The 115343-nt window shown below is 46.3% G+C and carries 94 protein-coding genes and 2 tRNA genes (1 of these 96 running past the window's edge); 46 read left to right on the top strand and 50 right to left on the bottom strand.

Going from position 1 to position 115343, the window contains the following annotated elements; all coding sequences use genetic code 11:
• The 4 genes from EV202_RS02920 to EV202_RS02905 all read left to right on the top strand — a co-directional run.
• A protein-coding gene (locus EV202_RS02920; protein WP_131925321.1) for a hypothetical protein crosses the window boundary here: on the top strand, positions 1–6 show its end. It extends 330 nt beyond the left edge of the window; the window shows 6 of its 336 coding nt (coding positions 331–336); the start codon falls outside the window, past its left edge; its stop codon occupies positions 4–6.
• Between the two features lie 190 nt (positions 7–196).
• On the top strand, positions 197–2620 hold the full coding sequence (locus EV202_RS02915) for a TonB-dependent receptor (protein WP_131925319.1): 2424 nt from the start codon (positions 197–199) through the stop codon (positions 2618–2620).
• An 82-nt stretch (positions 2621–2702) separates the two neighbouring features.
• On the top strand, positions 2703–4205 hold the full coding sequence (locus tag EV202_RS02910; protein WP_131925317.1) for a methyltransferase RsmF C-terminal domain-like protein: 1503 nt from the start codon (positions 2703–2705) through the stop codon (positions 4203–4205).
• Between the two features lie 126 nt (positions 4206–4331).
• Entirely contained in the window at positions 4332–5567 is a 1236-nt protein-coding gene (locus EV202_RS02905) for a serpin family protein (RefSeq protein ID WP_106068977.1), read from the top strand.
• A 427-nt stretch (positions 5568–5994) separates the two neighbouring features.
• On the opposite strand, the gene EV202_RS02900 is transcribed toward EV202_RS02905, so the two are convergent.
• The 5 genes from EV202_RS02900 to EV202_RS02880 all read right to left on the bottom strand — a co-directional run bounded on the left by EV202_RS02900 (position 5995) and on the right by EV202_RS02880 (position 13884).
• Positions 5995–7218, bottom strand: coding sequence for a TolC family protein (locus tag EV202_RS02900; RefSeq protein ID WP_131925315.1), 1224 nt, complete (start codon positions 7216–7218; stop codon positions 5995–5997).
• 66 nt (positions 7219–7284) lie between these two features.
• Positions 7285–10401, bottom strand: a complete 3117-nt coding sequence (locus EV202_RS02895) for an efflux RND transporter permease subunit (protein ID WP_131925313.1) — start codon at positions 10399–10401, stop codon at positions 7285–7287.
• A gap of 52 nt (positions 10402–10453) precedes the next feature.
• Positions 10454–11653 (bottom strand): efflux RND transporter periplasmic adaptor subunit, encoded by a 1200-nt coding sequence (locus EV202_RS02890; RefSeq protein ID WP_131925311.1) that lies wholly within the window; start codon positions 11651–11653, stop codon positions 10454–10456.
• Positions 11654–11766: 113 nt separating this feature from the next.
• On the bottom strand, positions 11767–12171 hold the full coding sequence (locus tag EV202_RS02885; protein ID WP_106068973.1) for a DUF6769 family protein: 405 nt from the start codon (positions 12169–12171) through the stop codon (positions 11767–11769).
• A 75-nt stretch (positions 12172–12246) separates the two neighbouring features.
• Positions 12247–13884, bottom strand: coding sequence for an ABC-F family ATP-binding cassette domain-containing protein (locus EV202_RS02880; RefSeq protein WP_131925309.1), 1638 nt, complete (start codon positions 13882–13884; stop codon positions 12247–12249).
• A gap of 359 nt (positions 13885–14243) precedes the next feature.
• Here EV202_RS02880 and EV202_RS02875 point away from each other — a divergent pair, with 359 nt between their 5' ends.
• A complete protein-coding gene (locus EV202_RS02875; RefSeq protein ID WP_106068971.1) occupies positions 14244–14645 on the top strand; it encodes a response regulator in 402 nt (133 codons plus the stop codon).
• A 104-nt stretch (positions 14646–14749) separates the two neighbouring features.
• Here EV202_RS02875 and EV202_RS02870 read toward each other — a convergent pair whose 3' ends face one another.
• On the bottom strand, positions 14750–15580 hold the full coding sequence (locus EV202_RS02870; RefSeq protein WP_131925307.1) for an outer membrane protein assembly factor BamD: 831 nt from the start codon (positions 15578–15580) through the stop codon (positions 14750–14752).
• A 93-nt stretch (positions 15581–15673) separates the two neighbouring features.
• Here EV202_RS02870 and EV202_RS02865 point away from each other — a divergent pair, with 93 nt between their 5' ends.
• Positions 15674–17104: a CCA tRNA nucleotidyltransferase gene (locus EV202_RS02865; RefSeq protein ID WP_131925305.1), complete on the top strand. Its 1431-nt coding sequence runs from the start codon at positions 15674–15676 to the stop codon at positions 17102–17104.
• Between the two features lie 426 nt (positions 17105–17530).
• Here the strand turns inward: EV202_RS02865 and EV202_RS02860 are convergent, their stop codons facing one another.
• The gene (locus EV202_RS02860) at positions 17531–19600 is read right to left on the bottom strand and encodes an RNA degradosome polyphosphate kinase (protein ID WP_131925303.1); all 2070 of its coding nucleotides are present in this window, start codon (positions 19598–19600) and stop codon (positions 17531–17533) included.
• Positions 19601–19709: 109 nt separating this feature from the next.
• Between EV202_RS02860 and EV202_RS02855 the strand changes: the two genes are divergently transcribed.
• The 3 genes from EV202_RS02855 to rfbB all read left to right on the top strand — a co-directional run bounded on the left by EV202_RS02855 (position 19710) and on the right by rfbB (position 22452).
• Positions 19710–20201, top strand: coding sequence for a metallophosphoesterase family protein (locus EV202_RS02855; RefSeq protein ID WP_131925301.1), 492 nt, complete (start codon positions 19710–19712; stop codon positions 20199–20201).
• Positions 20202–20375: 174 nt separating this feature from the next.
• Positions 20376–21248 carry a glucose-1-phosphate thymidylyltransferase RfbA gene (gene rfbA / locus EV202_RS02850; protein ID WP_106068966.1) on the top strand — a complete coding sequence of 291 codons (873 nt, stop codon included), beginning with the start codon at positions 20376–20378 and terminating at the stop codon, positions 21246–21248.
• A gap of 64 nt (positions 21249–21312) precedes the next feature.
• Positions 21313–22452, top strand: a complete 1140-nt coding sequence (gene rfbB, locus EV202_RS02845) for a dTDP-glucose 4,6-dehydratase (protein ID WP_131925299.1) — start codon at positions 21313–21315, stop codon at positions 22450–22452.
• Positions 22453–22796: 344 nt separating this feature from the next.
• On the opposite strand, the gene menA is transcribed toward rfbB, so the two are convergent.
• Together menA and EV202_RS02835 are read right to left on the bottom strand one after the other, a co-directional pair.
• Positions 22797–23744, bottom strand: coding sequence for a 1,4-dihydroxy-2-naphthoate octaprenyltransferase (menA, locus tag EV202_RS02840; protein ID WP_394364502.1), 948 nt, complete (start codon positions 23742–23744; stop codon positions 22797–22799).
• On the bottom strand, positions 23741–26737 hold the full coding sequence (locus EV202_RS02835) for a PEP/pyruvate-binding domain-containing protein (RefSeq protein WP_131925297.1): 2997 nt from the start codon (positions 26735–26737) through the stop codon (positions 23741–23743). The genes menA and EV202_RS02835 overlap by 4 nt, the downstream gene beginning before the upstream one ends.
• Positions 26738–27137: 400 nt before the next feature.
• Here EV202_RS02835 and EV202_RS02830 point away from each other — a divergent pair, with 400 nt between their 5' ends.
• The 7 genes from EV202_RS02830 (at position 27138) to EV202_RS02800 (ending at position 41151) form a co-directional block, all read left to right on the top strand.
• On the top strand, positions 27138–28352 hold the full coding sequence (locus EV202_RS02830) for a uracil-xanthine permease family protein (protein ID WP_106068963.1): 1215 nt from the start codon (positions 27138–27140) through the stop codon (positions 28350–28352).
• 270 nt (positions 28353–28622) lie between these two features.
• Positions 28623–29960 carry an NADP-specific glutamate dehydrogenase gene (gene gdhA / locus EV202_RS02825; RefSeq protein ID WP_106068962.1) on the top strand — a complete coding sequence of 446 codons (1338 nt, stop codon included), beginning with the start codon at positions 28623–28625 and terminating at the stop codon, positions 29958–29960.
• A gap of 300 nt (positions 29961–30260) precedes the next feature.
• On the top strand, positions 30261–33437 hold the full coding sequence (locus tag EV202_RS02820; protein WP_106068961.1) for a SusC/RagA family TonB-linked outer membrane protein: 3177 nt from the start codon (positions 30261–30263) through the stop codon (positions 33435–33437).
• An 11-nt stretch (positions 33438–33448) separates the two neighbouring features.
• A complete protein-coding gene (locus EV202_RS02815; RefSeq protein ID WP_131925295.1) occupies positions 33449–35245 on the top strand; it encodes a RagB/SusD family nutrient uptake outer membrane protein in 1797 nt (598 codons plus the stop codon).
• A gap of 29 nt (positions 35246–35274) precedes the next feature.
• The gene (locus EV202_RS02810; protein ID WP_131925293.1) at positions 35275–38088 is read left to right on the top strand and encodes a SusC/RagA family TonB-linked outer membrane protein; all 2814 of its coding nucleotides are present in this window, start codon (positions 35275–35277) and stop codon (positions 38086–38088) included.
• Positions 38089–38100: 12 nt separating this feature from the next.
• Positions 38101–39747: a RagB/SusD family nutrient uptake outer membrane protein gene (locus tag EV202_RS02805; RefSeq protein WP_131925291.1), complete on the top strand. Its 1647-nt coding sequence runs from the start codon at positions 38101–38103 to the stop codon at positions 39745–39747.
• Positions 39748–39987: 240 nt separating this feature from the next.
• A complete protein-coding gene (locus EV202_RS02800; protein WP_131925289.1) occupies positions 39988–41151 on the top strand; it encodes a M24 family metallopeptidase in 1164 nt (387 codons plus the stop codon).
• Between the two features lie 91 nt (positions 41152–41242).
• Here the strand turns inward: EV202_RS02800 and ruvA are convergent, their stop codons facing one another.
• The gene (gene ruvA / locus EV202_RS02795; protein ID WP_131925287.1) at positions 41243–41848 is read right to left on the bottom strand and encodes a Holliday junction branch migration protein RuvA; all 606 of its coding nucleotides are present in this window, start codon (positions 41846–41848) and stop codon (positions 41243–41245) included.
• A gap of 182 nt (positions 41849–42030) precedes the next feature.
• On the opposite strand from ruvA, the gene EV202_RS02790 reads away from it, so the two are divergent.
• The gene (locus tag EV202_RS02790; protein WP_131925285.1) at positions 42031–42930 is read left to right on the top strand and encodes a diaminopimelate dehydrogenase; all 900 of its coding nucleotides are present in this window, start codon (positions 42031–42033) and stop codon (positions 42928–42930) included.
• A gap of 846 nt (positions 42931–43776) precedes the next feature.
• Here the strand turns inward: EV202_RS02790 and rseP are convergent.
• The 7 genes from rseP to tsaB all read right to left on the bottom strand — a co-directional run bounded on the left by rseP (position 43777) and on the right by tsaB (position 50479).
• The gene (rseP, locus tag EV202_RS02785; protein WP_131925283.1) at positions 43777–45111 is read right to left on the bottom strand and encodes an RIP metalloprotease RseP; all 1335 of its coding nucleotides are present in this window, start codon (positions 45109–45111) and stop codon (positions 43777–43779) included.
• A 66-nt stretch (positions 45112–45177) separates the two neighbouring features.
• A complete protein-coding gene (locus EV202_RS02780) occupies positions 45178–46335 on the bottom strand; it encodes a 1-deoxy-D-xylulose-5-phosphate reductoisomerase (protein ID WP_131925281.1) in 1158 nt (385 codons plus the stop codon).
• A 2-nt stretch (positions 46336–46337) separates the two neighbouring features.
• Positions 46338–47207 carry a M23 family metallopeptidase gene (locus EV202_RS02775; RefSeq protein ID WP_131752300.1) on the bottom strand — a complete coding sequence of 290 codons (870 nt, stop codon included), beginning with the start codon at positions 47205–47207 and terminating at the stop codon, positions 46338–46340.
• Positions 47208–47223: 16 nt separating this feature from the next.
• Positions 47224–47763 (bottom strand): ribosome maturation factor RimM, encoded by a 540-nt coding sequence (rimM, locus tag EV202_RS02770; protein ID WP_131925279.1) that lies wholly within the window; start codon positions 47761–47763, stop codon positions 47224–47226.
• Entirely contained in the window at positions 47760–49064 is a 1305-nt protein-coding gene (murA, locus tag EV202_RS02765; RefSeq protein ID WP_131925277.1) for a UDP-N-acetylglucosamine 1-carboxyvinyltransferase, read from the bottom strand. The genes rimM and murA overlap by 4 nt, the downstream gene beginning before the upstream one ends.
• Before the next feature lie 45 nt (positions 49065–49109).
• Positions 49110–49730, bottom strand: coding sequence for a DUF4290 domain-containing protein (locus EV202_RS02760; protein WP_106068946.1), 621 nt, complete (start codon positions 49728–49730; stop codon positions 49110–49112).
• A gap of 56 nt (positions 49731–49786) precedes the next feature.
• The gene (gene tsaB / locus EV202_RS02755) at positions 49787–50479 is read right to left on the bottom strand and encodes a tRNA (adenosine(37)-N6)-threonylcarbamoyltransferase complex dimerization subunit type 1 TsaB (protein ID WP_131925275.1); all 693 of its coding nucleotides are present in this window, start codon (positions 50477–50479) and stop codon (positions 49787–49789) included.
• Positions 50480–50570: 91 nt separating this feature from the next.
• Here tsaB and EV202_RS02750 point away from each other — a divergent pair, with 91 nt between their 5' ends.
• From EV202_RS02750 to EV202_RS02735, 4 genes are all read left to right on the top strand, one after another.
• A complete protein-coding gene (locus EV202_RS02750) occupies positions 50571–51449 on the top strand; it encodes a YicC/YloC family endoribonuclease (protein ID WP_131752302.1) in 879 nt (292 codons plus the stop codon).
• 120 nt (positions 51450–51569) lie between these two features.
• Positions 51570–52133, top strand: coding sequence for a guanylate kinase (gene gmk / locus EV202_RS02745; RefSeq protein WP_106068943.1), 564 nt, complete (start codon positions 51570–51572; stop codon positions 52131–52133).
• Positions 52134–52138: 5 nt separating this feature from the next.
• Complete coding sequence (gene nadD / locus EV202_RS02740; RefSeq protein ID WP_106070478.1) at positions 52139–52711, top strand: nicotinate (nicotinamide) nucleotide adenylyltransferase; 573 nt, start codon at positions 52139–52141, stop codon at positions 52709–52711.
• Between the two features lie 10 nt (positions 52712–52721).
• Positions 52722–54929: a beta-N-acetylglucosaminidase gene (locus EV202_RS02735; protein ID WP_131925273.1), complete on the top strand. Its 2208-nt coding sequence runs from the start codon at positions 52722–52724 to the stop codon at positions 54927–54929.
• Between the two features lie 7 nt (positions 54930–54936).
• Here the strand turns inward: EV202_RS02735 and EV202_RS02730 are convergent, their stop codons facing one another.
• The 3 genes from EV202_RS02730 to EV202_RS15445 all read right to left on the bottom strand — a co-directional run bounded on the left by EV202_RS02730 (position 54937) and on the right by EV202_RS15445 (position 57366).
• Positions 54937–56175 (bottom strand): CobW family GTP-binding protein, encoded by a 1239-nt coding sequence (locus EV202_RS02730; RefSeq protein WP_131925271.1) that lies wholly within the window; start codon positions 56173–56175, stop codon positions 54937–54939.
• 705 nt (positions 56176–56880) lie between these two features.
• Positions 56881–57135 (bottom strand): hypothetical protein, encoded by a 255-nt coding sequence (locus EV202_RS02725; RefSeq protein ID WP_131925269.1) that lies wholly within the window; start codon positions 57133–57135, stop codon positions 56881–56883.
• Between the two features lie 12 nt (positions 57136–57147).
• Complete coding sequence (locus tag EV202_RS15445; protein ID WP_394336166.1) at positions 57148–57366, bottom strand: hypothetical protein; 219 nt, start codon at positions 57364–57366, stop codon at positions 57148–57150.
• Between EV202_RS15445 and EV202_RS15215 the strand changes: the two genes are divergently transcribed.
• Positions 57274–57468, top strand: coding sequence for a hypothetical protein (locus EV202_RS15215; RefSeq protein WP_234878228.1), 195 nt, complete (start codon positions 57274–57276; stop codon positions 57466–57468). The two genes, EV202_RS15445 and EV202_RS15215, sit on opposite strands and share 93 nt — an antisense overlap.
• 123 nt (positions 57469–57591) lie before the next feature.
• Here EV202_RS15215 and EV202_RS02715 read toward each other — a convergent pair whose 3' ends face one another.
• From EV202_RS02715 to EV202_RS02695, 4 genes are all read right to left on the bottom strand, one after another.
• The gene (locus EV202_RS02715; protein WP_106068939.1) at positions 57592–58965 is read right to left on the bottom strand and encodes a lipoprotein 17-related variable surface protein; all 1374 of its coding nucleotides are present in this window, start codon (positions 58963–58965) and stop codon (positions 57592–57594) included.
• 505 nt (positions 58966–59470) lie between these two features.
• Complete coding sequence (locus EV202_RS02710; protein WP_131925267.1) at positions 59471–60808, bottom strand: NADP-specific glutamate dehydrogenase; 1338 nt, start codon at positions 60806–60808, stop codon at positions 59471–59473.
• Positions 60809–61173: 365 nt separating this feature from the next.
• A complete protein-coding gene (locus EV202_RS02700; protein WP_131925265.1) occupies positions 61174–63462 on the bottom strand; it encodes an NADP-dependent malic enzyme in 2289 nt (762 codons plus the stop codon).
• A gap of 222 nt (positions 63463–63684) precedes the next feature.
• Positions 63685–64962 (bottom strand): O-acetylhomoserine aminocarboxypropyltransferase/cysteine synthase family protein, encoded by a 1278-nt coding sequence (locus EV202_RS02695; RefSeq protein WP_131925263.1) that lies wholly within the window; start codon positions 64960–64962, stop codon positions 63685–63687.
• 104 nt (positions 64963–65066) lie between these two features.
• Between EV202_RS02695 and EV202_RS02690 the strand changes: the two genes are divergently transcribed.
• On the top strand, positions 65067–66269 hold the full coding sequence (locus tag EV202_RS02690; RefSeq protein WP_131925261.1) for an N-acetylmuramoyl-L-alanine amidase family protein: 1203 nt from the start codon (positions 65067–65069) through the stop codon (positions 66267–66269).
• Between the two features lie 22 nt (positions 66270–66291).
• On the opposite strand, the gene EV202_RS02685 is transcribed toward EV202_RS02690, so the two are convergent.
• The 6 genes from EV202_RS02685 to EV202_RS02660 all read right to left on the bottom strand — a co-directional run bounded on the left by EV202_RS02685 (position 66292) and on the right by EV202_RS02660 (position 71640).
• The gene (locus EV202_RS02685) at positions 66292–66804 is read right to left on the bottom strand and encodes a methylated-DNA--[protein]-cysteine S-methyltransferase (protein ID WP_131925259.1); all 513 of its coding nucleotides are present in this window, start codon (positions 66802–66804) and stop codon (positions 66292–66294) included.
• 224 nt (positions 66805–67028) lie between these two features.
• Positions 67029–67853: an orotidine-5'-phosphate decarboxylase gene (gene pyrF, locus EV202_RS02680; RefSeq protein ID WP_131925257.1), complete on the bottom strand. Its 825-nt coding sequence runs from the start codon at positions 67851–67853 to the stop codon at positions 67029–67031.
• Between the two features lie 50 nt (positions 67854–67903).
• Entirely contained in the window at positions 67904–69016 is a 1113-nt protein-coding gene (gene prfA, locus EV202_RS02675) for a peptide chain release factor 1 (protein ID WP_131925255.1), read from the bottom strand.
• 293 nt (positions 69017–69309) lie between these two features.
• Positions 69310–69570, bottom strand: a complete 261-nt coding sequence (locus EV202_RS02670) for a hypothetical protein (RefSeq protein ID WP_106070282.1) — start codon at positions 69568–69570, stop codon at positions 69310–69312.
• A gap of 20 nt (positions 69571–69590) precedes the next feature.
• The gene (locus EV202_RS02665) at positions 69591–70760 is read right to left on the bottom strand and encodes an AIR synthase-related protein (protein ID WP_131925253.1); all 1170 of its coding nucleotides are present in this window, start codon (positions 70758–70760) and stop codon (positions 69591–69593) included.
• Between the two features lie 505 nt (positions 70761–71265).
• Positions 71266–71640, bottom strand: coding sequence for a winged helix-turn-helix transcriptional regulator (locus EV202_RS02660; protein WP_131925251.1), 375 nt, complete (start codon positions 71638–71640; stop codon positions 71266–71268).
• A gap of 246 nt (positions 71641–71886) precedes the next feature.
• Between EV202_RS02660 and EV202_RS02655 the strand changes: the two genes are divergently transcribed.
• A complete protein-coding gene (locus EV202_RS02655; protein WP_131925249.1) occupies positions 71887–72336 on the top strand; it encodes a cupin domain-containing protein in 450 nt (149 codons plus the stop codon).
• A gap of 195 nt (positions 72337–72531) precedes the next feature.
• On the opposite strand, the gene EV202_RS02650 is transcribed toward EV202_RS02655, so the two are convergent.
• The 13 genes from EV202_RS02650 to hpt all read right to left on the bottom strand — a co-directional run bounded on the left by EV202_RS02650 (position 72532) and on the right by hpt (position 83275).
• Positions 72532–73113: a LemA family protein gene (locus EV202_RS02650; RefSeq protein ID WP_131752309.1), complete on the bottom strand. Its 582-nt coding sequence runs from the start codon at positions 73111–73113 to the stop codon at positions 72532–72534.
• A gap of 39 nt (positions 73114–73152) precedes the next feature.
• Positions 73153–74061, bottom strand: a complete 909-nt coding sequence (locus tag EV202_RS02645) for a TPM domain-containing protein (protein WP_131925247.1) — start codon at positions 74059–74061, stop codon at positions 73153–73155.
• A 41-nt stretch (positions 74062–74102) separates the two neighbouring features.
• Complete coding sequence (locus tag EV202_RS02640; RefSeq protein ID WP_131925245.1) at positions 74103–75131, bottom strand: alpha/beta hydrolase; 1029 nt, start codon at positions 75129–75131, stop codon at positions 74103–74105.
• A gap of 16 nt (positions 75132–75147) precedes the next feature.
• Positions 75148–75894 (bottom strand): shikimate dehydrogenase family protein, encoded by a 747-nt coding sequence (locus tag EV202_RS02635; RefSeq protein ID WP_106070276.1) that lies wholly within the window; start codon positions 75892–75894, stop codon positions 75148–75150.
• 73 nt (positions 75895–75967) lie between these two features.
• The gene (gene ubiE, locus EV202_RS02630) at positions 75968–76705 is read right to left on the bottom strand and encodes a bifunctional demethylmenaquinone methyltransferase/2-methoxy-6-polyprenyl-1,4-benzoquinol methylase UbiE (protein WP_131925243.1); all 738 of its coding nucleotides are present in this window, start codon (positions 76703–76705) and stop codon (positions 75968–75970) included.
• Positions 76705–77646 (bottom strand): phosphoribosylaminoimidazolesuccinocarboxamide synthase, encoded by a 942-nt coding sequence (locus EV202_RS02625; protein WP_131925241.1) that lies wholly within the window; start codon positions 77644–77646, stop codon positions 76705–76707. Before EV202_RS02625 ends, ubiE begins: the two co-directional genes overlap by 1 nt.
• Positions 77647–77680: 34 nt before the next feature.
• Complete coding sequence (locus EV202_RS02620; RefSeq protein WP_106070273.1) at positions 77681–78676, bottom strand: PhoH family protein; 996 nt, start codon at positions 78674–78676, stop codon at positions 77681–77683.
• Between the two features lie 87 nt (positions 78677–78763).
• Positions 78764–79381 (bottom strand): M23 family metallopeptidase, encoded by a 618-nt coding sequence (locus tag EV202_RS02615; RefSeq protein WP_106070272.1) that lies wholly within the window; start codon positions 79379–79381, stop codon positions 78764–78766.
• 17 nt (positions 79382–79398) lie between these two features.
• The gene (locus tag EV202_RS02610; protein WP_131925239.1) at positions 79399–80064 is read right to left on the bottom strand and encodes a B3/B4 domain-containing protein; all 666 of its coding nucleotides are present in this window, start codon (positions 80062–80064) and stop codon (positions 79399–79401) included.
• Between the two features lie 3 nt (positions 80065–80067).
• Positions 80068–80880 carry a peptidoglycan editing factor PgeF gene (gene pgeF, locus EV202_RS02605; RefSeq protein ID WP_131925427.1) on the bottom strand — a complete coding sequence of 271 codons (813 nt, stop codon included), beginning with the start codon at positions 80878–80880 and terminating at the stop codon, positions 80068–80070.
• Positions 80877–82052: a GTPase ObgE gene (gene obgE / locus EV202_RS02600; protein ID WP_106070269.1), complete on the bottom strand. Its 1176-nt coding sequence runs from the start codon at positions 82050–82052 to the stop codon at positions 80877–80879. Before obgE ends, pgeF begins: the two co-directional genes overlap by 4 nt.
• A gap of 63 nt (positions 82053–82115) precedes the next feature.
• Complete coding sequence (locus EV202_RS02595) at positions 82116–82694, bottom strand: adenylate kinase (RefSeq protein WP_131925237.1); 579 nt, start codon at positions 82692–82694, stop codon at positions 82116–82118.
• Between the two features lie 44 nt (positions 82695–82738).
• Positions 82739–83275 (bottom strand): hypoxanthine phosphoribosyltransferase, encoded by a 537-nt coding sequence (gene hpt / locus EV202_RS02590; RefSeq protein WP_131925235.1) that lies wholly within the window; start codon positions 83273–83275, stop codon positions 82739–82741.
• A gap of 704 nt (positions 83276–83979) precedes the next feature.
• Between hpt and EV202_RS02585 the strand changes: the two genes are divergently transcribed.
• From EV202_RS02585 to EV202_RS02520, 14 genes are all read left to right on the top strand, one after another.
• Entirely contained in the window at positions 83980–85575 is a 1596-nt protein-coding gene (locus EV202_RS02585; protein ID WP_131925233.1) for a hypothetical protein, read from the top strand.
• Positions 85576–85577: 2 nt separating this feature from the next.
• Complete coding sequence (locus tag EV202_RS02580; protein ID WP_131925231.1) at positions 85578–86114, top strand: DUF5043 domain-containing protein; 537 nt, start codon at positions 85578–85580, stop codon at positions 86112–86114.
• Positions 86115–86152: 38 nt separating this feature from the next.
• Positions 86153–86692 (top strand): DUF5043 domain-containing protein, encoded by a 540-nt coding sequence (locus tag EV202_RS02575; protein ID WP_131925229.1) that lies wholly within the window; start codon positions 86153–86155, stop codon positions 86690–86692.
• Between the two features lie 38 nt (positions 86693–86730).
• Positions 86731–87267, top strand: a complete 537-nt coding sequence (locus EV202_RS02570; RefSeq protein WP_131925227.1) for a DUF5043 domain-containing protein — start codon at positions 86731–86733, stop codon at positions 87265–87267.
• Positions 87268–87305: 38 nt separating this feature from the next.
• Positions 87306–87842, top strand: a complete 537-nt coding sequence (locus EV202_RS02565) for a DUF5043 domain-containing protein (protein WP_131925225.1) — start codon at positions 87306–87308, stop codon at positions 87840–87842.
• Positions 87843–87882: 40 nt separating this feature from the next.
• Positions 87883–88422, top strand: coding sequence for a DUF5043 domain-containing protein (locus EV202_RS02560; protein ID WP_131925223.1), 540 nt, complete (start codon positions 87883–87885; stop codon positions 88420–88422).
• A gap of 38 nt (positions 88423–88460) precedes the next feature.
• On the top strand, positions 88461–88673 hold the full coding sequence (locus tag EV202_RS02555) for a DUF5043 domain-containing protein (RefSeq protein WP_165899388.1): 213 nt from the start codon (positions 88461–88463) through the stop codon (positions 88671–88673).
• 243 nt (positions 88674–88916) lie between these two features.
• Positions 88917–90311, top strand: coding sequence for an O-antigen ligase family protein (locus tag EV202_RS02550; RefSeq protein WP_164996256.1), 1395 nt, complete (start codon positions 88917–88919; stop codon positions 90309–90311).
• Between the two features lie 132 nt (positions 90312–90443).
• On the top strand, positions 90444–91949 hold the full coding sequence (locus tag EV202_RS02545) for an NAD(P)H-hydrate dehydratase (RefSeq protein ID WP_131925219.1): 1506 nt from the start codon (positions 90444–90446) through the stop codon (positions 91947–91949).
• 371 nt (positions 91950–92320) lie between these two features.
• On the top strand, positions 92321–95257 hold the full coding sequence (locus EV202_RS02540) for a TonB-dependent receptor (protein WP_131925217.1): 2937 nt from the start codon (positions 92321–92323) through the stop codon (positions 95255–95257).
• 27 nt (positions 95258–95284) lie between these two features.
• The gene (locus EV202_RS02535) at positions 95285–96547 is read left to right on the top strand and encodes a DUF4957 domain-containing protein (RefSeq protein WP_131925215.1); all 1263 of its coding nucleotides are present in this window, start codon (positions 95285–95287) and stop codon (positions 96545–96547) included.
• A 12-nt stretch (positions 96548–96559) separates the two neighbouring features.
• Positions 96560–98434 carry a heparinase II/III domain-containing protein gene (locus tag EV202_RS02530; protein WP_131925213.1) on the top strand — a complete coding sequence of 625 codons (1875 nt, stop codon included), beginning with the start codon at positions 96560–96562 and terminating at the stop codon, positions 98432–98434.
• 12 nt (positions 98435–98446) lie between these two features.
• The gene (locus EV202_RS02525; protein ID WP_106070258.1) at positions 98447–99640 is read left to right on the top strand and encodes a glycoside hydrolase family 88 protein; all 1194 of its coding nucleotides are present in this window, start codon (positions 98447–98449) and stop codon (positions 99638–99640) included.
• An 81-nt stretch (positions 99641–99721) separates the two neighbouring features.
• Positions 99722–101509, top strand: coding sequence for a glycoside hydrolase family 2 protein (locus EV202_RS02520; protein ID WP_106070257.1), 1788 nt, complete (start codon positions 99722–99724; stop codon positions 101507–101509).
• 90 nt (positions 101510–101599) lie between these two features.
• Here EV202_RS02520 and EV202_RS02515 read toward each other — a convergent pair whose 3' ends face one another.
• A complete protein-coding gene (locus EV202_RS02515) occupies positions 101600–105541 on the bottom strand; it encodes a helix-turn-helix domain-containing protein (protein WP_131925211.1) in 3942 nt (1313 codons plus the stop codon).
• Positions 105542–105979: 438 nt separating this feature from the next.
• On the opposite strand from EV202_RS02515, the gene EV202_RS02510 reads away from it, so the two are divergent.
• Positions 105980–106165, top strand: a complete 186-nt coding sequence (locus EV202_RS02510) for a hypothetical protein (RefSeq protein WP_131925209.1) — start codon at positions 105980–105982, stop codon at positions 106163–106165.
• A gap of 289 nt (positions 106166–106454) precedes the next feature.
• On the opposite strand, the gene EV202_RS02505 is transcribed toward EV202_RS02510, so the two are convergent.
• Positions 106455–107141, bottom strand: a complete 687-nt coding sequence (locus tag EV202_RS02505; protein ID WP_394364501.1) for a DUF5715 family protein — start codon at positions 107139–107141, stop codon at positions 106455–106457.
• A gap of 147 nt (positions 107142–107288) precedes the next feature.
• Here EV202_RS02505 and truA point away from each other — a divergent pair, with 147 nt between their 5' ends.
• The 4 genes from truA to EV202_RS02485 all read left to right on the top strand — a co-directional run bounded on the left by truA (position 107289) and on the right by EV202_RS02485 (position 110207).
• Positions 107289–108044 carry a tRNA pseudouridine(38-40) synthase TruA gene (truA, locus tag EV202_RS02500; RefSeq protein ID WP_131925207.1) on the top strand — a complete coding sequence of 252 codons (756 nt, stop codon included), beginning with the start codon at positions 107289–107291 and terminating at the stop codon, positions 108042–108044.
• Between the two features lie 54 nt (positions 108045–108098).
• On the top strand, positions 108099–108998 hold the full coding sequence (locus EV202_RS02495) for a DMT family transporter (protein ID WP_125240017.1): 900 nt from the start codon (positions 108099–108101) through the stop codon (positions 108996–108998).
• A 10-nt stretch (positions 108999–109008) separates the two neighbouring features.
• Positions 109009–109476: a GAF domain-containing protein gene (locus EV202_RS02490; RefSeq protein ID WP_131925205.1), complete on the top strand. Its 468-nt coding sequence runs from the start codon at positions 109009–109011 to the stop codon at positions 109474–109476.
• Positions 109477–109559: 83 nt separating this feature from the next.
• Complete coding sequence (locus tag EV202_RS02485) at positions 109560–110207, top strand: DUF3256 family protein (protein WP_131925423.1); 648 nt, start codon at positions 109560–109562, stop codon at positions 110205–110207.
• Here EV202_RS02485 and EV202_RS02480 read toward each other — a convergent pair.
• The 5 genes from EV202_RS02480 to EV202_RS02460 form a co-directional block, all read right to left on the bottom strand.
• On the bottom strand, positions 110194–111084 hold the full coding sequence (locus tag EV202_RS02480) for a YitT family protein (protein ID WP_131925203.1): 891 nt from the start codon (positions 111082–111084) through the stop codon (positions 110194–110196). The two genes, EV202_RS02485 and EV202_RS02480, sit on opposite strands and share 14 nt — an antisense overlap.
• A gap of 301 nt (positions 111085–111385) precedes the next feature.
• A tRNA-Gly gene (locus EV202_RS02475) sits at positions 111386–111458 on the bottom strand.
• Positions 111459–111471: 13 nt separating this feature from the next.
• Positions 111472–111554 (bottom strand) — tRNA-Tyr (locus EV202_RS02470).
• A 73-nt stretch (positions 111555–111627) separates the two neighbouring features.
• On the bottom strand, positions 111628–112122 hold the full coding sequence (gene ribH, locus EV202_RS02465; protein WP_106070251.1) for a 6,7-dimethyl-8-ribityllumazine synthase: 495 nt from the start codon (positions 112120–112122) through the stop codon (positions 111628–111630).
• 156 nt (positions 112123–112278) lie between these two features.
• Complete coding sequence (locus EV202_RS02460) at positions 112279–112962, bottom strand: tetratricopeptide repeat protein (protein ID WP_106070250.1); 684 nt, start codon at positions 112960–112962, stop codon at positions 112279–112281.
• 548 nt (positions 112963–113510) lie between these two features.
• Between EV202_RS02460 and recF the strand changes: the two genes are divergently transcribed.
• The 3 genes from recF to EV202_RS02445 all read left to right on the top strand — a co-directional run.
• Positions 113511–114626: a DNA replication/repair protein RecF gene (recF, locus tag EV202_RS02455; protein ID WP_131925201.1), complete on the top strand. Its 1116-nt coding sequence runs from the start codon at positions 113511–113513 to the stop codon at positions 114624–114626.
• Positions 114623–114913, top strand: coding sequence for a DUF721 domain-containing protein (locus EV202_RS02450; RefSeq protein ID WP_106070248.1), 291 nt, complete (start codon positions 114623–114625; stop codon positions 114911–114913). Before recF ends, EV202_RS02450 begins: the two co-directional genes overlap by 4 nt.
• A gap of 83 nt (positions 114914–114996) precedes the next feature.
• Positions 114997–115343: transposase (locus EV202_RS02445; RefSeq protein ID WP_131925199.1), on the top strand; the 347-nt coding region annotated here is incomplete at its 3' end.

Below are 115343 nucleotides of genomic sequence, written 5' to 3'. Positions count from 1 at the left end.
CTTTGAAACCGAAAGCCCTGAATGTGATGTGGCGGAAGTAAAAAACTGCTTGTCCTGCTGTGAACTGTACCCCGGAAGTTTTATGTCCGACTTTTGAGGAGCACTTCATTGTACCGGAATTCGTGGGGTCTTTTCATTCGTATTTAAGAAGTAGAAAACAAAAACTTTTTTATAGATTTATTTAATTCAGAAAATAATGAAAAAATATATATGTTTTGTGATGGGAGTGATGTGTCTGTTACTCTCACCCACCGTTTATGCCGAAGATTTGAAAAGCACCGATGCCAATATCGTCGGTCACGTGATTGAAAAAAACACTGGCGAGCATTTGCCTTACATGTCTGTTTCGTTGAAAGGAACCACCATCGGAACCATGACCGATGCCACCGGGCATTATTTCTTGAAGAATCTGCCCGAAGGAGAATTTACCTTGCAGGTCAGTGCGGTGGGCTATAAATCGCAAGAACGTAAGGTCATCCTGAAACGTGGCAAAACCCTGGAAGAGAATTTTGAATTGGAGGAGGATATGGTGACACTGGACGGGGTGGTTGTTTCCGCTAACCGCAATGAGACCGCCCGCCGCCTGGCGCCTACGTTGGTCAAGGTCGTTACGCCGAAGTTGTTTGAAATGACAAACTCGCATACGCTGTCGCAAGGACTGGTGTTTCAGCCCGGCGTACGTGTGGAGACCGACTGTCAGAATTGCGGCTATTCGCAAGTGCGCATCAACGGCTTGAATGGTAAATACACACAGATATTGATAGACTCCCGTCCTATCTTCTCTGCTTTGGCAGGCGTTTACGGGCTGGAACAGATTCCCGCCAATATGATAGAGCGTGTGGAGGTGGTGCGCGGGGGAGGTTCCGCCTTGTTCGGCTCTTCAGCCATTGCGGGAACGGTGAACATCCTCACGAAAGAGCCTGTACGCAATTCCGGCACGTTCTCTCACACCATTTCCAATTTCAACGGCTCCGGTTCGTTCGACAACAATACGGCGTTGAACCTCTCTCTTGTCTCCTCGGACAATAAAATGGGAGCTTATGTATATGGACAGAACAGGCACCGTTCGGCATGGGATTCCAACGGCGACGGATTCTCCGAACTGCCCAAACTGAAAAATCAGACCATCGGCCTGAATGCTTATTATAGAACAAGCGCCTACTCCAAATTAAGTCTGGAATATCACCACATGGAAGAATTCCGTCGCGGAGGAAGCGGTTTCGACCTGCCTCCCCATATCGCCGAAGATGCCGACTTGAACGGTACGGGTGAAGAAGGACTCGTAGAGCAGTTGAGGCACTCTATCAACACCGGTGGACTGAAGTTTACCGCCTTCTCCAAAGATCAAAGGCATACGTTCAGCGCATATGCTTCTGCCCAGCACATTGCACGCGACAGTTATTACAGCGCGTATGGAAGGACGACCGATTTTACCGGCGTATTGGGTGCGCAATACATCTATCGCTTCGACAAGTGTCTGTTTATGCCTTCCGACCTGACCGGCGGTATAGAGTTCAACCACGACAACCTGCACGACAAGGCAACGGACAGGCAGAAATACCGCGATGCCGCTTTGAAGGAAGACCCCAATGCGACGGGCGACCGCCTGAAGCAACTCATTGCCAAATATACGCCCGCCCCGTTGAACCAGATTGTGAACATCGCAAGCGCCTATGTGCAGAACGAATGGAAAAACGAGCAGTGGAGCTTTTTGATTGGCGGCCGCATGGATAAGAACAGCATCATGGACAAAGCTGTATTCAGTCCTCGCGCCAACATCCGCTACAACCCCAATCAGGATGTGAACATCCGCTTAAGCTATGCCGAAGGCTTCCGTGCGCCACAAGCATTCGACGAAGATTTGCATATCAGCAACGTGGGCGGTGAGCTGGTGTCCATCGTACGTGCCAAAGGACTGAAGGAAGAGCGCTCGCGCAGCGTCAATGCCTCGGTGGATTGGTATCATTATTTCGGAAATTTTCAGGTAAACCTCTTGGTGGAGGGATTCTATACGAAGCTCATCGACCCGTTTGTACTGACTCCCCCCATGAAAGACCCCAAAGGCAGCAACTACCTGATACAGACGCGTGTTAACGGACCGGGTGCCAAAGTATATGGCGGTACGATGGAGGGCAAGATTGCCTATCGCGACAAGGTGCAGTTGCAGGCAGGCCTGACCTTGCAGCGCAGCACCTACGATTCGCCCGTGAAGTGGAGCGAGGATGAAGACCATTTGTCGGAGGCAGAGCGTCACAGCGACAAGATACTCCGCACTCCCGATGTGTATGGGTACTTTACCGCCGCATACACCCCTGTGAAGGCTTTCTCTGTTGCTCTGAACGGCAACTATACCGGACGGATGTATGTACCCCACTTGCTGTCGGAGGTTAACAAAACGGCGGATGTACTGGTGAAGAGCCCGGATTTCTTCGAGTTGGGAACTAAACTGACATACGATATCGACTTCTCCGGCATCTGCTTGCAGCTTAACGCGGGTGTACAGAACATTTTCAACTCCTATCAGAAGGATTTTGATAAAGGTGCCGGTCGTGATTCGGGTTACATTTATGGCCCCGGCACTCCGCGCACTTACTTTGCGGGATTGAAGCTGAGCTTCTGACACCAACTCTTGGAAAAAGCGTCGGGCAGATTGCCGTGAAACATTTTTGCATTATCTTTGCTGTCCTAAAACAGTTCTGATCATGGAGTTACCTTCGGCTTTCACCAACTATATGCGTACCCTTTTGGGAAGTGAGGAATATGATAAACTGGCTGCTACTCTGGAAGAGGAGCAGCCGGTCAGCATACGGCTGAATGAAGATAAGTTGCCCGAATCTTCGTTCAGCCTTTTCCGTACCTCCTTGCGGCCGGTGGCTTGGTCGGCCACCGGATGTTATCTGGACAATCGCCTGACTTTTACTTTCGACCCGTTGTTTCATGCCGGTTGCTACTATGTGCAGGAGGCTTCGTCCATGTTTGTGGAGCAGGCCTTGAAACAGTATGTTGCAGAAGAGCCGGTGATGATGCTCGACCTTTGTGCTGCTCCCGGAGGTAAATCGACGCTTATCCGTAGTTTGTTGCCGAAAGGCAGTCTGCTGGTCGCCAATGAGGTAATCCGCAGCCGTTCGCAGATTCTGGCGGAGAACCTTACGAAATGGGGACATCCCGACGTAGTGGTGACCAATAATGACCCGGCGGATTTCTCGCCGTTGGAAGATTTCTTCGATGTGATATTGGCCGATGTCCCTTGTTCCGGCGAGGGGATGTTCCGTAAAGACACGGTTGCCGTGAGCGAATGGAACCCGGAGAATGTGGAGATATGCCGGCAGCGTCAGCGCCGCATCCTTGCGGATATATGGCCATGCCTGAAACCCGGCGGCATCCTTATATATAGTACCTGTACTTATAATACGAAAGAGAATGAAGAGAATGTCCGTTTGATGCAGAACGATTTCGGGGCTGAAGTGCTGCCATTGGAGACTTCTGCCGGCTGGCATGTTACGGGAAGTCTGCTGGATGGAGCAGATTTTCCGGTTTACCGTTTCCTGCCTCATAAGACGGAAGGAGAGGGCTTTTTTCTGGCCGTTCTCCGCAAACCCGGGCAATACATCGGAAACGCGTGGGCAGAGCAGGCAAAAGCCCAGGGCAGAGCATTCGTAATCCCCGGGCAGAGAGACGACAAACTGCGGGAAAAGGGACGGAATTCTGTGGGGAAAGGAACGAAAAACTGTGGGGTTTCCAAAGAGCAGCTTGCCGCACTGCACGAATGGCTCATCGCTCCGGATGAATATGAGTTCCTGACGGCCGGCGGTAGCGTCAGTGTTTTCTCTAAAAAACTTCTCGCGGAGTTATCGGCTTTGCGTTCATCGCTTCGCATCGTACAAGCGGGGATAAGCGTTGCCGAACTGAAAGGTAAGGACTGGTTGCCTGTCCATGCGCTCGCCATGAGTTCCGTGTTGAATCAGACGGCTTTTGTCTGCGAAGAAATCGGCTATGAGCAAGCCATTGCCTATTTGCGTAAGGAGGCGGTGATGCTTCCCGAAACCGCTCCCCGTGGCATCGTGTTGCTTACATATAAGCAGATTCCTCTTGGATTTGTCAAGAACATCGGCAATCGCGCCAACAACCTCTATCCTCAGGAATGGCGCATCCGCAGCGGCTACATGCCTGAGGAGATCTCGGAGTTGATGGAATTGTTGTCGTAGGTTGCCCGTTATAATATAGAGAGGTGGAGAATATTTTCTTATTCCGCTCACCATTGCATGCAGTATTTTGTCGGTTTGTGTATTTCTCTATATAGATAATCTTTTAAAAACTAATACCATCTGCTTATGCTTAAGAAAACATTCGCTGCATTAAGTTTGCTTTGCATCTTTGCAGCTTGCCAAAATGAAGAGAATTCTACTCCGCAACCTCAACCCCGTAAAGACATCACCCTTACTCGAGCCGAGCAAGAGATGCTGGATAAAGGGAATGATTTCGCCTTTCGCTTTTTCAATCAAGTATGTAAGACCGAGAATGAGAAGCCCAACCTGTTCATCTCTCCTTTGAGTGCAAGTCTCTGCCTCTCCATGGTTGCCAACGGGGCGAGCGATAACACGTTGAAGGAGATGCTGGCCACACTTGGATTTTCCGACTATCTGCCGGCCGAGATGAATGCCTATAACCAAAAGCTGACATCGGCTCTGCTCAATCTGGACAATACCACTCAGCTGGGCATTGCCAATTCCATCTGGATAAAACAGGGGTTCGGAGTGTATGACGACTTCGTAGACGTGAACAAGAAGATGTATGACGCACAGGTGAAGGAGCTGGATTTCGCCTCTCCCAAAGCGGTAGACGTGATAAACGGCTGGTGTGCCGAGAAAACGAAAAACTGCATCAAGGAGGTGCTGAAGGAAATTCCCGGCGACGCACGCCTCTATTTATTGAATGCACTTTATTTTAAGGGAAACTGGACGACTCGGTTCAATAACTCGAATACCGCACAAGAGCAGTTCACCAACCAAGATGGAAGCAAGTCTACGGTGCAGATGATGAATCTGGATAATAAAAGCTTCAACTATACCGAGAACGAGTGGTTCGGCATGGCGGAATTTCCTTATGGGAACGAGGCTTTCAGCATGGTGGTGGCTCTGCCTGCAGAAGGTAAGTCGCTGGAAGAGTGCCTGCCTCAACTGACGAAAGAGCATTGGCAGGAGTGGAACAGCCGTTTGTCGGGTACATCACTGAATGTCAAGCTTCCCCGGTTTGAGTTGAAATACGACAAAGACCTGAAAGAGGATATGAAGGCATTGGGAATGATAGATGCCTTCGATGGGAATGTTGCCAATTTCTCCAAGATGTCTGCCACTGACTTATTTATCGGCCTGCTGCAGCAGTTCACCTATGTGAAGGTGAACGAGGAGGGCACCGAGGCAGCAGCAGTGACTATTGCAGGCATGGCCAATTCTGCCGGACCGAGTATCCAAGCCAGACCGTTCCACGTCAATCGTCCTTTTGTCTTCCTGATAAAAGAAAAGAGCACGGGAGTCATCCTTTTCATGGGGAAGGTCACTAAGCTGTAAATCCTTCTTCTCTCTTCCATTAAAGAGACCATGAGAGTTGATTGCAGAATAATAAATATGTAATAATGGTTTACTCCTTGAAAGTGTTTTTCGGCAACGAATCCGGATGCTGATATACCCTTGCGAGAAGTACTTCTGAGAGGGGGTAGGATCAGTATACGACTGATGTGCCTTCAGTATACGACTGATCCTACATCAGTATAGGACTGATGTACCCTCGATACGGAAGTGGTTATGCCTTGCCTTTCTACTCGGTTCTTTAAGAGAAGGAAATGATGAGATTTTTCAAAATAGAAAGGCGTCTGCCGAAAACCGGCAGGACAATCTGCTTTTAAGATTCTATCCCATGCTTAAATCCGGAATTGCACTTTTTGTTAGTTGAATGATAGATTTGATAGTACCTGAATGGAGAAATGTGAGCAGGCTTTTACAGCCTGCTCTTGTAGATTTGTGCCATCGCTTTCTGATAGCGGTTCTCCAATTGCAGCAGGTTCGTCTTGCTTTGGTAGACTACGGATACCTCCACGAAATACTCAATCATGCTGATTTGTCCTCCCACAAGTGCTTGCTTCAGCAGGGCGAGGTCTTGCTGTTGGCCGAAGGTGCGTTCGTATTCCTCCATCGAGGCGTGCAGATTGCGTGCCTCTTCGTAAAGCTGCCATAGCGCGGAACCGGCCTGAAAAGTCGCATTCTCCCTCTGGGCATCAATGTTGAGGACTTGTGCCTTGGCCATTTTCACCTTGCAGCGATTTTCGAATATCGGGAAAGAGAAGCCTACTACCACGCCGTTCAGTGGGCGTCCCGATTCAGTGTTCCGACGATAGCCTAATTCCAGTTTCGGCAACCACCCTTGCCTGCTTGCCAAGGCACGTTGCCGGGCAGCAGAACTTTCGCCTTGCAAAGCTTGCAGCGTGGGGTCGGAAGCCAGCAATTCGGCAACAACCGGACGGAAATCTGCGGGCAGGGGAACGGCCGGGTATTCCGTCAGATGGAGGGTTCGGGCAGTGGGATAGCTGTCGGGCATGGTACGTCCGGGCACGAACGACCGATTCCCGTTGAGTGCGACCAACTCTTTTATCTTATTGTCTAAGGCGGTCTTGTTCAAACGGACTTCCGTTCGCACATTCAGTAGCTCCAGGTTTATCTTGTTGGTTTCCAGGATATTGGCATCGCCTGTTTTAAGCCGTCGGGCATACAAGGCAGATAGTTCTTCTGCATTCTTCAACCGTTCGTCGAACAGGCCTTGCAGGCGTTGCAGCATGATGATGTCCAGACATACCTCTTTCGCTTGGAGCAATACTTGTTGGCGGAAAACGACGGCTTGCGCATCGAGCGCATTCGTCTTGAGGCGGTTCATTTTTCCCCTCGTCACATAAAGGGTGGGGAAGTCGAAACTTTGGGAGACGACCAGTTCACTGGCCGTTTCATTGCTACTGCCCGAATCCCATAGGTGGGCATAAGACAGTGTAGGGTCGGGCAGGTTGTTGTCGGTCTTGTTCTCCAGCTTCTGCGAAGCGATGAGGTACGCATTGGCTTGCAACTCTTTATTGTTGGCTTCTATCTGCCGAAGAACGTCATCCATGCCGGATGTTTGTGCGCGCATCCCTGCAAATGAGAGGATGGCTGCACTGAGTAGGAAAATCTGTTTCATAACGGAAGCCTCTCTCCTGTCCTCTCCTGTAGAGGGGGCAGGATGAGAGTTTTTTTTAATTTGTATTTACTTAGTCGGATATCTCTTTCCTCTCTCTATGGAGGAGAGGCTGTAAACTATCGGTACAATAAACCCGTTCAGGAACGTAGAGGTCAGCAGTCCGCCCAAAATCACTTTGGCCATCGGGCTTTGTATCTCGTTGCCCGGCAGGTCGCCGCCGAGTGCCAGCGGGATGAGTGCCAAAGCGGACGACAAGGCTGTCATCAGAATCGGGTTCAGACGATCCAGCGAACCGCGTACAATACTGTCGTGCAGACTGTAACCTTCTCCTTGAAGATGCTTGTAGTGGCTGATGAGCAACATCCCGTTCCGGGTGGCGATGCCAAACAAGGATATGAACCCGATGATGGCAGGAATGCTGACCTCGCCCGTTGTGACAAGCAGGGCAAATACACCGCCAATCAAGGCCAATGGCAGATTGATGAGGATGATGGCACTCTCTTTCACGCTGCGGAACTCATGATAAAGCAGCAGGAAGATGACCACGATGGATATGAACGAGGTCAGTGCCAGTGTGCGGCTTGCAGCTTGTTCGCTTTCAAACTGGCCTCCATATTCAAGGTGGTAGCCTTCCGGCAGGTTTATCTGGTTGTCCACCCGTTGCTGTATGTCATTCACCACACTTCGCAGGTCGCGGTCCGACACATTGGCGGAGATGACGATTTTACGTTTCACGTTCTCTCGGCTGATAGTGTTCGGCCCCATGGCAGAACGGATTTCCGCCACATAGTTCAACGGGATTTTCTGTCCGTCGCCCGTATCGATCATCAGGTTGCCTATTCGCTCCATCCCGTTGCGAAAGTCCTCTTTGATGCGGACGGTAATATCGAAACTCTGTGTCTTTTCATAAACCTGAGAGACGGTTTCGCCTGCCAGACAAATGTTGACCGCTTCTGCGAATTTCGGTAGCGTAATGCCATATTTGGCAAGCATCTCCCGCTTGGGCGAAAGGATCAGTTGCGGCCGTTCGATCTGTTGCTCCACATTTAAGTCGGCAATTCCGGGAATGTCTTGAATGGCGTTCTTGATTTCGTTGCCTAAAGCGAACATGCGGTTCAGGTCGTCACCAAAGAGCTTGATGGCGATATTGGCCTTCGTTCCGGATAGCATGGCGTCGATGCGGTGACTGATGGGTTGTCCTATTTCGATGTTGGCTCCCACGATGCTACCTAACTTCTCGCGTACTTCGGCCACGAGCTCGCTACGCGGACGATTCTTCAGCTCAAAGGGAGCTTCAATCTCTGAAACGTTTACGCCCAAGGCGTGCTCGTCCAGTTCGGCACGCCCCGTTTTACGAGCCACGGTCTGTATTTCGGGAATGGAAAGCAGCAATTCTTCGGCACGGCGTCCCATCTTATCGCTCTCCTCCAGCGAGATTCCGGGGAGCGATGATAAGTTGATGGTAAACGAACCTTCGTTGAAGGGAGGAAGAAAAGAGCGTCCCAAAGTGAAGAAACAGGCAAGTGCCGTTATGAACAGCACGATGCTGCCTCCCAGTACGCTTCTATTGTGTGCTAACACCCGGGTCAGCGCTTGCTCGTACCATTCTTTCATTTTGCGTGCCACGACGGATTCATCATTTACACTTTCTTTTTTCCCGATATTTTCTTTTCCCAGCAGAAAGGAGCAGAGTACCGGTGTGACGGTCAGTGCTACAACGGTGGAGGCAGTCAGTGCCACGATGAATGCAATGCCCAAAGGTACGAGCATCCGGCCTTCCATTCCGCTCAGGAAGAACAGGGGCACGAAGCTCACGATAATTATTAATGTAGAGTTGAGGATGGGCATGCGTACTTCTTTGGAGGCGTTGAACACCACTTCTGTGATAGGCAGTTGTTCCTCGACGGGCTTCTGCCGGTTTTCGCGCAGCCGCTTGTACACGTTTTCCACATCTACAATGGCATCGTCTACCAGCGAGCCGATGGCGATGGCCATGCCACCGAGGCTCATGGTGTTGATGGTAAGTCCCATGCAGTGCAGGGCAAGAACGGAGGCTATCAACGACAGGGGCAGCGATACCAGTGAGATGACCGTGGTACGTACATTGGCAAGGAACAGGAAAAGGACGATGACAACGAAGATGCCACCCTCCAATAGCGACTTTTGTACGTTTCCGATGGAGCTTTCGATGAAACGGCTTTGACGGAAAATGTCTGTAGATACTTTCACGTCGGGAGGCAGGTTCTTTTGCAACTCTTTCAGTGAAGTTTCCAGTTTGTCGGTCAACTCCAGAGTACTTGTGGCGGGTTGCTTGGTGACGGTCATCAGCACGGCTGCTTTACCGCGTTCCGAGGCAGTACCCAGCCGCGGCTGTTTGGCTCCTGTGCCGATGTCGGCAATGTCTTCCAGCAAGACGGGGGCGTGAGAAGCGTCCTTGCTGCGCACAACGGCCTTGCCCATACGTTCCGTGCGGTCGGTGGACAATAGACCGCGTACAATGTATTCGTTGCCATACTCGTAAAGCACTCCGCCGTTGGCGTTCAGATTCATTTGGCGTGTTGCATCCATCACTTCATCCAGACTGATGTCGTAATGGCGCATCCGTTCCGGATCTAATCGAATCTGATATTCCTTGATGTCCCCACCCAATACGGCGACCTGAGCCACACCTCCGGTGGAGAGCAGGCGCGGACGTATGATGCGGTCGGCGATGGTGCGCAAATCCAGCATGGAAGTAGAGTCTGCTGTCAGGCCCACAATCAGCATCTCGCCTAAGATGGACGATTGTGGCCCTAATGTCGGTTTACCCACATTGGGCGGTAATGATTCGCCGACTATGGAGAGCTTCTCGCTGACAATCTGACGGGCTAAGTAAATATCCGTATCCCAGTCAAATTCCACCCACACAACAGAAAACCCGTTTGTGGAAGAGGAACGTACACGGCGTACACCGGTTGCACCGTTCACGGCCGTTTCAACAGGGAAGGTGACAAGCTGTTCCACCTCTTCCGCCGCCATACCGTTGGCTTCGGTCATGATGACCACCGTAGGTGCGTTAAGGTCGGGAAACACGTCCACTTCCGTATGCATGGCGGTATATGTACCACCAATCAGCAACAGCATGGATGCTGCCAACACCAGCATGCGGTTGCTAAGCGAATAACTGATTATCTTGTTTAACACGTTTGCTATATTTATTATTTATCAATTCTGCGTTTGTTCAATCGGAAGAGGCTTAATGTTCGTGGCTATGGGCCGGGATGGCATTGGCTGCCGAAGCCAGTTTAACCTGATAGGCTCCTTGAGTCACCACACGATCCCCGGATTTCACTCCGGAGAGTATCTGTACACATTCTCCATTGTCTGCGCCAAGAGTCACCAACTGTTTCCGATACCCCTCTTCGTCCAGTTGCAAGTAGACGAAGAAACTGCCTTGTTCCTCTGTCAGCGCACTGTGGGGCAGGGTGATGACGTTCTCCATCGGTGAAGAAAGCAGGAATACTTCTACATACGACCCGGGGATGATATCTCCTTTGTTGTCGAATTCGAAAGTTACGGGGACGTAGTAGCCGTTTTCGCCTGAGGCTTTCCCGTAAGAGAGTATGCGGCCGCCCAAATCTTTCAGTGCATATACCTTATTATTATAAGGAGTGCAGAAGTTAGCCGAACCGATGGTGCGCAGGTAAGGATAATACTTCTCAGACACATCGGCACGCAGGAACAATCTTCTGTTTTGAGTGATGCTCGCCAGAGGCTGGCCTATGGCTACGTAGTCGCCTTCTTTCACCAGCAAATCTTTCACATATCCGCCGATAGGGGCAACTACCGTTTGTCCACCGGCAGAGTGATTCTTGGCTACCGACTCGTAGCTGATACGGGCGTTCTGATAGGTTTGTTCGGCTTGGGTGAATTCCTTTTCCGACACTATTTTGTTGTCTACAAGCGCTTTCATACGCTCGTATTCTTTTTTGGAGGCTTCATAGGCCACACGGACTTTTTGTACCGGGTCACCGTCGCTCATGCCCTTTGATGACAATATGGCCAGTGCAGTACCTTTGCTTACGTCCATGCCTTCAATCACCTTGCCTTTGAATGACACGATGCCTGCCACGGGGGCTACCACCATACTTTCATCTCCCCGGGCGGCCAGCACTTGCCCTCCGGCTCTGATAACTTGATGGAAAACTCCCGGTTCTACGGTGCTCACAACTATGCCGGCAGCTTGTGCTTTGGCAGGGGGGAAGATAATCTCATCGCTTCCGTCATCATTGTTTTTTTGCTCCTCATGCTCGTGGTTACAATCTTTGTGGGCATGGTTGTGTTGTTCATGATTGTGGGGCTCATGATTGTGTCCTTCGTGGCATTTTTCGGACTTACTGTTGCAGGAGCCTAACAGGAATAATCCTATGACTCCCGTGAAAAAGATTTTTCTCATGATGTTTGTTCTTGCTTTTTTGTTTGGGTGCAAAATGGGGGAATGGAGCGTGCAATCCGGTTGCATGCTCTCAAATAGGTGTAAAAACGGCTTTCGATAATTATCGATAGCGTTTAAGCAAGAACAGAAGGAGGGGCGCGAAGTCCCGCGGCACGTGTGATAAACGTGCCGTGAAGAGATTCTATATAGATGCAATCCTGCCTTCGTGAGTCAAGTTCGGGTAGAATTAACAAATTGGAAAGCGGCTCTATGAATAAAGTGACCGCCCATAAGGTTTCGGAAAGCGAAGAAACATCGGCTCCGGGCGTTTGTTGCACGAAATGAGTCGTGAGACATCCGGTGTCGCAACAACAATGTCCGGCGTCGGAAGTATGGTGGTGTTCGCAGCAGTCGGCGGTGATATCGTTCTTCATGCATATCAGTCCGTCTGCATGATGATGGTGGGGAATGACAGGAACCATCAGCATGATCAGGCTGATGAAGAGAAGAAGTACGGATATGCGCTGTCTCTTTTTCATTCCTTTATCTTTGTATGGGCGCAAAGATAAAGGTTCATGATTTAATAAACAAGTGTAGAAAGGTAAAAAAGCGGTTTATTTCCTCTCCAGTTCGCGCAACGAATCCATTTTCTTCTTTTCGAGGAACTCGTAGATACCGCTCAAATGCTCTTTCACCTGCTTGTTGCCGAATTCGTAAACCTTGCTCACCAGCCCGTCCAGAAAGTCGCGGTCGTGGCTTACGAGGATGAGGGTACCGTCAAAATCCAGAAGGGCTTGTTTCAAGATGTCTTTGGTCTTTATATCCAGATGGTTGGTAGGTTCGTCCAATATCAACAGGTTGACCGGTTCGAGCAACAGCTTGATCATGGCAAGGCGTGTGCGCTCTCCGCCCGAAAGCACCTTTACCTTCTTCATGGACTCTTCGGGGCCGCCGAACATGAAAGCACCCAGCAAGTCGCGTATCTTGTTGCGAATTTCTCCTTTTGCCACATCGTCGATGGTCTGGAACACAGTCAGGTTCTCATCCAGCAAAGATGCCTGGTTTTGTGCAAAGTAGCCTATCTGTACATTGTGGCCTATTGTGAGTGTGCCTTCATGTTCTATTTCATTCATGATGCACTTCACTAAAGTAGATTTTCCTTCGCCGTTCTTTCCTACAAAGGCCACCTTGTCGCCCCGTTCTATGGTGAGGTTGGCATTTTTGAACACCACATGCTCTCCGTAACTCTTGCCCACGCTTTCCATGATGACAGGATAATTGCCCGAACGGGGCGAAGGAGGGAATTTGAGTCGCAGTGCCGAGGTATCTTCCTCGTCTACTTCAAGAAGTTCCAGCTTTTCCAGTATTTTTACCCGGCTTTGCACTTGCAGGGTTTTGGAATATGTACCTTTGAAGCGTTCGATGAATTCTTTGGTCTCGGCAATGAACTTCTGCTGTTCGTCGTATGCTTTCTGCTGTTGTTCGCGGCGTTCTTTACGCAGTTCCAGGTATTTGGAATAGTTTACTTTGTAATCATAAATCCGCCCCATGGTTACTTCGATGGTACGGGTAGTGATGTTATCCACGAACTTGCGGTCGTGGCTGATGACGATGACCGCTTTCCCGTTGTTGATAAGGAAATCTTCCAGCCATTGTATGGATTCTATGTCTAAGTGGTTCGTCGGTTCGTCCAGTAAGAGTACATCAGGCTTTTGCAATAGCAGTTTGGCCAGTTCGATGCGCATGCGCCATCCGCCACTGAAGTTGCTGGTGGGGCGGTCGAAGTCTTCGCGCACGAATCCCAGTCCGAGCAACGCTTTTTCTACATCTTCTTCATAGTTTGTAGCGTCTATGGCATAGAATTTCTCGCTCAGGGTAGATACGTGCTCGATAAGTTCCATGTAGCTGTCGCTTTCGTAGTCGGTACGCATCTCAAGTTCTTTATTGAGCCGTTCTATTTCAGCCTCCATTTCGTGCAGATGGGCAAAAGCTTGCGCTGCCTCCTGAAAGACAGTACGCCCGTCTTCTGTCATGAGGTGCTGAGGCAGATAGGCTATGATGCAATCTTTGGGAGCAGATATCTTGCCTCGGGTAGGTTGTCTCACACCTGCCAAAATCTTCAATAAGGTACTTTTACCGGCTCCGTTTTTCCCCATCAGGGCAATGCGGTCTTTTTCGTTGATAACGAATGATATGTCACTGAATAAAGTGGTGCCGCCAAATTCTACGGCCAGTCCGTCTATGGAAATCATTGCTTCTTCTTTTGAAATAGGGTGCAAAGATAGTGTAAACCGAATAGAGAATAAAAATAAGTTGTTCGTTTTTTTTGTATGGAGGGGTTGTCGGCCTTCGCTTCATGTGAAATCAAAGCATGCAGATGAAAGCGAACTCTCATCCTGAAATTATGAATGAGAGACTGTTCTTAGGAGGAGGCAGTGAGCTATGCAGCGAGTTAAAAAGGGGGAAAACGGTCGAAAAGAAGCCGGATAAAAAACTTTTCAAGGAAAATTAGATCGTTTCTTATGTTAAGAAACAGCTTATCTCCTCTAAAAATAAGAACTTTACATTATTTTTTATTATCTTTGCAACTATAAAACGAAATACAAAGGTCATGGAAACTGAAAAAATGTCGGAAGAGTACCGACCGCTTATTCTGGTCGCAGAAGATGATGAAAGTAATTTTAAGCTGATAAAAGCCATCATCGGTAAGAAATGCGAGATACTATGGGCAAGAAACGGCGAGGAGATTGTGAATTTATTTAAGGAGAATCGTAGCAAGGTTGAAGCAGTTTTGATGGATATCAAGATGCCTGTTATGAACGGTCTGGATGCTACGATGCTTATACGTGAGGAGGATAAGGAATTGCCTGTAATTATGCAGACAGCTTATGCTTTTATGTCCGATCGTGAGAAGGCTTTGGACTGTGGTGCATCGGAAGTATTAGTGAAGCCGATTACTTTGAATGCTTTACGCATGTGCCTAAGCAAGTACCTGCCAAAATTAGTTTGGTAAGAACGTATCGGTAAAGATTATTAAAACAGCGCTGGGTGGTAAGAATCGTAGTTAGTTACGGTTTTATCACCCAGTTGTTTTAATCCTTGTTGGCAATTTACTTTTTATTCTATATTCTTTTTCTCTCTTTCCTCCATCTTCCGCTTTACAAATCCTATCTTCAGGTTGGCTTCCTCCATGTTCTTTTTAATCTCGGAGATAGACGAGAGCAGTTGTGCCAGTTCATGGACATCGGCAAGGGCTTCGCGGTCTGTGGGAGACATGGCGGTGGAATAGGGACGTTCTCCTTGATATTGTACTTTTATGTTGTTGTCCTTATTTAAGTAAAGAAATCCCATGACGTTGCCGTCCTCTCCCATTTTATAATCTGCTTTTTCAATCTTTTCGCCGAGGTCGGTGGTTTCGTAGCTGTCTTTGGAGGCAGGTGTTTCGGCGAAGCTTCCGTCGGGAGCAATTACCTTGACTGCAATGTGGTGGATGTTGCGGAAGCCGCAATAGATGGAGGTCATACTCATTATGCCGTTTTCGTCTACCTGAAAGCGGAGGAAAGAGCGGTGCAGGTTTTTCTCTATGACTTGTGACGGATGCAGGTAGTGTCCGATGTTCTGATATTCGGCTTCTTTCTCAAAGATGTATTTGCTTTTGATGGCATCGAATACCTGTTGTTTGGCTTGAAGCATGCTGTCAAGGTAGAGCAGACTCCTTTCTTGTTCTTTCAGTTCGATTTCCTGCATCAGCCCGATGCCGGCACGGCGTACATCGAAAGCTTTGGGATAAAGCGTCTTGATGCTGTCAATGAGAATTTTCGCTTCATTGTAGTTGCCTTGCTCGAAAGCATTGCGGGCAGCTTGCAGTTTTTCTTCGGCTTTTTTCTCGGTGTCGTTGCAAGAGAAGAGTGTGCAGCATAGGCACATCATTAGCAATCTTTTCTTCATAATTGTAGTTCTTGGAGTTAGCGGGGGCAAAGATAGTGTAAAATTTAGAAATAATATCCGTATCTTTGTGTCCTCAAACTGATTAATTGACAAATGATAGAGTTGACGGCAGAAGAGCTGAAAGCGCGTTTCAGTGACGATATATTCAAGCAGATTTCCGAAACTGCTGATGAATTGGGAGTAGAATGCTATGTAGTGGGCGGATATGTGCGCGACATATTCTTGCAACGTCCCTCCAAGGATATCGATGTAGTGGTGGTGGGTAGCGGCATTGCAATGGCCGAAGCGTTGGGAAAGCGCTTGGGACACGGCGCGCATGTTTCTGTCTTCAAGAACTTCGGTACGGCGCAGGTGAAATATCGTGGCGTGGAGGTGGAATTCGTGGGAGCACGAAAAGAGTCTTATACGCACGATTCACGTAAGCCGATTGTGGAAGACGGTACTTTGGAAGATGACCAAAACCGCCGCGACTTTACCATCAATGCGTTGGCCGTATGCCTGAACCGTGCACGCTACGGAGAGCTGGTAGACCCTTTCGGCGGTATGGAAGACATGCGGGAGAGAACCATACGCACGCCGCTCGACCCCGACATAACTTTCAGCGACGACCCTTTGCGCATGATGCGCTGCATCCGCTTTGCTACCCAGCTGAACTTTTATATAGACGACGATACGTTCGATTCGTTATGTCGCAACCGTGATCGCATCTCCATCATCTCTAAAGAGCGTATTGCCGATGAATTGAACAAAATCATCCTTTCTCCCATACCCTCCAAAGGATTTATCGACTTGGACCGTTGCGGTCTGCTTCCGCTCATCTTCCCCGAATTCGTGGCTTTGCAAGGTGTGGAAACCCGTAACGGACGGGCACACAAGGATAATTTCTACCATACGCTCGAAGTGCTCGACAATATCAGCAAGCAAACCGACGACCTTTGGTTGCGCTGGGCGGCAATCCTGCATGATATAGCCAAACCCGTTACCAAGCGTTGGGAACCCCGCGCCGGCTGGACTTTCCATAATCATAACTTCATCGGCGAGAAGATGATACCCGGAATCTTCCGCAAGATGAAGTTACCTATGAACGAGAAAATGAAATTTGTTCAGAAGATGGTGAATCTGCACATGCGTCCCATCGTGATTGCCGACGATGTAGTGACCGATTCGGCCGTGCGTCGTCTTCTGTTTGAGGCCGGAGATGATATAGACAGCCTGATGACTTTGTGCGAGGCCGACATCACGTCCAAAAACATGGAGCGCAAGAAACGTTTTCTGAATAATTTCCGGCTGGTGCGCCAAAAGCTGAAAGACTTGGAGGAACGCGACCGTGTCCGCAATTTCCAGCCTCCGGTGAGCGGGGAAGAAATCATGAAAACTTTCGGACTTTCTCCTTGCCGTCAGGTAGGAGCGTTGAAGAGCGCCATCAAAGATGCCATTCTGGACGGTGTTATCCCCAATGAATACGAAGCTGCCCGTGCATTCATGTTGCAACGGGCGGAAAAAATGGGGCTGAAAGAGGTTTAGAACTTGTCTTATTCGTCTTCAGCCCGGAATCTGCGGCTTACTTTCATCCGGTTGATGGTGTAGGCCACTAGGTTCCGGGCTTCTTGCAGCACGTTGCCTGTATGTTGCAAAAAAGTTACAAAAAAGCTCCTGTGATGAAAGACGGGAAACGGGCCGGTTTCTTCGACCTGAGCCGTACTGTAAGTTCGACCGAAGCCGCACTGTAAGTTCGGCCGATGCCGTACTGTAAGTTCGACTGATGCCGTACTGTAAGTTCGACTGATGCCGTACTGTAAGTTCGACTGATGTCGCACTGTAACTTCGGCTGTTGCCGTACTGTAAGTTCGATTGTTGCCGTACTGTAAGTTCCTCGGTGTCGGAGAAAAAGCCCGTTTTCAAGGGGGATAAGGAGGCATCCGGCATTGAATGCCGGATGGATGAAGAATCTCAACGATTGTTGCGCTGTTTCAGGTATTCGTAGAAAGTGTATTGCGAGCGCACCCGCTCCTTTTGCGGATGGGTAGATTTCCAGCAGTTGCGCAAATGGTCGTCTACGAAGCAGGCTTTCCGCTTGTCGGACAGCTGGATGGAGAGCATGTCCGTCAGTTCCCTTTTCAAGTCCGGGTCCAGAATGGGAGTGACGGCCTCGATGCGGCGATAAAGGTTGCGGCGCATCCAGTCCGGCGAGCCGAGGAAGAGCTTCGGATTGCCGCCGTTGCCGAAATACCACACGCGCGCATGCTCCAAGAAAGTGTCTACGATACGTGTGATGCGGATATTACGGCTATATGCTTGTCCGGGGATGAGGCAACAAATGCCGCGCACGATGAGGTCTATCTCCACACCGGCTTCAGAAGCCTCGTAGAGCCGGTCTATCATGGTGGGATCTTGCAGCGCATTCATCTTGAGGATGATTCTGCCTCGTTTTCCGTTTTTTGCCAACTCTATTTCGCGATCAATGAGACGGTTCAGTTCCGGTATCAGGTTGAAGCGTGCCACAAGCAACCGGTGAAACACCGTCTTCTCTTTGCCTTGCAGGGTGCGGAAAAGATTGTGAAGGTCGTTCACAATCACCCGATTGCATGTGAACAGACCACTGTCGGCATAGAGGGTGGCGGTTTTCTCATTGAAGTTGCCCGTGCTGATGTAGGCGTAGCCGGGCAGCTTGTGTCCCTGCCTGTCGCGGCGCAGCACCAATGCCACTTTGGCGTGTACTTTCAGTTTGGGAATGCTGTATATGATGTTGATGCCGGCACTTTTCATCATTTCGGCCGTGGCAAGGTTGTTCTCTTCGTCGAAGCGCGCTTTCAGTTCAACGAACACCGTGACCTTCTTGCCGTTCTGGGCGGCGGCTATCAAGGTGTTGATGACGGTGGAGTTTTCTGCCACGCGATATTGGGTTGCCATGATTTCGCGCACGCTTGGGTCGTGTACGGCTTCGTATAAGAAATGTATGAAATGGTCGAAGGAATGGTAGGGGTAGTGTAGCAGCAAATCCTTCTTTTCCACATATCGGAAGATGGACTCGTGCTCGTCCAGGCAAGTCAGCTTCATGGGTTGCGGCTTCTTGACGGGGCGTACCGATTGGTTGGGATTAGGCAGGTGGCGCAAGTCTTCCATATTGAGATGCTTGTCGCCGGGCACCAACTCGCGGCGGTCTATGCGGTAGGCATCTACCAGAAAGTTGAGGAAGTCCGCGGGCATGGCACGGTCGTAGACAAAGCGGCAGATGGCGCCTATTTTGCGCTTCTTTACCTTCGTCTTCACCTGCTCTATGATTTCCGAAGTGGTATTGACCGTTTCGTCTATCAGTATATCCGCATCCCGCGAAATCTTGATGCAATAGCTGCTCTCCACTTCATAGCCGGGGAAGATGGTGTCGATATTGGCCTTTATGATGTCTTCGATGAACATCAGGTAGTAATTTCTCCCCACTTTGGGCAGTTGGATGAAACGCGGCACTTTGCTGTACGGCAGTTTCATGACGAAATATTGCGTATGGTCGGGCGAACCTGCCGGCAGGTTTTTGGAGTAAAGGCGCACAGCCAGATAGAGGCGGTTGTCGCGCAGGAAAGAGACGATTTTGTCTTTGCTTACCGGCACGGGCGACAGATAGGGGAATATCTCCTCATAGAAGAAGTTGCGTATGAACTCTTGGTGAAACGGTTTCACATTCCGGCTCTGATAGAAGATGATGTGGTGTTTCTTCAGGGCGGGCAGAATCTGCCGTTCGTAGATGCGGATGCGGTCTTCCAGTTGGCGGTTCACCTCATCATTGATCTCTGCAACCAATGCGATGGCCGACTGCACCGATTCTTCGTCGTTCTGCGTCACTCCGCCGGCTATGGCTTTGTGGTCGGCCACCCGTATTTTATAGAATTCTTCCAGATTGGAGGAGTATATGGAAATAAAGTTGATGCGTTCATACAAAGGCAGTGTATCGTCTTCGGCCTCCAGCAGCACGCGATAGTTGAAAGACAGCCAACTGATGTCACGCTTGAAGTATCTGTTCTCCATAAGATTTCGGTTTAAGCAGGCAAGATTCAAAACGGGCACTGAAATAAATCGGGCTCTTGCTCTTATTTTGTCCAAATATAATTACCTTTGTTTAATAAACAAAAGAAAGATGACAAAAATTGGTTTATTATCGGATACGCATGCCTATTGGGACGAGAAGTATCTGCACTTTTTCGAGCCGTGCGACGAGATATGGCATGCCGGAGACATCGGTTCGCTCGAAGTGGCGCAGAGGCTGGCCGCTTTCCGCCCGTTCCGTGCCGTGTATGGCAATATCGACGGGCAGGAAATCCGTCGGTTTTATCCGCAGACGTTGCGCTTCACGATAGACGGGGCGGAGGTGTTGATGAAGCACATCGGCGGTTATCCCGGCAACTACGACCCTTCCGTTAAAGGTTCTCTTTTGGTGCATCCGCCCAAACTTTTCATCAGCGGACATTCACATATCCTGAAGGTGAAGTACGACAAAACATTGGACATGCTGCACATCAATCCCGGAGCGGCAGGCATCTCGGGCTTCCATAAAGTGCGCACGTTGGTGCGCTTCGTTGTGGACAAGGGCACATTCAAAGACCTTGAGGTCATAGAGTTGGCAGGCTGAACGGCTGTCCGGAATCATTCGTCGCTGTTTCTGCCGAAAAAATCGGCCTGCATATTTTTTTATACATCCGGTTTGCATTATATTTGCAACCTGAATAGCAAGTAGAGCCGTGGGGCATCGTCCTCCTTCTTATTTTATTCTCCGTTTGATGTATCACGAAAAAAGAACTGAAATATGAAAGGAATCATTCTTGCAGGTGGCAGCGCCACTCGTCTCTATCCCTTGTCAAAGGCTATCTCCAAGCAGATAATGCCCGTCTACGACAAACCCATGATATACTATCCGCTCTCTACCTTGATGCTGGCAGGCATACGCGAAGTGCTGATTATTTCTACTCCGCGCGATTTACCCATGTTCCGCGAGTTGCTCGGAACCGGCGAAGAGTTGGGTATGTCTTTCTCTTATAAGATACAGGAAAAACCTAACGGGCTGGCACAGGCTTTCGTGCTGGGCGCAGAGTTTCTGAATGGCGGGCCGGGCTGCCTCATTCTGGGCGACAACATGTTCTACGGTCAGGGCTTCTCGGCCATGCTGAAGCGTGCCGCCTCCATCGATAAGGGAGCTTGCATTTTCGGCTATTATGTGAAAGACCCGCGTGCCTATGGCGTGGTGGAGTTCGATGACGAGGGGAAAGCCATTTCTTTGGAAGAAAAGCCGGCACATCCCAAAAGCAACTATGCCGTTCCGGGCCTTTATTTCTATGATTCTACCGTGACGGCCAAAGCGGCTTCCTTGAAACCTTCCGCCCGTGGCGAGTATGAGATAACCGACCTCAACCGTCTGTATTTAGACGAGGGCACGCTGAAGGTGGAGCTCTTCGGTCGTGGTTTTGCTTGGCTCGATACGGGCAACTGCGACAGCCTGCTCGAGGCGAGCAACTTTGTAGCTACCATACAGAACCGTCAAGGCTTCCGTGTCAGCTGCATCGAGGAAATAGCATGGCGCAAAGGCTGGATAGACGTAGACCAACTGTATCGCCTCGGCCAACAGCTTGGAAAAACAGAATATGGCAACTATCTGATGGAACTTGCCGACTCGCGGAGATAAGAAACGGGAGGATAGACCGAACTCTAAAGCTCATAATTCATAATCCAAAAAAACTCATAATGACATGAAGACGTATCTTGTGACCGGTGCGGCCGGTTTTATCGGAGCTAATTATATCAAATACATACTGGCAAAGCATGATGACATCAAGGTGGTGGTGCTGGATGCCTTGACCTATGCCGGAAATCTGGGAACCATCGTCAATGACATTGATGATGTGCGTTGCTTCTTCATGAAGGGCGATATTTGCGACCGCGCATTGGTGGATGACTTGTTTGCCAAGTATAAATTCGACTATGTGGTGAACTTTGCCGCCGAGAGCCATGTGGACCGCAGCATCGAGAATCCGCAGCTTTTCCTGATGACGAACATTCTGGGCACGCAGAACCTGCTGGATGCTGCCCGCCGTGCTTGGGTGACGGGCAAGGACGAGACCGGCTATCCTACTTGGCGCAAAGGTGTGCGCTACCATCAGGTATCGACGGACGAGGTGTACGGCTCGTTGGGTGCCGAAGGATATTTCACGGAGCAGACACCGCTATGTCCCCACAGTCCGTACAGCGCATCCAAGACGAGTGCCGATATGGTGGTGATGGCCTATCACGACACGTACAAGATGCCGGTGACCATTACTCGCTGTTCAAACAACTATGGCCCTTACCACTTCCCCGAGAAGCTGATCCCGTTGATCATTAAGAACATCTTGGAAGGGAAGAAGCTTCCCGTCTATGGCGACGGCAGCAACGTGCGCGACTGGCTGTATGTGGAAGACCATTGCAAGGCCATCGACCTTGTGGTGCGCAAAGGCGCGGAGGGCGAAGTCTACAATGTGGGAGGCCATAACGAAAAGACCAACTTGGAGATCGTGAAACTGACCATCTCTACCATTCACCGCCTGCTGGAGGAAGAGCCCAAGTATCGCGAAGTGTTGAAGAAAAAAGAGAAGGATGCTGCCGGTCAGATTGATATCAGCTGGATAAACGAAGAGCTGATAACCTTTGTCAAGGACCGTTTAGGGCACGACCAACGTTATGCCATCGATCCCGAGAAGATAACCCGCGCGCTTGGCTGGTATCCCGAAACGAAGTTCGAGGACGGCATTGTGAAGACCATTAAATGGTATCTGAACCATCAGGACTGGGTGGAGGAAGTGACCAGCGGCGACTATCAGAAGTATTACGAACGGATGTACGGAAAGAGGTAGTATTCTTTCTTGGTCGGATTGAAAAAAGAAGTGTGCCGATGTCTCTACGGAGATGCCGGCACTTTCTTTATAGAGACGTTGCCTGCCTCACTATAGAGACGTTGCCTGCCTCACTATAGTGGCGTTGCCTGCCTCGCTATAGTGACGTTGCTTGCCTCACTGCGGTGGCGTCGCTTGCCTCACTGCGGTGACGTTGCCTGCCTCACTGCGGTGACGTCGCCTGCCTCACTGCGGTGACGTCGCATGCCTCACCGCGGTGACGTCGCCTGCCTCACTGCGGTGACGTCGCATGCCTCACCGCGGTGACGCTTCCGCCCCCGTCGTAAGCCCTGTTTTGCCGGGCCCTACATCAGAATGGCTGCACTGAGCAGCAGCCCCATAAGCAGCATGTTGCGCGAGGTTTCGCCTAATATGCCGTTTAGTTCTTTGCCGCTTTGTATTTGGCACATCCGTTGCCACGTGCGTATGTGGAAAAAGAGATAGAGCAGTGGCATGAGCAGTGCCACAGGGTTGACGGGCAGGGCAGGGCTGCCTGTGACGGAGTTTATGAGGTCGTTGTCTATGCCGAACCGGAAAGAGAGCAGAGTGGCGGCAATGCCTAACCCCAAGTAGGCATAGCGTCCGAAAGGTTCGCCCAGACGTACTATCAGCGTACGTTTGCCGCTAAGGGCGTCTTGCTCGCGGTCGCGATAATTGTTTACTACCAACAAAGTGTCTATCACCAATCCGCAAACGAGCGAGGCCACAACCGCATCCGTGGTTATTTCGTAAGCCTGTACATAGTAAGTTCCTCCCACGGGAATAAAACCGAAGAAGACCAAAACCAGCAAGTCGCCCCATCCGTGATAGGAAAGTATCGTGGTGTAAAGAAAGGCAAACAGGATGCAAAGCGCTCCCAATCCTATCAGCTCCCATCCATCGTAAGGCAGTTGCCCCCGGCAGGTGTACAGCAATCCGCCGCCGGCAAGGCACGAGAGGAGGACGGCAATCCCGATGCCTTTCTTCATGGCTTCGGGTGTAATCCAGCCTTGTGCACAGGCACGTTCCGGGCCGAGACGGTCTTCACGGTCGGTACCTTTCAGATAGTCGTAGAGGTCGTTGATGAAATTGGCGGCCACCTGCATGCCACAAGCAAAGAGCAGGCACAGCAGGGCGGGCAGGGGAGTGAATACTTCGTCGGCAAGAGCCAGCGAAGTACCTGTCAGTACGGGGATGAAGGCACCCGTCAACGTTTTGGGGCGGGCGGCGAGCATCCAAGCGTGGATTGAGTTGGTTCTTACGGTTTCTATCATTGTTTTTCTATTATGGGGAAAAGCGGTTGTTCCGGCATCAGCACTACTCCTTGTTTTTTCTTTCCGTCCATCTTTACGATGAGCGGATGCTCAAAACGCACGTGGCGCAGATACTTGGTTTCATATGCGGCAGGCTGTGCGTTGAGGAAGTCCTGATTGTACACTCCGTCGTTCATGAAGGCATTGATGGTGAAGTAGCCTACGCCGAAGGAAGTCAGGTTCTGGAAGAAGTGAGTTCCTTGGCTCGGGTCTATGCGGTAATTGGTCAATCCTGCCTCCACTATGATGCGGGCTGCGCTGATGTGCGGCCACTTCACAGGAATGCCCAGCCACGTGTCGCTGCTTCCCCATCGTCCGGGCCCCACAAGGACATAATTCTTGCCTTCGTCCAGAAACTTCTGGTTCAGCTTTTCTATCTCCCATGCAATCTCCTGATTATGCGAGGCGCTGTAATCATCCGTCTTTACGTAGATCACGTCTTGCATCTCGTTCATGATGCCATGCCCCAGCGAATTGTTGGAGCGGAGCAATATCCGGTCGTCGGAGATGAGCGAGAGGTCTTCGTCCAGCATCTCCTTGCTGTCTACAATGGGGCGGATTTGCAGCAGGTAGAAAGTTCCGGATTTATCTTTCTCGCGGTTCAATGTAGCGGCGAACTCTATTTCTACGGGGCGTCGCATTTCCTGCTGCCCGTATTTCAGAACCAATTGCAGGATGCGTGCCAAGGGGAATACATCGTGCTGGAGGATATTGGCAAAGGTGATGACCTTGCGTCCGCCGGGGTAGAGCCCGTCGCGGATTATCTGGTCGTATGGGTCGTAGGTAGAAGCGATATAATTCAGCGAACCGTCCTTTTCCGCTTCCTTTACGTGGAGTTTCAGCAGGTTGAAGCCGTCGTCTATGGAGAAGTCGTGGCCGGCATTGCGCAGGTCGAGGGCGTAGAAGCGGGTCTGCGTCTCTTTCAGGGCGATTTCCATCTCGCTGGTTTGCAGCACTCGGGTGGGGTGGTAGGGCGAGAAACGCAGTGTCATGCCTCCGTCCACGATATACTTGCCCAAGCCGAGAGCCAGGTTCACAGTGCCCTCTTCCGCCTTCTCGTCACCGATGGGATAGTAATTGAGCGAGCGTGCCACGCCGGACATCGACGGATAGTAACGGTCACCGTAATAGTTGCCCGCCACTTCTTGCAGGATGACTGCCATTTTCTCTTGGTCGATGACGTTGCTCGTTGCTTGCATATATGCTTTTGAGTCGTGGAAATAGACAGAAGCATACACTCCTTTGATGGCGTCGCCCAGCATGCGCAACATTTCATACTTATCGTCCAGATAGGGAATCATGTAGGTATTGTAGATACCGGCAAACGGTTGGTAGTGGGAGTCCTCGAGCAGCGACGACGAGCGGATGGCTATGGGAGACTTCACCACGTCGAAGAAGGTGAAGAAGTCTTCAACCAACCGGTCGGGCAGTTTGGCTTTCAGGAAGTAGCGCAAGATGGTGTCATCGTCCGCATCCGACAGAGCCACCTGATATAAGTTGTTGGTATCCATGAACTCGTCGAACACATCCGTGCAGAGCACAACGGTCTTAGGGATGGCCACATTGGCATTCTCCAACTCTTCGAACTCGGGATGGTGCTTCACCATGTTGTCGATGAACGCCAGACCGCGCCCTTTTCCTCCCAGCGACCCGTCGCCTATGCGGGCAAAATTGGAGTAGCGGTCGAAGCGGTCGCGCTTGAAGACGGCCACCACTCCCTGGTTCTTCATCTTGCGATATTTCACGATGGCCTCGAAGATGATTCTGCGGTGTGCATCCACATCCTGCAAACTGTTCCATGTGATGGGTTTCAGAAACTCGGCCACCGGAAACATGGCACGCGAATAGAGCCATCGGCTGACATGGTTGCGGCTGATATGATAAAGGAACGATTCTGCCGGTACGGCAAACAGGATGTTCTGCAATTCCTTGAGGTTCTTTACGCGGGCAATCTCTTCCATCGTCTCCGGATTGCGGAAGATGAAGTCGCCGAAGCCGAAGTTGTCCGATACGATGCGACGCAAGTCCACATCCATTTTCTTGGAATTCTTGTCGATGAAAGTCGCTTCATATTTGGTGGCATACGTGGCATTGTCCGACTCGGAAGACTGTATGATGAGCGGAACGAACGGGTCTTCTTTCCGTATGGCGGCACAGAGCCTGATGCCTGCCAGTCCGTCTTTCTCACCGCGTTCAGTGTGAGGGAAGCGTACGTCGGTGATGACACCTAATATATTGTTCTTGTATTTGTTATAGAATCCGATGGCCTCTTCGTATGTGCGTGCAAGGACTATCTTGGGGCGTCCCCTCATGCGCAAGGTGCGTTGATGAGCGTTCAAGGCCTCGGTGGAGAATTCCTGACTTTGCTTCAGGATGAATTTGTACAGATTGGGAAGAACGGAGGAGTAGAACCGGATGCCGTCTTCCACCAGCAAGATGAGCTGCACGCCCACTTCATTGACGTCGTGCTCCAGATTCATCTTATCCTCTATCAGCTTGATGATGGATACCAGCAGATCCGTATTGCCCAGCCAGCAGAACACATATTCGAATGGAGTCAGGTCTTCGTTGGCTATGCGCTTGGTGATGCCGTGGCTGAAAGGCGTCAATATCACCATGGGGATGTGCTCGTAGCTACCCTTGATTTTCCGTGCCACGTCGAACCCTTCGTTGTCTCCCGTTCCCGGCATGCAGATGATAAGGTCGAAAGAGATGGAAGCGAGTTGCGCCAATGCTTCGTCGCAGGTAGATACTTGCGTGAAACGAGGTGGGTAGCGCAGAGAGAGTGAGGTATATTCATTGAATATCTTTTCGTCTATTCGCCCGTCGTCTTCCAGCATGAAGGCATCGTATGGGTTGGCTATCAAAAGGACGTTGAAAATGCGCCGTGTCATGAGGTTGGCGAACTGCGTGTCTTTGAAATAAAGCCGGTTCAAATTATACTTACTGAGCATGGTCTCTCGCAGTTGATGGTTTCATGTCACAAAAGTAATAGAATCAGGCCTAATCGGATGGTTTTTCCGTAACTTTTTTGTTTTTCCTGCATATACCGGGGGATGTATGGCATAGTTTCCATATCCTCACGAAGGGGAATGATGAGAGGCGGCGCACTTTTACATTATTGCCTGAGTTCGGGACAGGCGGTTCCTTTTGCTGAAGATGAGGGGGGGCTGCATCCTGTCGGCCGGATATTTCCCGGACTCAGGTATTATTCATTCATAAAGGAACGGTTTCCTTTATTCGTTCGTTAAAATCATCTCCGGAGAATGTTGGCATATCGAGTTTTCTTTTTACATTTGCACGTTCAACCATCGTTTCGGGTCAGAAACGGTCATACCTTATCATATAGAATTAATGAGAATAGAAACACTTTCAACCACAAAAAAAGCCGTTGTCGGCGTGCAATTTCTTTTCGTAGCCTTTGGCGCAACAGTACTCGTACCGCTTCTTGTAGGCATTAATCCTTCGACGGCGCTTTTCACCGCCGGATTAGGCACGTTCATCTTTCATTTCGTGACGAAAGGCAAAGTACCCATCTTTCTGGGCAGTTCGTTTGCCTTTATCGCACCCATCATCGCTGCTACCGAGCAGTGGGGATTGCCGGGGACATTGGCCGGGCTGACCAGTGTGTCGCTTGTTTATTTCCTGATGAGTGCGCTTGTGAAATGGCAGGGGAAGAACTTCCTCAATCGTGTGTTTCCACCCGTAGTCATCGGCCCCGTCATTATCCTCATCGGACTGTCTCTTTCGGGTAGCGCCGTGAATATGGCAAAAACAAACTGGTTGCTGGCATTCATCTCGTTGACTACGGCGATACTCGTGCTGACTTACGCACGCGGGCTGATTAAACTTGTGCCGGTGATTTGCGGCATCATCACGGGATATATTGCGGCCATGCTCATGGGAGTGGTAGACTTGGCACCGGTGGCGGCTGCTCCGTGGTTCACCAATCCGGTTTCGTTATCAACCATTACCCATTTTCAGTGGGCACCTTTTCTCTATATGATTCCCGTTGCCATTGCTCCGGTAATTGAACATATCGGTGATGTATATGTGGTGAGTGCCGTGGCCGAAAAAGATTTTGTGAAAGAGCCGGGACTGCATCGCACCATGTTGGGAGATGGATTGGCCTGTCTGGCTTCCGCTTTTCTTGGAGGGCCTCCCGAAACCACTTATTCGGAGGTGACGGGCGCCATGTCAATCACCAAGGTGACAAGCCCTGCCGTGATACGTGTCTCTGCTGCTACTGCTCTCGTCTTTTCGGTTATCGGTAAGCTGAGTGCGGTGTTGCAATCCATTCCCGAAGCAGTGTTGGGCGGCATCATGCTGTTGTTGTTTGGAACTATCGCAAGCGTGGGGGTGCAGAATCTCATTCAGCACAAGGTGGATATGAACGAGACGCGAAACGTGATAATCGTTTCCGTAACACTGACTATGGGCATCGGTGGTGCCGTATTGTCGGCCGATAACTTCGCTTTGTCGGGTATAGGGCTTTCTGCTATTGTCGGAGTATTACTCAATTTATTACTGCCGAAAACAAAGCAGCAAAAAACAGCTCAACAGAAATAAAAAGATAGACCGATTCTTGAAAAGAGAACGTATCGACTAAAAGTCTCTATATAATATAAGGTATAAGAGGCAGAGTTCACGGGCATGTGTCATAGAGGCAATGTCGATCCGTGAACTCTGCCTCTTGACATTTTATTATTAATTTATCAAAAATATGAGATAGTTCTTAGGTTGTTTGAAAAGTTTTCCTATATTTGCACTGTTCTTAGTTGACATTTTGTTTTAGAAACATAGAAGTTAACAAGGTAATAACCTATAAAACGTAATATTATGAATATCGAACGTATCATGGCCTCTTTGGAGGCAAAGCATCCCGGCGAGTCTGAGTATCTTCAAGCCGTAAAGGAAGTTCTTCATTCCATCGAAGATATCTACAATCAACATCCTGAGTTCGAGAAAGTAAAAATTATAGAGCGTCTGGTTGAGCCTGACCGTATTTTTACCTTCCGTGTAACTTGGGTGGACGATAAGGGGGAAGTTCAGACCAATCTGGGCTATCGCGTACAGTTCAATAATGCTATTGGCCCTTACAAAGGCGGTATCCGTTTCCATGCTTCCGTAAATCTGTCTATTCTTAAATTCTTGGGCTTTGAACAGACGTTCAAGAACGCGTTGACCACATTGCCTATGGGTGGCGGTAAGGGCGGTTCCGACTTCTCTCCGCGCGGTAAGAGCGATGCCGAAATCATGCGCTTCTGCCAGGCGTTTATGCTGGAGCTGTGGCGTCATCTGGGTCCGGATATGGACGTTCCTGCCGGCGACATCGGTGTAGGCGGTCGTGAAGTAGGCTATATGTTCGGTATGTATAAGAAGTTGACTCGCGAATTTACGGGTACTTTCACCGGTAAGGGGTTGGAATTCGGAGGATCGTTGATTCGTCCTGAAGCAACCGGTTTCGGTGGATTGTATTTTGTTCACCAGATGCTTGAGACTAAGGGAATTGATATAAAGGGAAAGACCGTGGCTATTTCCGGTTTCGGAAACGTGGCTTGGGGAGCTGCAACCAAGGCTACTCAGCTTGGGGCAAAGGTTGTCACCATTTCAGGACCCGACGGTTACATCTATGATCCGAATGGCATTAGTGGCGAAAAGATTGACTATATGCTGGAACTTCGTGCATCGGGCAATGACATTGTGGCTCCGTATGCCGACAAATTCTCCGGTTCTACTTTCGTTCCCGGCAAGCGTCCATGGGAAGTGAAAGCAGATATCGCTCTGCCTTGTGCCACTCAGAATGAGTTGAACGGTGAAGATGCACGGCATCTTATCGATAATAAAGTGATGTGTGTAGGTGAAATTTCCAATATGGGATGTACCCCCGAGGCCATCGACCTCTTCATTGAACACAAAATGATGTATGCGCCGGGCAAGGCAGTGAATGCAGGTGGTGTGGCTACCAGTGGATTGGAAATGTCACAGAACGCCATGCACCTCAGCTGGAGTGCCGCCGAAGTGGACGAGAAACTCCATGCCATTATGCACGGCATACATGCTCAATGCGTAAAATATGGAACAGAGCCTGACGGCTACATCAACTACGTGAAAGGTGCAAACATTGCCGGTTTCATGAAGGTTGCACACGCCATGATGGGACAAGGAATTATCTAAGAGAGAAACTTTGTTTAGTTGTATTTGTATTTGTGGTTTACTGCTGCCCTATGCCTGTGAAGGTATGGGGCAGCTTTTTTAGTAATATCGGAAGGGGGAGTGCCACTTCATTGTGAGGCTCTTTTTTATAATTCGCTGTCTTCCGTCTCAAAATGCTTGTAGGAAAGCATTTGAAGCATTGTTGTGTACGTTTTTGTACATATTCTGTATGATTATAGGGCTTGCCCTGCATCGTATATTTCTACTTTTGCGCATAAATTTTGTTTTAATTGATTTTGTTAACAGTAAAAGTCAAATTGTATGAAAAGACAGACGAAATTGAGTGGCGCAAAAAGGTGTATCGGCTTATTGGTCTTGATATGCTGCTCTTTTGTGGTGCAGGCTCAAACATCGGTCACGGGAACGGTAGTCGATGAGGCCGGATTAGAGGTCATCGGCGCCAATGTAAAGGAGAAAGGTACGTCTAACGGTACTATCACCGGTGTAGATGGGAAATTCAGGCTGCAAGTAAAAGATCTGCAAAAGTCCGTGTTGCAGGTTTCTTTTATCGGTTATGAATCTAAAGAAGTAAAGCTCAACGGACAGCGGAAAGTGAATGTGATTCTGAAAGAGGTTGCCAACGAACTTCAGGAAGTGACTGTAGTGGCCTACGGTACACAGAAGAAAGAAACGCTTACGGGAGCCATTTCGGCGTTGAATAACGAAGCGTTGGTGCGTTCTCCGAATGCCAGTGTGGCAAATACGCTGGCCGGACAAATCACGGGGCTTTCTTCCGTGCAGACAAGCGGACAGCCCGGTTTGGAAGACCCCAAGGTATATATCCGCGGAGTGGGGTCTTTGTCGGAAGCCGCTTCGTCTCCTCTTATATTGGTGGACGGTGTGGAACGCTCTTTTTTTCAGATGAATCCGAATGAGATAGAGAGTGTGACGGTGCTGAAAGATGCTTCTGCTACGGCTGTTTTCGGGGTGAGAGGTGCCAACGGCGTTATTTTGGTCACTACCCGCAGAGGAAAAGAGGGAAAAACCAAGATTGCCGTCAACTCTTCGGTGGGCATACAGATGCCTACGCGTGTACTGAAGATGGCCGACAGTTATACGTATGCCACGTTGCGCAATGAAATCATTACGAATGACAAACCGAATGCCACCCCGGAAGATATGGTGTTCGACAGCTATTCCATCGAGCGCTTTAAGAAAAACGACGAACCGATTCTTTATCCCAATGTGGATTGGAGAAACTATCTGCTGAATAAGGCATCGGTTCAGACGCAGCATGATGTCAACATTTCGGGTGGTACATCCGATGTGCGTTACTTCATCTCTCTGGGTTTTCTCTATCAGAATGGTCTGCTCAAGCAGTTCAAGGGGATGGACTACGACAATAATTATAAGTATAAAAGATATAATTATCGCGCCAATTTCGATTTTAATGCCACCAAAACCACAACACTTAAAGTAGGCATAGGCGGGCGGGTAGGCAATCGGAACGAGCCGATGATTAGCGATAATGTGAATTCCATATGGACGTTAATCAATCAGTCGACCCCTTTCAGCAGTCCGGGCATTATCGATGGACAGCTGATTACTACACCCGAAGAGCGTTTCCAAAATAAAATCAATTTGGGAAACAGTGTTCTCCCCAAGGTGTACGGTACAGGCTATTTCACCGCCATCCAGAATACGATGAACCTTGACTTGCTGGTCAATCAGAAGCTGGATTTCATTACTAAAGGCCTCTCCATCGAGGTGAAGGGTGCGTATAACACCGGCTATGGCTTCACCAAGCAACGGAAAGGGGAAGTGGAGCAGCATCTGCCGTTCTACCGCTCGTCGCTGGAGCATCCGAATATGGCTTATGATGCCCCCGATTTCAATAAAGAAGTGGTTTATAAAATAAAAGGAGAGAATAAAAGTCTGCAGTATGACGAACGGACTTCACGCAGCAGAAACTGGTACATGGAAGGAAGTCTGCGCTACAATCACAAGTTTGGCTTACACAACGTGGGTGGATTGTTATTGTATAACCAGAGTAAGAAGTATTATCCTCAGCAGTGGGCCAGTATACCGTCGGCATACATTGGCTTGGTGGGGCGTCTGACCTATGACTATAAGTCGCGCTACATGGCTGAGTTCAACTTCGGCTATAACGGTTCCGAGAATTTTGCTCCCGGCAAGCGGTTCGGCGCTTTCCCCGCAGGGTCGGTGGGATATATCCTTTCGGAAGAGGCATTTATGAAGAAACAGAAAGTGGTGGATTATTTGAAACTTCGCGCGTCTGTCGGGCTGGTGGGTAACGACCACTTAGGCAACAACCGCTTCTTGTATCTGCCCGATTCGTATAATGTGAATCTTTCAGGCGTGGATGGCTGGAACAACAATAAATATGGGTTCAATTTCGGCTCCGATGGTAAAGGATACATAAAGGGAGCACTGGAAAACCGTTTGGGAAACCCCATGGTTACCTGGGAAAAGGCACTTAAACAGAACTATGGTATGGATGTTCATTTCTTGAAGAGCCGTTTGAAGTTATCGTTCGACTATTTCCGGGAAGACCGCAAAGATATCTTGATTAATCGCAGAACGGTTCCTTTGCTTACCGGACTCACGTCGAGTGTGCTGCCGGCAGTCAATATGGGTAAGGTGAAAAACCAAGGCTATGAAATAGAGGTGAAATGGAACGATAAGGTGCGCGACTGGAGATATCGAATCAACGCCAACATGTCTTATTCCAAGAACAAAATCGTTTTCCAAGACGAAGTGGAACCCAACTATCCTTATATGTGGCGTACGGGTAACCCGGTCGGCACGTTGTTTGGCTATCAGGCATCCGGATTTTATCTCCCTGAAGATTTCGACGCCAACGGAAAACTGTTAGAAGGAATGCCCGATCCGGGAGTTGCGGTGAAACCTGGCGACATCAAGTACAAGGATTTGAACGGCGACAAGAAAATCACGTCGGATGACCAAAGTGTCATCGGACATCCTACGCGCCCGGCCTATACGTTTGGTTTGAACTGTCAGGTGGATTATAAAGGTTTCTTCCTTACGATGAACTGGACCGGAACGGCGCAACGCTCGCTATTGCTCAACGATGCGTTCAGGGAGCCTTTCGGAAACGGTAAGATACGAGGACTGATGCAGTTTCATGCCGATACACGCTGGACGCCCGAGACGGCAGGAACCGCCACTACACCGCGATTCACCGAAACGAATGCTGTGTACAATATGCGCAATTCGTCGCTTTGGGTGCGAGACGCTTCGTATCTGAAATTGAAAAACATGACGATAGGCTATAACTTCACGGATAAGAAACTGCTGAAAAAACTGGGTATCCAACAATTGGGCATTCAGTTTACCGGATATAACCTGCTGACATTCGATAAGTTCGATATAATGGATCCGGAAGCCAGCCCCGATAATGCAGACTCCTATCCCATTATCAAAATATATAATGTAGGAATCAACTTAACTTTCTAATTATGAATACGATGAGAAACTATCGAGAATACATGGCTACTCTCTCTTTGTTTTTGGGAGGCATCTTTGCCGGATGCGAAGATATTAAATTCGGTGAAGCTTTTCTGGAAAAGCCTTTGAGCAATGAATATACCATCGATTCGGTTTTCAACAAGAAAATCTTTGCCGAGCAGGCTTTGGCGGAGGCCTATCACTCCTTACCCGATTTTCTGCCTTCACAAGGACGGATGGGATATGGTGTATTGGAAATATTGACCGATATAGGAGACTGGACCAAAAAAGGTGCTCCGAAGTTCTATACCGGTACGGTGGATGCCACCAATGATTTTCTGGAACATCTTCCTTATAGGCCGGACACGGATAAAAATACGAGAGGGGTAGGGCCCATATACGGACTTCGGCGGGCGTATATCTATCTGGAGAACGTGGATCGAGTGCCGGACATGTCAGATGAAGAAAAAGCCTTCGGTAAGGGTGAGGCCAAGATGATCATCGCTTACCATTATGTGCAGATGCTTCGCTACTACGGGGGTATGCCTTGGATTGATCATGCTTATACGGCAGGAGATGAGATGATGATGCCCCGTATGACCGTGCAGGAGACGGTGGAAAAGATTGTAGGATTGCTGGATGAAGCCGCCGTTCTTTTGCCATGGGAATGGAAAAACCATGCGGACGACGACGGACGTATGACGGCCGCTGCCGCTCTGGCTTTAAAGTCGAGGGTACTGCAATTTGCGGCCAGTCCGCTGTTCAATGCCGAAAAACCATATAAAGAGGGAGAAGCCGCATCGGCACATCTCGTATGGTATGGCAACTATTCGTCCGAGAGGTGGCAGAAAGCGCTGGATGCCGGATTGTCTTTTCTGCGTGAAAACAATAAACACGGTGGCATTTATCGGCTGGTGAATACCGGAAATCCCCGTGAAGACTTTGTGGCCGGATATTTCAAGCGCAACAACCATGAGACGTTGATTTCTTCGAGACGTTTCACCACCTATATGATAGGTAAGACGCCTTTTGCACAAATACGCTACGGAGTGGCCTCGCCCACATTGAATTACGTAGATATGTTTCAGATGAATGACGGTACGGAGTTTGACTGGAACAATCCCGACCATAAGAAGAATCCTTTCTTTGATGCTTCGGGCCATCCGCGACGGGACATTCGCCTGTATGAAACGGTTGCCGTGACGGGAGATAAATTCAGAGGGCAACAGAAGGTGGAGATTTATGAAGGAACCCAACAGTATCCTTATAAGAGCGGGCGCATGAGCTATAATGGCTTCGCGATGCGTAAGTTCATCCGCAATTTCAATGAAGAGGTAAACGGTGAACCTTATATCTGTCCGTTGCTGCGCTTGCCGGAAGTCTACCTGAATATGGCGGAGGCCATGAACGAGTTGGGTAAGGCCAACGTTGCCGATGAGTTCGGGCATACGGCTTATGATTATGTGAACTTGGTGAGGTCGCGGGCCGGAATGCCGCCTCTGACGGCTGCCACAACCCGGCAGGGAGAGCCGTTGCGCGAGGCCATATTGCGCGAAAGGGCTTTGGAATTCGGTTATGAGGAGGTTCGGTATTTCGACCTTGTGCGCTGGAAACGTTCGGATTTGTTCACCAAACCCCTGTCTCGTCTGATTATAAAGAAAGCGGGGAAGAATTATACTTATAAGGTATCCACTGCGATGGCCGAACAGCGGAAACACGTCAGACCGGACAGGTGGGACGAAAAGTATTTCTTGCTGCCTTTGCCCATTTCCGAGATTAATAAGAAATATGGATTGACGCAAAATCCCGGCTGGTGATAAGCCTGACTTTTAAATAGAAACCAAGTATGAAGAAAGTAATATATACAATCGCTTTTTCCTTTGTGTTCGTGGCCTCCGGAGCGGCGCAGACGAACATAAAGGAGGATAAGAAGGAGAGCGGAACTCTCTTATTGCAAAATAATACCGAGAATAAAAACGTGGATCTGGGGATGTATGCCTCCGGAGAGAAGCGGAAGACACAATCTGTTTCTACCGTCTATGCGGACGAGTTGGAGAAGAACGCCGTAGTGAGCCCCTACAATGCCCTTTACGGATTACTGCCGGGTTTGAGCGTGATGCAGAATACAGCCTGGAATACGGAAAAATCGCGTTTGAACATACGCGGGCGCGGGTCTTTGAACGGCGATGCCCCTTTGATTGTGGTAGATGGCTTTGTACGTCCGATGGAGTTTGTCAATCTATCGGAAATAGAATCGATATCTGTATTGAAAGACGGGGCAGCCACTGCCTTGTGGGGAGGTAGAGGAGCCAACGGAGTGATTGTGGTGACTACGAAACGAGGAGAGTACAACAAGAAAGATATTCGCGTGGACTATAAGTACGGGTGGGGGCTGCCTGTCAACCAACCGGAGTTTGCCGATGCCCATACGTATGCATTGGCTCGTAACGAGGCGCTCAGGAACGATGGGCTTCAGCCTGATATGGATGCCGACGGCTTTCGCAATGCGGATGGAAGCAACGACTTGTATCCCAATGTAGACTGGCAGAAAGAAGCCTTGCGCAATCATACCGTCAATCATCAACTGGATATCTTTTTTCGCGGAGGCGGTAAGCGCCTGCGCTACTTCACAACACTGAATTATAAGAACGACATGGGGTTGCTGAATACGAAATATACCGATTATACCGAACGCTATAATTCGCAAATGAAGAAATATTTCCTGAATCTTCGGATGAATCTGGATGTGGATGTATCGAATGTGACCCGTCTGAAGTTAAGTATGCTGGGTATGCTGCGCGAGACCAACCGCCCGTATGCCAACGAAACGGCATTGTTCGGTTTGCTTTACAATACTCCTTCTGCCGCTTTCCCCCTGAAAACCCGGGAAGGCGAGTGGGGAGGAAATAATATCTTGAAAACAAATCCCATCGCACGCCTTGCGGACGAAGGCTATTATAAGCTGAATCAGCGCATGTTGCAGGCAGACCTGCGCATGTTGCAGGACCTTTCCATGCTGACCCCCGGCTTAAGTGCGGAATTGGCAGTGGCTTACGACAACAATGCCACTTACCAGGAAACGGGACATAAAGGTTTCCGCTATCAGACGGTGGAGAAAGATGCGCAAGGAAATCCTGTGTATACGCATTATGGCAATGCTAACAACGAGTTGCAAATTAGCAATTCCGGTTTTGCCAATCAATACATCCACACCAACTTTGAAGGCAAGCTGAGTTATCATCGTTTCCGGCACAAGCACGAGCTGACAGCCGCCGCCATGTTCCGCCATGAGTCGATGACACTGAGCGGCCGGAACAACAGCCGTTATCGCCAATATATACTCGGAACGGCCGGCTATAACTACGACAACCGTTACTTTCTGGATGTGGTGGCCAACTGTTTCGGCAGCAGTGTGCTTGCCAAGAACGACAAATATAGGTTTTTCCCGGCTGTTTCTGCCGCATGGCTGCTCTCGAACGAGGCTTTCATGAAAGCGGTTCCGACAATGGATTATTTGAAACTGCGGGCTTCGTACGGACGTTCGGGCTATGACCTGTATGACTATGCGCTTGACAGACAATATTGGATAGGCACAGGCTCTTATCATTTCAAGGATGCCAACACCTCCGCGGGAACCAGCCTGACGGAAGGGAAACTGGCCATGGAGAGGCTTGATCTGGAGGTGGCCGACAAATACAATGTGGGCATAGATGTGTCGTTGTGGAAGAGTTTGTCTCTTTCGGCGGATATTTTTTACGACCGGCGTTCAAAGATTCTCATCGACGGGAAAGGCCTGATCTCTTCAGCCATCGGGGTGGAAGTGCCCGGTATGAATGCGGGCAGAGTAGATACGAAAGGAGCCGAACTTTCGGCCATGTGGAAACGCGGAGGCAAGAACTTCAAGTATTATGCGGGGGTTAACGCGGCGTATGTCCGTACCAAGGTCGTTGAAAACGGAGAGGGCCATCTGCCTTATGATTACCTCTCTGCCAAAGGTCATCGGCTGGGGCAGATTTTCGGTTTGGAGGCCATCGGCTATTTCCGTGATGCGGATGATATAAAGAACAGTCCCGTGCAACGCTTTTCGGAAGTTCGTCCGGGCGATGTGAAATACAGAGACCTGAACAATGACAACGTCATAGACAAGAACGACGTGAAGGCCATCGGGAAGTCGGGAATGATTCCCGACCTGTATTATGGCATCAATATCGGCTTTGAATACAAAGGCTTCGGTGTGGATGCGCTTTTTCAAGGCATCGGAGGATACAGCGTGATGCTTAACACAGAGAGTGTCTATTGGCCGTTGCGCAATAATACAAATATTTCCACTTGGTATCTGAAAGACAGAATCCGCTGGACGGAAGAGACGAAAGATGTGGCCAACGTTCCACGACTGACGACCGAAGATAATGCCAATAACTTCAGAAACAGTACGCAATGGTTGGAAAATGGTGATTATTTGAAGTTGCGCAATCTGAATGTCTATTATAATCTGCCTTCGGCATGGATGCAAAAACTGAAGATAAGAAAGGCGCAGGTTTATGCCCGTGCCAACAATCTTTTCTCGCTGGATCACGTGAAGTACCTGAACAGCGAAAACTTGAGAGTGAATTATCCGGATATGATTTCCGTTTACTTCGGACTGAGTGTTAACTTTTAAAGACAAAGAACGATGAAAAAGTATATTGTGATGGCAGGTTTGATGCTCTCTGTCTCCGGTTGCGGTCTGCTCGAGCTGGACGAGACTACCGGATTGACGCGCGAGGAGGCATTTGCTTATTTTGATAATGTCAGGGGATTGGCTACTTATGTATATAGCAGACTTCCCGACGAATTGGGAGGCATCGGAGGCGCCTTGCGCGAGTCGGCAACCGATAATTCCGTCTATATTTGGAGCGACAATAGTGTGCATACATTCTATAACAACGCCTGGAATCCCGTCAATACGGTAGACGATGTATGGGGAAGATGCTATGGAGCGATTCGTTCTTGCAACTCTTTCTTAGAGAATTACTCGCCCCAGCGTCTGGAGCGTTTCCGGTGGAACGACACCTACGATGAAGACATTGCCAAAGCGAATATGTACGGGCAGGAACTGCGGGTATTGCGTGCCTTTTTCTTTTTTGAGTTGGCCAAGCGATACGGAGACATTCCTTTGCTGACCCGTACCTATACGACGGACGAGATTAACAATGTGGAAAAAACAGCGTTTCATGAAGTGATAAACTTCATTTGCCGCGAATGCGATGAGGCTGCTCAACATTTGCCTGTGCGCCAGAAAGATTTCTGGGCCGAAAGCGGTCGTGTCACGAAAGGGACGGCTCAGGCTCTGAAAGCCCGTGCGCTGCTTTATGCCGCCAGTCCCTTGCACAATACGGCGCAAGAAGCATCACGTTGGGAAGCCGCGGCAAAGGCAGCCTACGCCCTTATCGAAGCGGGAAATTATTCGTTGCCGCCGATAGACAAGGACCCATTGTATCATAAAGATGGTGGCAATGAGGTACTGAAGTCTTCACAGCTCATCTTCGAACGTCGTTCGGGAGATACTTTCGATTATGAGGTAACCAATCTTCCCATCAGTTATGAAAAAGGGAAGACCGGTAATGTGCCTACACAAAATCTGGTCGACGCTTTTCAGATGGCAGACGGCACTGACTTTGACTGGACAGCCCTGGCCCCCGGAGCCAATCCGTATGCAAACAGAGACCCCCGTTTTTATCATACCGTTCTTTGCAACGGAGACACATGGATGCATACCGTCATCGAGGCTCACGAAGGAGGCAAGGACGGTGCGGGAACGGCGGGGACCACGAAGACGGGGTATTACCTGAAGAAGTATATGAATGAAACCGTGTCGCTGGTTCCTTCCAAAGAACGGAAGAAACCGCATCACTATGCGCTGTTCCGCTATGCCGAGGTATTGCTGAATTATGCCGAAGCAATGAATGAGTGGCGGGGAGCCGATTATACGGATGCCACTTTTCATCTCTCGGCGCGGGCTGCCCTGAATCAAGTGAGAGCTGCGGCCAAGATGCCTCCGGTGACGGCCGTTGGAGACGCTTTCAAGGAAAGTATCCGTCGCGAGCGCCGGGTGGAACTGGCTTTTGAGGATCATCGCTTTTGGGATATCCGGCGTTGGAAAATAGGTGAAAGCACGAAGAACATTTATTGTGTGCGAATCACCTTGCAAGACGGAAAGCCGGTGTATAGGAAAGAACTGCTCGAGACCCGTTCGTGGGACGAGAAGATGAATCTCTATCCTATTCCCCAAGCGGAATATCTGAAAAATAACAAGTTGGGTCAAAACAAAGGTTGGTAACGGCCTCCCTGCGATGAGAGGGTAAAACCGTTCCGAATGCCCCTTCGGCGCTGCCCGGGTATCGGAATATCTGTTTGCATATTACGAAAAGAAAGTGGTGCACAAACAGATATTCCGGTACTCGGGCAGCGCATTTTTTGCAAGGCGGCATGAACGATGTGTGCACTAACCGCTGTTCACTAATCTCTATTTACACTTTTTTCTATATATTTGCACCTCAAAGCCATAAATGACCAATAGATGTTACTACCGGAATTAAAATTGAGACGCGACAGGATTCGCTCTCTGATGGCTCAACAAGACATTGACGCCGCCCTCATCACTTGCAATGTCAATCTGCTGTATACGTATGGACGCGTCGTAAGCGGCTACCTGTATTTGCCATTGCATGCTCCTGCCCGTTTATTCATCAAGCGTCCCAATAATATGACAGGAGAGCACGTGCATCCCATCCGTAAGCCCGAGCAGCTTCCTGAACTGTTGGACGAATGCGGATTGTCCATACCTTCCAGGTTGATGCTGGAGGGAGATGAACTCGCGTTTACGGAGTATAACCGTTTGGCGGCATGCTTCCCGAAGACGGAGGTTGTTCCTTGCGGCACTTCGCTTATACGGAAAGCTCGGAGCATAAAGACCGATATGGAGATTGAGATGTTCCGCCGTTCCGGCATTGCACATGCCAAGGCATACGAACAGATACCCTCGGTCTATCAGCCGGGAATGACCGACCGGCAACTTTCCGTTGAAATAGAGCGCTTGATGCGCTTGGAAGGCGGTTTGGGCATTTTCCGGACATTCGGACAGAGCATGGAGATTTTTATGGGTAGTCTTTTGGCCGGAGACAATGCCCTGAGTCCTTCTCCTTATGATTTTGCCTTGGGAGGCAGAGGTCTTGACCCTTCGCTTCCCATTGGCGTGGATGGTTCTTTATTGCAGCCGGGGCAGAGCTTTATGGTGGATATGGGAGGAAACTTTTATGGCTATATGGGTGATATGAGTCGGGTATTCTCCATCGGTAGGCTACCGGAGAAAGCATACGCTGCGCATCAGACTTGTTTGGAGATACAAGAAGCCGTGGCCGAGAAAGCCAAACCCGGAGTTGTTTGTGAGGACCTTTATAATATAGCCATCGATATGGTGACCAAAGCCGGGTTTGCCGACAATTTTATGGGGACAACCCAAAAAGCCAAATTCATCGGTCACGGCATCGGTCTGGAGATAAACGAGATGCCTGTGCTGGCTCCACGCATGAAGCAGGAACTCGAACCGGGTATGGTCTTTGCATTGGAACCGAAGATTGTTCTTCCCGGCATAGGCCCCGTGGGTATCGAAAATTCTTGGGCAGTTACGGAAGAAGGAGTGGAGAAACTCACGCTATGCAAAGAAGAGATTGTTGAAGTTTAAGTTAGCGGTTAGTGATTAGTGAACTGCGTTATTAAGAATAAGGCTTGAAGCCGGTCACTAACCACTAACCGTTAATCAACTAACCGCTAATTCACATTCTTTTCAGTGCCAGTTTGATGACCTGCTCCACCGGAGCTTTGGGCTCTTCTTGCAGAATGGCGAGTACCACTTTCTGCGAGGGAGCCGTTGCAAAACCAAGCATGGTGAGGGCGGCTATCGCTTCTTCCTGCACTTGTACATTGATGCTTGATGCCAATATCCCCATTGCTCCTGTGGCGTCGGCGGTTGCCACACTGTCGGTTTTTATTTTGTCTTTCAAGTCAACAATCACCCGTTGGGCTGTTTTCAGACCGATGCCTTTGACGGTTTTCAGCAGGGTTGCATTCTCCGTACTGATGACATTTATCAGCTCTGACGGCGAAAGTGCCGAAAGAATCATGCGCGCGGTATTCCCTCCGATGCCCGATACGGAGATAAGCAACAGAAACAGTTCCCGCTCTTGCTTGTTGGCAAAGCCGTAGAGCGTGTAGGCATCTTCGCGTATGGCTTCATGTATATAGAGCTTGCATTCTTTTTTGCCCTGTATGGCGGCGTATGTGTTTAAGGAGATATTGATGCCATATCCCAATCCGTTGCAGTCTATCACTGCGGTAGCCGGTCTCAGTTCGGCTATTTCGCCTTTGATGTATTCTATCATAATCCTATCCTTTTGTATTCTATATCTTATCACCTGCGAATGTAAGCATTATTATCGGAATTCCGGTCACAAAAAAGAGAAAGCGATGTAAAACTTTGAGGCTTCTTGTAGATGAATGTGAACTAAAAAGCTTACTTTTGCGCCTATAAAGTAGAAAACTGATAAATAAAAACAATAAAAAGATGAAAAAGGTAAGAGCAGCTGTTGTGGGGTATGGCAATATCGGTCGTTACGTACTTGAGGCCCTGCAGGCAGCCTCCGATTTTGAGATTGCCGGTGTGGTACGTCGTTCCGGCGCCGATGATTGCCCTGCGGAACTGAGGGAATATCCCGTCGTAAAGATCGTCAAAGAGTTGCGGAATGTAGATGTGGCTATCCTTTGTACGCCTACCCGCAAGGTCGAGGAATATGCGAAAGAGTTTCTGGCTTTAGGCGTCCGTACGGTAGACAGTTTTGATGTCCATGCGGGTATTCCGGCTTTGCGCCGCACGCTCGATGCGGTGGCCAAGGCACACGATACGGTGGCTGTCATATCGGCCGGTTGGGATCCGGGAAGCGACTCCATTGTCCGTGCATTGCTCGAGGCCATCGCCCCCAAAGGCATTACTTATACGAATTTCGGCCCGGGCATGAGCATGGGGCATACGGTAGCCGTAAAGGCCGTCGAGGGGGTGAAGGCGGCTCTTTCCATGACCATTCCTACCGGGACCGGCATCCATCGCCGCATGGTGTACATCGAACTGAAAGAAGGTTATGATTTCGGCAAGGTGGCCGCCGCCATCAAGGCCGACCCCTATTTTGTGAATGACGAGACGCACGTCAAGCTTGTTCCGAGCGTGGATGCCTTGCTCGATATGGGGCATGGTGTAAACCTGACCCGCAAAGGGGTGTCGGGCAAAACGCAGAACCAGCTTTTCGAGTTCAACATGCGCATCAACAACCCTGCCCTTACCGCCCAAATATTGGTATGCGCGGCTCGTGCCGCCATGCGCCGGCAACCGGGTTGCTATACGATGATAGAAATTCCTGTTATCGATTTGTTGCCCGGTGAGCGGGAAGAATGGATCGGTCACTTGGTATAGGTATGCCGCAAAGTTTTATTTCTTGCTCTGTTTGTGGGAGAGAGCGGTAAATGAATTTCTTAATAGAACAATCCCTTTCTTTACGAACATGTAAAGAAAGGGTTTGTTGTTTCTTTGCGAGTTTCTCGAAAGCAGCTGTGGCTTATATTTTCCTTCATACGCTAAAACTCTTTGAAATAGACGGCATCCGCTTTCTCGAACCTCCATGCTGACAGATAAGCATCTGCGCTTCTTTTGCTGAAAGTCCAATAATGACGATGTCCCAATCATGGCTGATTGTTGCATCGGCATTGTCAATACTCATCAGCCCCCTAAAAACATGTTCTTTATAGGGAAAGAGCGACTGTATCTGCCGAAGTAGGTAAAACTCGATTTGAAGGCATCACAAAGATAGCGCCATGATAAATATGGCGATGTTTTATGTGTATTAGTAAATCTTTTTTACCTTCTGGACAAAGAACTCTCTTCTTTCTTTTACCCCTCCCAGAAGTACTTCTGAAGAGGGGGGAATCAGTCGCCGACTGAAACCATTTCAGTCGGCGAGAGAAACCATTTCAGTCCCTGACTGAATGTGGTTCACTCAGTGAGTGAATGGATATGCGCTAAAAAACGAGTGAGATTTTTGATAGTATGTAAAATAAAATCAAAAGAAAGAACTCCTATTTCCGACCAGCTCTTCTCCTGAAATGAGGTCAGTCTGTTCTTTGTTTCTCTCTTTAGAAACCATTAATATCAGGTGTGGAGTTATGCGGTTTAACACGGTTTTATTTATGAATGATGTTCCGTGATTCCGTATAACTCCACACCCGAAAGAAAGTAGCAGAGGCGTTCTGAGGTAGCCTTATATCAGAAGAAATATCTCAATATATCATTGAAGTTGGCCCAAAGCAGCAGACCGAACAGCAAGAACATGCCTACCATTTGTGCGCGTTCCATAAATTTGTCGCTGGGCTTGCGGCGTGCCACAATCTCGTATATCAGGAACAACACATGGCCTCCGTCCAGTGCAGGAATGGGCAAAATATTCATGAAGGCAAGGATGATGGAAAGGAAAGCCGTCATGTACCAAAACTGATGCCAGTCCCACGTTGCCGGGAAGATACTGCCGATGGTTCCGAAGCCTCCAAGCTGCTTGGCGCCTTCTTTCGAGAAAAGATATTTCATCTGGCCGACGTAGCCTTTCAGCGTTTTTACTCCCAACGATATGCCGGCAGGAAAAGAAGAAAGGAAACTATACTCTTTGCGTACCACGGGCAATAACTTGTTGGTTGCCGCACGCGCTATTACGCCTATCTCATAGTTGGCATCGGTCGCCAAGCTCAGCGTATCCGTGATGCCGTTGCGCACGTATGTCAAAGTCACGTCGTGAGATGCGTCGCCGGCTTTTTTGCGTCTCGTCATTTCCTCCTTGAAATCGAAATAGGCGATTGTCTTTCCGTCCAGTGCGGTGATGCTGTCGCCCGGTTGCAAGCCGGCCAAAGCAGCAGGGCGTCCGGCGCTTACACTGTCGACGACGAACGGATAACGGAAGCTGGCGAATCGTACGCTGTCGGTCAGCAAGCGGTTCATCATGTCTTCGGGAATATAAACGGAGACAGATTTGCCATCGCGCAACACACTTACCTGACGGGCATCTACGATACTGGTCAGCAAATCGCCGTCGTAGCGTTCGAATGCTACTCCATCGGCTGAAATCAAGATGTCACCGTCGCGGAATCCGATTGTTTTGGCCGTTTCATTAAAATCCATGCCCAACGGCGCTTTCTGAACCGGAATATATTCGTCTCCCCAAGTGAAAAGTATCATGGAATAGATGAACAGGGCAAGCAGGAAGTTGAACAGTACGCCCCCCACCATGATCAGCAGGCGTTGCCATGCCGGTTTGGCCCGGAATTCCCAAGGCTTCATGGGCTGTTTCATCTGCTCGGTATCCATCGACTCGTCTATCATGCCGGCAATTTTTACGTAGCCCCCTAAGGGCAACCATCCGATGCCGTATTCCGTTTCGCTGTTTTTAGGTTTGAACTTGAATAAAGTGAACCAAGGGTCAAAGAATAAACAGAATTTCTCTACCCGCGTCTTGAACAAACGGGCAAAGAGGAAGTGCCCTCCCTCGTGGATAATGACGAGTAGCGAAAGGCTCATGACGAGTTGCAGGGCACGAATCAAGAATGTTTCCATCTGATAATTTACTATTTTACGATTTACAATTTATTACTTAAAAACAAAGAAAGGCTTGTTTGGTTGTCACGCATGTTTTATCGTCTCCTCGGCAATCCGTCTTGCTTCGGCATCCGTAGCTACATAATCCTCATAGCTGGGCTTCTGTATAAAGGCTGCGCGCGACATGGTTTTCTCTATCACGTCGCTCATGCCGAGAAACGAAATCTTGTCTTGCAGAAAAGCGGCGACAACCACTTCGTTGGCTGCATTGATGATGCAGGGCATATTTCCTGCACGATGCAATGCCTCGTATGCCAAAGCCAAGTTGCGGAAACGTGTGGTGTCCGGTTCCTCGAAGGTCAGTTCCGTGCATCGTTTGAAGTCCAGACGCGGGAAAGATGCTTTCAGCCTGTCGGGATAGGAGAAAGCATACTGAATAGGCAGCCGCATGTCAGGCATGCCAAGTTGTGCTTTTATGGCACCGTCTTCAAATTGTATCATGGAATGGATGACGGATTGCGGATGTACTACCACTTCTATTTGGTCGGGACGTACACCGAACAACCATTTGGCTTCGATTACTTCAAATCCCTTATTCATCATCGAGGCGGAATCTATGGTGATTTTGGCTCCCATCTCCCAATTGGGATGTTTCAAAGCCTGCACTTTGGTCACTGTTGCCAGTTGCTGCATGGAGCAACTGCGGAACGGTCCTCCCGAAGCGGTCAGTATCACTTTTTCTATCGCATTTCCCACCTCTCCGGCTAAACATTGGAAGACGGCGGAATGTTCGGAATCTACCGGCAGAATAGGCACATTACTAAGGTTTGCCAGCTCGTTAATCAGTTCTCCGGCAACTACCAAGGTTTCCTTATTTGCAAGTGCTATCGGTTTGTGGGCGCGGATGGCGTTCATGGTCGGTTTCAGTCCGGCATATCCCACCATGGCTGTCAGCACCATGTCGATAGGTGCTTCGGACACAATCTGGCAGAGAGCCTCTTCGCCGGCATATACCTTGATGGGCAGGTCGGCAAGTTCCTCTTTTAGCAGGCTGTATTTCGATTCGTTGGCTATTACCACCGCTTCGGGCTTGAACTTACGGGCTTGAGCGATGAGCTCCTCTACACGGTTGTTGGCTGTCAGCACGTACGCTTCATACCGGTCGGGGTGCTCCTCGATGACCTGCAATGCTTGTGTGCCGATGGAACCGGTAGAGCCAAGTATGGCAATTCGTTTCTTCATAATTAAAACACGATATAAAGTTCCGGGTTTACAGCTTTCCCTTTGTGCCACAATTCGAAATGGAGGTGTGGCCCGGTAGAGAGTTGCCCGGTGTTTCCTACTAATGCAATGGCTTCGCCACCTTTTACGTCATCTCCTTCCCGTTTCAGCAAAGAACCGCAGTGCTTGTATACCGATACGAAATCCTGATTATGCTGTATCTCTATCAGATAGCCGGTTTCGGCGGTGTAGGTACTCAGTATGACGGTACCGTCTAACGTAGCCAAGACGCTTTCGCCCGGATTGGCGGCGATGTCCGTGCCGAAATGCTTTGTATCGGCATCGAAGGCGGACGAAATCATGCCACGCGTGGGACGGTAGAAAATCAGTCCGTCTACTTCGGGACGGGCTGTGATACTTGTCAGGTTGTATTTTTCCGTTTCCTCATATTGCTTGCGGAATTCGGCTTCCCGTTGTGTACGTTCCATGAGCGAATCTTCGCGCATACTGGTCAGCGAGTCGATAGACTGCACGGTATCCGCTTTTATCTTGCCCGAAAGGATGTCCTGAATATTCATGATATATAGGTTCTGTCTGTCCACCAACTGTTGGAGCGAATCTACACGCAGTGCATTCTCCACCACTTGGGCACGGATTTCACTGTTCATGTATCCGGGCAGGTAGTTGCGCAAGGGAGTAAAAGCTATAATGACTGCCGCTATCAGAAACAGGATGGTCAACACGGAAAGCAATACGGAGATTCCGTTCAACTTGGATACACGCAGTCCGACGACTTCTTCAAGCGTATTCTCGTTGATGACGGTCAGCTTATACTTGAACTTGATATTGCTCCAGAAAGCTTTGTTTCGTTTCTTCTTCTTCTTCTTTTCCAATATCTATATTTCATTCCTAATTAAACTCTTCCATATCGTCCAATGCCAGCAGGCCTTCCGGCAAGTCCATCGTGATGACTTTATGCTTCCGGTCGATATCCACGATGAAATCTTCCTGTGCAGGAATCAGGATTTCTTCTCCCTGATAGGCTACTGTGAAAAGGGCATTGATGGTCGAGGTATCTACATATACAATTTCTCCCAGTTTGCCGTGGTGCACCTCTTCCATGCGGAAACCCACGAAGAAATCCCAGCTCAGCTCCTCCGGTTCATGCCCTTCTGCATGCTTGACCGGGAAATATACTTCCGTATTGGTGAACATGCGGGCACGTTCTGCGGTGTCCACTCCCTCCAGTTTGACAAGGGCAGTGGTGTCCGAACGGAAACGGTATTCCTCCAGAAAGAAAGGAACCAAGATCCCATCTATTAGGCAGATAAGATACTCTGCTTCCACCCGATCGAAGATGTCATCCGTAAAAGTGAATGATAACTCTCCGTGAATTCCGTGAGGCTTATTGAATATACCTATCTTATATACGTCTTCTTTCTTTATCATATTCTCGTGATTCTTGCTCCAAGCGCATTCAGTCGCCCTTCGATGTTCTGGTATCCGCGGTCTATCTGTTCGATATTATGTATGCGGCTGATGCCGTTTGCACTCATGGCGGCTATCAGTAAGGCGATGCCGGCACGAATATCAGGTGAGGTCATATTGCCTCCACGCAGTTTGAAGCCATGATTATGCCCGATGACAACAGCCCGGTGCGGGTCGCACAAGATGATTTGCGCCCCCATGTCTATCAGTTTGTCCACAAAGAACAGGCGGCTTTCGAACATTTTCTGATGGATGAGTACGCTTCCTTTTGCCTGAGTGGCAACTACCAGCATCACGCTGAGCAAGTCCGGCGTCAATCCCGGCCACGGCGCATCTGCAATGCTCATAATGGAACCATCTATGAAAGATTCTATCTGATAATTGTCTTGTGCAGGCACATGGATATCGTCTCCACGTTGTTCCATCTTGATGCCGAGGCGGCGGAAACTGTCGGGAATTATGCCCAAGTTCCGGTGTGAGACATTTTTTATGGTCAGTTCGCTCTGCGTCATAGCCGCCATGCCGATGAAGCTGCCCACCTCGATCATATCCGGCAGAATGGTATGCTCGGTGCCGTGCAGTTCATCTACTCCTTCGATGGTGAGGAGGTTGGAAGCGATGCCTTCTATTCTGGCTCCCATCCGATTCAGCATTCTGCATAATTGTTGTATGTAAGGTTCGCAAGCGGCATTATAGATGGTGGTCTTGCCTTTGGCCAGAACAGCAGCCATTACGATGTTGGCTGTTCCCGTTACGGATGCTTCGTCGAGCAGCATGTATGTGCCTTGCAGTCGTCCCGCCGATATTTCGTAAACTTCGCGCACTTCGTTGTAGACAAAATCGGCTCCTAAATTCCGGATGCCGATGAAATGAGTATCCAGACGGCGGCGTCCTATTTTGTCGCCTCCCGGTTTGGAAATCATTGCTTTGCCGAAGCGTGTCACCATGGGACCCACCAGCATGACGGAACCGCGAAGACTGGAACATTTTTTCAAAAACTCATCACTCTTCAGATAGTTGAAGTCAATGTTTTCTGCCCGAAAGCTGTATGTGTCGATGCCCTTCTTTGAGACAGAAACTCCCATATCCCTCATCAATTGTATAAGGTTGTTGACATCCAGAATATCCGGTATATTGTGTACCGTTACCTCTTCGGCGGTGAGCAATGTGGCGCAGACTATTTGCAGAACCTCGTTCTTTGCACCCTGAGGGTAAATGTCGCCGCGAAGACTGTGTCCTCCTTCGATTACAAATGATGCCATGTCGTCTTATCTATTAATAAAATGAGGTATCAAATTGAGAATCTCTTAATATTTCTTCTTATTGTTCCGGTTGTTGTTCCGGTTACCTTGACTGTTTGCCTTCGGACGATAGTTTTGGTCGATCCGTTCCGTCATAAGGCGGATGATGCTATCGGTCATCTGCAATTTACCGTTGGACAGCTCGTAAAGGTCGTCTGCTATCTTGCGGTCGTCGACAGTATCTTTGTTCCAAGCCATATAGTCTTTCTTCATATGGTTACAGATCAATGCTACCAGATTCTGCTTTTCTTCTCCTTCAGGAAATTCGATGGCTTTCTTTATCAATACTTCCATCGTACGCCCATAATGGCGATAACGGATTTTAGTACTGGGGTAGGGGACGTTTTCCGGTTTGGTGTTCAGGTTATCCTTGCGTATAATTTCGTATGGATAGTCGATGTCCAACTGAAAGCCGGACATGATGGCAAGATGATCCCACAGCTTGTGTTTGAAGTCGGGCACATCGCGCAGATGAGGGAACATGCTCCCCATGATATTGATAATTGTATTTGCACAACGTTGGCGTTCTGCACGGTTCTCAATCGTAAGCGCATGGTCTACCATGTTCTGGATGCTCCGACCGTATTCGGGCAGAGGCATTCGTTTTTGTTGAGTGTTATATTGCATTTCTCTAAATTGATTATTGGCTGTTGATAATTGATAATACCTGAAATTGTCATTTTTCACAAAAGTTTTTTGGGCGTACCGGCAACAAACTCTTTCAGATAAAACGGTTCGAAATAGGCCACGTCTTTAAAGTCTTTTTCAGCTATCGCTTTTTCTGCCAATGGCTGCATCATACTTGCCAAAGGGCGAATGCCGTCAATGAAACGCGCATTGGGATGCTTGATTTTGCCTTTGCATTTTGCTGCGCCGTCGCCGAAGAAATAGACAGGATGCTTATCCAAAAATTCCGCGTATGAGTCTTCGTTTACAATATCGGCCGCTATATCCCGAAGAGGTTTCAGTGCCCGATCGTAAACGGCTGCATAAACTTCCATGCGGCGGGCGTCGATCATCGAACATAGTAAGGCATCGTCGGGCAGTTCTTCATGGTAGAGCAATACCGGAACGCATTGCACTTGCAAGGTCTGTAATCCTATCAGAGGCAGGTTGCGTCCGTAGCAGATTCCTTTTGCCATAGATACGCCGATACGCAGTCCTGTATAAGAGCCCGGGCCGCAACTTACGGCAACCGCATCCAACGGCATGGCATGATTGTCGGCGAACGAAAGTGCTTCGTCTACAAAAACTCCTAATGAAACAGCATGCGAGGGGCCGTTCAAGTCTTCTTTTTTGAAAACATTCTGTCCGTCTTCGCTCACAGCCACGGAGCATGCGGAAGTGGATGTCTCAATATGTAAAATACATGACATAACTCTTATTCTTGATTTTGTTGTGGCAAATTTACATGATTATTTTCAGTAATTAAAATAATCACGTACTTTTGCACAAAACTATAACATTATGATACAATCCATGACAGGCTACGGCAAAGCAATAGTCGAGTTGCCTGATAAGAAAGTGAACGTCGAAATTAAGTCGCTTAACAGTAAAGCGATGGATCTGTCGGCCCGCATCGCTCCTTTATATCGGGAGAAAGAGATAGAGATTCGTAATGAAATTTCCAAAGTGCTGGAGCGTGGCAAGGTGGATTTCTGCCTTTGGGTTGAAAAAAAAGATACCGAACAACTTGCCACTCCCATTAATCAGGAGTTGGTGACTGCGTATTACGAGCGCATCAAATTTTTGTCGGAGACATTGGGAATTCCCGAACCGGAAGACTGGTTTTCGACTTTGCTCCGCATGCCGGACGTGATGACCAAGAACGAAACGCAAGAGTTGAGCGAAGAAGAATGGGCGTTGGTTCATTCGGCCGTAGAAGAGGCTGTTAACTCTCTGGTAGATTTTCGTAAGCAGGAGGGAGTGGCGCTCGAAAAGAAATTCCGTGAAAAGATTGCCAATATCGCATGCCTGCTCGAAGCCGTTGTTCCTTTTGAAAAAGAACGGGTTGCCAAAGTGAAAGAACGCATTACCGATGCCTTGGAGAAAACATTGAACGTGGATTATGATAAAAACCGTCTGGAACAAGAACTTATCTATTATATTGAAAAGCTGGATATAAACGAGGAAAAGCAACGCCTCGGCAATCATCTGAAATATTTTATCAACACGTTGGAAAGCGGAAGCGGACAAGGTAAGAAGTTAGGATTTATCGCTCAGGAGATGGGGCGTGAAATCAATACTTTGGGCAGCAAATCCAATCATGTGGAAATGCAAAAACTTGTTGTGCAGATGAAGGACGAATTGGAACAAATCAAGGAACAGGTGTTGAATGTAATGTAATTTTCGTATTATCTCTCAGGCAGGGATTATACGGTGTTTCGGGTTGCCTTGCGTAGCCGTCATGCAAAACTATCAGCCCATATATTCCATGCCTGAAATGTTTTTATAATAATACTTAGCATGGGCAAACTTATCATCTTTTCAGCTCCTTCGGGTTCGGGCAAGTCGACGATTATCAATTATCTGCTGACGCAGAACCTGAATCTGTCATTTTCCGTTTCGGCCACCAGCCGTCCTCCTCGTGGAACGGAAAAGGACGGGGTGGAGTATTTCTTCCTGACTCCTGAAGAGTTTCGTCGTCGCATAGCCAATGATGAATTTCTGGAGTATGAGGAAGTATATCAAGATCGTTTTTACGGAACGTTGAAGGCACAAGTAGAGAAACAACTGGCCGAAGGACAGAATGTGGTATTTGATGTAGATGTGGTGGGCGGTTGCAACATAAAGAAGTTTTATGGCGAGCGTGCTTTGTCTGTCTTCATCCAGCCTCCCTCGGTAGAGGAACTGCGCAAACGCTTGGTGGGGCGTGGAACAGATGCTCCCGAAGTTATTGAAAGCCGTGTGGCAAAGGCGGAATACGAACTTGGTTTTGCCTCGAAGTTCGACACGGTGATTGTGAATGACAATCTGGAGGATGCCAAGACAGAAGCTTTAGAAGTAATTACTCAATTCTTGGAGCGATGAATCCCTTGAGAGTCGGAGTCTTCAGTGGTTCGTTCAATCCGGTTCATATCGGTCATTTGGCTCTTGCCAATTATCTTTGCGAATACGAAGGGTTGGATGAGGTGTGGTTTATGGTTACTCCCCACAACCCTTTGAAGGAGGAAAAGAAGCTGATGGACGATACGTTTCGTTTGGAACTGGTGAAGCTTGCCATTGAAAGTTATCCGAAATTCCGCGCATCCGATTTTGAGTTTCATTTGCCTCGCCCTTCTTATACGATTCATACTTTGGATGAACTGAAGCGTACTTATCCGCACTGCATTTTCTCCCTCATAATGGGGGCGGATAATTGGATGCTCTTTCCTCGATGGTACGAGTCGGAACGCATACTTGCAGAAAACCGGATTATCATTTATCCTCGTCCGGGCTATCCGATAGATGCGGCCTCTTTGCCACAAGGCGTGAGCCTGACCTCTTCGCCCGTATTCGAAATCAGTTCTACTTTTATACGCAAGGCATTGGACGAGGGGAAAGATATACGTTATTTTCTCCATCCGGCTGTGTACGAACGATTAAAACAAACCCCTTTAATACCATAAAACATTTGTTATGAAGAAAAAACTGCTGTTATTTGCAACTTTCGGTCTGCTGACGATAGCCGTGCTTCGCGCACAAGACTTTCATCTGCAACCTACCCCTCAAGAGTATGTATCTCAAAGTGATTCGGTAAATATCCCTGCGCAATACAGACTATGGGCATCCGATTCGCTGTATGGTGGATCTGCCTTGTCACTGCTTCGCCGACTGATGCCGGGGGAGGCATTGAAGGCTTCTTTTCGCATATTTGTCGGTGTGAAAGGAGATAAGGCGGTCAGGGAATACCGGAACCGGATTCCGCAAAAGCCGGAAGGCTATTTCCTGAAAATAGCTAAAGACCGTATGGTTATTGCAGGTGCCGACGAACGAGGAGTGTATTACGGTGTACAGACTCTTGCCCAACTGCTTGCTTTGGGCAAATTGCCTTTGGTTGAAATAACCGACTATCCGGATGTGCCATACCGGGGTGTGGTAGAGGGATTTTACGGTACACCGTGGAGTCATGAAGCCCGTATGCGCCAGCTCGAATTTTACGGCAGAAACAAGATGAACGTTTATCTGTATGGACCTAAGGACGACCCTTACCATAGTACCCCCAACTGGCGCAAACCTTATCCTCCCCGCGAAGCGGAACAGTTGAAGATGCTTGTGGAAAGAGCGCATGAGAACAATGTCATCTTTTACTGGGCCATCCATCCGGGACAAGACATTCGCTGGAACGAAGAAGACCGCTCGCAATTGTTACAGAAATTTGAAAGCATGTATCAGTTGGGTGTACGCGGTTTTGCCGTTTTCTTCGACGACATATCCGGTGAAGGTACTAAGGCAGACAAACAGGCTGAGTTGCTGAATTATATCGACAATTATTTTGTGAAAATCAAGAAAGACGTTGCTCCGTTGATTATGTGCCCTACGGAATATAACAAATCGTGGGCGAAAGTAGAGGGAGGATATCTCACTACATTGGGCGACAAACTGAACGAAGGCATACAAATCATGTGGACAGGCGATAAGGTGGTTGCCACCATAGACAAACCGACGATGGACTTTATCAATCCGCTGCTGAAGCGCAAGGCTTATATCTGGTGGAATTTTCCTGTTTCGGATTATGTGCGAGACCATCTGCTGTTAGGCCCGGTGTATGGGAACGGCACTGACATCAAAGATGAGCTTGCCGCTTTCGTATCCAACCCGATGGAGCATGCGGAGGCCTCCAAGATTTCGCTTTACAGCGTGGCCGACTATACTTGGAACATGAGTCGTTATGACAGCGACGCTTCTTGGCGAAGAGCCGTTAAAGACCTGATGCCTCTCCATGCCGAATACCTGGAAACCTTTGCCACCCATAATTCCGATTTAGGGCCGAACGGGCATAACTTCAGACGCGATGAGTCCGTTGCCATCCAACCGGCACTCGCAACGCTGCTGAACAATTATCGGGAAAAAGGGCAGACGGATGATGCGGCTTACCGTGAGGTGGCCGAAGAGTGCCGCAAAATAATTGTTGCTGCCGATATGTTGCTGGCTTCGGGCAGTGAGAACCGCCCGCTGATAAACGAGATAAGGCCTTGGCTGACTCAATTCAGATTAGTGGGCGAGTATGGGAAAGAGGTGTTGGAGATGATGCGCCTGCAACCCCAAAAAGAGGCTTTTGTTCGAAGTCACGCCCATGCCCAAGCCTTGCAAAGACTGATGTGCGAGACGGATGCCCTTTATCATGTGGGAGTGAAAAGCGCAGGAAAACATCTGTTGCCGACTTTCGACGCGTTGTTTGAAGTTGCCACATCACGATATAACAAGTTGTTCGATGCCCAATTGGATACGCAGGCAGTTTATTCGCCCTACTCTTTGGAAAGCGACGTCGTGCAACTGGCTTCGCTTCCGGTGAAGCAAAAAGGAAAAACTGTCAATATTGCTCCGTCCAACGAAGTGATAGACTGGCAGGCTGCCGGTTCGCTGACACTCTCGATGGACTATGCCCGCAACCTTAATTCATTGCTCATCGACTTGGGCAGCAGGGAAGCCATTGACTCGCTCTTCCGGTTGGAAGTGACTGCTGATGGCGCGGAATGGCAGCCTGTGCAACTGCAACCCTATGGAAGCAGATCGCAGTTGAAGGCTGTTGTTGCAGGCCTGAAGGTGCTGAAGGTGAGGCTTGTCAATGTCTCTGGCGCAGATCGTAAGGTCTATTTCAAGATGTTTCGTTTTGTGGAGAAATAAATCTCTCTTAATCTAAACATGCATCAAGGTCGCGCGTCAACTGCTCTTTGTCCAAATGTTGGCCGATGAAGACAATCTTTTGCATGCGGTCTCCGTATTTCTCGTCCCAGTCTCGCAGCAGGCCCGGTTCTTGACGCATCAATTTAATCAAATCCTCTTCGGGGGCTGTGGCATACCATAGCCCGGCCTCCGTAAGTTGCTTCTGCATGCCGGCTTGCTCAAAGAGATAGGACATGTCGCGGTTGTGGCTGAAGTAGCATACGCCTTTGGCTCGGATGATGTTACGGTTCCATTTGGTTGCGATGAAGTGGTCGAACTTATGGATGTCGAATGCCTGACGGCGGTAGTAGACAAAGGTACTGATGCCGTATTCCTCGGCTTCGCCGCCCTCTGAGTGATGGTGGTGATGGTGGCAATGCTCTCCGCAATCGTGATGATGGCCCTCGTGCCCATGCCTATATTCTCCTTCATGGTGATGGTGGCGATGAGCCTCTTTCTCTTCCTCTTCGCTGACCGGACGTTCTATTTCGCGTACCCATCCTGCCGAGGTGGCAACACGCTCAAAGTCGAACAGACGGGTATGGATTATTTTTTCCAGTTCGATATTTGTATAATCGCATTCTATGATTTCGGAGCCGGGTTGCAAGGTGCGCACTATCTGCTTGATGCGTTTCAGCTCTTCGGGTTGCACTTCCGAAGCTTTGTTCAGCAGCACAAGGTTGCAGAATTCTATCTGCTGTATGATGAGGTTTTCGATGTCCTCTTCGTCCAAACCTTTGCCGGTGAGGTTGTTGCCGCAGGCAAATTCGCTTTGCAGGCGCAGGGCGTCTACCACGGTGACAATGCAGTCCAAGCGACAGATGCCGTATCGGGTATAAACGCCGCCCATGCGGGGAATGGAGCAGATGGTTTGGGCGATAGGTTCAGGCTCGCAGATGCCGCTGGCCTCGATGACGATATAGTCAAAGCGCTGCATCTTCATGATTTCTTGCATCTGTTCTATCAGGTCGGTCTTCAGCGTGCAGCAGATGCAGCCGTTTTGGAGCGCGACGAGGCTTTCGTCTTTTTTCCCTACGATGCCGCCTTTTTGTATGAGCTCTGCATCGATGTTCACCTCGCCGAGGTCGTTGACGATGACGGCAAATTTAATGCCGCGTTTGTTGGAAAGAATATGGTTTACCAAAGTGGTTTTTCCACTGCCCAGATAGCCTGTCAGTAGCAGTACAGGGATTTCCTTTGTTTCCATTGTTGTCTGTAATTTGTTTCTGTAATGTTGTCTTATGCCGCACATACCCATTGGTGAGGGTGCTGTATGCGGTTTGCAAAAATACGGATAAAAAGGTTCTTTTCGGTAATCATCTACCGCATTTTTTCTTGGAGGGCCGGAAGTCTTCAGGAAGTCGGTGGTCGTTATTCTCTGTTTTTCTACAGTTGCCTTTTGCTATGTAGGAAGAGGCTCGGTTGAATATTCTTGACAAAAAGAAGGCTTCTGAACACAGAAAATATCCGCTTAAAAGAAATTCCCCGAAGATTTACTAAAAGTTCAAGCAATTTTTAGTAAAAATCCGGTCAGATTTTAGTAAAGATAACGTCAGTTCGGGATAAGAAAAAGGTAATAGACGTTGGTAATCTCGCTTATTTTTTGTAACGTTATGGTTATAAATCAATTTTGAGAACAAACCGGATGCATCGTCCGCAACTCCGCACTTCCTCACCCGTAAGCCCGCACTTCAGCTGCCGTAACCCCGCACTTCACCGTCTGCAATCTCACACCTCGCACCCGTTGCGCCCTCACGTTATGGCGCATGCGGTGTGGCGTTTCTCCACCTCCTCCACCTTAAGAGGAGGAATTATATGGAGGAGGTATTTTCTATTCTCTTCTTCTCTATTCTTTTCTTCTCTCGCGCGCGCGAGGGAAGGTTGTTGTGATAACTCTCTAAGGGACTGCTTGTTATCTCGCTTTTTGCCTCTTTTCGGACTGCTTGCTGACTCCGAGCCGGCAGGTAGTCGGCAAGCAGTCGGCTACGAGTTCGTCCGGAGTCGCCGCGCAAGCTTCGGACACTTCCGAAGCAGTGGCAGGAGAAGTTGTCGCCTGAGAATCCCCGTCCTCTTCTACAAGCGGGCTTGCTTCTTCGGCAACCTTCATCCTATCCGTCATCACCTCCTCTTCTTCCGCTCCTTTCTCGGTAGTATTTTTCTTTGACACTTCCGCTTTCTTTCACGAAGTGCCCAAATAGTCGATGGCCGATGAAAACATATCGTCCTGGATGACGAACAAACCGTAGTTCCGGACTATTTTTTCGAGGTAAGCCTGCGGGGCCCCTTTCTGCCGTATCAGTTTCAGTTGCCCGATGAAAAGCCTGCCGGACTCCTGACTGTAAAGCTGTTCGAGGATGAAGAGGTAGCTGCCGTAGCCCCGTGCACCCTCTTCGTCGATGAGTTTGTAGAGCCTGCTGTCGCGGCTCAGATTGAAGCGATGTTTAAACCCAGAATAAGCGAGATTACCAACTTCTATTACCTTTTTCTTATCCCGAACTGACGTTAAAAATATATCGGACTGATTTATAGCGTATAGGAAACGCTATTTCATGCTGGACGTTTTTTTAAAAGCGGTGGTATCGAATATTTACAATCTCTGTAATGAGATACCTCTTTCCCCATCTTAGGAAGGAATGTGCATTGTCATGTTGAAGTCAATGGCATCGTCCGTCAATACCAACTCGTTGGCTCCCGCCATTCGGAAAGTGATATGCAGGGTCTTTCGTCCATTGTCGTCATTCAACTTGGCAGAGATAAGCTCGAATTTCACTCCGTCCAGATATATATCTTTCATGGAAGTATGGAGACCGCTTAGTACGTTTTTGCTCCACTTATTTTTCTCCCATGTCAATGCTTCCTGCTCTTTTTGGGTGGTGAATTCTACATCGCGTATCCAGTTTTCTATGGATATGGAAAGTTTGTTGGTTATATCTCCACTATCGTTTTTCTTAACCCTATCTTTCATAAAAACAAGCAGATTGGCCGTAGAGTGAGGTTTCAACTCACTTTTCAGCTCTTTCAGCGATTTGAATCCTGTGAATGTCTTGTCAAATTCGGCAAGCTGAACATCGCCGTTGTTCTTTGCGCGCAGACTTAAATGCAATGTAAGCGTGTTGTCGCCATCGCTTTTCTCTTTTCGGCTTTCGTTTATCACTACAGCGTACGTCTTGTCATCGTACGAGAACAGACGACCGTTGAACAGAGCCGGGTTCTCATATATACCTCTCATGTAGCTACTCTCTACGAAATCCGTATTTATCGTGATTTTGCCTTCGTAATACTTATTCTTGTCGAATGGAAGAGAGATGCGATTTTTTGCCTTGCTATTGTTGTATTTGAGATAGAACGAAATCTGTCCCCGTTCTTCATATTTCACCTCTTCAATCGTAGTTTTCTTTATATCTTCCGAAGTGAAAGGATACATATAACTGCCATCTGTGGTTGAGGAGTGAAAATCCATCATCCGCTCAAGGTTCTCGGCACTGAACATGTTTGTTTGGTGTAATCTGTAAAAGCTGTCGAAATCGAATATTTCGTAATGGTTTATACCATCTTTCCATTTTACCTGTACACGGTTGGCCATCTGGAAATCTTCGGGTTTCTTCACGAACCCGTTATATGTAAACTCTTTCTCAAAGGGCGTTTCGTTTACCTTACCTACCACATGCAACACAAACGAACCTCCCAATTCGTCTTTGCTTTTTACCTCGGCCTCGGTCAGGCTGATGGTTTTTCCGTTTATTTGCATAGGCTCTTTTCGGGCCTTGACAAGCGTTGATGCAACGTTCACGTCTTTTGAAGTTTCAAAACCGAAATATGCGGCAATCTCCTCCTGTGTCACGGTTGCTGCCGGAACAGGTTGTTCGGTGGGTGAGTCGGATTCTTTGGATTGCTCCGGCGTGGGAGCGGGCGTCGGTTGAGGGAAATCGGTGGGATCATCTTTTCCACAAGCAATCAATACGGCGCATATAAATGCTGATAATAATGTTTTTTTCATCTTAATACCTTTTTTCTTTTCAATTTAATAAATCATTCCAAGCAAGTTGATTGGAATTGTCTGCTTTTAATTACCTATTGTACTAATTCTGTTTGTATGGTTAGCACTCTGTTGTCGTTACAGAACGGTTATCAGTGCCGCTTTTACTTTCAAAGAGAATGTAAAACCGGCTGCAAAGTTACGAAAAAAGCAGTTAAGGAAAAACATCCGATGGCGCAGGCAACGCCTGAGTCGGACTTTTGTGCGGTAGTGTTCTGTCTATGCCAGTCGGCTATCAGGCTCTGTATGAGAAGGCTATCCAATATTTTCGTCTCTTTTTGCTTTTTGATATTGATATTGAATTTTTATAATATAATTGCATTTTATGCCTCTGAAAAGTATCTTTTTGGAAATAAATTGTTCGCTTTTGCTGAATTCGGGAAATTGTCCGGAGAAAAAGCAAAAGGCGGAGAGGTGTTGATTTCCCCTTCGCCTTTCTTTATAATAACTATGGCCTTGCGTCTCCTTATAAAATGCCTTGTGCCATCATTGCCTTCGCCACCTTCATGAATCCGGCCACATTGGCTCCTTTCACGTAGTTTACGTAGCCGTCGGCCTCTGTACCATATTGTACGCATGCCTCGTGGATATTCTTCATGATGCTCTTCAACTTCTCGTCAACCTCTTCGGCGCTCCAACTCAGTTTAATGGAGTTCTGCGTCATTTCAAGGCCGGATACCGATACACCTCCGGCATTGGCAGCCTTACCCGGAGCATACAGAATCTTGGCTTCTTGGAATATGCGGATAGCTTCAGGAGTAGAAGGCATGTTGGCGCCTTCGGAAACAGCCATCACGCCATTGGCCATCAGTTTCTTGGCATCGTCTCCGTTGATTTCGTTCTGAGTTGCAGAAGGCAAGGCGATATCGGCTTTCTCACCCCAAGGACGAGCGCCTTCTACATATTTTACGCCGGGATATTGTTCGGCATATTCGCGGATACGTCCGCGATAGAGGTTCTTCAGTTCCATGATGTAATCCAGTTTCTCGCGATCGATGCCTGCCGGGTCGTATATATAACCGTCGGAGTCGGACATTGTCAATACCTTGCCACCCAGTTCCAATACTTTCTCGGCAGTGTATTGAGCCACGTTGCCGGAACCGGAAATCAGGCAAGTTTTGCCTTTTAAGTCAGTACCTTTGGTTTTCAGCATTTCCATCAGGAAATAGATGTTACCGTAGCCCGTAGCTTCCGGACGAATCAGCGAACCGCCGAACTCACGGCCCTTACCCGTGAAAGTTCCGGTGAACTCATGGGCCAGCTTCTTGTACATACCGAACATAAAACCTACTTCACGTCCGCCTACACCGATGTCGCCGGCAGGTACATCTGTTTCGGGGCCGATATGACGCCACAGCTCCAGCATGAAAGCTTGAACAAAACGCATCACTTCGGCATTCGATTTGCCTCGCGGAGAAAAGTCCGAACCACCTTTACCGCCACCCATGGGCAGGGTTGTCAAGGAATTCTTGAAAGTCTGTTCAAAAGCAAGGAATTTCAAGATTGACAGGTTCACGGAAGCATGAAAACGTACACCGCCTTTGTAAGGGCCAATGGCATTGTTGTGTTGTACGCGATAGCTCATGTTGGTTTGTACGTTACCTTTGTCATCCACCCAAGTAACACGGAATTGATAAACGCGATCGGGAATGCAAAGACGCTCAATCAGATTAGCTTTGTCAAACTCCGGATGTTTGTTGTATTCTTCTTCAATGGTAGAGAGTACCTCTTCTACTGCTTGATGATACTCCGGTTCGTTGGGGAACCGTCTTTTCAAATCTTCTAATACCTTAGCTGCATTCATAATCTACTTCTTTTATTGGTTGCTATTATTATGTTACCTAAAATGAAAATCAGATTTCTATTTGTTCTTTTATCTATCGTTGCGGTTGCAAAAGTAAATATAAAAATAATACGGGCAAACATTTTATAAATAAAATGCGGGATAAAACAGCATTTTTGTCGTTTTATCCCGCAAAAAGGAATAAAAAGATATTATTTATCCTCTTTTTAGAGATTTTATCACAGGAATGAAGACTAATGCCGCCGAAATGGCAAGCATCAGGATAATTGGCCCGTCAATTCGTTCGGCAGATATCAGAACAATGTAACAAAGCGCCGCCCAAAGCAGCACGATGCAAACTATTTGGAATTTAGATAACGGTCTTCTCATTTGCCTGCTTTCTTTTTGTAGACAATGGCGTCGATTACTGCTACTGCCGTGATATTTACGATATCGCGTACGGAACTCTCGAAGTCGGTGAAGTGGACAGGTTTGTTCAATCCCATCTGGATAGGGCCAATCAGTTCTGTCTCGGTATTCATTGCTTGCAACAGTTTGTAAGCGGAATTGGCCGAACTCAGGTTAGGGAATACGAGTGTGTTCACCTCTTTACCTTTCAGGCGGGTGAAAGGATATTTGGCATCGCGCACTTCTCTGTTCATGGCGAAGTTTACCTGCATTTCACCGTCAATGGCAAGGTTCGGATAGTTTTGTTGCATATATTCTACGGCTTCATGCACTTGTACCGGACTTCCTTCGGTGTCTGCTCCGAAGTTGCTGTAACTCAACATGGCAATTACCGGTGTATGATTGAAGAAGCGTACGGTGCTTTCGGCCAGCTTCGCCACGTCTATCAACGTTTCCTTGTCGGGATGGCGGTTTATCAACGTATCTGCCAGAAAGTACGTTCCTTTCTTGGAATTTAATATGTGCATTGTTCCGAAATGCTTGAATTCCGGACGGATGCCGATAACCTCCTTGGCCACTTTGATTGTATTGCTGTATTTGGTGTAAAGGCCGGTAATGAAAGCATCTGCCTCACCGGTTTCCACCATCATCATGCCGAAATAGTTACGTTCGAACATCTTGTCGTTGGCTTCTTCGTAGGTGACACCTTCGCGAGCACGTTTTTCAGAAAGTATACGGGCATATCGTTCGCGGCGCGGTGCTTCATCGGGATGACGCAAATTCACGATTTCAATTCCTTCGAGGCTGAGGTCAAGCTCTTTTGCTAATTTCTCGATGGCTTCGTCATTTCCTAATATAATAGGGTGGCAGATTCCTTCGGCTTTTGCCTCGACAGCTGCTTTCAGCATGTTGGGATGGATGCCTTCTGCAAACACAACGCGTTGCGGATTACGACGGGCGGTATCGTAGAGTTGACGCGTCAGTTTGCTTTCATATCCCATCAGCTCACGCAGTTGCAATTTATAGGCATCCCAGTCTTCAATCTTCTTGCGGGCCACTCCGCTTTCTATGGCAGCTTTGGCTACAGCGCATGAAACCTCGGTGATGAGACGCGGATCTACGGGTTTCGGAATAAAGTATTCGGGGCCGAAGGTAAAGTTGTTTACATGATATGCTTCGTTAACAACATCCGGTACAGGCTGTTTGGCAAGATTGGCAATAGCGTGTACGGCGGCTATTTTCATCTTTTCGTTGATGGATTTTGCTTGCGTATCGAGGGCGCCTCGAAAGATGTAAGGGAAACCGATTACATTATTTATCTGGTTGGGATAATCGGAACGGCCGGTAGACATCAGTACGTCCGGTCGTGCTGCCATAGCATCTTCATAGGATATTTCCGGAGCAGGATTGGCAAGGGCAAATACTATCGGATGGTCGGCCATACTGCGAACCATCTCTTGTGTCAACACATTGCCTTTTGAGAGTCCGAGGAAAACATCGGCTCCTCTGATTGCTTCAGCCAATGTGTGTACATCGCGGCGGTCGGTGGCGAAATAACGCTTTTGTTCGGTCAGGTTCTCACGGTCGCTGGTGATAACTCCTTTGCTATCCAGCATCAGGATATTTTCACGACGTGCACCGAGTGCCTCATATAGTTTGGTACATGAAGTGGCTGAAGCACCTGCACCATTCACCACAATTTTCACATCCTCAATCTTTTTACCCGCTACCTCAAGGGCATTCAACAGTCCTGCGCTGGAGATGATGGCTGTGCCGTGCTGGTCGTCGTGCATTACGGGGATATCCAGTTCTTCTTTTAATCGGCGTTCAATCTCAAAGCATTCGGGTGCTTTGATATCTTCCAAATTGATACCTCCGAATGTGGGTGCGATTGCTTTGACAGCTTCGATAAATTTGTCGGGATCTTTTTCGTTCACTTCGATGTCGAAGACATCAATGCCTGCATAGATTTTGAATAACAAACCTTTTCCTTCCATTACGGGCTTGCCGCTGAGAGCACCAATATCGCCCAAACCCAGCACGGCAGTACCATTGGAAATAACGGCTACCAGATTGCCTTTCGCTGTATATTTATACGCATCTTGCGGATTTTTCTCAATTTCAAGACAAGGTTCTGCCACGCCCGGAGAATAAGCGAGCGAAAGGTCGGTTTGTGTACTATGAGGTTTGGTGGGTACTACTTCAATCTTACCCGGTTTGCCTTGCGAATGATAAAGCAAAGCAGCTTCTTTGGTTATCTTAGCCATGGTAAAATATAAATTGGTTATAAATTGGCTGCAAATGTAGGGATAAAAGTTTTAAAATAGTAGTCTGATGCAAGTAAAATATTATTTTCTATTACAAAGTTCTGGCTGGCCATAGAAATACAAAGGCACGAAGATTTTTTCTTGTATAAATATGAGCTTGTTTATATTCAAAACCGGTTTCTAAACAAAATCCCTGTGTCTTCGTGTCTTTGCTTTCGATTCTTATTTCAGTGCCTGCTCGATGTCGGCTATGATATCGTCTACATTTTCTATACCTACGGAAAGACGAATCAAATCGGGACGCACGCCGGCCGCTATCAGTTGTTCGTCTGTGAGCTGGCGGTGTGTATGGCTGGCAGGGTGTAGCACACATGTGCGGGCATCGGCTACGTGGGTGACGATGGCTACCAATTGCAATGAGTCCATAAATTTAGTTGCCACTTCACGCCCTCCTTTCAGTCCGAAAGTGACAACACCACATGATCCGTTGGGGAGATATTTTTGTGCCAATGTGTGGTATTTATCTTCCGGCAGACCACTGTAATTCACCCATGCCACTTTGTCGTTTTTGGAGAGATACTCGGCTACAGCCTGTGCGTTTTTACAATGTTGCGGCACGCGCAGATGCAGAGTTTCCAAACCGAGGTTCAGCAGAAATGCGTTTTGCGGAGACTGGATACTGCCGAGGTCGCGCATCAGTTGGGCGGTAGCTTTGGTGATGTAGGCCATCTTACCGAAACTTTTTGTATAAGTCAGTCCGTGGTAAGAATCATCCGGAGTACATAAGCCGGGGAACTTGTCGGCATGTGCTTCCCAGTCGAAATTGCCGCTGTCTACAATGACACCGCCTACGGAAGTTGCATGTCCGTCCATGTATTTGGTGGTGGAGTGGGTTACGATATCGGCTCCCCATTCAAAAGGACGGCAGTTGATGGGAGTAGGGAAAGTATTGTCTACAATCAGGGGGACACCGTGGCTGTGAGCAATGCGGGCAAATTTTTCGATGTCAAGCACTTCCAGCGTAGGGTTGGAAATGACTTCACCGAACAGTGCTTTGGTATTGGGGCGAAAAGCTGCTGAGAGCTCCTCTTCCGAAGCGTCGGGATTGACGAAAGTTACCTTGATGCCCAGTTTCTTCATCGTAACACCGAAGAGATTGTATGTTCCTCCGTAGATACAGGAAGAACATACCAAATGGTCGCCGGCTTCGCAGATATTGAACACGGCGTAGAAGTTGGCAGCCTGTCCGCTGGAGGTGAGCATGGCAGCGACACCGCCTTCAAGAGCAGCTATCTTGGCAGCAACGGCATCGTTCGTAGGGTTTTGCAGGCGGGTGTAGAAATAACCGCTGTCTTCGAGGTCGAACAGACGTGCCATTTGTTCGCTGGTTTCATATTTAAAAGTGGTGCTTTGGTAGATAGGGAGTACACGAGGCTCTCCCTTTTTAGGTGTCCAGCCGGCTTGTACGCATAGTGTTTCCGGTTTGAATTGCTTTGCCATAATGCTTTCAGTATAAAGTTTATTGTCAATTAACGTTGTAAGTCGTCGCAAAAGTAAGGAAAATAATGTATTTTTGCCTTTCATAAAGAAAAAATGCAGTGAAAATGGTTAGAATATTGCTCCTTTTGTTATTTGTATTTACATCTATTTCCTTTCAGGCTCAACAAACAACCGATACTCCGAGAAACGGTGAAGGCATCTCTTCTTTTCTTAAACGCAACAATCGTCCGGGAAGGATGTACTATAAAGTTTTTCTTGAATTGAATAAGAAGCGTCTGAATGGGAAAGAAGAATTGCAATTAGGGGTGAGATATGTGTTGCCTCCATTGAAGAACGAAAGAAAAAATTCCTCGGTGAAGAAGAGTGTGGTGAGTGGAAGTAATGGAATGAAAGACAAGCGGACAATTGTTTCTAAACAAGATTCTGCGAAGGACATCGTTTTGAAAGATGAAGCATTAGAAGATACACTGTTTGAAGAGAAAGCTGTGAAAGATTTTGTTTTGCAAGAAACGCCAGAAGAAGACATGGACGTTTCTGGGCAGTCTTCTCGGCAAGCAGCCGGTAAGCGGAAAGGATTTGTTCGCGAACCGCTCTTCGGGAAAGCGTTTGCCGATGTGCGCATTAGTGGAAAGCGTTTGCAAGGTGCTTGTTTTTATGTAGTGGGCGGGCATGGAGGCCCTGACCCCGGTGCTATTGGAAAGATAGGCGATGTGGAGCTTCATGAAGACGAATACGCCTATGATGTTGCCTTGCGGTTGGCACGCAATCTGATGGAAGAAGGAGCAGAAGTGCGCATCATTATCCAAGATGCTAAGGATGGTATCCGCGATGATAGATACCTTAGCAACAGCAAACGGGAAACATGTATGGGAGCTACCATTCCCTTGAATCAGGTGGCCCGCTTACGGCAGCGCTGCGATGCTATTAATGCACTTTATCGTAAGGACCGTAAAAAATATAAGTATTGCCGTGCCATTTTCCTGCATGTAGATAGTCGCAGCAAAGGGGCGCAAACAGATGTATTCTTCTATCATGCCCCTAAAAGCGTTTCTGGGAAGAGGCTGGCCACTGCCATGAAGAATACTTTTGAATCGAAATACGGAAAACATCAGCCTAACCGCGGTTTTCGCGGCACGGTCAGCGGACGGAATCTTTACGTAATGCTGAATGCTTCACCTGTTTCCGTATTTGTGGAGCTTGGCAACATTCAGAATGCTTTCGATCAACGGCGTTTCATAATCAATTCCAATCGTCAAGCGTTGGCAAAGTGGATGATGGAAGGTTTTATTGCAGATTATAAGAAATGACTTGAATACGAATGATAAACATCTAAAGAGTTTCCCTATTCAGTAACCAGCGTTTTGCTTCCAGCCCACCGGCATATCCGGTAAGCGAATGGTTGCTGCCGATGATACGATGGCAAGGTATAAAGATGGAAATGGCATTCGCTCCATTGGCGTTGGCTACAGCGCGCACTGATTTTGGTTCGCCCAACAGTTCGGCAAGTGCTCCGTAAGAAACAGTTGTCCCATAGGGAATCTTCTGAAGCTCCAGCCATACTCTTTTCTGAAACTCCGTGCCAATAGGAAGTAGAGGGATATCGAATGCGGTTCGTTTCCCATTGAAGTACTCATCCAACTGTCTACAAGCTTTTTGAAGCACTTCTGACATTTCTTCTTTATAATCAGCTTGTAAGAGCCTTTTCAGTCGTTTGTCAACTCTGTCTCGATGCTTTGCTGCCACCCAATCGCAAAGGCATAGCTTTTTTTCGAACGAGCCTATCATTAATTCGCCACAAGGAGAATGATAATGTTGTATCCGAACTGCATTCTTTTCTTTCATAACCACAATCGTTGATTTACAAAAATACATTTTTATTTTCAACAATGCTTATATATGACGTATCTTTATTTCTAAATCCTGCAAAAAGGATAAAAGAAATAATTCAAGGAATATCCACGCATGCCGTGTAGAATTGAATACAACATTCTGCTCCGAGGACAGACGAGTCTGTCCGTAAAGCAGGATGTGTAGTCTTTAGAAATATTCTGGAGGGGGGATGGAGTTTACAAGATTGCTTTCAACTGTTCGGCCATTTGTTCCTGTACCTCTTGTGCGGCCTTTCGCGAGGCAGTGGCGAAATTTTCCGTTTTATCCGCATAAATAATGCCGCGACTGGAGTTGACTATCAGTCCGCACATGCGGTTCATTCCATATTTACAGACTTCTTCCAGCGAGCCGCCTTGTGCACCGACTCCGGGAACCAGCAGGAAATGTTCGGGAACAATCTTGCGGATATCTTCAAAAGCACGGCCTTGCGTTGCACCTACCACATACATCATTTGTTCGTCGCCTGCCCACTCTTGCGACTTGCGTAGAACTTTCTCGAAGAGGCGTTCGCCATTGGCGTCGGCCGTCAGTTGGAAGTCGTGCGAGCCTTTGTTGCTGGTGAGTGCAAGCAGGATGACCCATTTGCCGGCGTAAGTCAGGAAAGGAGTGACGCTGTCTTCGCCCATGTAGGGGGCTACGGTTACGGAGTCAATGTCTAACTCTTCAAAAAAAGTGCGGGCATACATGGCCGAAGTATTCCCGATGTCGCCGCGTTTTGCATCGGCGATGATGAATTGGTCGGGGTGGTTTTGCTTGATATAATTCACTGTTTTCTCAAAAGCAATCCAGCCTTTCACGCCCATGCTTTCATAGAAAGCGAGATTCGGCTTGTAAGCGATACAAAGGTCGGCGGTGGCATCGATGATGGCTTTGTTGAAAGCGAATATAGGGTCTTCTTCTTTCAGAAGGTGTTCCGGTATCTTCTTGATGTCTGTGTCCAGACCAACGCAAAGGAATGATTTCTTGCGTTTTATGTTTTCAAACAATTCTTGCTTATTCATTTTTGTATCTTTTATATTATATGATTCACGGTTGGTTTCTCTTTCAGCAATTACAATTCGCTTTCTTTCAGCCTTTCCGCATTTTCGGCAACAATCAGGTGGTCGATGCAGTCTTGTATGTCGCCGTCCATAAAGGCGGCAAGGTTGTAGATGGTATAGTTGATGCGGTGGTCAGTGATGCGTCCCTGCGGATAGTTGTAGGTGCGAATCTTTGCGGAGCGGTCGCCGGTGCTGACCATTGTCTTACGTTTGGAGGCGATGTCGTCGATATACTTCTGGTGTTCTTTGTCGTAGATGAACGTGCGCAAGCGGGAAAGGGCGCGTTCCTTGTTCTTGGGTTGGTCGCGCGTTTCGGTACATTCGATAAGAATTTCCTCGACGATGCCTGTATTGGGATTCTTCCAGTTATAGCGCAAGCGTACGCCGGATTCTACTTTATTGACGTTCTGACCGCCTGCGCCACCGCTTCGGAAGGTATCCCATTTGATTTCGCCTTCGTTGATGACGACATCGAACTCTTCCGCTTCGGGCAATACGGCCACCGATGCGGCAGAGGTGTGCACACGTCCTTGCGTCTCGGTGGCAGGTACGCGTTGCACCCGATGTACCCCCGACTCATATTTAAGCGTGCCATATACGTTGTCGCCCGTCACCGAACAGATGATTTCCTTGAAGCCGCCTGCGGCGCCTTCGTTGGTGCTCGACACTTCGAGCTTCCAGCCTTTGATGTCGCAGTATTTGCTGTACATGCGGAAGAGGTCGCCGGCAAAAATGGCTGCTTCGTCACCGCCCGTACCGCCACGTATTTCGAGGATGGCGTTGCGGCTGTCCTGCGGGTCGGCAGGAACGAGCAGCAGCTTTATCTGTTCTTCCAGTTCGGGCAGCCGTGTCTGGCAGGAGTCCAGTTCTTCCCGTGCCATTTCCCGCATTTCAGGGTCTGTTTCGTTGGCGATGATTTCTTTGGCTTCGTCAATGCCGTCAAGTACTTGTATGTATTCTTTGCGGGCACTCATCAGGTCGCCCAGTTCTTTGTATTCTTTGGTGAGCTTTACGTAGCGTTTTTGGTCGGCAATCACTGCCGGGTCCGTAATCAGTGTGGATACTTCCTCGAAACGGGCTACGAGGCCGTCGAGTTTCTCCAGTAAGGTGTTGTTGTCTGCCATTTATTTTATCAGTCTTTTAATCCATTTATATTTGAATGTGAGCATGTCGTGGGTGATGGAAATCCAGCCCAGCAGTGCAAACACTCTTGCTATATTCCTGAATACGGGAGTTTCCTCCCAAGTTTGAAATATCTCAATGCCTATGTATAGAATGATGCTTATTCCTGTCAAAGCGCATACACAAAACACTGAACGGGGCGGTTTCCCCGTAGTGCAAAAGGATGCTTATTCCTGTCAAAGCGCATACACAAAACACTATTTTCTTTTTCATCTGCTACACCATTTGTTTCAACTTAATGGCTTTTCATCCACCATGTCACTAATCCGGCCAACAGAAAAATGAGAATGAAAACCAATGCCCATCTCCATTTAGGTGTTTTTTTGTTTTTATCGCTGAAATATTTTTCGCCTATGTAGGGAGCTACGAGGGCAGGTGTCAGATACATCAGATTCCTTAAAAACGGCCACTCCAACCTCAGAGCAATGTATATCCCTACTGAGGCCATGGCTGTGAAGCCGATGAGCAACAGACATCCTTTTTGTCCTTTTTCCATAGCCTGTAGGCTTTGCCGGGTTAATACTTGAACTCTCCGAACTCGCTCTTTATAATCAGCTCTTTCCGGTCGCTTTCTTCAATGCGTCCCACAACGCGTGCATCGATATTGAAACTCCGGCTGATGGCAATCACCTCTTCGGCATGTTCGGGCGAGAGGTAGACTTCCAAGCGATGTCCCATATTGAAGACTTTGTACATCTCGCTCCAGTCCGTGTCGCTTTGTTCCTTGATGGTCTTGAACAGAGGGGGAACGGGGAAGAGATTGTCTTTCACCACCCGGATGTTTTCGCCTACAAAGTGCAGTATCTTGGTCTGTGCGCCACCCGAACAGTGCACCATGCCGTGAATTTCGGGACGGAGGGCGTCGAGCAACTTCTTTACTACCGGAGCGTAGGTGCGGGTGGGCGAGAGCACTAATTTTCCGGCATCTATCGGGCTTCCTTCCACCGTGTCCGTCAGTTTCAGTCTGCCACTGTACACCAATTCGTCGGGCACGGCTTTATCATAGCTTTCGGGATATTTCTCTGCCAGATAGTTGGCGAATACATCGTGACGGGCCGAGGTCAGTCCGTTGCTGCCCATGCCGCCGTTGTATTCTTTCTCGTAAGTGGCTTGCCCGTAAGAGGCAAGTCCCACAATCACGTCTCCCGGACGGATGTTGGCATTGTCGATGACGTCTGCGCGTTTCATGCGGCAAGTCACTGTGGAGTCCACGATGATGGTGCGCACAAGGTCGCCCACATCGGCCGTTTCGCCACCGGTGGCATATACTCCCACGCCCATATCGCGCAGTTCGGCAAGCAGTTCGTCCGTACCGTTGATGATGGCGGAGATTACCTCGCCCGGAATCAGCAGTTTGTTGCGCCCGATGGTGGAGGATACCAAGATGTTGTCTACCGCACCCACGCAGAGCAGGTCGTCGATATTCATAATCAGGGCATCTTGCGCTATGCCTTTCCAAACGGAAAGGTCGCCGGTTTCTTTCCAGTACATGTATGCCAAAGACGATTTTGTGCCTGCCCCGTCGGCATGCATGATGTTGCAATATGCCGGGTCGCCGCCCAGTATGTCGGGGATGATTTTGCAGAAGGCTTGCGGGAAAATTCCTTTGTCGATGTTCTTGATGGCGTTGTGCACATCTTCTTTCGAAGCGCTGACGCCTCGCATCATGTATCGTTGGTTACTCATGAGATATGTATGTTTGTTATCAATTGATAGTGCAAAGATAGTGCAAAATGAAAGCAGTGCAAAATAAGTTTGCTTATTTTGCACTGCCGGAGCATTGTCTGCTTTGCACTGCTTCCTGCGATTGAAAAAAGGTGTGGCGATATTTCTGTTGCCTCATCCGGAAACAGGCCCGATAATAGGGAATAATTGGCTGTTTTGTAAATTTTTCAGATTCGGCACTCGGCTTATACTAAAATCTTCTTTCCGTTTTTAGTAAAAATCGGATGGATTTTTACTAAAAATTCCCCAGAAAATTACTAAAAATTCCCTCGATTTTTAGTGCTTTTTTATTGGTCTGATTTATAATGAGTTATAAGAATGACTCTCCGGAGCCGTTTGTCCGCATTTTTCTTTTCGTATAAAATATGAAGAACGAGCCTTTGTCCCCCCCCTCTGTTCAGCACGAATTCAATCTGAAGCCCGATGTTTAAATAAAACCGGATGCCGGAAACTGTGGTTGGAAGCGTCATCGTTGATGTTGCTCGTACATCTTTCGATGTTTCATAATCGACTGCATGTTTTGTAGTGCCCAGTCCGTCAGCGATTGGATAATGGGAACCAGCGATCGCCCGGTATTCGTCAGTGTGTATTCCACACGAATGGGTACTTCGGGAAACACTGTTCGTTTCACCAGATTGTCGACTTCCAGATTTTGCAGTGTGTTGGCAAGAACCTTGGACGAAATATCGGGTATCATCTTTCCTAATTGATTGAAACGGAGGTTTTCATTCTCACTCAGAATGAAAATAACCAACAATGCCCATTTGTTTCCGAAGCGTGCCACAATGTTTCGTATGGGACAAATCTCAATGATAGATTTTTTTTCTTCTTTTTTTGCCATGATAACTCTTTATTTTTCACCAAAAGTGAGTCTTAAGTAACTTGCTTACTGTTATGTAACTTCTTGTTTTATCGCATGTTAATGCGTAATTTTGCTGCTGTATAAAAGAAAGCTGTTTTCTGATGCAAAGTTAGTGAATAGTGATATAAGTTGCAAAAAGAAATGTATTAAAACTGTTTCTTCGGATCGTCTGATGGTGTATGCGAATGAAACAGCTTCCAAACAACAATTTAATAAAAGAATAAAATGAAAGAGATTAAGAAAATTGCGACAGCAGAGAATTTCAGTGCCATAAACATTGGCAAACTGAGTGAGGTGGGAGAGTATGTATTGGAGCTTACTCCCGAAGTGAAAATTCCCGGCAAGGTATTTGGCGGTACAGCTTTGCAAGCCACAGGCGGAGAGTTTTCCTTTCAAGTGTTCCCTCCGGGAACGGAAACCGGCTTTCTGCATATCCATAAACATCACGAAGAACTTTACTTCTTCCTGACCGGAACCGGCGAGTTTCAAGTAGATGGAAAAGTTTTTCCTATATCAGAAGGAAGCGTGGTGAGAGTGGCGCCTGCCGGCAAGCGTTCCGTCAGGAATAATGGAAACACGCCGCTGGTGATGCTATGCGTTCAGTATAAGAGTGGAACTTTTACTGTGGAAGATGCAGCAGATGGAGTGATTTTGAACGAGGCAGTGAATTGGTAGGGCTGTTTGCACCTAAATCGGGAGGCAGCCTGATAAAAGTCCGGCTTTCGGCCGGACGACAGAGGCCTTATAATATACGAAAGCACGGATTACGCTGATTATCATGTTCTTTTTGAATCAAATAGATAAAATAGTGTAACCCGTGCTTTTCTGGATACAAAAATGTTTTAATCCGGTCTTCGGCCTTTTAGTAGATTAAAACTCCACTTTCGGTGCTTGTTCGGCACCTTCGGCTGCTTCGAAATAAGCACGTTTTTTAAAGCCGAACAATCCGGCCAGAATGCTCTTGGGAAAACGTCTGATGGCTGTGTTGAACTCTTTGGCCGTATTGTTGAAGTTGGTACGGGCCACGTTGATGCGGTTCTCCGTTCCTTCCAGTTGCGCTTGCAGTTCAAGGAAATTCTGGTTGGCTTTCAAATCAGGATAATTTTCAGTGATGGCCAGCAATTTGCCGAGGGCTGAAGTTACGGCACCTTGTGCTTTCTGGAATTCGGCCAGCTTTTCCTCTGTCAGGTCGTTGACATCTACTTTAATCTGAGTGGCTGCACTGCGTGCCTGTATCACCCCTTCAAGTGTTTCTTGTTCGTGCGAGGCATATCCTTTTACGGTGCTTACCAGATTAGGAATTAGGTCTGCCCGGCGTTGGTACTGTGTTTCTACATTCGACCATTGTCCGTTGACGTCTTCTTCCATGGTGACTAACCCGTTGTAGACGCTGATGCCCCAAATGGCAACGAGGGCTATGACCCCGATGATAATCATGTTTGACTTCTTCATACTTCTTTCTTTTTATTGGATTGTTATACTATTCATTGATTAAAAACGTGAGCCGGCACCACCGCCTCCACCTCTTCCACCGCCGAAGCTTCCTCCACTGAAGCCCCCTCCACGGCCTCCGCCGAGCATACTTCCTCCACCGAAGATTACCGGACCGCTACCTCCTCCACCACGATAATTCTCGTCATACGACTGTCGGCGGCGCACCACTTTATGCCCGCAGTTGAGGCAGGTCAGTGTCACGTCTTCCGTCTTTACTCCCTTGTGTCTGGAAATGAGTACGCTGTTGCTTCGTTGTAGTTTGTGTTGCCCGCAGTTGGGGCATTTGGTGGCTTTGCGGTGAGCATAGATGCCTGCCGCCGATGCAACGCCCAAGAGACCGAGAAGCCCCAGCAGGAGATTTACGCCCGAAGAATTATTCTCTTGGTCTGCATCATTTGTCATGCTGCCGTCAAGACGTGCACACACAGCCCGCACACCCGCCATCATGCCGGCATCCCAGTTTGCGTCTTTCAGGTAAGGAATCATCTCCTTGGATTGGATGCGTTTGCAGATGGCATCAGGCAAATCGCCTTCCAGACCATAGCCGGTATAGAATTGGATGCAACGCTGGTCGGTGACCAGCAAAATGATGAGTCCGTTGTCTTTTCCTTTCTTTCCCACTCCCCATTCGTTGAGTAAACGGTGAGAGAAGTCGAAACAATCGTCATTGCCGATAGACGGAACCACAGCCACTACCGTTTCAATGCCGGTCGTTTGCTCTAAGGCATACAGCATGCGGTCTATGCTGTCGCATGCGGCTGCCGAGAGAATGTCGGCAGGATTGCATACGTAGCGTGTCTTGTCTTGAAGATGAACTTTGGGAATATTGTTTGTGGTATATATCGTCTCCGCCTGCATGGCAACAAACAAGCACAAAAGAAGTGTTATGGAAATGAATCGTTTCATACATCAGCTGTTTGTTGCAGCGAAGATAAGAAAAAAACAATTCAATGTATATGTTTCCCCAGAAAATTCTTTACTCGCTTCGTATATTCCTGCGGATAGTTTTTGTAAGATTCGGCATGTGCGGTGCCCGGAACAATCCATAATTCTTTGTCACCACGTCTTGCCTCATAGAGCGAATGGACCATCCTTGTAGGTACGTATGTATCGGCCTCTCCGTGGATAAAGAGCATGGGCTGGTTGGCATGCGGACTTTGCATTTGCTTCAAAGCGGAAGCTTCGCCGAAAGTCCAACCGTATTTTATCTTGCATAGCAGACTTGTGGTGTGCAATAGCGGAAATGCCGGCAAGCCGAATTGTTGCTTCAGCTCGTATGCAAACTCGTCCCACACGCCGGTGTAGCCGCAGTCTGCCACGTAGCACATAATGTTACTGTTGGCATCCCGACTGTATCCCGACGTCATCATGGTGGTGGCGGCTCCCATAGAGATGCCGTGCAGCACTATCTGCAAACTGTGCCTATTCCCTGCGATAGTCTGCCACGGACTACCTTTAACATAGGTGCCTCCCCATGTATAAGGTTTCTTGAAGAGAGCCGAAGCCACATCCCTCCACCTTATTATATCCCGGCTGTCTTTCCAGCCCATTTGGATGGCATCGCCTTCGCTCAAACCATGGTTTTGCAAGTCGGGTAGCAGTATGTTGTATTTCAACTCTTTGTTGTACATATATCCTATCATCAGCATGCGGACGGCATTGTCCGTATAACCGTGTACAATGATGGCTGTTTTGTCAGTCGGCTCGGGTGCCTCGGCAAAGAGGGCATGCAACTTCTTCCCTTCGTCATTAACAATGAATGTATCGCGCAAGGCACCGATGGCTTGCAGGCTATCGACCCATGGCTTGATGAAAGGATATTCGTTGAACATATACTCATAGGAACCGGCAATGTCTTTACCGGTGTTGTGTGTCGGAGTCAATGAATAACTGAGCATATAAAAGCTTCCTCCGATAAGGGCGATGATAATCGATGCCGATATCCCCGCCAAACAGTATTTGACGCTTTTACTCATCCGGTTTGTCTTTTCGTTATCTTTTCCAGATTTCCCATGCGGCAAAGGCTTGCAACAACAGCATTTCCAGTCCGTTTTTAGTGATGGCTCCTTGTGCCTGTCCCTTTTTCATGAAAAGCGTTTCGTTCGGATTGTACAACAAATCGTAGAGCAAGTGGTCGGAGGTAAGTTGCTCGTAAGGAATATTGGGACAAAAGTCCACTTTTGGGAACATCCCTACGGGGGTGGTGTTCACTATGACAGTGTGCGAAGCCATCACTTCCGGTGTCAGCTCTTCGTAAGTCAGAAACTTGTTGTTTTTCTTGGTGCGCGACACGAATGTACTTTCTATTCCAAGATTGTTCAAACCATGATATACGGCTTTTGAAGCTCCTCCCGTGCCGAGAATCAACGCTTTCTTGTGGTGGGATTGCAACAGAGGCTCAATAGATTGGGTGAAGCCGATAATATCCGAATTATATCCGACCAGTTTTACTTTTCCTTTGGGCAGGCGGACAATCTTGATGACATTGACCGCGCCGATTTTTGCGGTATCCTTATCCAATTCGTCAAGAAAAGGAATCACCTGTTCCTTATAGGGGATAGTTACGTTGAGGCCGCAAAGGTTGGGGTTTTCCTCTATTACCTGCATAAAATCGTTAATAGTGGGAATCTCGAAATTCACATATTCGGCATCAATGTTTTCTGCTTTGAACTTTTCATTGAAGTAACCGATGGAAAACGAATGTTTCAACGGATAACCTATTAAACCGTATTTCTGCATGATGTCCTTATTTTATTGTTACACAGTTTTCTGATATATGAAGTGCTTCTTGTCTTATCTTTTATCGCCTTTGTCATTTTTCAGCTATGTACAGTGTACATATCCCGAAAGTCAACCGTTTGAAGTGTACTTTGCTGAATCCTGCCCGTCGGATGACTTCTTGCATCACCTCTCCCTGCGGAAAAGCGCGGATGCTTTGCGGCAGGTAGGTATAAGCATTGTTGTCTTTCGATATACATTTGCCGAGAAAAGGGATAACCACTTTTGAATAAATGGAGAATAGTTGTTTCATTGGAAAACGCTCCGGAACGGAGAGTTCGAGAATAACAAGGTGTCCGCCGGCTTTAAGCACACGGCATATTTCGGATAGTCCCTTGTCCAGACTTTCAAAGTTGCGAATACCGAAAGCCACAGTTACGGCATCGAAACTCGTATCTGCAAAGGAAAGCGCGAGGCAATCCTCCCGGACAAAGGAAATCTTGTCCGAGAGGTGAACCTTGTCTACTTTTTCACGTCCCACTTTCATCATGCCTTCCGATATATCAATGCCAATCAGTGCATCGGGTTGAAGTTCGCGGCATGCAAGAATGGCAAAGTCTCCCGTACCGGTAGCTACATCCATGATGCGGCGCGGACGAAAGGGCCGGAGAGCCTTGATTGCTTTTTTACGCCAACTGCGGTCTATACCCATGGACAGAGTATGATTGAGTTTGTCGTAAAAAGGAGCAATGTTGTCGAACATCTCTTTCACCTGTTCGCTCTTCTTGCCGTCTTTTCCGTAAGGCTTGATGTGTTCCTGCGGGTAGTTCATTATCTCAAATATTCCGTTACGTTCTTTTCAATTCTCTCGGCAATGTTACCGGTATCTTCCTTGACGAACTTTTCTCCGGTGATGTGCTCGTACAATTCAATGTAGCGTTCGCTGATAGAGGCTACGATTTCATCCGTCATTTCCGGAACTTCTTGTCCGGCTTTTCCTTGGAATCCGTTATCCATCAACCATTCGCGCACAAACTCCTTGGACAGTTGTTTTTGCGCTTCACCTTTGACGAAACGTTCTTCATAACCTTCGGAATAGAAATAACGGCTGGAGTCGGGTGTGTGAATTTCATCCATTAGGTATATTTTCCCATTGTGCTTTCCAAATTCGTATTTGGTGTCGACCAAAATCAAACCGCGTGCTGCCGCAATCTCTGTTCCGCGTTTAAAGAGTGCCAGCGTGTATTTCTCTAAAATGGCATATTCTTCAGGAGTAGCCAATCCTTTGGCCAGTATCTCTTCCTTGGAGATATCGGCATCGTGTTCGCCGATTTCCGCTTTAGTGGTCGGAGTGATGATGGGTTCGGGAAACTTCTGGTTTTCCTTCATTCCTTCGGGCAACTTCACCCCACAAATCTCACGAACGCCGCTCTTGTAAGCACGCCATGCGCTACCACACAGATAACCGCGTACAATCATTTCGATAGGGAATCCTTCGCACATCACACCTACCGTCACCATCGGATCCGGTGTAGCCATCTTCCAGTTGGGACAGATGTCGGTTGTGGCATCCAGAAATTTCGCTGCAATCTGGTTCAGCATCTGTCCTTTGAAAGGAATGCCTTTCGGCAATACTACGTCGAAGGCAGAAATACGGTCGGTAGCCACCATGACCAGCTTTTCACCATTGATGTTGTATACATCGCGCACTTTTCCGTGGTACACGCTCTTTTGTTCCGGAAAATTGAAATCTGTTTTAGTTAATGCTTTCATCTTTGTAATATTTACGGTTTGAAAATTTGCAATTTTATGCGGGGAGCTGCTTCTCTATGTTTTCTGCTTTCCGTTTCTCCCGTTCTGCTTTAGCTTCCTTGTCAAAACGTTCGTAGGCCTCTACTATCTGTGTCACTAATTTGTGGCGGACAATGTCTTTTTTGTTCAGTTCGATGAAGCTGATGCCTTTTACGCCTTTTAAAATTTTCAAGGCTTGCACAAGACCCGAAGTTTGCGATTGCGGCAAGTCAATCTGTGTCATATCACCCGTAACAATCATCTTGGTGTTCATGCCCATACGGGTGAGGAACATCTTGATTTGTTGTGTGGTGGTGTTCTGCGCTTCATCCAGAATCACGACTGCATCGTTCAGTGTACGTCCGCGCATAAAAGCAAGAGGAGCTATTTGGATGATGTTCAGTTCCATATACTCTTTCAGCTTGGCGGCGGGTATCATGTCTTGCAGGGCATCATAGAGTGGCTGCAAGTATGGGTCTATCTTATCCTTCATGTCTCCCGGGAGGAATCCGAGCTTTTCTCCGGCTTCTACGGCAGGGCGGCTGAGGATGATTTTCTTGATTTCCTTATTTTTCAGTGCCCGTACGGCAAGTGCAATGGCTGTGTAAGTTTTTCCCGAACCGGCAGGACCGATGGCGAACACCATGTCGTTTTTGGCAAAGGCCTCCACCAGTTTCAACTGGTTTTCGCTGCGCGGAATGATTGGTTTACCGGTGACACTGAACACAATGACATTCCCTGATTTCTCGGCTTGTGGAGCATTGCCCTTAATAATATCTATAATGACTTCTTCCTTCAGCGAATTATATTCTGCACAATATTTCTCCAGCTTCGTGATGTTTTCTTCAAATGCGCACATTTCCTCTTCATCGCCCAGCACTTTGATGACATTGCCGCGTGCAACGATGCGAAGTTTGGGATATAGGGCTTTTATCAATTGCATATTGGCATTGTTTACGCCATAAAAGATGACAGGATCAATGTCCTCAAGAACAATCAGTTTTTCTATCATTGATATGTTTTAATCTTCAATTCGTTGTTAAAATGAAACGTTTTGCAAATGTAGTGAAACGTTCGGATAGTCATGCTGTTCCAATCGCTATTTTTTTCGCATTGGTTTTACTGTGATGCTGTTCCCGTTTTTAGTGCAACGGATGCATTCGCGGCGTAGTGCCCGCTCTTGTAAGTCGAAAATGATGTTCGGATTGAAGTGCTGCCCGTTGATGCGGGTTTCGAAATGCAGATGCTCCGTGCTGGCACGTCCCGTGCGCCCGGTCAGGCCAATGGGTTGTCCGGCTTTTACTATGTCGCCGCTCTTTACGAAGTTTTTGAATTGGTGGCTGTAAACCGTCTCTAACCCGGTGCTGTGGCGTATGACGATTACATTTCCATAGGCGCTATATGGCTTGGACATACGCACTACACCTGCAAATGCGGCGCGAATGGTGTCCTTGGCATGAGTCTTGATGTCCACACCGGCATGTCTGCTTCTGTTGCGGCCATAAGGCGAAATTACTTTTCCGTTGAGTAGCGGAAACGAATAGTCTTCATCGGACAAGCTGTCCAGATGAATTTCATGGTATTTGCCGTGAGAGAACAGGCCGGGCGTTGCAACACGTATATGATTGATTTCCATTTGGCTGAATGCCGGCTTTTGTTCTTGTGGCGGAACAATGAAGAGGGAGGACAATATGATAAGGACTGGAAATAATTGCATGATCGGAATCTTTCTTCTTACAAAAAATATCGTATGCTGCCTCCATTGGAAGCTGCATACTTTCGTAGCAAATCTTGTGTCATTTCTGCGGCTTCCAGCAGGCCGTCAGAGCCACTGTAACCATTGATGATGGCAAGTATGTGGCGAGTTCCCAAGTCCATTTTTGTACGCTCATGGTCACTGGTCGGTGTGCCGATACCTCCAATCAAGTCTCTGTATACGGGCAATCCTTCGATATTCAAGGTTCCGCGTCCGATACCTTCAAACGGTTCGTCGGCATGACCGATTCCGAGTTCAAGTTCGGTGCCTTGTATTTTATCGGCATCGAAACCACCGATGGAATAGCCGGTGCGGAGAGATACAAGATTGATTAAATCTACCAGCGTATCAATCTGATAAAGGTCCATGCCACGCAGCAGACGCCGGCGCAAAGCCTCGGCCGAAGGACGATAGCGACTGGGATCTTTGCCACAACGTTTGTAGGCTTCACGGGTAGCGGCAATGACAGGTTGGGATTTGATACTGTCTGCCGTTTCATTCTTTCTCAATTCCTGAGTGAAGGCGTCGATTTCCTTCCACAGCCCTTCGCTGAATGCAGTATTGGTTACTTCCGCATATACGGCTGCACCTCTGAAAATGGGGCAGCCACGTCTTATTTCTTCTGATACGGTAATCTTATACATAAGTCATTTTTTTATCATGATTCCCGACAATATACGTCCGGACTTGATGCCCAGCCGTCGTGCCGAGAAAAAATCTTCATGTCGGGTAAAGGTACAAATGCCGGCTGTTTCCACTTGTGCGGAAGGTATGCCGAGGTCAAGCAGTTGCAGATGGTTGGCAGCCCACAGGTCGATATGATATTTATGTGTTTCGGGCTTCCACTCCGAGATATAGTCCATGGGGAAATCATTCTCCCTGAATGCTTCATATACCTCATCACCTACCTCGAACGCAGGGAGTGAGATGCCGGGACCTATGCAGGCAATGATGTCTTTTCCGTCAGTATGGAAAAGGGTCTGCATTTTATCAAAGGTGCGGTGCAGGATATGGTTCGCTGTTCCTCTCCAGCCGGCATGGACAGCTGCCACTATCTTGTGTTTCCGATCGTAGAGCAGGATAGGGATGCAGTCTGCTGTGGAAATGCAGATGCAGCAACCCGCTTCGCCGGTAATCAATGCGTCAATACCTTGCAATGCGGCATGGCGTTCTTCGGCGGTAGATTTCAAGAAAGCTTTGTCTATCACAAGCGATGCTGTTCCATGTGTTTGATAAGGGATAATAAGTTCTTTCGGGTGTTGAGGTAATCCTTCACACAGTATTTCTTGATTCTTGCGGACACATGCGGCATCGTCGCCGGTATAAGGCGTACAGTTGAAAGAGGCATAATTCCCACGGCTGCATCCTCCGTGACGGGTGGTTACAAAACAAGAAATGTCGGGATAGGAGGCAAGCACCTCATATCCCAACATTTTTCTATCTTCGGTGAGAGGAATCATTTGTCCTCTTCCTCCCAATCTTCTTCATATTCAAAGTCTTCGAGGTCTTCTATCTCCTCTGCATCTTCGATATATTCGATGTCGATGTCTTCTCCCTCTTCTTTCAGTTCTTCCTTCAGGTGGCTGAGGTCTTTTGCACGGTGGGCGATGCTTTCTATTTTGCCTCCTATCCGGTTGCTCTCCTTGTTCAGTTCTTCCCAAAGGATATCTTTCAGCACAGAGATGCCCATGCCCGATATGGCGGAGATGAATATATGCGGAATGTTTTCAGGAAGCGTGGGTTCTATCTCGTCCATCAGTTCCTGATCCAGCATGTCGCATTTTGTGATGGCCAGCACCCGTTGCTTGTCTAACATTTCGGGATTGAAATTTTTCAATTCGTTCAGCAGAATCTCATACTCTTTGCGGATGTCGTCGCTGTCGGCCGGCACCATGAAGAGCAACAATGAGTTACGTTCGATGTGGCGCAGGAAACGTAATCCCAATCCACGACCTTGACTGGCTCCTTCGATGATACCCGGAATATCAGCCATGACGAAAGACTTTCCTTCGCGATAGGACACGATACCCAGATTGGGCTCCATTGTGGTGAAAGGGTAATTGGCTATCTTGGGCTTTGCTGAAGACAATGCGGCAAGCAAGGTGGATTTTCCGGCATTGGGGAAACCTACCAGACCGACATCGGCCAGCAGCTTCAATTCCATGATAACTGTCATTTCCTGCATCGGTTCGCCCGGCTGTGCGAAGCGGGGAGCTTGCCGTGTGGCGGTTTTGAAGTGGTTGTTGCCTTGTCCGCCGCGTCCGCCTTTCAGCAGAATGACTTCTTGCCCATGTTCGGTCACATCGCAGAGGTATTCTCCTGTTTCAGCGTTATAGACAACGGTTCCGCAGGGCACTTCAATCACCTTGTCTGCGCCGTCCTTGCCGGTACTGCAATTCTTGGAACCCGATTCACCATGTCCGGCCATGATGTGACGGTCGTAGCGCAGGTGAAGCAGCGTCCAGTAATTGCGGTTGCCACGAAGAATGATATGACCTCCTCGTCCTCCGTCACCTCCGTCAGGCCCTCCGTTAGGCACGTATTTTGCGCGCCGCATGTGTGTGGAGCCTCTCCCGCCTTTGCCGGAACGACAGTATATCTTTACGTAGTCAACAAAATTTGATTCAGCCATATTATTATTAAAGAAATTAGGAAAATAATTAGTTTGTCGGAAGATTGCTTGAATCCCGGATTGTTACTTACCGGCCACGGCGTCAATCCCCTTGCAGATATCGGCAAAGATGTCTTCCATAGTGCCCAACCCCTTGATGTGCCGGTATTGGCCTTCCGCTTTGTACCAATCAATCAGGGGTGCTGTCTGTGAGTGATAAACATTCAAGCGTTTCTTGATGGTTTCTTCGTTGTCATCTGCACGGCCGGAATCTTTTCCGCGTTTGATTAGACGAACCATCAGCTCATCTTCCGGCACTTCGAGGTCGAGCATGACACTCACTTCCTGTCTTCTCTCTCTCAGCATCACTTTCAATGCTTCTGCTTGTGCAATGGTTCTGGGGAAGCCATCAAAAATAACCCCTTTGCTGTCCTTGAAACTGTCGAATACACTTGCCAGAATATCAATCATCAAAGAGTCGGGAATCAGTTGCCCTTGGTCGATGTAGCCTTTGGCTGTCTTCCCGAGTTCTGTTCCGTTCTTGATTTCCGCACGGAGCACATCTCCGGTAGAAATGTGGTTGATGCCATACTTCTCTACTATTCTCTCGCTTTGTGTTCCCTTGCCTGAGCCGGGGGCACCGAAAATTACAATGTTCAACATCTTTTTGAGTTACGATTTATTGAATTATGATTCTTGCTTTGTGGTTATTCCTTTAGTGTATAAATGTCGGGATAGTTACGTCCGAATCCGTCATAGTCTAACCCATAGCCCACTATAAAGTCGTTCGGGATGTTCATGGCTACGTATTCAATGTTCAAGTCCACTTTCAGCTTTTCGGGTTTCACCAGCAGGGAAGCGATATGGATTTCCTTTGGTTTACGGGTGCCGAGCGTTTCCAGCAGGCGTTGCATGGTAAGCCCCGTATCCACGATGTCTTCTACAATGACCACCGTGCGGTCTGTAAGGTCTTCGTTGATGCCTATTACTTCCTTGATTACTCCGGTAGAGGACAGCCCTTGGTAAGAAGCCAGTTTTACGAACGATATTTCGCAGGGAATGGTGATGCGTTTCATCAAGTCGGAAGTAAACATGAACGAACCGTTGAGCACGCTGACGAACAGCGGGTTCTTTCCGGCCAAGTCCCGGTTTATTTCGTTTGCCACGCGTGTCACTTCTCTCAGAATGTCCTGCTCTTTGATAGAGACGGAGAACCTTTTGTCTTTTATCTGTATGGTATCCATAAGATGGGATGTTTTTAAAAAGTTGCCGCAAAAATACAATTTTTATTCTACTCTCCTTTACTTTTCTCGTCAAATTCACAGAAGATGCCGAAAACCTTTCTCTTTTTCATTGTTACTACGCATCGACCTTACAAATCAAAAAAAGAAGAATCACTTGTTTCTCCACACTTTACTGTCCGTAAGCCCACATGTTGTTGCCCGTAAGCCCACACTTCACCATTTGTAAGCCCGCGTCTTAGCTTTGCTCCGCCCCCATGTTACGGCGTATAAGCTGTGCTGTTTCTCCGCCTTCTCCACCTCCAACGAGGAGGGGGTATGGGGGAGATATTTTCTTCTCTTTTCTTCTCTTCTCTCGCGCGCGAAAGGAATAAAGAGGGTAAATCTGTTGATATACTGTATTTTATGCTCTTTTGGGGCGGTTTCTGAATTGCTTGTCAACTCCGAGCCGGCTCGGAGTTGACAAGCAGTCGGCTGTAAGTTCGTGCGTAGTTGCTGCGCAAGGCCCGGACACTTGATGAAAACGGTCATGGGCAACAAAACGATTTTACCCTCCTTTAATTTTTCTCGTCAATTTCATTGGAAGTATGGAGATTTATTCTATTTTTGTGCTTGATAATCAATGCAAATATTCTTTGTTTGAGATTTATCAATGTTAAACTTAAAAAAATGCTTATGAAGAAGACCTTTCGTTTTTGCAAGCAGGTGTGTGCTTGCTGATTGTCCTATGCTTCGGAGCTTGCTCTTATGATTGGGATGATGATTTCATTCAGAAAGAACCGGCCGATTTGTCGGTAGATGAGGCTCGGGATTTTTTTGAGAAAGAAGTGATGGGGACGGCAACACGTTCTGCCGATAGGGTAGAACAACCGTTGATGTGGAGTTTGGGAGATATTATTCCGAAGTGGAACAAGGGTGTTCCTACCGGAGCATCTTCGATTTGCAGTGTTGACGTACCCATTGAGAATTCCACCTATTGTTATCGGGTGATACAGACAGACCCACAAACGGGAGAAGAAAGCTTCGTGAAATGTTACCATAAACTGGTGGTGGTCAAGGATCGGAAAACGGGTAAACTTGGCAATTATGTCGTATTCTTCATTGCTACGAATGACTATGCCAAGGCGCATCCGGGCGATGTGTCCAAACGGTTCAACAATGATGGCGAGATGGGCGATTTTTCAGGTCTGAAGATTTATACAACGCTGGAGGGGAGTATTATTCGGGTGAACAAGTATAATAAAGGGCAAAAGCAGCAAGGAGTATTTTTAGGCTCTGCAAAAAACAAAAAGGAATACGGCAGAGGTCTTATGCGGATAATATGCATGCTGGAACACATGGAGCTGCAACGGGGCTTCAAAGTAGGAGCCGTAACTCGTTATGAGGGCAACGATGACTGGGATTATAAGAATGGAGACTACATAGACTGGGGGGTGGGTTTCTTTTGGGATCCGAAGTATGACGTGGTACTTTATGATTATGACGGAGATGGAAAACCGGAGGGTGTATGGTTAGATGAGGTGGAAATAGAAGGAGAGTATAATCCGTCTGCTCCTGAAGAAGAACCTCCTTATTATGAATATCCCGAACCGGACCCTAAACCGGATGGGGATGGAACTGGTGATTCGGGAAGTGGCGGAGGGTACACCGGAGGGGAAAACGGTGTTTCAGGCGGTGCTCCAAGAGCCAGAGCCATATTCCGCAACTCTAAGATGACGGAGCTGAATTGGGATGTTATAGAAAGGATGCTTGACAAAATTACCAATGACTGTTTAGGAGAGCATTTGTACGAGGGGCTTAAAGAACACTTGGATGGAAAAACCTTGACCATTCAGTTTGTCGCTCCCAAAGAGGGCTCAAGTTTTAACTTTGATGGGAATACGGCAGGCATCAAACTCACCACCGATATGGAGAGTAACCAGCTGTTTCACGAAATGATGCATGCCTTTCAGGCTTATCAGGAAACGGAAGCTTCGTATAAAGCTTCGCTGATAAATAAGGAGATTGAAGCAAGATATGCACAGTACCAATATGTGAGGAAGTTAAAGGAATATCCGGGAAGTAAGTGGGAAAAGCAATATGAGAATACGGGGGTAGGAAGGGCTATTGCTCAATTAGAAATATCTATTGATAAAAAAGGGAAATTACAGCCTAATAGTACAGATGATATCCTATTAACCCAAGTGTACACAGCAAAAAATGCTATTGAGGCTACAAGTGCATATTCCACTATGTCTTTTGACTATAGTAAATCCGGAACTGAGAATTTCACTTCTTTACAAAAAATATCTAAAGACTGCTGATTATGAAAACAACGATTATTTCTTTTTTGCTGATTTTCTGTACTGCTTATACTGCGGCACAGGCCAATTACTATACCGAGACCAAAACTTTTAAGGAGAACGGATATACTTATCAGTGTGACGTTTCACATGGACTTGTAAAATTGTATAACAAAGAGAATAAATTAACCTATGTCCGGCAAATATTCAAAGATACCAAAGAAGTTCCGGGCTTTGGGTTCAATTTCGATGACGTAGTAGAGGAAACTTGGACAAGACCGAAAAGCCATTCCATTGTCAATAATGCGTTTACTCCGGAACAAAAACAACGTATGGGAACACAAAGTGTCGGTATATGTATGTATATCAGTCCGGAAACGGGAAAGGTGGTTGAGGTCGATTTTACTCTTGCAACATTTAGTCCTTTTGCCACAATTCCACTCTCTGTTTATCGGAAGATAGAAATAGAGCTAAAGCAACAAATTTGGTTTACTCCCACTAAAGACGGGAAAAGGTTGAATTATTTGATGAGGTTTTGGATGCATCGGTTTAAAGAATAGTATTGTTATAGATTTGGTCTTATATGGTGAAACGAATTATGAAAACAACAATTGTTTCTTTTATGCTATGGTTTTGTGCTACTTATACAATGGCGCAGACCAATTACTATGCCGTGACCAAAACCTTTAAGGAGAATGGGTATACTTATCAATGTGATGTTTCGAATGATTTTTTTATTATGTTATATAATAAAGAAAATAAGCTAACTTATGTGCAACAGATTTTTAAAGATACTAAAAAAGTTCCGGGCTTTGGATTTGATTTTGATGATGTGGTAGAAGATACTTGGACGAGACCGAAAAGCCTTTCCATTGTAAACAACGCATTTACTGCCGCTCAAAAAAAACAGATGAAAGATGAATGTATAGGAATATGTATGTATATCAGTCCGGAAACAGGAAAGGTAGTTGAAGTTGATTTCTCTTTTGTCACTGTCAGTCCTTTTGCCACTATCCCGCTTTCCGTTTATCGGAAGATAGAAGTGGAGCTAAAGCAACAAATATGGTTTACTCCCACTAAAGATGGGAAAAGATTGAATTATTTGATGCGTAACTGGAATCACCGCTTTAACGAATAGTATCATTACAGACTTGGTCTGACATGGAGCCGTTGATTATGAAAACAACGATTATTTCTTTTTTGCTGATTTTCTGTACTGCTTATACAATGGCGCAGACCAATTACTATGCCGTGACCAAAACCTTTCAGGAGAACGGATATACTTATCAGTGTGACGTTTCACATGGACTTGTAAAATTGTATAACAAAGAGAATAAATTAACCTATGTCCGGCAAATCTTTAAAGATACCAAAGAGGTTCCGGGATTTGGATTCGATTTTGATGATGTAGTGGAGGAAACTTGGACGAAACCGAAAAGTCTATCCATTGTCAATAATGCATTTACTGCGGAACAAAAACAACGTATGGGAACAGAATGTGTCGGTATATGTATGTATATCAGTCCGGAAACGGGAAAGGTGGTTGAAGTGGCATTTGATTTTACAACTGTCAGTTCTTTTGCCACTATCCCTCTCTCCGTTTACCGTAAGATAGAAGTCGAATTAAAGCAACAAATATGGTTTACTCCCACTAAAGACGGAAAACGATTGAATCATTTGATGAGATGTTGGATGCATAGTTTTAATGAATAGCATCGTTACAGATTTGGTCTTGTATGAGGAAACAGATTATGAAAACAACGATTTTTTCTTTTCTACAGTTTTTCTGTGCCGCTTATGCAGTGGCACAGGCCAATTACTATACCGAGACCAAAACTTTTAAAGAGAACGGATATGCTTATCAGTGTGACGTTTCACATGGACTTGTAAAATTGTATAACAAAGAGAATAAATTAACCTATGTCCGGCAAATCTTTAAAGATACCAAAGAAGTTCCGGGATTTGGATTCGATTTCGATGATGTAGTGGAGGAAACTTGGACAAGACCGAAAAGCCTATCCATTGTCAATAATTCGTTTACTCCGGAACAAAAACAACGTATGGGAACACAAAGTGTCGGTATATGTATGTATATCAGTCCGGAAACAGGAAAGGTGATTGAAGTAGAGTTCCATCTCAGTACATTTAATCCTTTTGCCACCATCCCTCTCTCCGTTTATCGTAAGATAGAAGTGGATCTAAAGCAACAAATATGGTTCACTCCCACTAAAGACGGGAAAAGATTGAATTATTTGATGAGATATTGGAGGCATCGGTTTAAAGAGTAATATCGCTACAGATTTTTGTCTTGTAGTAGGAATATTGATTATGAAAACAACGATTCTTTCTTTTTTACTCATTTTCTGTGCCGTTTATACAGCGGCACAGACCAATTACTATACCGAGACCAAAACGTTTCAGGAGAACGGATATACTTATCAGTGTGACGTGTTGACTGGGAAAAGAGTAAGGTTATATAACAAAGAGAATAACTTAGTCTATGTCCGGCAAATATTCAAAGATACCAAAGAAGTTCCGGGATTTGGCTTCGATTTCGATGATGTAGTGGAGGAAACCTGGACGAGACCGAAAAGCCTTTCCATTGTCAATAATGCCTTTACTGCGGAACAAAAACAACGTATGGGAACAGAAAGTGTCGGTATATGTATGTACATCAGTCCGGAAACAGGAAAGGTGGTTGAAGTGGCTTTTCATTTTACAACTGTCAGTCCTTTTGCCACAATTCCACTCTCTGTCTATCGCAAGATAGAAGTGGAGCTAAAGCAACAAATTTGGTTCACTCCCACCAAAGACGGGAAAAGATTGAATCATTTGATGAGATATTGGAGGCATCGGTTTAAAGAATAGCGGCGATATAGCTTTGGTCTTGTATGAGGAAACTGATTATGAAAACAACGATTATTTCTTTTTTGCTGATTTTCTGTGCCGTTTATACAGCGGCACAGACTAATTACTATGTCGAGACCAAAACGTTTCAGGAGAACGGGTATGCTTATCGGTGCGATGTATTATCGGGCAATGATACTCGTTTCTACGATATAGGGAGAACCGATAAACTTTTGTACGACTATTTTTTAGATACTCAAAATAGGATATAAAGACTTATGAAGTGCGCCCCACAGATAAAACAAACCATTGTAGTACGAACAACCGATTTGTTGTTCATAGCCTGTTTGCTGTGTTTCGTCTTGAATAGAAAGAGCCCTGTCGATGTATTGTCGTTATGGCAATATGGAACGTTTCTTATCGTGTATATATGTATGCGGAACTTTTCAAAACTTCATTATCCTTTACTTGTAATAGCTCTTTTGGGGGGAGTGATGGAAACAGTGGTCGTTGTTATGCAAAAGATGTATATACTGGATAATGAGAATGTATATTTCAGTGTGACGGGAACTTTCGGACATCCGGCAGAATTGGGCGGAATGTTGTCTGTGTGTTTTACTGTCAGTATCGGACTGTTGGCGTGGCATTATAATAGAAAGAATCGCTTTTGGGCATTTATTGAAGGTGGTGTTTCGTTGATTATTTTGTGCGGACTGGTGCTGTCCGATTCGCGTGCGAGTTGGTTGGCGGCCATTGTCGGATGCTTGTCTGTTGTTTTTTGTAGGTTTATTGGATTTGAAAAGGTGAGGAGATGTAACTCTTTTCGTCTTTGTATGACAAAAGGACTTGCAGTGTTATGTGGCGCAGTTTTTTTGTATGCTGTTTATCTTTATAAGAAAGATTCTGCGGACGGACGGCTTTTGATATGGTATGTTACAGCGGATATGATTTGTGAGAAACCACTTTTCGGACATGGTGCCGGTGGTTGGCAATCAGGCTATATGCTTTCGCAGGCTGCATATTTTGAGCGGCATCCGGATGCTCCTGCCCGTATGCTGGCCGATGATGTATCGTGCCCTTACAATGAATATCTTTATATAATGACAGAACAGGGTGTTGCCGGTTTGTTATTGATTCTTCTGGCGTTATATATTTTGACGACTTATAGGTCGGATGATAGGCTGTCTTTTATATGTAAGTCGGCTATATTATCTTTAGGAATTTTCGCTCTATTTTCATATCCGTCTGCCATGTTTCCGTTGATGTTGCTGTGTGTCGCTTTGTGGGGAATGATGAGGACGAAGGAAATCGGTCGGATGCATGTTGGGAGAACAGTAAAAGCAGCTCTTTTTCTGTCCGTGCTTTTCGTGGTTGGTGGGGTGTCTTTATGGTCATTCAAGGCGTATGACGATTGTAGGGTTGCCATGCGAAATCTGCGTTATGAACAAGAGAGTGAACTTCATCAAAGGGCACGGGATTTTTTGGACAAGCATTATTGCCGGTTTCGCTTTAATCCGCTTTTTATGAATGCTTATGCCCGATATGCTGCCCTGAATCTTCCGGACGACAAGGTGGAAGAAATATTACGGGCAACGGCAGAGTTGATACCCTCTTGTGGACTGTATTGCGATATGGGCGATTGCTTTGAACGGAAGAGTGCTGTTGCTGAAGCAGAACAATGTTATAGGCAAGCAGCTTATATGATTCTTACGCGTATGATGCCGAGATATAAGTTGTTTCAGTTGTATGTAAATTGCATGGATACGGTTGCGGCATGTAGGGAAGCGACGACTTTATTGAATTTTCAGGAAAAGAAAGTGGGAACAAGAACGTTGCGAATGAAAGCGATAGCTAAAGAATATATTGAGAATTGTGCTCGTAACGATTCCCTTGGTAAGAAAATAAGGTGAACACCTTTTTGACTCTTTGCACTTTTTCAAAGATTTCCGTTGTAACTATTCATCTTTCATTATCCCTTCTTTTGCTTTTTCTAACTATTCACCCTACCTTTGCTTTACAATCAATATATATAATAATGTATCATGAAGATTTTTCATACCGCAAGCATCAAGCAGTTGGATGCATATACCATAGAGCATGAACCGATTTCTTCCATCGACTTGATGGAGCGTGCTTCGCAAGCATTGGCCGAAGCCATTGCAGAGCGTTGGGATGCCGACACACCATTTACTGTCTTTGCCGGACCGGGCAATAACGGAGGCGATGCACTGGCTGTGTCCCGGCTTTTGGCTGAAAAAGGATTTAGGCCGGAGGTCTATCTGTTCAATACGAAAGGCTCGCTTTCTTCGGATTGTAAGACGAATCGGGATAGATTGAAAGAGGTACCGGGAGTCGTTTTTCATGAAATCACCAGCGAATTTGTTCCGCCTATGCTGACAGCCGGTCATGTGGTTATAGACGGCCTGTTTGGCAGCGGGCTGAACAAAGCGCTTAGCGGCGGCTTTGCCGCAGTGGTGAAGTACATCAACGCTTCACCCGCCACGGTGGCGGCCATTGATATCCCATCGGGACTGATGGGAGAGGACAACAGCTATAATGTGCAATCTAATATCATCCGTGCCGATTTGACCTTGAGCTTGCAATTGCCTAAGCTGGCTTTCTTTTTTGCGGAGAACGAACCTTTTGTAGGCGAGTGGCAACTGCTGGACATAGGGCTTGACAAAGAAGGCATGGAGAAGATGGAGACGGACTATTATCTGGCAGAAAGCGAAGCGATGTCCGGATTGCTGAAGCCTCGTAGCCGCTTTGCTCATAAAGGAAACTTCGGGCATGCCTTGCTGATTGCCGGTTCGCAGGGAATGGCAGGAGCTTCGGTTCTGGCGGCACAGGCTTGTCTGCGTTCGGGTGTAGGATTGCTGACGTTGCATGTGCCGTTTTGCAATCAGCTCATTGTGCAGACTGCTGTACCCGAAGCCATGACCGAGTTGGACGTGAGCGATACATGTTTTGCCTCTCCCACTGATACGGACGATTATCAGGCTGTGGGCGTAGGGCCGGGACTGGGGCAGTCGGCGGAGACTGAAAAGGCTCTGCTTGAGCTGATTGAATCTTGTCAGACTCCTATGGTAGTAGATGCCGACGCGTTGAATATTCTGGGCAGAAACCGCAGTTACATAGCCCGATTGCCGAAGGGCAGCATCCTTACGCCGCATCCCAAAGAGTTGGAACGTCTGGTGGGCAAATGTCAGAACTCCTACGAACGGTTGATGAAGGCGCGTGAACTGGCCGAAACTGCCGGGGTGCATATCATTCTGAAAGGTGCTTATTCTGCTGTTATTACCCCTTTGGGAAAATGCAGCTTCAACATTACGGGAAATCCGGGAATGGCTACGGGAGGTTGTGGAGATGTGCTGACGGGAGTACTGCTGGCTTTGCTGGCGCAAGGATATGAGGCCGAAACTGCCACCCGCTTGGGTGCTTACGTGCACGGACTGGCCGGAGATGTGGCGCGCAGCAAACGTGGAGTGATGGGGATGACAACGGGCGATGTGGTTGCTTGTCTGCCGGAGGCATGGAAATCTTTGTAAAGATTTGGGATTTACCGTCCACTGAAGATGCTTACGTAATTTCTATAGATAAGCAAAGGGTCGTATTTCTGCTAAAACTAATCGGATTTTTTATTAGAAAACGGAAAGGTATTATTAATGCCCTCTTTCCCTATTATGTTTCACGCATTCTAAGGCTTAGATAAATCTTAGAATGCGTGAAACATAATAGGGAAAGTTGTTTTGAAAGCTTTAAAATAACCCTTGACCAGAAAATCTACATTTCTTGACCTGTTTTTAGGTGCTTTTGCTCTCAAAAAGGACGGCAATAGATATATATTGCTTTCATTCTCGACATTTCTCAATTAACGAATCTTTAAATTTGTACCATGACCATTAAATTTTATACGCTTATGAAGACAAGATTGCTTATTTTTTTATTATTCCTATGTGTAGGAGTTGACTTAGTGGCTCAGAATGCTACAATTACAGGTGTCGTTACAGATAGTGAGACTAAACACTTTTTAATAGGTGCGACCGTCATGTTAAAAGGCTCGAATAAAGGAACAATAACAGATGCCAATGGGCAATATACCTTATTCATACCTAAAGGTAAACAGACAATCCTATTTTCTTTCATGGGATATCAAGTGCGCGAATTTGATATAGATTTAAAATCTAATGAAGTGAAGACGCTGAATCTTGTTATGCGCCCAGATAACCATATGTTGAAAGAAGTAGTTATCAGTGCTCAAGCCAAGGGGCAGACTGCGGCGATTAAAAGTCAATTAAATGCAACTGGTATTATGAATGCTGTATCTGAAGAAAAGTTGCATGAACTTCCGGATGTAAATGTTGCTGATGCTATTGGCCGTCTTCCTGGTTTAATGATTCAACGTGATGGAGGAGAGGGGCAAAAAATCATCATACGCGGTTTAGATCCTAAGTATAACTCGGTAGCTATTAATGGTATGAATGCACCATCGACGAGTAGTACCGATCGGAGTACTGACTTGAATATGATTTCACCGGACATGATTGCTGGGGCTGAAGTGCTGAAAGCCAGTACAGCCGATAAGGATGCCGATGGGCTAGGAGGAACAGTAAACCTAATAGTGAAAGATGCTCCGAGGGACTTTAAATTTAATATAACTGGAGAAACAGGTTACCATTCGCAAATAAATGGAATGGGGAGATATAAGGGTGGTGTCATGGCAAGCAATCGATTTTTTAGCGAAAGATTTGGTGTCATATTTACTGCAAGCGCTGATCAAACAGACCGGAGCAATGATACATTTAATGCAGCTTATAAGGTAAATGGCAATACGCCTACTCCTGGATTGGATTACACAAAACCATGGATTACAGGGGTCAGCCTGGAATCGAATTTAGAAAAGCGTCAACGTTTTAACGTAAACCTGAATATGGATTTCGACTTGGGAAAAGGTTCTAAACTCAAAATGTCCAATCTCTTTAGTAGAATGAACAGAGATCGTGATATACGTCAAAAACGTTATGACTTAGAAGGAACCCGGCTGAGATTTCAGCAAACTGACCGTAATTCACATAATGCTAATATTACCAATATGTTGCAAGGGGATTTCAATGTTTTGGGAGCAACCTTGAATCTCGGAGTAGGGCGTAGTAGTTCGCGCACAAGGACTCCATACGACCACCAAATGCAATTTCGGTTGAATGCCCCTTTTATAGCTGATATAGATGCATTGTCTTATCAGCCTCCTTATTTGATAGCCAATTCTAAATTCGTCAAAGAAGATGATCTTACGCAATATTATCTGTATGAAGCCGTTTTTAATACAGAATTTGCCAAAGAAACAGAATACAGTGCATGGTTGGATTTGAAGAAACCTTTTAGTTTTGGCGAGAAAGTCAATGGCTACATTAAAATTGGTGGAAAGTTCCGCCAAAAAGAGAGAAGTCTTGAAACAGAGCGTAGGTATAGGCGTATGGATTTGTCTGAAGGAGCTGGCCCGGTGTTTGAGAATATGCCCGGATTAACCCCATCATCTTTCAAGAACTCTTATATAGGTATTACGGATTTCTTAGACTCCAGTTATAAGCCTCATGACTTTTTAAATAATAAGTATAAAGACTTATACATTAATTTTACGCTAGATCATCGTGCCATGAGAAACTTCTATAATATTAATCAAGGTGTATATGGTAATATCCTTACTACAAAAATATTGAAGGACTATGATGGAAATGAGAGTCTTTGGGCGGGGTATATTATGGGTGAAATAAACTTTGGAAAGTATGTTACATTTATACCAGGCGTACGCTACGATTTTTCTTACTTAAATTATAATGCATACAGTGGTTCTAATGTTCCTGACAATGAAGATAAGGAACATGATTTTGAATATGAAAAAAGTAATGATTCCGACAGATATAAATATTGGCTGCCACAAATCCATTTGCGTGTGAAGCCAACAAATTGGATGGATATTAGGTTGGCATATACCGAAACTCTGTCAAGACCGGATTATAATCTGCTTGCTCCGAGAACAATCATAAAACCCAACGTGAATGAAGTAGTCTGGAGTCGTACTAAATTGAAACCTGCTTTATCTCGAAATTATGATGTTATATTGACGTTCTATCAGCCGGATTATGGATTGTTTACTATCAGCGGGTTTTACAAAGACATTAAAAACTTTACTTATACTCGCTCTGCCTATATGTTGAATGGTACAGTAACAGATCCTGCTAATTTTGAATTGCCAATGAGCTTGACAGGTGGTAGCATTACCTATCCTTTAAATAGTTCATATAATGCAACCTTGAAGGGACTGGAATTTGATTTGCAACTGCAATTCCGTAAAATGAAGAATTTTATGAGAGGTGTCGTATTGGGGGCTAATCTTACTCTTATGGATTCTAAAATGAATTATTTTGAAACATTGAAGTCAAGAATTAAAAATCCGGATTTTACTCCCGGAGGTACTGAGAAGCCATTCCTTCCAACCAACTCTGACATTATATATACAGACCGATTGTTAAAGCAGCCTTCCCTACTATTCAACATTTCCTTGGGATATGATTACAAGAAATTTTCAGGCAGAATATCTTGCAACTATCAAGACGGAGTGTTGATTGCAGAACAGCATCGCCAAGATGCAGCTGATGTGGAATCTACACGTCCATTCGTAAAATGGGATATGCAGTTGAAATATAGTTTGACCAGACAATTCTCTCTGTATGCAACTTTGTCTAATTTTACGCAATCTTCCGATCGTAAACGTCGTGATATAACGAACTATCCGTCCAGAGTTGAATACTATGGTTCGGCAGCGTATATCGGATTCAAATATGATATCTTTAAATAAAAAATGTTCCACTAAAATACTAAAGTCATGAAACTATATTCTATAACTATAAGATTGCTTCTTACATTACCACTCTTGTGTATTGGCTGCGAGAATGAAGATATATTCGATATCAATGATTTGGATATCTCTCCAGATAATCCGGGGAGTATGATTATTGTAGAACCAGACGACGGTATTACGTCGGTCAACGCTTTGACAAAAGCTATTAATGAAAATGGAGATGCGACATATATATTGCGTCGTGATGGAGTTTACTATATGGAAGGCAAGAACGTATTCAAACATAATGTTGTGATTAAGGCGGAAAAAGGTTCAGGTAAAATGCCAGTCATACAGCCCATTTGTGATGCACAAGGAGCCCTAAATGCTGATATGATCCGTTTGGCAGGTAGTGCCACTTTTGAGAATATTTATATTATAGGTAAGGATGCGGCAACAGGTAATCTCATGCAGCGTCTGTTTCGTATTGACGCATCAAACGTGAGATTGAAATTTGATAATTGTTTTATTGATTATTGCAGAAATTTCTGCATTCGTACTGACAATGTCAATAATAAAATTTATCTGAATAACTCTACCGTTCGTAATTTAGCTCTCACAAGTGATCCGGCCAACGGCAGATTAATTGATTCACGTGGAAACGAGCAGGATAGCATTGTAATCAATAACTGTTATCTTTATAATAACACTGCCCATATCGTACGATTTGATAATGTAGTCACAAACTATTTTGGAATTAAACATACTACCTTCTATAATGTCGGGCATCATATACAAATAAACTATGCCATCAAGGTTGAAATTGAGAATAATATTTTTGCTAATGTAGGGTGGAAATCGAGTAACAAGAGTAATGTGTTTTGGCAAATTTCAATACCAAAGAAAGATGAACGTGCTAAAGATATAGATATGAGTATTTGTAACAACAACCTCTTTTTCTCTGAAGAAATGGAAGGGTTGTTTGCAAAATACCCACGGAATCAGAAGCGTACTGCCTTATCCGATGATGGCTATCAGCTGATAGAGCAAGGTAAACTGACTTTTAAGGACAATTTCTCGGAAGTGCTGGTTTTTGATTATCCACCAGCTTTGCCAATGGAATATATTGATAAATTCTTTGAGAATATGGGAAGTAATATGGTCAAATGGGCAGATCTTCCATTTTATGTAGATGAAGACGGAGTAGAAGGTATTGAATCAGGAAAAACATTCACATTTCATTATTCGGCCTCTTCTAAATCGGCAACAGCTTCCACGACTCAAGGACCTATTGGAGCATTATTTTAAAGTGAGAAGAAAATGAAGAATATGCTATTTATATTTTTAGCAATGTTCTACTCTGCTTGTATATCGGCTCAAGAAGGGGATAGCAAGAAAGTTAAAGCAAGGGAACATCCCTATTTAATAATGACAACAGAAGATGAGGCTGTCATTCGTTCTGCCGTGCAAACAGATGGAATGTGGAAAGAATATCATGCTTTCATGATGGAAGAGGCTGATAATCTTCTGGGTAAGCCCAATTGTCAAAGAACTGTTCAGGGCAGAAGATTGCTTGAAGTGTCTCGTGAAATTCTGCGTAGAACATTGATTTTAGGATATGCTTACAGAATGAGCGGTGAAGCGAAATATGCCCGACAGGCGGAAAGTGAATTAGATAATGCCGCAGGCTTTGTTGATTGGAATCCGTCTCACTTTCTGGATGTAGCCGAAATGACTGCGGCTATGGCTATCGGATATGACTGGCTTTACAATTTTATCAGTGATCGGACTAAAATTAAAATAGAGAAAGCTATAGAAATGAAAGGGTTGAATCCGTCGTTGGATAGCCGCTATAATAGCTGGCTCTATCGGAACAATAATTGGAATCAGGTATGTAATGGTGGAATAACACTTGGAGCTTTGGCTATTTATGATAAAATTCCAACCTTCGCTGATAAGTTAATCAACCGGGCTGTTCAATCTGTTAAACTACCTATGTCCGTCTATGCTCCTGATGGTGCGTATGCCGAGGGCTATTCCTACTGGGGGTATGGGACGACTTACAACCTCCTTTTAATTGATGCCTTGGAAAAGGTTATGGGAACTGATTATAATCTTTCTCAAGAACCGGGTTTCTTAAATACCGGTAAATTTATCCAGAACATGTTGCTTTCTGATGGTAAATCCTTCAACTATGGAGATTGTTCATCATCTGGTCGCGTAAGTCCTGCTATGTTCTGGTTTGCTAATAGGACTTCTGATAAAGATATTCTTTGGAGTGAGAAATATCAGTTTAGTCTGTCTTCCAGAAAGAGGCTTATGTCTTATCGATATGCCATATTGGGTCTGATATGGGGTGCTTCTACTCCTATGGATATTCTGCCTAGACCCACTCAAAGAATATGGGTATCAAGCAAAACAACTACTCCTGTTGCCCTTATGCGGACTACGTGGGATTATCAACATGGATTATCCATTGCGTTCAAAGGAGGGACAGCACAATCTGGACACACACATTTGGATGCCGGTTCTTTTATCTTTATTAGTAAGAACACTCGTTGGGGCATGGATTTAGGCCCTCAGGATTACAACTCATTAGAATCAAAAGGCCTTGATTTATGGAATAAGAGTCAGGAATCTGATAGGTGGAAGATCTTTAGATACAATAATCTGGCTCATAATACACTCTCTTTTGACAACAAATATCAAAATGTGAATGGTTATGCAGCGATTACAGACTTTCAGGACAATGAAAATTTCATGTATGCTATTGCAGATCTTACGCAGATATATGAAGGTCAAGCAAAGGAAGTAAAAAGAGGAGTAGCCATCGTTGATTCGCACTACGCAGTTGTTAGGGATGAAATAAAGACACTGGGACGGCCCACAGTCATTCGTTGGAATATGGTGACAGAAGCCCAACCTGATATTATAGGCGAACATACGATACAACTTTCCCAGAATGGGGAAAAATTGTTATTGGAAGTGGAATCTCCGGTAAAGATCAGAATGAAGATTTGGAATGCAACATCACCTAATAGTTGGGATGCAGAAAACCCGGGGGTAACATTCGTTGGGTTTGAAACTGAACTACATCCCAATGCGACAGAAGTATTACAGGTTAAACTCATACCGGAGGGAAATTTTGATTCCCGCAAAGAAATAATGCCGTTAACTGATTGGAAAAATAACTAAAAATAAAACAGTATGAAAAAGACATTGCTTTTGGTAAAATTAGTAATGGTACTCCTCTTGCCATCATGTAGTAATAATAATGATGTGATGAGTACTATAATAGAAAAAGGATTAAAACGTAGTATTGAACAGTCTGAATTCATGGCTGCAAGTCTAATGGAACAGCCCGAAAGGCTTCCAAAGACCACAGAGAAAGATGGAACTCTTGTGACATCAGATACGCATTGGTGGTGTAGCGGTTTCTTTCCTGGAACTTTATGGATGCTTTATGAAGCTACCGGGAATGAAACGCTGAAGAAGTATGCAGAAAACTATACGATGCGTATTGAAAAGGAACAATATGCTTTAGATACGCATGATTTAGGTTTTATGATGAACTGTAGTTTTGGAAACGGTTACAGAATAACCGGGGATGAAAATTATAAGAAAGTCTTGTTACAAAGTGCTCGGTCATTGGCTACACGCTATAACGAAAATTTAGGAGTTATTCGTTCGTGGGATAATAAGCCTAAATGGATGTATCCTGTAATTATTGACAATTTAATGAATTTGGAACTATTGGAAAATGCGTATAAACTATCACAGGACTCATTGTTTGATAAAATTGCAAATAGCCATGCTACAGTAACTATGATAAATCATTTTCGTCCGGATTATAGTTCATGTCATGTAGTAGATTATGATACCATAGCCAATAAAGCACTCAAAATGGATACCCATCAGGGATATTCAAGTGCTTCAGCATGGGCACGTGGACAAGCATGGGGATTATATGGCTATACGATGATGTATAGAGAAACCCGGAACGGAAAATATCTCCTGCAAGCCACTAACATTGCAAAGTTTATCCTGCATCACCCAAATCTTCCGGAAGATAAGATTCCTTATTGGGATTTTGATGCGCCCAATATTCCGGACGAACCGAGGGATGCTTCTGCCGGAGCTATCATAGCATCTGCTCTGTTAGAGTTGAGTCAATGTGTCAATGACGATAAACTTTCTAAGGAGTTTCAATCTGTAGCTGGTCAACAGCTAAGAACGCTCTCGTCAGATGAGTATCTGGCGGCTCCTCGGACGAATGGTGGATTTATTCTTAAACATTCAGTGGGAAATAGACCTCGAAACAGTGAAGTTGATGTCCCACTTACATATGCTGATTATTATTATGTAGAAGCATTGCTCAGATATAAGAAACTGTTGCAATAAGTATTTCGGTCAATTGTATAAGAATATGGGTAGAACGGTTGGGGCAATCTAATTATTCATAAACAACACTTAACAACTACCATGAAAAAGAGATTGGCTTGTTTATTTTTGCTATTATGGTTTTGCTGTAATCAGGCACAGATTGTACGTGCCCAATTTGCTATGACAAACGTATATGGCCGGAAATATTCCCTATTGAACGGGAAATGGGATGTAATCATAGACCCTTATCTGCATGGGCATAAAGATTCTATCTATAAAGATAAGCCTCTAAAAGGCAAATTCGATTTCAAAGAATATGCTTTTGAGGGAGGACTGCGCCTTAATGTGCCGGGTGACTGGAATTCTCAATGTCCGGAATTAAAATACTATGAAGGAACTGTGTGGTATGCAAAGTATTTCAGCGTACAAAGGAGTTCTGACGAAAATATATTTCTATATTTCGGAGCAGTAAATTACCGAAGTACTGTATATCTGAATGGCACAAAAATAGGTGCACATGAAGGAGGATTCACTCCTTTTCAGATAAATATAACAGACCATATTGTTTCTGGGAATAATTTTCTTGTATTGGAGGTTGATAACAGTAGAAATAAAGATGCAATACCGGCTTTGCTCTATGACTGGTGGAACTATGGTGGCATTACTCGAGATGTTATGATTGTGAAAACTCCTCAAGTTTATATTGACCATTATTTTATACAATTAGACAAATATAAACCGGATTTGATTCATGTCAAAGTACAGCTTTCTGAAAAGCGTGTAAATGAAAATATCCGAATTGCTATTCCCGCTTTGAATGTATTCTGGCAGTTGAGTACAGATAGTACAGGTATGGCTCAAACCTCCATGAAAGTTAAACGGTTGCAGCGCTGGTCACCGCAAACACCTCATTTGTATTTGGTCCAGTTGGCTACCCGTAACGATACTATTGAGGAGGAGATTGGATTTAGGAATCTTTATGTCAAAGGGAAACATATTTACCTGAACGGTAATCCTGTCTTTATGAAAGGTATCAACTTTCATGAAGAAATAGCCCAAAGGCAAGGCAGGGCTTTCTCTCAACAAGATGCGGTAGCTCTGCTGTCCGAAGCGAAGACATTGGGAGCTAATCTGATACGGCTGGCACATTATCCTCAAAATGAGTATATCGTAAGACTGGCCGAAAAAATGGGTTTCATGCTTTGGGAAGAAATACCACTTTGGCAAAATATAGATTTCAATAGTAAAGCAACTTTGCGGAAGGCATTGGCCATGCATTCTGAAATGGTAATGAGAGATAGGAACAGATGTGCTTTAACTTTTTGGGGGATTGCTAATGAAACAAGCCCATCCAAACCGCGCGACAGTTTTCTGAGAGAAATTATAAATAATTGTCAAAAGATGGATACCACCAGGCTTCTTACTGCTGCTTTTGATAAGGTGAAGTGGAATAATGATACCAGCACATTTGAGTTGGAGGATACACTTACGGAATATTTGGATGTTATATCTATCAATAAATACATGGGATGGTATCATCCTTGGCCACTAAAACCGTCTGAAATTAGCTGGAATATCTGTCCCGATAAACCGCTTTTTATTTCCGAATTTGGTGGAGAGGCATTATATGGCCGGCATGGAGATGCTACGGTAGCGAGTTCATGGAGTGAAGAATATCAGGAACAGCTTTATAAGGATAATTTAGAAATGTTTGTTTCTATTCCTAACTTGGCAGGTATAGCCCCTTGGATTTTATTTGATTTTCGTTCTCCTTATCGTTTTCATCCACTCAATCAAAATGGTTGGAACCGGAAAGGGTTAATCTCAGATCAAGGATATCGTAAAAAAGCCTGGTATATAATAAATGATTTTTTTAGAAAACATTAATCCCTAGATGTTTCATAATGAATATCCATATGCTTACCTTGCTGAGGCAATTAGTGTATCTGTAAACTTTGCCCAAAAGCAATTCTATTCCTATATCTTTTTTTGCAGAGAATATTGTTTCGGAGTTAAACCAAACTCTTTCTTAAAGCTCTGTCCGAAATAGCGTTGATCTGAATATCCAACCATGTAACATATTTCTGAGACGGGATAAGAAGTCTGTTTCAACAACTCTGCCGCTCGTCGCATGCGTCTTTTCCTGATCAAATCACTTGGCGACAAATTTGTAATTTCTATAGCTCTTCTATATAAGGTAGAACGACTTATATTTAGCAAACCGGCCAATTTATCAATGTTAAACTCAACATCTGCCATGTTGTCTTCTATAACGTTGATGATATTGGCAACGAATTTGTCATCATCTGATGTAATAAGTACTTCTTTAGGGTCTATAATCAACTCTTTTCGAATGTTCTCTTTGATTGCCGTACGTACATCAAGTAACTGTTTTATTCTTACATCCAGACTGGCTACATTGAAGGGTTTTACAATAAACATATCAGCCCCCGCTTCATATGCTTTCTGTTCTGTTATTTCAGAAAGGATCGATGAAATGAAAATGACGGGTATTGCTGATAGTATCTGGTATTCTTTCATTTTGCGGCATAACTCAAATTTATAGTCGTCCTCTTTCACAACATCAAAAATAACTAAAGAGGGGACTCTGTCGAGCATGTGCTTTATGTCGGTGGAAGCTGTCTTTAGCGATACGTTAAATTTATCTTGGAAAACAGACTTTATGAAAAGGTCTATATCTTTGTCTCCCTCGTACAGGTAAATCATTGGCAGATTTTTATCCGAATCAAGACTCAATTCATCTACAGTCCTGTCTTTTTGAATAGTTACAGGTAATAGCAGCGATACAGATTGCGCTCTATCCAATGTTTTCATTTCTCTTGCACTATAATGTGAGCCTCCTAATAGTAAGCCGAAAGTATATTCTCTCATCTGGCTGCCTTCAATATTGCGTATGGATAATTCACTATGATGCACTTTCAGATAATCATATGCAATTAGAAAACGAGTGTTTAACTCTTTTATATTAGATTCGCCTTCTCCATTTCGCGATGCAATGATACTTACGTTCAGTTTGTAATCATGTGAGTCAAGCATATATTTCACTTCAATTCTACCGTCATCTGTTATATAAGAGATAGCATCTTCCATGATATTATAGAGAGCTACTTCTATCTTGGTTATGTCTATGATAGTTGTAATAGAAGTCACGTTCCCTTCTATTGAGTGAGTTATATGTTTAGTGGCAAATTCATCTATAAATAAATCATAAATTCCTTGGATAACAGGAATAGCATCCACTTCTGATAGCTGTACGTCATATTCTCCCAAAGATACTTTTTTGAACTCCATCAACTTCGATACTTGTTCCGATAATTTGAATACATTGCCTGACATTATATGTAGCATGTGCTTAATATCTGAAATTGTCAACTGGTCATAGTTTTTCAGTAAATATTGTAAAGGTGCATAAATCAGGGTTAATGGTACTTTAAAGCCATATGACAAACGGGTGTAATAATCCAATTTCCACTTAGATAAAGCATCCTTATGCTTCAATCTTGAACCTAAATTAAAGTTTCGGACAACTAATAGTAAGATGCCTACAACTACGGTAACATATATGGAGTAGGCCCACCAGGTTCTCCATGGAGCCTTTCCCACAACGATTTCAACAGTCCGTATATTGTCCATCCAAATTCCTGAAGCATTAGTTGATTTTACTTTAAAAATGTATGTGCCGGGAGTTAAATTAGAATAAGAAGCACTATTTCTTGATGCATCTGTAATAATCCAATCTTTATCGAAGCCCTCTAACATATAGGCATACTCTATCTTTGTCGGATCTTTATAATAGAGAGAACTGAAAGACATGGAAAATTGAGTGTCTTTATACGATAATGCCAACTTACCGGAATTATTAATCTCGTGTAAGGGGTTTTGCTTTTCATCGGAAAAGTTATCTTTATTCAGAATCTTTATACTGGATATATAGACATTATGCGGATAGGTGTCTGGTGTCAATTGAGTAGGATTAAAAAAGTTGAGTCCATTTACTCCTCCTATAAATATTACTCCATTGCGGTTGACGCATGTTCCTAAAATATACCAAGTCTTTATGATATTTTGATTTACATTCAATTCATAATAAACAATCAAATCTTCTATATTGATCTTATAAATACCATGTAAACTAACCGCCCATATGTTTTCCATGTTATCCTGTATAATGGATCCAATATAGGAACTTTTTCTTGAATATGGGAATTCTAATCTTGTAAACTTATCTTGCTCAATGTTGTATCTATATAATCCGTTTGCTGTTCCGGCCCATATTCTTTTTTGATGGTCTATGTATATAGCCGTTATCCATGAACCACCAAACATATTTCTATGATATAACTTTGTACTTACAACTTTCAAATCATCATCTACTTGCAGACGATATAATCCGTCATTGTCGGATGAAAGCCAAATGTCTCCATTACTATCCCTGCAAATGGCTCTGTGCTTGCCTTTCACCTTCTCAGGATAGCCTAATCTGGTGAATTTGCCGGTTGAAGCATTAATGCAGCCAACTCCGCCTTCGGAGAATGCAAGCCAGATATTATTGTAATAGTCCTTGAATATGGAACGTACATATCGCATTCCATATTGTTCTAAAGCAGCATTCAGTGATTGGTCGTCGTAAAAAAGGCATCTTTCCGAATCAAAAAATTTGATGGCGTTTTTCGTGCTAATCAGAAATTTTTGCTCTTTTATTTTGGTGATGCACTGGATTTTATTACCTGCAATTATATCATTTGTATTTCTTCGGTCAACATATTGCGTAATAGTGTAGTCATTCTTATTGTTCCATTTAATTTTATTAATTCCATTGGATGTGGCTAACCATAAGTAATTGGCATCACAGTATATGGAAGAAATAATATTGCTGGAGGGAACATCCTTTCTGTCTTTGCTATACTTGATGACATGAAAATTAGAGGATTCATCATTGTATAAGTATACCCCCTCTAATGTACATATCCAGATTCTGGATTTCTTGTCTTTATAGATTTTATTGATAGTGTTTTTCAGCTCGTTATCTCCTGATTTATCTATTAATAATTTATTTTTTAAGGTTACCTTTCCGCTATGGTCATATTCGTATATGGAAATACCATATCCTCTGGTTCCTACCCACACTTGGTTCGCGTATTCAAAGAAGGAGATAACTTCGTGATTATAGGCGATATGATTAAATCCTGATACTCCCACAGAATCCAAAGCATCTATGTTGCTATATAATATTTCTTCACCACGGCATATCCATAGTTTCTTACGGCTATCAATAAATAATTGAACAATTTTATCTCCACTATATAAAGTGTCGATTTTCGTTTTGCCGTCATTACCAATATGAATGATTACCAGTCCGGATTCTGTGCCTAATAAGATTTTTTGATTTCCATAAATCACCATAGAAGTAATATGATTATTCAGTGATTCTTTATATATGGTTATTTTGCGGATGAATTTCCAGTTATAATTAAAGAGGAAAATTTCTCTGTCTGTAGCAACGATTTGATAATCGCCGTTATACTGATAAGCTATGATATTCTGGGACTCCAATAACGGCGAACAAAGTTCACATTGGTTATTTATATAGTCGTAGGCATAAAGTCCTTCATTAGTTCCTATATACAATGTCGTCTTTCTGTGGCTTAAGAAATTAACATAATGATCGCTTATCATTGAATGGGTTAATGGCTGAAGAGAATAACCATCAAAAAGAAAGACACCGTTATCCAATCCTAACCACATAAACCCTAATGTGTCTTGTTCAATAGAAGTAATTGTATTATAGAAAAGATTTCCTTTAAAATCAAAAGATTTGATGTTTTGTGCCATTCCATAAAATGAACAAGACAGCAAAATACACAATGGCACGAAGATATTTTTATTGATATTTTTCATAGGGCGCTCAGCTAAAATATTACACATTAAGATAGTCTTCCTTATCACACCTGTATTTCTTTGGGTTTCTGCTAAGATGCTGTTTCTTATAAGAAACAAATCTACTAATTTATATTGTTAACCTGTTATTTAGAGTCTTAAAAAGCAAAAAGCATTTGGAGTTTAAAAGGACTCTGGTTGTGGTATCTATTGAGTTATCCATATATGGTAGATGATTTCTCAACATATTATGAGAGGCAAAGATACTCGGGGAGTTTTAGCCTGTTAGTTTCTAATATATGCTATATCGGCGTACTTGGCTACCGGTAATTTTGTTGATGTGAGTTACATAAATGACGGCAACTTAAAATGTGCTAAAATTATATTGAACTCTGGTTCAAAAGAGGACTGTCTTATTTGAGAAGGACAAAACTTTTGTAGTTGAGTCAACTGCAGGATATGGAGCTTAACAAAGAAATAGAGAAGTTGGAGACAGACTATAATCTGTTGGAAAGCGAAGCGGGATTCGGATTGCTGATATTACATGTACTGTTGGATAATCAATCCATTATACCGGTTCCGTGCCCGAAGACATGGCAGCACCGGATGCAGACGATACAAGTTTTGTCTCTCTCGTTGATATAGACTGATTGGCGATGTGACTGCATGTCTACCGGAAGTGTGGAATAACCTGTAAATATTTATAACTTGTAGCTTGCTGAATTCCTTTCAATAAAACGCTTCTTTTAAACCGTTGATAATCAGCCTGCTATGTTCTTGCTAAAAACGGCTCCGATTTTTACTAATTTCCCGATGGATTTTTACTAAAAATCGGCTCAATTTTTAGTAAAAATGGAGAGCTTTTTAGTAACGCTTCTTCTCCCCTTGTGCTAAAAAACTCTTTTTGTAAAATAAACGGATTGTTTCCTTATGCTCACTGTCTGGCGGTGATGTGAAAACACCCTTGCTTCAACTCATATTTGACATAACACTTCTCCGCCTGTTTTAAGTCTCTCAACACCTCGGACAGTACCAGCTTCAAAGTATCCGGACTGACATCCTGCAAGGGACGTCCGTCTTCATCCTCCACTTTTTGGAAACGCTTCCAACTGACATCGAACGTGGTGCCGTAGAAATGGGCGGAGTTTTCGGAGGCATTACCGTTGCGGCGGCGCAAGCGTTTGACGTCCTCTTTCGTGCGAAGTACGGATGTTACCACTACCTTATTCGGGTTTAACCCTTTGGAGACCAGAGAGTCGAGAAAGTTGCTGCCGATAGTGTCCAGCAGGCTTGCCGCTTCCGGAATGAGATAAGGAAGGGAGTGCGTCAGTGAATCCACAGCATACAGCTCATTCGTGGTGATGAGTTGCAGTTTCCCTTTTATCCTTTCCGCTTCTTCGCGCGAAGAAATCGGCGATATGCCGAGTGCTTGAGCCACATTGAGGTGCTTCTCGTTCAAATCGCCGAAAGAACGTTTGTAGCTGATGACTCCCCGAATGTTGCGTGGCTGGTTCGGCTTGAGCGACATGTCTTTCTTTTTGCAGCCGGCAAGCGTGCATGTGGCAGCCAGTCCGGCAAGTAGCAAAATAGGTATAAAACGTTTTTTATGCTGTATTTTCATTCTTATTTATGATATGGGTTTGTGTGACTTGTGATGGAAATTCCGGGCAAAGATATAGCAAACCATTGAAACTCCGGGAATGGATTGCGTCTTTTTTTCGTCTCTTTTTGTACCTTTGCAGCGGATTCATAGAAAGCAGAGGGAAACGTGCAACGATATTTTATATACTTAGCTTATGACGGCACAGCCTATCACGGTTGGCAAATCCAACCCAACGGGACAAGCGTGCAAGCGTGTCTGATGAAGGCGCTTTCCACCTTGTTGCGCCGGGAAGTCGACGTGGTAGGCGCGGGGCGTACGGATGCCGGAGTGCATGCTTCGCTGATGGTGGCCCACTTCGACAGCGATGCTCCTTTGGACACCGTTCTTATGGCCGACAAGCTGAATCGGCTTCTTCCTCCTGACATTTCCGTCTATCGGCTGCGTGCCGTGAAACCGGATGCACATGCCCGTTTTGACGCGACGGCGCGCACATATCGATATTATGTCACTACGGTCAAGATTCCCTTCAACCGCCAATATCGCTGCCGCCTGTTTCAGACACCCGATTTTGAACGGATGAATGAAGCGGCGCAAATCTTGTTTGACTATACCGACTTTACCAGTTTCAGCAAGTTGCATACTGATGTAAAAACCAACAACTGCCGCATCATGCAGGCCGGGTGGACGCAGCAGGATGAAGCAACGTGGGTTTTCACCGTCAGGGCCGACCGTTTCCTGCGCAACATGGTGCGTGCCATTGTAGGGACGCTACTTGAAGTGGGACGGGGCAAACTCTCCGTCGAAGGTTTCAGGCAGGTCATCGAGCAACGCGATCGCTGCCGGGCAGGGACTTCCGTTCCCGGGAATGCGCTGTTTCTGGTGGATGTTGCCTATCCGGAAGAAATTTTTGTTAGTGATTAACGGATAGGGACTCGTGGTTAGTGTATTGTAAATCATTAAATTGTAAATAAACCGATGTGGTTATTGCTTGCCTTTCTCTCGGCGGCTTTGCTGGGATTTTATGATGCTTTCAAAAAGCAGTCGCTTCGCGACAATGCCGTGTTGCCGGTACTGTTCCTGAATACGATATTCTCAAGTCTTGTCTTTCTTCCCTTTATCCTGATTTCGGCCTTTGCTCCTGCCGTGCTTGAAGGTACGATGTTCAATGTCCCCGTGGCGGGATGGGAAGTGCACAAGCTCATCGTGATAAAATCGTTCATTGTGCTTTCTTCTTGGATATTCGGCTATTTCGGGATGAAACATTTGCCGTTGACCATCGTGGGACCCATAAACGCCACCCGTCCGGTGATGGTGCTTGTCGGCGCCATGCTGGTGTTTGGCGAGCGGCTGAACCTTTATCAATGGATCGGGGTGATGCTTGCAGTGCTTTCCTTCTTCATGCTGAGCCGTTCGGGCAAGAAAGAAGGCATCGACTTCAGGCACAATAAGTGGATTCTTTTTATTGTGCTTGCTGCTGTGACGGGTGCTGTCAGCGGATTATATGACAAATATCTGATGAAGCACCTCAATCCGATGTTGGTTCAGTCTTGGTACAATGTCTATCAGGTATTTATCATGTGTCCCGTCATCCTGTTGCTGTGGTATCCCCGGCGAAAGGAAAGTACCCCGTTTCGTTGGGAGTGGACGATTATCTGCATTTCCATCTTTCTTTGTGCGGCAGATTTTGTTTATTTTTATGCCCTGAGCTACGAAGATTCCATGATTTCCATCGTTTCCATGGTTCGTCGCGGTAGCGTGGTGGTTTCTTTCCTTTTCGGTGCGCTTTTCTTCCGTGAAAAGAATTTAAAAAGTAAGGCTGTCGACCTCATCTTAGTGTTGATTGGAATGTTCTTCCTATATTTGGGGAGTAAATAAGTAAACACAGATGGCAGAAGACTTGTATATAGATAATGGAAGTAAGGAGGAAAAGTATCGCGCTTTGCTTCCGCAGATAAAGAGCTTGGTGTCGGGCGAAGACGACCTTATAGCCAATTTGGCCAATGTATCGGCCGCTTTAAAAGAGACTTTTTGTTTTTTCTGGGTAGGTTTTTACTTGGCGGAGGGCGATGAATTGGTGTTAGGACCTTTTCAAGGACCGATAGCCTGCACGCGCATCAGGAAAGGACGCGGAGTGTGTGGCACGGCTTGGGAGAGGAAGGAAACGTTGGTGGTGCCCGATGTCGACGCCTTTCCCGGACACATTGCTTGCTGTTCTTTATCCCGTTCCGAAATAGTTGTTCCTCTCAAGAGAGGAGACACCGTATGGGGTGTACTTGATATTGACAGTGAGCGTACGGATAGCTTTGATGAAACAGATGCCCGTTTCCTTGAAGAGATAGGTTCCCTGCTTTGAGCCCACACGCAACCTGAAAAGAGTGTCGGAGGAAAAACCGGTTGTGACCGCCTGGTACAATGAAATAATAAGATATTTGAATGATGAAAAAGAGGTTAAGTGTTTTTATATGTCTGTTTTTCCTTGGATTTGTTTCCTTGCAAGCTCAAGAAGCCAAAGTCTTTTTTAAGAACATGCCCGACTCCTTGTGTCCGTTGCTTTCTGCTGTGAACCGCGCAGACTTTATAGATTTTCTGGAAAGCAAGATGAAGGCCGAAGTCACCAATCGTTTCGGTAGTAAATCGGAGATGACGGCACTTTCTTCCGATTATATCAAAGTGAAGATGACCTCGCAAAGCTCTTGGGAGATGAAACTTCTGCCTATGGACGACGGTACGAAGATTATTTGTGCGGTTTCCACCGTCTGTGCTCCGGCTTGCGACAGTCATATCAGGTTTTATTCTACCGAATGGCGAGAATTGCCGGCTTTGTCTTTTCTGCCGCAACTGCCCGGCATGGAGGATTTTGTTTCCGAGGCTCCGGACACAGTGGATATTTATAGCTATCAGGCAGCCCGGCGTCAAGCCGATATGCTGTTGTTGAAAGCTGATCTTTCTGCCGAAGATGTTACACTTACGTTTACGTTCGCCACAAAGGACTACATGAATAAGGAGGCGGCAGAGAAACTGAATCCGTTTGTTCGCTCCTCCATCGTGTATCGTTGGAAGAAAGAGCGTTTCATTTTACCTTGATAGTGTCGAATCCTTTTCCATAGACTCCTATGACCGCACTTTGCGAGACGAAAGCATTGGGGTCTATGTCTTTTATCAGTCGGAAAATAATGACGGACTCCCGTTTCTTGGCAAGGATGAAGAGCATTTTTACTTCACGTCCGGTATAGAATCCCGAAGCATTGATGACTGTCGCTCCCCGGTGCGGATGTATGCTGATGTGTCTGGCTATCTCTTCATATTTATCGCTGATGATAAAGAACTGTACGGATTGGCGGGCACTGTTCACCACCTGATCCACTACGAAACTGCATATATACAAGGTGACATAGCCATATACCACCTTCTCCCAGTCGCGTAACACAAAGTAGCTGGAAGAGATAATGATGAGGTCGCATATCAATATCACCTTTCCCAAGGTTATGTCCCGGTATTTGTTGATGATGGCGGCGATGATATCCGTACCGCCTGTACTGCCATTGTAGGAAAAAGCAATGCCGACCCCTCCTCCACAGAAAGATGCCCCGATGACACATGCCATGAAAGGTTGGTCGTGGAGAAGATTTGTGCCTGCCACTAACTTTTGGATGATTGTAAGGAAGAAAGTCAGCGTGAAGACGGCAAATATGGTCTTGATGCTGAATTTCCATCCCATGATGTATATGGAAAGCAAAAGCAAGATAAAATTGATGCTGAAGTAACTGTATTGCACGGGCAATCCGGTTGCAAAATAGATGATGGATGCAATGCCGGGTACGCCGCCGGTAGTGATGTCGTTGGGAAGCAAGAACGCCGTCCATCCTATATCGTACATAATCATGCCCAAAGTTATCATCAAATAATCCTTCAGCTCACGCATGGTGTTCTGTTGGAAGGGGATGCTTGCTATCTTTTTCATACTCTTATGGTGGCTAACTAACTTTCTGTCTATTTATACTCATCCATTCTTTAAAATTATTGCAAAAATATTCATTTATGTCGGAAAACGAAATAATTTCCGACTAAACAATTTGCGCTTTCTCCTTATTCTTGGCTATTTAACTTTTCAGATGCTCTTTAAGTTTATAGAGTGGTTAGAAAGAGTTCTGTTTGGTTGAATTCCCGGTTTAACTTATCCACTTCAACCAACCTCTTCCATCGTATTATTAAAAACAAAAATCAGATAGAAATCTTTCGATAACTACCTGATTTTCAGAGAGAGCGGAAGACGGGACTCAAACCCGCGACCCTCAGCTTGGAAGGCTAATGCTCTATCAACTGAGCTACTTCCGCATTATTTTTTTTGTGGGCAAAGATGGATTCGAACCACCGAAGGCGTAAGCCAGCAGATTTACAGTCTGCCCCATTTGGCCACTCTGGTATTTGCCCTTTTGCTTTTAAGATTCTATCTCAATTCTCTCATTGAGTAGGTTTGTTTCTCAATTGCGGTGCAAAGATACTACTATTTTTGGAAACTCCAAGCAAAATCTATCATTTTTATTGCAGTAATTGCGCATTCATCGCCCTTGTTACCTAATTTTCCACCGCATCGAGCTTCGGCCTGCTCCATGGTATTGGTCGTGATTAATCCGTAAATCACCGGTATGTCACAGGTTGCGTTCAATTGGGCAATACCTTGGGTAGCACCCATGCAGACATAGTCGAAGTGTGGAGTATCTCCTCTGACCACACAGCCAAGTGCAATTACGGCGTCTACTTCGCTATATTCGATAAATTGATTGGCGCCGTATATCAGCTCGAAGCTGCCGGGAACCATCTTTACCAATATATTTTCATCTTTTACGCCATGTTTCTTCAAAGTATCTATTGCTCCTTTTAAAAGGGCGCCTGTAATGTTATGGTTCCATTCGGATACAACGATGCCGAATTTCATGTTTTCCGCATTAGGCACGGAGTTGAAGTCGTAGTCTGAAAGGTTGTGGAAAGCTGTTGCCATAGTTGTTTAAAAAATTAATGATTAGAGAATGGAGGAGAATGAATGTGCTTTGAATGAGAAAAAAGAGGCACGGACTACACGAACTCCACGGCAATTGTACTATTCCGTGCTTTCCGTGTGATCCGTGCCTGAAATATCAGTTTACTGAAAAGTGTATTATTTCTTCATCAATTTGGCTTGCTCGATATATCTGTCGATATCCATGGCTTGGTATGAGCGGAAGTATTTCTCTTTAATAGTGGTGTAGGCCTTGATGGCGTCGTCATACTTGCCTTGTTTTACCAGAATTTCCCCCGCTTGCAGCAGATAGATAGGGCTAAGTGAGTTGTTGTCGGCTTTGTCGGCTGCCTTCAACAGCATGGAGGCGGCTTTGTCCATTTGGCCGAGTTGTGCATAACAATTGCCCATAGCTCCTATCATGGCCGGAGCTACCATCAGGTCGTTTCCGTCGAAGCTGTCCAATGCTTTCACCGCTTCATCGTATTGGCCGAGTTGTGCATAGCAGATACCCATATAGGCTTTTGCAAGGTTGGCGGCTTTTGTGCCGCTGTATTGGTCGGCTATTTTTATGAAACCGGCATAACCGATGCTGTCGCCGTTCAATGCTTGTGTATAAGCATCCGCTTCAAAATATTCCTGTCCTTTGAATAGGGCAGCCTGTGCTTTTTCTTCACGGGGAGCCGCATAAAGATTTTTATACATCACCACACCCGCAACAACGATGATAACTGCTGCTACAGCACCGATGATTGCTTTCTTGTTCTTAATGAAAAAAGCCTCCGATTGTGTCAGTGCGTCTTCCACGTTTAAGGCGTCATTCGTTTTTTTCTGTTCTGCCATTTCTATGTATTTTTTTTGTTATTATTCTGAAAAGAGCTGTTTCGACCCGCAAAAGTAAGTTTTTTATGTCTATCAACGAAATTTAGCGGCATCTTTTTTTAGTATGTATCTCAAAATTTACAAAAACCTGAGTCCGGGGGCAGGCGGTTGCTTTCGCTAAAGACGAGGGGCTGCATCCTGTCGGGAGGATATTTCCTGAATGCACCGGTTTGCAGCGATTGGTCAGAAGATAAGAGCGCCTTTTTACGCCGGCCTCCCTCCCCCTGCTTTGACAACTGCAATCCTTTGTCGTGACAGAGGCAAGTGTTCAAGCTGACAGACACAAGTCTCTGACAGGGTAGTGGTAAGCGTCTGATAAACAAGGAGATTTGGCTTTAAGACTCAAGCCTTCGGGTGAGGCTCTCGACCGGCTTCTTATCCCGGATTCAGGTTGCAAAACCCTTTTGTTTTTTATAAAGCTAAGTTTAAATTCCGCTTAAAAACAGATACACTTATTTTGTACAGCTTTGGGATTACGCTATCTTTGCAGTTGAACTCATCATCACCCTATGATACTGAAACGCATATCGATACTTAATTATAAAAACTTGGAGGAGGTGGAGCTGGCTTTTTCTCCTAAGTTGAACAGCTTTTTCGGACAGAACGGAATGGGGAAAACCAATCTGCTTGATGCTATCTACTTCCTGTCGTTTTGCAAGAGTGCCGGTAATCCCATCGACTCCCAGAACATCCGTCATGATGCGGACTTTTTCGTTATTCAAGGATTTTATGAAGGGAGCGACGGCACGCCGGAAGAGATTTATTGCGGCATGAAGCGCAGCCGGAAGAAACAGTTCAAGCGGAACAAGAAAGAATACACCCGTCTGTCGGATCATATCGGTTTTTTGCCTTTGGTCATGGTGTCTCCGGCTGATGCTGGGTTGATAGGGGGGGGCAGTGACGAGCGCCGTCGTTTCATGGATGTGGTTATCTCGCAGTACGACAGGGAATATCTTGAAGCATTGATACGCTACAACAAAGCGTTGGCGCAACGAAACACGCTGCTGAAAAGCGAGCAGCCGGTAGAGGAGGAGCTGTTTCTTGTATGGGAAGAGATGATGGCGCAAGCCGGTGAAGTGGTTTTCAGGAAACGGGAAGCGTTTATTCGGGAGTTTATTCCTATTTTCCAGTCTTTTCATTCATTCATTTCTCAAGATAAGGAGCGGGTAGGGCTGACTTATGATTCGCATGCCCGTGATGCCTCCTTGTTGCAGGTGTTGAAAGATAGCCGCACGCGCGACCAAATAGTGGGATACTCATTGCGCGGTGTGCATAAGGACGAATTGAGTATGTTTCTGGGAGATTTTCCAATCAAGCGGGAAGGTTCGCAAGGACAGAACAAGACTTATTTGGTTGCCCTGAAGCTGGCACAGTTCGATTTCTTGAAGCGCACCGGTACGACCGAGCCCTTGTTATTGCTGGACGACATCTTCGACAAACTGGATGCTTCGCGTATGGAGCAAATCATCAAGCTGGTTGCCGGCGACAACTTCGGACAGATATTCATAACGGACACCAACCGTGAACATCTAGACCGCATTCTGCATAAGGTAGGCAGCGATTACCGGATGTTTAGTGTAGATAAGGGCGCAGTGTCCGAAATGAAGAGGGAGGAAGATGTATGAAGCGGAACAATGCCGAGCAGATAGGTGTGCTTATCCGCAACTTTCTAAGGCAGGAGAGTCTGGATTCGCCACTCAACGAACAACGGCTCATCAATGCGTGGGCGGAGGTGCTGGGGAGTGCCGTAGCCTCTTATACCCGCGAACTTTACATCAAGAACCAAGTGCTTTATGTGCACCTCACGTCGGCAGCTCTCCGTCAGGAGTTGATGATGGGGCGTGAATTGCTGGTGCGCAATCTGAACCATCATGTGGGGGCACAAGTCATCACCAATATCATCTTCCGATAAAGCCGGCAATCAAAATCTGAGACCTCTGCAAAACTCATTGTTCAAGATTTGTTCATTTCATCATATTTTTGTAGCTTTATAGTATGAAACAACGTCCTTCTTCTCGGAGTTTTGCTGACCTAATAGTTGGTCATCGTAAGGTTAAACAGACCTTTTTCTTTCAAATCGATCAGATAATCGACTGGAATCCCATTCGTGGACTTATTGAAATTGCTTACACCAAAGGCAACCGTCCCACCGGTCGTCCAAGCTATGACAGCCTTGTGTTGTTCAAGACCGAACTTCTTGGTACATGGTATGGCTTGAGTGACGGCGAGGTCGAAGAGCAGGTAAATGACCGTCTGTCCTTCAGTGGCTTTGTCGGTTTAGGCTTGGGTGACTGCGCTCCAGATAGTACAACTGTATGCCGTTTCCGTAACATTTTGGTTGA

The sequence above is a fragment of the Prevotella heparinolytica genome (assembly GCF_004342845.1).
Classification (GTDB): Bacteria; Bacteroidota; Bacteroidia; order Bacteroidales; family Bacteroidaceae; genus Bacteroides; species Bacteroides heparinolyticus.
Note: the sequence above shows the minus strand (reverse complement) of the source record. Positions and strands in the feature narration are given on the sequence as shown.

Bases quoted from the DNA above. Each gene is read 5' to 3' on its own strand.
- EV202_RS02915 (WP_131925319.1), top strand. From the start codon at position 197: ATGAAAAAATATATATGTTTTGTGATGGGAGTGATGTGTCTGTTACTC.
- EV202_RS02910 (WP_131925317.1), top strand. From the start codon at position 2,703: ATGGAGTTACCTTCGGCTTTCACCAACTATATGCGTACCCTTTTGGGA.
- EV202_RS02905 (WP_106068977.1), top strand. From the start codon at position 4,332: ATGCTTAAGAAAACATTCGCTGCATTAAGTTTGCTTTGCATCTTTGCA.
- EV202_RS02900 (WP_131925315.1), bottom strand. From the start codon at position 7,218: ATGAAACAGATTTTCCTACTCAGTGCAGCCATCCTCTCATTTGCAGGG.
- EV202_RS02890 (WP_131925311.1), bottom strand. From the start codon at position 11,653: ATGAGAAAAATCTTTTTCACGGGAGTCATAGGATTATTCCTGTTAGGC.
- EV202_RS02885 (WP_106068973.1), bottom strand. From the start codon at position 12,171: ATGAAAAAGAGACAGCGCATATCCGTACTTCTTCTCTTCATCAGCCTG.
- EV202_RS02880 (WP_131925309.1), bottom strand. From the start codon at position 13,884: ATGATTTCCATAGACGGACTGGCCGTAGAATTTGGCGGCACCACTTTA.
- EV202_RS02875 (WP_106068971.1), top strand. From the start codon at position 14,244: ATGGAAACTGAAAAAATGTCGGAAGAGTACCGACCGCTTATTCTGGTC.
- EV202_RS02870 (WP_131925307.1), bottom strand. From the start codon at position 15,580: ATGAAGAAAAGATTGCTAATGATGTGCCTATGCTGCACACTCTTCTCT.
- EV202_RS02865 (WP_131925305.1), top strand. From the start codon at position 15,674: ATGATAGAGTTGACGGCAGAAGAGCTGAAAGCGCGTTTCAGTGACGAT.
- EV202_RS02860 (WP_131925303.1), bottom strand. From the start codon at position 19,600: ATGGAGAACAGATACTTCAAGCGTGACATCAGTTGGCTGTCTTTCAAC.
- EV202_RS02855 (WP_131925301.1), top strand. From the start codon at position 19,710: ATGACAAAAATTGGTTTATTATCGGATACGCATGCCTATTGGGACGAG.
- rfbA (WP_106068966.1), top strand. From the start codon at position 20,376: ATGAAAGGAATCATTCTTGCAGGTGGCAGCGCCACTCGTCTCTATCCC.
- rfbB (WP_131925299.1), top strand. From the start codon at position 21,313: ATGAAGACGTATCTTGTGACCGGTGCGGCCGGTTTTATCGGAGCTAAT.
- menA (WP_394364502.1), bottom strand. From the start codon at position 23,744: ATGATAGAAACCGTAAGAACCAACTCAATCCACGCTTGGATGCTCGCC.
- EV202_RS02835 (WP_131925297.1), bottom strand. From the start codon at position 26,737: ATGCTCAGTAAGTATAATTTGAACCGGCTTTATTTCAAAGACACGCAG.
- EV202_RS02830 (WP_106068963.1), top strand. From the start codon at position 27,138: ATGAGAATAGAAACACTTTCAACCACAAAAAAAGCCGTTGTCGGCGTG.
- gdhA (WP_106068962.1), top strand. From the start codon at position 28,623: ATGAATATCGAACGTATCATGGCCTCTTTGGAGGCAAAGCATCCCGGC.
- EV202_RS02820 (WP_106068961.1), top strand. From the start codon at position 30,261: ATGAAAAGACAGACGAAATTGAGTGGCGCAAAAAGGTGTATCGGCTTA.
- EV202_RS02815 (WP_131925295.1), top strand. From the start codon at position 33,449: ATGAGAAACTATCGAGAATACATGGCTACTCTCTCTTTGTTTTTGGGA.
- EV202_RS02810 (WP_131925293.1), top strand. From the start codon at position 35,275: ATGAAGAAAGTAATATATACAATCGCTTTTTCCTTTGTGTTCGTGGCC.
- EV202_RS02805 (WP_131925291.1), top strand. From the start codon at position 38,101: ATGAAAAAGTATATTGTGATGGCAGGTTTGATGCTCTCTGTCTCCGGT.
- EV202_RS02800 (WP_131925289.1), top strand. From the start codon at position 39,988: ATGTTACTACCGGAATTAAAATTGAGACGCGACAGGATTCGCTCTCTG.
- ruvA (WP_131925287.1), bottom strand. From the start codon at position 41,848: ATGATAGAATACATCAAAGGCGAAATAGCCGAACTGAGACCGGCTACC.
- EV202_RS02790 (WP_131925285.1), top strand. From the start codon at position 42,031: ATGAAAAAGGTAAGAGCAGCTGTTGTGGGGTATGGCAATATCGGTCGT.
- rseP (WP_131925283.1), bottom strand. From the start codon at position 45,111: ATGGAAACATTCTTGATTCGTGCCCTGCAACTCGTCATGAGCCTTTCG.
- EV202_RS02780 (WP_131925281.1), bottom strand. From the start codon at position 46,335: ATGAAGAAACGAATTGCCATACTTGGCTCTACCGGTTCCATCGGCACA.
- rimM (WP_131925279.1), bottom strand. From the start codon at position 47,763: ATGATAAAGAAAGAAGACGTATATAAGATAGGTATATTCAATAAGCCT.
- murA (WP_131925277.1), bottom strand. From the start codon at position 49,064: ATGGCATCATTTGTAATCGAAGGAGGACACAGTCTTCGCGGCGACATT.
- EV202_RS02760 (WP_106068946.1), bottom strand. From the start codon at position 49,730: ATGCAATATAACACTCAACAAAAACGAATGCCTCTGCCCGAATACGGT.
- tsaB (WP_131925275.1), bottom strand. From the start codon at position 50,479: ATGTCATGTATTTTACATATTGAGACATCCACTTCCGCATGCTCCGTG.
- EV202_RS02750 (WP_131752302.1), top strand. From the start codon at position 50,571: ATGATACAATCCATGACAGGCTACGGCAAAGCAATAGTCGAGTTGCCT.
- gmk (WP_106068943.1), top strand. From the start codon at position 51,570: ATGGGCAAACTTATCATCTTTTCAGCTCCTTCGGGTTCGGGCAAGTCG.
- EV202_RS02735 (WP_131925273.1), top strand. From the start codon at position 52,722: ATGAAGAAAAAACTGCTGTTATTTGCAACTTTCGGTCTGCTGACGATA.
- EV202_RS02730 (WP_131925271.1), bottom strand. From the start codon at position 56,175: ATGGAAACAAAGGAAATCCCTGTACTGCTACTGACAGGCTATCTGGGC.
- EV202_RS02715 (WP_106068939.1), bottom strand. From the start codon at position 58,965: ATGAAAAAAACATTATTATCAGCATTTATATGCGCCGTATTGATTGCT.
- EV202_RS02710 (WP_131925267.1), bottom strand. From the start codon at position 60,808: ATGAATGCAGCTAAGGTATTAGAAGATTTGAAAAGACGGTTCCCCAAC.
- EV202_RS02700 (WP_131925265.1), bottom strand. From the start codon at position 63,462: ATGGCTAAGATAACCAAAGAAGCTGCTTTGCTTTATCATTCGCAAGGC.
- EV202_RS02695 (WP_131925263.1), bottom strand. From the start codon at position 64,962: ATGGCAAAGCAATTCAAACCGGAAACACTATGCGTACAAGCCGGCTGG.
- EV202_RS02690 (WP_131925261.1), top strand. From the start codon at position 65,067: ATGGTTAGAATATTGCTCCTTTTGTTATTTGTATTTACATCTATTTCC.
- EV202_RS02685 (WP_131925259.1), bottom strand. From the start codon at position 66,804: ATGAAAGAAAAGAATGCAGTTCGGATACAACATTATCATTCTCCTTGT.
- pyrF (WP_131925257.1), bottom strand. From the start codon at position 67,853: ATGAATAAGCAAGAATTGTTTGAAAACATAAAACGCAAGAAATCATTC.
- prfA (WP_131925255.1), bottom strand. From the start codon at position 69,016: ATGGCAGACAACAACACCTTACTGGAGAAACTCGACGGCCTCGTAGCC.
- EV202_RS02670 (WP_106070282.1), bottom strand. From the start codon at position 69,570: ATGGAAAAAGGACAAAAAGGATGTCTGTTGCTCATCGGCTTCACAGCC.
- EV202_RS02665 (WP_131925253.1), bottom strand. From the start codon at position 70,760: ATGAGTAACCAACGATACATGATGCGAGGCGTCAGCGCTTCGAAAGAA.
- EV202_RS02660 (WP_131925251.1), bottom strand. From the start codon at position 71,640: ATGGCAAAAAAAGAAGAAAAAAAATCTATCATTGAGATTTGTCCCATA.
- EV202_RS02655 (WP_131925249.1), top strand. From the start codon at position 71,887: ATGAAAGAGATTAAGAAAATTGCGACAGCAGAGAATTTCAGTGCCATA.
- EV202_RS02650 (WP_131752309.1), bottom strand. From the start codon at position 73,113: ATGAAGAAGTCAAACATGATTATCATCGGGGTCATAGCCCTCGTTGCC.
- EV202_RS02645 (WP_131925247.1), bottom strand. From the start codon at position 74,061: ATGAAACGATTCATTTCCATAACACTTCTTTTGTGCTTGTTTGTTGCC.
- EV202_RS02640 (WP_131925245.1), bottom strand. From the start codon at position 75,131: ATGAGTAAAAGCGTCAAATACTGTTTGGCGGGGATATCGGCATCGATT.
- EV202_RS02635 (WP_106070276.1), bottom strand. From the start codon at position 75,894: ATGCAGAAATACGGTTTAATAGGTTATCCGTTGAAACATTCGTTTTCC.
- ubiE (WP_131925243.1), bottom strand. From the start codon at position 76,705: ATGAACTACCCGCAGGAACACATCAAGCCTTACGGAAAAGACGGCAAG.
- EV202_RS02625 (WP_131925241.1), bottom strand. From the start codon at position 77,646: ATGAAAGCATTAACTAAAACAGATTTCAATTTTCCGGAACAAAAGAGC.
- EV202_RS02620 (WP_106070273.1), bottom strand. From the start codon at position 78,676: ATGATAGAAAAACTGATTGTTCTTGAGGACATTGATCCTGTCATCTTT.
- EV202_RS02615 (WP_106070272.1), bottom strand. From the start codon at position 79,381: ATGCAATTATTTCCAGTCCTTATCATATTGTCCTCCCTCTTCATTGTT.
- EV202_RS02610 (WP_131925239.1), bottom strand. From the start codon at position 80,064: ATGTATAAGATTACCGTATCAGAAGAAATAAGACGTGGCTGCCCCATT.
- pgeF (WP_131925427.1), bottom strand. From the start codon at position 80,880: ATGATTCCTCTCACCGAAGATAGAAAAATGTTGGGATATGAGGTGCTT.
- obgE (WP_106070269.1), bottom strand. From the start codon at position 82,052: ATGGCTGAATCAAATTTTGTTGACTACGTAAAGATATACTGTCGTTCC.
- EV202_RS02595 (WP_131925237.1), bottom strand. From the start codon at position 82,694: ATGTTGAACATTGTAATTTTCGGTGCCCCCGGCTCAGGCAAGGGAACA.
- hpt (WP_131925235.1), bottom strand. From the start codon at position 83,275: ATGGATACCATACAGATAAAAGACAAAAGGTTCTCCGTCTCTATCAAA.
- EV202_RS02580 (WP_131925231.1), top strand. From the start codon at position 85,578: ATGAAAACAACGATTATTTCTTTTTTGCTGATTTTCTGTACTGCTTAT.
- EV202_RS02575 (WP_131925229.1), top strand. From the start codon at position 86,153: ATGAAAACAACAATTGTTTCTTTTATGCTATGGTTTTGTGCTACTTAT.
- EV202_RS02570 (WP_131925227.1), top strand. From the start codon at position 86,731: ATGAAAACAACGATTATTTCTTTTTTGCTGATTTTCTGTACTGCTTAT.
- EV202_RS02565 (WP_131925225.1), top strand. From the start codon at position 87,306: ATGAAAACAACGATTTTTTCTTTTCTACAGTTTTTCTGTGCCGCTTAT.
- EV202_RS02560 (WP_131925223.1), top strand. From the start codon at position 87,883: ATGAAAACAACGATTCTTTCTTTTTTACTCATTTTCTGTGCCGTTTAT.
- EV202_RS02555 (WP_165899388.1), top strand. From the start codon at position 88,461: ATGAAAACAACGATTATTTCTTTTTTGCTGATTTTCTGTGCCGTTTAT.
- EV202_RS02550 (WP_164996256.1), top strand. From the start codon at position 88,917: ATGCAAAAGATGTATATACTGGATAATGAGAATGTATATTTCAGTGTG.
- EV202_RS02545 (WP_131925219.1), top strand. From the start codon at position 90,444: ATGAAGATTTTTCATACCGCAAGCATCAAGCAGTTGGATGCATATACC.
- EV202_RS02540 (WP_131925217.1), top strand. From the start codon at position 92,321: ATGAAGACAAGATTGCTTATTTTTTTATTATTCCTATGTGTAGGAGTT.
- EV202_RS02535 (WP_131925215.1), top strand. From the start codon at position 95,285: ATGAAACTATATTCTATAACTATAAGATTGCTTCTTACATTACCACTC.
- EV202_RS02530 (WP_131925213.1), top strand. From the start codon at position 96,560: ATGAAGAATATGCTATTTATATTTTTAGCAATGTTCTACTCTGCTTGT.
- EV202_RS02525 (WP_106070258.1), top strand. From the start codon at position 98,447: ATGAAAAAGACATTGCTTTTGGTAAAATTAGTAATGGTACTCCTCTTG.
- EV202_RS02520 (WP_106070257.1), top strand. From the start codon at position 99,722: ATGAAAAAGAGATTGGCTTGTTTATTTTTGCTATTATGGTTTTGCTGT.
- EV202_RS02515 (WP_131925211.1), bottom strand. From the start codon at position 105,541: ATGAAAAATATCAATAAAAATATCTTCGTGCCATTGTGTATTTTGCTG.
- EV202_RS02510 (WP_131925209.1), top strand. From the start codon at position 105,980: ATGGAGCTTAACAAAGAAATAGAGAAGTTGGAGACAGACTATAATCTG.
- EV202_RS02505 (WP_394364501.1), bottom strand. From the start codon at position 107,141: ATGAAAATACAGCATAAAAAACGTTTTATACCTATTTTGCTACTTGCC.
- EV202_RS02495 (WP_125240017.1), top strand. From the start codon at position 108,099: ATGTGGTTATTGCTTGCCTTTCTCTCGGCGGCTTTGCTGGGATTTTAT.
- EV202_RS02490 (WP_131925205.1), top strand. From the start codon at position 109,009: ATGGCAGAAGACTTGTATATAGATAATGGAAGTAAGGAGGAAAAGTAT.
- EV202_RS02485 (WP_131925423.1), top strand. From the start codon at position 109,560: ATGAAAAAGAGGTTAAGTGTTTTTATATGTCTGTTTTTCCTTGGATTT.
- EV202_RS02480 (WP_131925203.1), bottom strand. From the start codon at position 111,084: ATGAAAAAGATAGCAAGCATCCCCTTCCAACAGAACACCATGCGTGAG.
- ribH (WP_106070251.1), bottom strand. From the start codon at position 112,122: ATGGCAACAGCTTTCCACAACCTTTCAGACTACGACTTCAACTCCGTG.
- EV202_RS02460 (WP_106070250.1), bottom strand. From the start codon at position 112,962: ATGGCAGAACAGAAAAAAACGAATGACGCCTTAAACGTGGAAGACGCA.
- recF (WP_131925201.1), top strand. From the start codon at position 113,511: ATGATACTGAAACGCATATCGATACTTAATTATAAAAACTTGGAGGAG.
- EV202_RS02450 (WP_106070248.1), top strand. From the start codon at position 114,623: ATGAAGCGGAACAATGCCGAGCAGATAGGTGTGCTTATCCGCAACTTT.